General features: G+C 52.1%; 97 protein-coding genes and 1 pseudogene (2 of these 98 cut by a window edge). 42 read left to right on the forward strand and 56 right to left on the reverse strand.

Features of this window, described 5'->3' with window-relative positions; translation table 11 throughout:
- The 15 genes from ABD920_RS01875 to ABD920_RS01945 form a co-directional block, all read right to left on the reverse strand.
- On the reverse strand, window positions 1-347 hold the 5' end (the start) of the coding sequence (locus ABD920_RS01875) for a TolC family protein (RefSeq protein ID WP_345156445.1). It extends 826 nt beyond the left edge of the window; only the first 347 of its 1,173 coding nucleotides appear in the window; it begins with the start codon at window positions 345-347; its stop codon lies beyond the left edge, outside the window.
- Between the two features lie 4 nt (window positions 348-351).
- Window positions 352-3,444: an efflux RND transporter permease subunit gene (locus ABD920_RS01880; RefSeq protein ID WP_345156446.1), complete on the reverse strand. Its 3,093-nt coding sequence runs from the start codon at window positions 3,442-3,444 to the stop codon at window positions 352-354.
- A 56-nt stretch (window positions 3,445-3,500) separates the two neighbouring features.
- The gene (locus tag ABD920_RS01885) at window positions 3,501-5,039 is read right to left on the reverse strand and encodes an efflux RND transporter periplasmic adaptor subunit (RefSeq protein WP_345156447.1); all 1,539 of its coding nucleotides are present in this window, start codon (window positions 5,037-5,039) and stop codon (window positions 3,501-3,503) included.
- Between the two features lie 111 nt (window positions 5,040-5,150).
- The gene (locus ABD920_RS01890; RefSeq protein WP_345156448.1) at window positions 5,151-5,414 is read right to left on the reverse strand and encodes a hypothetical protein; all 264 of its coding nucleotides are present in this window, start codon (window positions 5,412-5,414) and stop codon (window positions 5,151-5,153) included.
- Between the two features lie 154 nt (window positions 5,415-5,568).
- On the reverse strand, window positions 5,569-5,970 hold the full coding sequence (locus ABD920_RS01895; RefSeq protein ID WP_345156449.1) for a hypothetical protein: 402 nt from the start codon (window positions 5,968-5,970) through the stop codon (window positions 5,569-5,571).
- Between the two features lie 309 nt (window positions 5,971-6,279).
- Window positions 6,280-7,263, reverse strand: a complete 984-nt coding sequence (locus tag ABD920_RS01900; protein ID WP_345156450.1) for an aldo/keto reductase — start codon at window positions 7,261-7,263, stop codon at window positions 6,280-6,282.
- A gap of 219 nt (window positions 7,264-7,482) precedes the next feature.
- On the reverse strand, window positions 7,483-8,331 hold the full coding sequence (locus ABD920_RS01905) for a hypothetical protein (protein ID WP_345156451.1): 849 nt from the start codon (window positions 8,329-8,331) through the stop codon (window positions 7,483-7,485).
- A 70-nt stretch (window positions 8,332-8,401) separates the two neighbouring features.
- Window positions 8,402-9,148, reverse strand: coding sequence for an SDR family oxidoreductase (locus ABD920_RS01910; protein WP_345156452.1), 747 nt, complete (start codon window positions 9,146-9,148; stop codon window positions 8,402-8,404).
- A gap of 86 nt (window positions 9,149-9,234) precedes the next feature.
- Window positions 9,235-10,356 carry an alpha/beta hydrolase gene (locus ABD920_RS01915; RefSeq protein WP_345156453.1) on the reverse strand — a complete coding sequence of 374 codons (1,122 nt, stop codon included), beginning with the start codon at window positions 10,354-10,356 and terminating at the stop codon, window positions 9,235-9,237.
- Window positions 10,357-10,501: 145 nt separating this feature from the next.
- On the reverse strand, window positions 10,502-11,686 hold the full coding sequence (locus tag ABD920_RS01920; RefSeq protein ID WP_345156454.1) for an NAD(P)-dependent alcohol dehydrogenase: 1,185 nt from the start codon (window positions 11,684-11,686) through the stop codon (window positions 10,502-10,504).
- Between the two features lie 70 nt (window positions 11,687-11,756).
- The gene (locus ABD920_RS01925; RefSeq protein WP_345156455.1) at window positions 11,757-12,914 is read right to left on the reverse strand and encodes an aldo/keto reductase; all 1,158 of its coding nucleotides are present in this window, start codon (window positions 12,912-12,914) and stop codon (window positions 11,757-11,759) included.
- Window positions 12,915-12,978: 64 nt separating this feature from the next.
- Window positions 12,979-13,488 carry a cupin domain-containing protein gene (locus tag ABD920_RS01930; protein ID WP_345156456.1) on the reverse strand — a complete coding sequence of 170 codons (510 nt, stop codon included), beginning with the start codon at window positions 13,486-13,488 and terminating at the stop codon, window positions 12,979-12,981.
- 3 nt (window positions 13,489-13,491) lie between these two features.
- Window positions 13,492-13,947: a cyclophilin-like fold protein gene (locus ABD920_RS01935; protein ID WP_345156457.1), complete on the reverse strand. Its 456-nt coding sequence runs from the start codon at window positions 13,945-13,947 to the stop codon at window positions 13,492-13,494.
- A gap of 86 nt (window positions 13,948-14,033) precedes the next feature.
- Complete coding sequence (locus tag ABD920_RS01940) at window positions 14,034-15,143, reverse strand: alpha/beta hydrolase (protein ID WP_345156458.1); 1,110 nt, start codon at window positions 15,141-15,143, stop codon at window positions 14,034-14,036.
- 47 nt (window positions 15,144-15,190) lie between these two features.
- A complete protein-coding gene (locus ABD920_RS01945) occupies window positions 15,191-15,760 on the reverse strand; it encodes a DapH/DapD/GlmU-related protein (RefSeq protein WP_345156459.1) in 570 nt (189 codons plus the stop codon).
- A gap of 111 nt (window positions 15,761-15,871) precedes the next feature.
- On the opposite strand from ABD920_RS01945, the gene ABD920_RS01950 reads away from it, so the two are divergent.
- From ABD920_RS01950 to ABD920_RS01960, 3 genes are all read left to right on the forward strand, one after another.
- Window positions 15,872-16,699: a helix-turn-helix domain-containing protein gene (locus ABD920_RS01950; RefSeq protein ID WP_345156460.1), complete on the forward strand. Its 828-nt coding sequence runs from the start codon at window positions 15,872-15,874 to the stop codon at window positions 16,697-16,699.
- Window positions 16,700-17,050: 351 nt separating this feature from the next.
- Window positions 17,051-18,373 (forward strand): polysaccharide deacetylase family protein, encoded by a 1,323-nt coding sequence (locus ABD920_RS01955; protein WP_345156461.1) that lies wholly within the window; start codon window positions 17,051-17,053, stop codon window positions 18,371-18,373.
- Window positions 18,374-19,138: 765 nt separating this feature from the next.
- The gene (locus ABD920_RS01960) at window positions 19,139-19,930 is read left to right on the forward strand and encodes a 3-keto-disaccharide hydrolase (protein WP_345156462.1); all 792 of its coding nucleotides are present in this window, start codon (window positions 19,139-19,141) and stop codon (window positions 19,928-19,930) included.
- A gap of 157 nt (window positions 19,931-20,087) precedes the next feature.
- Here ABD920_RS01960 and ABD920_RS01965 read toward each other — a convergent pair whose 3' ends face one another.
- From ABD920_RS01965 to ABD920_RS02030, 14 genes and pseudogenes are all read right to left on the reverse strand, one after another.
- Entirely contained in the window at window positions 20,088-20,813 is a 726-nt protein-coding gene (locus ABD920_RS01965; protein ID WP_345156463.1) for an IS5 family transposase, read from the reverse strand.
- Between the two features lie 178 nt (window positions 20,814-20,991).
- Complete coding sequence (locus ABD920_RS01970; protein ID WP_345156464.1) at window positions 20,992-22,584, reverse strand: glycoside hydrolase family 43 protein; 1,593 nt, start codon at window positions 22,582-22,584, stop codon at window positions 20,992-20,994.
- Window positions 22,585-22,671: 87 nt separating this feature from the next.
- A complete protein-coding gene (locus ABD920_RS01975; protein ID WP_345156465.1) occupies window positions 22,672-23,193 on the reverse strand; it encodes a VOC family protein in 522 nt (173 codons plus the stop codon).
- Between the two features lie 290 nt (window positions 23,194-23,483).
- Window positions 23,484-24,314: pseudogene (locus tag ABD920_RS01980) on the reverse strand (alpha/beta hydrolase); the annotation flags it as partial.
- Window positions 24,315-24,396: 82 nt separating this feature from the next.
- Window positions 24,397-25,527 carry an alpha/beta hydrolase gene (locus tag ABD920_RS01985; protein ID WP_345156466.1) on the reverse strand — a complete coding sequence of 377 codons (1,131 nt, stop codon included), beginning with the start codon at window positions 25,525-25,527 and terminating at the stop codon, window positions 24,397-24,399.
- 75 nt (window positions 25,528-25,602) lie between these two features.
- A complete protein-coding gene (locus ABD920_RS01990; RefSeq protein WP_345156467.1) occupies window positions 25,603-25,890 on the reverse strand; it encodes a beta-xylosidase family glycoside hydrolase in 288 nt (95 codons plus the stop codon).
- Window positions 25,891-26,389: 499 nt separating this feature from the next.
- Window positions 26,390-26,701 carry an AtuA-related protein gene (locus ABD920_RS01995; RefSeq protein ID WP_345156468.1) on the reverse strand — a complete coding sequence of 104 codons (312 nt, stop codon included), beginning with the start codon at window positions 26,699-26,701 and terminating at the stop codon, window positions 26,390-26,392.
- Window positions 26,698-28,020: an acyclic terpene utilization AtuA family protein gene (locus ABD920_RS02000; protein ID WP_345156469.1), complete on the reverse strand. Its 1,323-nt coding sequence runs from the start codon at window positions 28,018-28,020 to the stop codon at window positions 26,698-26,700. The genes ABD920_RS01995 and ABD920_RS02000 overlap by 4 nt, the downstream gene beginning before the upstream one ends.
- Window positions 28,021-28,023: 3 nt before the next feature.
- A complete protein-coding gene (locus ABD920_RS02005; protein ID WP_345156470.1) occupies window positions 28,024-29,319 on the reverse strand; it encodes a CitMHS family transporter in 1,296 nt (431 codons plus the stop codon).
- 174 nt (window positions 29,320-29,493) lie between these two features.
- A complete protein-coding gene (locus tag ABD920_RS02010) occupies window positions 29,494-31,086 on the reverse strand; it encodes a serine hydrolase domain-containing protein (RefSeq protein ID WP_345156471.1) in 1,593 nt (530 codons plus the stop codon).
- Window positions 31,087-31,191: 105 nt separating this feature from the next.
- On the reverse strand, window positions 31,192-32,742 hold the full coding sequence (locus ABD920_RS02015; protein ID WP_345156472.1) for a carboxylesterase/lipase family protein: 1,551 nt from the start codon (window positions 32,740-32,742) through the stop codon (window positions 31,192-31,194).
- Window positions 32,743-32,747: 5 nt separating this feature from the next.
- A complete protein-coding gene (locus ABD920_RS02020; protein WP_345156473.1) occupies window positions 32,748-34,382 on the reverse strand; it encodes a carboxylesterase/lipase family protein in 1,635 nt (544 codons plus the stop codon).
- A 271-nt stretch (window positions 34,383-34,653) separates the two neighbouring features.
- Window positions 34,654-35,538 carry an alpha/beta hydrolase gene (locus tag ABD920_RS02025; RefSeq protein WP_345156474.1) on the reverse strand — a complete coding sequence of 295 codons (885 nt, stop codon included), beginning with the start codon at window positions 35,536-35,538 and terminating at the stop codon, window positions 34,654-34,656.
- A 73-nt stretch (window positions 35,539-35,611) separates the two neighbouring features.
- A complete protein-coding gene (locus ABD920_RS02030; protein WP_345156475.1) occupies window positions 35,612-36,487 on the reverse strand; it encodes an alpha/beta hydrolase in 876 nt (291 codons plus the stop codon).
- Between the two features lie 215 nt (window positions 36,488-36,702).
- Here ABD920_RS02030 and ABD920_RS02035 point away from each other — a divergent pair, with 215 nt between their 5' ends.
- On the forward strand, window positions 36,703-37,449 hold the full coding sequence (locus ABD920_RS02035) for an NUDIX hydrolase (protein WP_345156476.1): 747 nt from the start codon (window positions 36,703-36,705) through the stop codon (window positions 37,447-37,449).
- Window positions 37,450-38,081: 632 nt separating this feature from the next.
- Here the strand turns inward: ABD920_RS02035 and ABD920_RS02040 are convergent.
- Window positions 38,082-40,508 carry a TonB-dependent receptor gene (locus ABD920_RS02040; protein ID WP_345156477.1) on the reverse strand — a complete coding sequence of 809 codons (2,427 nt, stop codon included), beginning with the start codon at window positions 40,506-40,508 and terminating at the stop codon, window positions 38,082-38,084.
- Window positions 40,509-40,760: 252 nt separating this feature from the next.
- On the opposite strand from ABD920_RS02040, the gene ABD920_RS02045 reads away from it, so the two are divergent.
- Both ABD920_RS02045 and ABD920_RS02050 read left to right on the forward strand, forming a co-directional pair.
- Window positions 40,761-41,909, forward strand: a complete 1,149-nt coding sequence (locus ABD920_RS02045) for a sensor histidine kinase (RefSeq protein ID WP_345156478.1) — start codon at window positions 40,761-40,763, stop codon at window positions 41,907-41,909.
- Complete coding sequence (locus ABD920_RS02050; RefSeq protein WP_345156479.1) at window positions 41,890-42,654, forward strand: LytR/AlgR family response regulator transcription factor; 765 nt, start codon at window positions 41,890-41,892, stop codon at window positions 42,652-42,654. The genes ABD920_RS02045 and ABD920_RS02050 overlap by 20 nt, the downstream gene beginning before the upstream one ends.
- 824 nt (window positions 42,655-43,478) lie before the next feature.
- Here ABD920_RS02050 and ABD920_RS02055 read toward each other — a convergent pair.
- The 3 genes from ABD920_RS02055 to ABD920_RS02065 all read right to left on the reverse strand — a co-directional run bounded on the left by ABD920_RS02055 (window position 43,479) and on the right by ABD920_RS02065 (window position 45,667).
- A complete protein-coding gene (locus ABD920_RS02055; protein ID WP_345156480.1) occupies window positions 43,479-43,904 on the reverse strand; it encodes an ester cyclase in 426 nt (141 codons plus the stop codon).
- Between the two features lie 841 nt (window positions 43,905-44,745).
- Window positions 44,746-45,357 (reverse strand): DUF389 domain-containing protein, encoded by a 612-nt coding sequence (locus ABD920_RS02060; RefSeq protein WP_345156481.1) that lies wholly within the window; start codon window positions 45,355-45,357, stop codon window positions 44,746-44,748.
- A gap of 145 nt (window positions 45,358-45,502) precedes the next feature.
- On the reverse strand, window positions 45,503-45,667 hold the full coding sequence (locus ABD920_RS02065; RefSeq protein WP_345156482.1) for a hypothetical protein: 165 nt from the start codon (window positions 45,665-45,667) through the stop codon (window positions 45,503-45,505).
- Window positions 45,668-46,063: 396 nt separating this feature from the next.
- On the opposite strand from ABD920_RS02065, the gene ABD920_RS02070 reads away from it, so the two are divergent.
- The 5 genes from ABD920_RS02070 (at window position 46,064) to ABD920_RS02085 (ending at window position 51,201) form a co-directional block, all read left to right on the forward strand.
- Window positions 46,064-46,792, forward strand: coding sequence for a class I SAM-dependent methyltransferase (locus tag ABD920_RS02070; RefSeq protein WP_345156483.1), 729 nt, complete (start codon window positions 46,064-46,066; stop codon window positions 46,790-46,792).
- Window positions 46,793-46,931: 139 nt separating this feature from the next.
- Window positions 46,932-47,171, forward strand: a complete 240-nt coding sequence (locus ABD920_RS24915) for an NAD(P)H-binding protein (protein ID WP_425568546.1) — start codon at window positions 46,932-46,934, stop codon at window positions 47,169-47,171.
- Between the two features lie 198 nt (window positions 47,172-47,369).
- A complete protein-coding gene (locus ABD920_RS02075) occupies window positions 47,370-48,794 on the forward strand; it encodes an APC family permease (protein WP_345156484.1) in 1,425 nt (474 codons plus the stop codon).
- A gap of 282 nt (window positions 48,795-49,076) precedes the next feature.
- A complete protein-coding gene (locus tag ABD920_RS02080; protein WP_345156485.1) occupies window positions 49,077-49,622 on the forward strand; it encodes an SAM-dependent methyltransferase in 546 nt (181 codons plus the stop codon).
- 421 nt (window positions 49,623-50,043) lie between these two features.
- Window positions 50,044-51,201, forward strand: coding sequence for a Gfo/Idh/MocA family protein (locus ABD920_RS02085; RefSeq protein WP_345156486.1), 1,158 nt, complete (start codon window positions 50,044-50,046; stop codon window positions 51,199-51,201).
- A 288-nt stretch (window positions 51,202-51,489) separates the two neighbouring features.
- On the opposite strand, the gene ABD920_RS02090 is transcribed toward ABD920_RS02085, so the two are convergent.
- From ABD920_RS02090 to ABD920_RS02120, 7 genes are all read right to left on the reverse strand, one after another.
- Window positions 51,490-52,737 carry a glutamate-5-semialdehyde dehydrogenase gene (locus tag ABD920_RS02090; RefSeq protein WP_345156487.1) on the reverse strand — a complete coding sequence of 416 codons (1,248 nt, stop codon included), beginning with the start codon at window positions 52,735-52,737 and terminating at the stop codon, window positions 51,490-51,492.
- A gap of 4 nt (window positions 52,738-52,741) precedes the next feature.
- Window positions 52,742-53,833 (reverse strand): glutamate 5-kinase, encoded by a 1,092-nt coding sequence (gene proB / locus ABD920_RS02095; protein WP_345156488.1) that lies wholly within the window; start codon window positions 53,831-53,833, stop codon window positions 52,742-52,744.
- Window positions 53,834-54,054: 221 nt separating this feature from the next.
- Complete coding sequence (gene proC / locus ABD920_RS02100) at window positions 54,055-54,915, reverse strand: pyrroline-5-carboxylate reductase (protein WP_345156489.1); 861 nt, start codon at window positions 54,913-54,915, stop codon at window positions 54,055-54,057.
- Between the two features lie 637 nt (window positions 54,916-55,552).
- The gene (locus ABD920_RS02105; protein WP_345156490.1) at window positions 55,553-57,709 is read right to left on the reverse strand and encodes a xanthine dehydrogenase family protein molybdopterin-binding subunit; all 2,157 of its coding nucleotides are present in this window, start codon (window positions 57,707-57,709) and stop codon (window positions 55,553-55,555) included.
- 13 nt (window positions 57,710-57,722) lie between these two features.
- Window positions 57,723-58,172 carry a (2Fe-2S)-binding protein gene (locus ABD920_RS02110; RefSeq protein ID WP_345156491.1) on the reverse strand — a complete coding sequence of 150 codons (450 nt, stop codon included), beginning with the start codon at window positions 58,170-58,172 and terminating at the stop codon, window positions 57,723-57,725.
- A gap of 200 nt (window positions 58,173-58,372) precedes the next feature.
- Window positions 58,373-59,188 (reverse strand): hypothetical protein, encoded by an 816-nt coding sequence (locus ABD920_RS02115; protein WP_345156492.1) that lies wholly within the window; start codon window positions 59,186-59,188, stop codon window positions 58,373-58,375.
- Window positions 59,189-59,227: 39 nt separating this feature from the next.
- Window positions 59,228-61,660, reverse strand: coding sequence for a TonB-dependent receptor (locus ABD920_RS02120; RefSeq protein ID WP_345156493.1), 2,433 nt, complete (start codon window positions 61,658-61,660; stop codon window positions 59,228-59,230).
- A 252-nt stretch (window positions 61,661-61,912) separates the two neighbouring features.
- Here ABD920_RS02120 and ABD920_RS02125 point away from each other — a divergent pair, with 252 nt between their 5' ends.
- Complete coding sequence (locus ABD920_RS02125) at window positions 61,913-62,710, forward strand: membrane or secreted protein (protein ID WP_345156494.1); 798 nt, start codon at window positions 61,913-61,915, stop codon at window positions 62,708-62,710.
- Between the two features lie 406 nt (window positions 62,711-63,116).
- Here the strand turns inward: ABD920_RS02125 and ABD920_RS02130 are convergent, their stop codons facing one another.
- The 10 genes from ABD920_RS02130 to ABD920_RS02175 form a co-directional block, all read right to left on the reverse strand.
- On the reverse strand, window positions 63,117-65,441 hold the full coding sequence (locus tag ABD920_RS02130) for a DUF7133 domain-containing protein (protein ID WP_345156495.1): 2,325 nt from the start codon (window positions 65,439-65,441) through the stop codon (window positions 63,117-63,119).
- Window positions 65,442-65,517: 76 nt separating this feature from the next.
- Window positions 65,518-66,837, reverse strand: coding sequence for an MFS transporter (locus ABD920_RS02135; RefSeq protein ID WP_345156496.1), 1,320 nt, complete (start codon window positions 66,835-66,837; stop codon window positions 65,518-65,520).
- Between the two features lie 266 nt (window positions 66,838-67,103).
- Window positions 67,104-68,285 (reverse strand): Gfo/Idh/MocA family protein, encoded by a 1,182-nt coding sequence (locus ABD920_RS02140; protein ID WP_345156497.1) that lies wholly within the window; start codon window positions 68,283-68,285, stop codon window positions 67,104-67,106.
- Between the two features lie 153 nt (window positions 68,286-68,438).
- On the reverse strand, window positions 68,439-69,899 hold the full coding sequence (gene uxaC, locus ABD920_RS02145; protein WP_345156498.1) for a glucuronate isomerase: 1,461 nt from the start codon (window positions 69,897-69,899) through the stop codon (window positions 68,439-68,441).
- 8 nt (window positions 69,900-69,907) lie between these two features.
- A complete protein-coding gene (uxuA, locus tag ABD920_RS02150) occupies window positions 69,908-71,080 on the reverse strand; it encodes a mannonate dehydratase (RefSeq protein WP_345156499.1) in 1,173 nt (390 codons plus the stop codon).
- A 33-nt stretch (window positions 71,081-71,113) separates the two neighbouring features.
- Window positions 71,114-71,935 carry an SDR family oxidoreductase gene (locus ABD920_RS02155; RefSeq protein WP_345156500.1) on the reverse strand — a complete coding sequence of 274 codons (822 nt, stop codon included), beginning with the start codon at window positions 71,933-71,935 and terminating at the stop codon, window positions 71,114-71,116.
- Window positions 71,936-72,221: 286 nt separating this feature from the next.
- A complete protein-coding gene (locus tag ABD920_RS02160) occupies window positions 72,222-73,244 on the reverse strand; it encodes a LacI family DNA-binding transcriptional regulator (RefSeq protein ID WP_345156501.1) in 1,023 nt (340 codons plus the stop codon).
- A gap of 208 nt (window positions 73,245-73,452) precedes the next feature.
- The gene (locus tag ABD920_RS02165) at window positions 73,453-74,514 is read right to left on the reverse strand and encodes a DUF6807 domain-containing protein (protein ID WP_345156502.1); all 1,062 of its coding nucleotides are present in this window, start codon (window positions 74,512-74,514) and stop codon (window positions 73,453-73,455) included.
- A gap of 148 nt (window positions 74,515-74,662) precedes the next feature.
- Window positions 74,663-76,006 (reverse strand): Gfo/Idh/MocA family protein, encoded by a 1,344-nt coding sequence (locus tag ABD920_RS02170; protein ID WP_345156503.1) that lies wholly within the window; start codon window positions 76,004-76,006, stop codon window positions 74,663-74,665.
- A gap of 137 nt (window positions 76,007-76,143) precedes the next feature.
- Complete coding sequence (locus ABD920_RS02175) at window positions 76,144-77,478, reverse strand: 3-keto-disaccharide hydrolase (protein ID WP_345156504.1); 1,335 nt, start codon at window positions 77,476-77,478, stop codon at window positions 76,144-76,146.
- A gap of 1,087 nt (window positions 77,479-78,565) precedes the next feature.
- Here ABD920_RS02175 and ABD920_RS02180 point away from each other — a divergent pair.
- The 15 genes from ABD920_RS02180 to ABD920_RS02250 all read left to right on the forward strand — a co-directional run bounded on the left by ABD920_RS02180 (window position 78,566) and on the right by ABD920_RS02250 (window position 95,993).
- On the forward strand, window positions 78,566-78,997 hold the full coding sequence (locus ABD920_RS02180) for a CBS domain-containing protein (RefSeq protein ID WP_345156505.1): 432 nt from the start codon (window positions 78,566-78,568) through the stop codon (window positions 78,995-78,997).
- 85 nt (window positions 78,998-79,082) lie between these two features.
- Window positions 79,083-79,514 (forward strand): NADH-quinone oxidoreductase subunit A, encoded by a 432-nt coding sequence (locus tag ABD920_RS02185; protein ID WP_345156506.1) that lies wholly within the window; start codon window positions 79,083-79,085, stop codon window positions 79,512-79,514.
- 114 nt (window positions 79,515-79,628) lie between these two features.
- The gene (locus ABD920_RS02190; protein WP_345156507.1) at window positions 79,629-80,267 is read left to right on the forward strand and encodes an NADH-quinone oxidoreductase subunit B; all 639 of its coding nucleotides are present in this window, start codon (window positions 79,629-79,631) and stop codon (window positions 80,265-80,267) included.
- 257 nt (window positions 80,268-80,524) lie between these two features.
- A complete protein-coding gene (gene nuoC / locus ABD920_RS02195; RefSeq protein ID WP_345156508.1) occupies window positions 80,525-82,273 on the forward strand; it encodes an NADH-quinone oxidoreductase subunit C/D in 1,749 nt (582 codons plus the stop codon).
- A gap of 111 nt (window positions 82,274-82,384) precedes the next feature.
- On the forward strand, window positions 82,385-82,849 hold the full coding sequence (gene nuoE / locus ABD920_RS02200; protein WP_345156509.1) for an NADH-quinone oxidoreductase subunit NuoE: 465 nt from the start codon (window positions 82,385-82,387) through the stop codon (window positions 82,847-82,849).
- A 15-nt stretch (window positions 82,850-82,864) separates the two neighbouring features.
- A complete protein-coding gene (gene nuoF, locus ABD920_RS02205) occupies window positions 82,865-84,163 on the forward strand; it encodes an NADH-quinone oxidoreductase subunit NuoF (protein ID WP_345156510.1) in 1,299 nt (432 codons plus the stop codon).
- Window positions 84,145-86,874 (forward strand): NADH-quinone oxidoreductase subunit NuoG, encoded by a 2,730-nt coding sequence (nuoG, locus tag ABD920_RS02210; protein ID WP_345156511.1) that lies wholly within the window; start codon window positions 84,145-84,147, stop codon window positions 86,872-86,874. The genes nuoF and nuoG overlap by 19 nt, the downstream gene beginning before the upstream one ends.
- Window positions 86,844-87,809: an NADH-quinone oxidoreductase subunit NuoH gene (gene nuoH / locus ABD920_RS02215; protein ID WP_345156512.1), complete on the forward strand. Its 966-nt coding sequence runs from the start codon at window positions 86,844-86,846 to the stop codon at window positions 87,807-87,809. Before nuoG ends, nuoH begins: the two co-directional genes overlap by 31 nt.
- Before the next feature lie 396 nt (window positions 87,810-88,205).
- Window positions 88,206-88,721 (forward strand): NADH-quinone oxidoreductase subunit NuoI, encoded by a 516-nt coding sequence (nuoI, locus tag ABD920_RS02220; protein WP_345156513.1) that lies wholly within the window; start codon window positions 88,206-88,208, stop codon window positions 88,719-88,721.
- A gap of 4 nt (window positions 88,722-88,725) precedes the next feature.
- Window positions 88,726-89,262, forward strand: coding sequence for an NADH-quinone oxidoreductase subunit J (gene nuoJ, locus ABD920_RS02225; RefSeq protein ID WP_345156514.1), 537 nt, complete (start codon window positions 88,726-88,728; stop codon window positions 89,260-89,262).
- The gene (gene nuoK, locus ABD920_RS02230) at window positions 89,259-89,567 is read left to right on the forward strand and encodes an NADH-quinone oxidoreductase subunit NuoK (protein WP_345156515.1); all 309 of its coding nucleotides are present in this window, start codon (window positions 89,259-89,261) and stop codon (window positions 89,565-89,567) included. The genes nuoJ and nuoK overlap by 4 nt, the downstream gene beginning before the upstream one ends.
- A 4-nt stretch (window positions 89,568-89,571) precedes the next feature.
- Window positions 89,572-91,458 (forward strand): NADH-quinone oxidoreductase subunit L, encoded by a 1,887-nt coding sequence (gene nuoL, locus ABD920_RS02235; RefSeq protein WP_345156516.1) that lies wholly within the window; start codon window positions 89,572-89,574, stop codon window positions 91,456-91,458.
- Window positions 91,455-93,029 (forward strand): NADH-quinone oxidoreductase subunit M, encoded by a 1,575-nt coding sequence (gene nuoM / locus ABD920_RS02240; protein WP_345156517.1) that lies wholly within the window; start codon window positions 91,455-91,457, stop codon window positions 93,027-93,029. Before nuoL ends, nuoM begins: the two co-directional genes overlap by 4 nt.
- A gap of 66 nt (window positions 93,030-93,095) precedes the next feature.
- On the forward strand, window positions 93,096-94,556 hold the full coding sequence (locus ABD920_RS02245; protein WP_345156518.1) for an NADH-quinone oxidoreductase subunit N: 1,461 nt from the start codon (window positions 93,096-93,098) through the stop codon (window positions 94,554-94,556).
- Window positions 94,557-95,105: 549 nt separating this feature from the next.
- On the forward strand, window positions 95,106-95,993 hold the full coding sequence (locus tag ABD920_RS02250; protein ID WP_345156519.1) for a dienelactone hydrolase family protein: 888 nt from the start codon (window positions 95,106-95,108) through the stop codon (window positions 95,991-95,993).
- 293 nt (window positions 95,994-96,286) lie between these two features.
- On the opposite strand, the gene ABD920_RS02255 is transcribed toward ABD920_RS02250, so the two are convergent.
- From ABD920_RS02255 to ABD920_RS02265, 3 genes are read right to left on the reverse strand one after another with little or no spacing between them, the layout of a single operon-like run.
- Entirely contained in the window at window positions 96,287-96,433 is a 147-nt protein-coding gene (locus ABD920_RS02255; protein WP_345156520.1) for a hypothetical protein, read from the reverse strand.
- Window positions 96,434-96,447: 14 nt separating this feature from the next.
- Entirely contained in the window at window positions 96,448-98,793 is a 2,346-nt protein-coding gene (locus ABD920_RS02260; protein ID WP_345156521.1) for a M56 family metallopeptidase, read from the reverse strand.
- Window positions 98,794-98,804: 11 nt separating this feature from the next.
- Window positions 98,805-99,170 carry a BlaI/MecI/CopY family transcriptional regulator gene (locus ABD920_RS02265; RefSeq protein ID WP_345156522.1) on the reverse strand — a complete coding sequence of 122 codons (366 nt, stop codon included), beginning with the start codon at window positions 99,168-99,170 and terminating at the stop codon, window positions 98,805-98,807.
- Window positions 99,171-99,599: 429 nt separating this feature from the next.
- Between ABD920_RS02265 and ABD920_RS02270 the strand changes: the two genes are divergently transcribed.
- From ABD920_RS02270 to ABD920_RS02295, 6 genes are all read left to right on the forward strand, one after another.
- On the forward strand, window positions 99,600-100,166 hold the full coding sequence (locus ABD920_RS02270) for an RNA polymerase sigma factor (RefSeq protein WP_345156523.1): 567 nt from the start codon (window positions 99,600-99,602) through the stop codon (window positions 100,164-100,166).
- On the forward strand, window positions 100,144-101,424 hold the full coding sequence (locus tag ABD920_RS02275) for a hypothetical protein (RefSeq protein ID WP_345156524.1): 1,281 nt from the start codon (window positions 100,144-100,146) through the stop codon (window positions 101,422-101,424). Before ABD920_RS02270 ends, ABD920_RS02275 begins: the two co-directional genes overlap by 23 nt.
- 91 nt (window positions 101,425-101,515) lie before the next feature.
- The gene (locus tag ABD920_RS02280; protein WP_345156525.1) at window positions 101,516-101,983 is read left to right on the forward strand and encodes a CHRD domain-containing protein; all 468 of its coding nucleotides are present in this window, start codon (window positions 101,516-101,518) and stop codon (window positions 101,981-101,983) included.
- Between the two features lie 82 nt (window positions 101,984-102,065).
- Window positions 102,066-102,443 carry a hypothetical protein gene (locus ABD920_RS02285; RefSeq protein ID WP_345156526.1) on the forward strand — a complete coding sequence of 126 codons (378 nt, stop codon included), beginning with the start codon at window positions 102,066-102,068 and terminating at the stop codon, window positions 102,441-102,443.
- Window positions 102,444-102,461: 18 nt separating this feature from the next.
- On the forward strand, window positions 102,462-103,028 hold the full coding sequence (locus ABD920_RS02290) for a YceI family protein (RefSeq protein ID WP_345156527.1): 567 nt from the start codon (window positions 102,462-102,464) through the stop codon (window positions 103,026-103,028).
- A complete protein-coding gene (locus tag ABD920_RS02295; protein WP_345156528.1) occupies window positions 103,025-103,924 on the forward strand; it encodes a DUF5777 family beta-barrel protein in 900 nt (299 codons plus the stop codon). Before ABD920_RS02290 ends, ABD920_RS02295 begins: the two co-directional genes overlap by 4 nt.
- A 114-nt stretch (window positions 103,925-104,038) precedes the next feature.
- Here the strand turns inward: ABD920_RS02295 and ABD920_RS02300 are convergent, their stop codons facing one another.
- Window positions 104,039-104,218 (reverse strand): hypothetical protein, encoded by a 180-nt coding sequence (locus ABD920_RS02300; protein ID WP_345156529.1) that lies wholly within the window; start codon window positions 104,216-104,218, stop codon window positions 104,039-104,041.
- A 194-nt stretch (window positions 104,219-104,412) separates the two neighbouring features.
- Here ABD920_RS02300 and ABD920_RS02305 point away from each other — a divergent pair, with 194 nt between their 5' ends.
- The gene (locus ABD920_RS02305; RefSeq protein ID WP_345156530.1) at window positions 104,413-104,871 is read left to right on the forward strand and encodes a hypothetical protein; all 459 of its coding nucleotides are present in this window, start codon (window positions 104,413-104,415) and stop codon (window positions 104,869-104,871) included.
- Between the two features lie 3 nt (window positions 104,872-104,874).
- On the opposite strand, the gene ABD920_RS02310 is transcribed toward ABD920_RS02305, so the two are convergent.
- Window positions 104,875-105,861, reverse strand: coding sequence for a GlxA family transcriptional regulator (locus ABD920_RS02310; protein ID WP_345156531.1), 987 nt, complete (start codon window positions 105,859-105,861; stop codon window positions 104,875-104,877).
- Window positions 105,862-106,388: 527 nt separating this feature from the next.
- Here ABD920_RS02310 and ABD920_RS02315 point away from each other — a divergent pair.
- The 8 genes from ABD920_RS02315 to ABD920_RS02350 all read left to right on the forward strand — a co-directional run bounded on the left by ABD920_RS02315 (window position 106,389) and on the right by ABD920_RS02350 (window position 113,556).
- On the forward strand, window positions 106,389-107,783 hold the full coding sequence (locus tag ABD920_RS02315) for an MATE family efflux transporter (RefSeq protein ID WP_345156532.1): 1,395 nt from the start codon (window positions 106,389-106,391) through the stop codon (window positions 107,781-107,783).
- 189 nt (window positions 107,784-107,972) lie between these two features.
- Entirely contained in the window at window positions 107,973-108,647 is a 675-nt protein-coding gene (locus ABD920_RS02320; RefSeq protein WP_345156533.1) for a response regulator transcription factor, read from the forward strand.
- Window positions 108,647-109,915, forward strand: coding sequence for a sensor histidine kinase (locus ABD920_RS02325; protein WP_345156534.1), 1,269 nt, complete (start codon window positions 108,647-108,649; stop codon window positions 109,913-109,915). Before ABD920_RS02320 ends, ABD920_RS02325 begins: the two co-directional genes overlap by 1 nt.
- Window positions 109,916-109,986: 71 nt before the next feature.
- Window positions 109,987-111,264 (forward strand): SdiA-regulated domain-containing protein, encoded by a 1,278-nt coding sequence (locus ABD920_RS02330; protein WP_345156535.1) that lies wholly within the window; start codon window positions 109,987-109,989, stop codon window positions 111,262-111,264.
- A gap of 507 nt (window positions 111,265-111,771) precedes the next feature.
- Window positions 111,772-111,987, forward strand: a complete 216-nt coding sequence (locus ABD920_RS02335) for a hypothetical protein (RefSeq protein WP_345156536.1) — start codon at window positions 111,772-111,774, stop codon at window positions 111,985-111,987.
- 446 nt (window positions 111,988-112,433) lie between these two features.
- On the forward strand, window positions 112,434-112,625 hold the full coding sequence (locus tag ABD920_RS02340; RefSeq protein ID WP_345156537.1) for a cold-shock protein: 192 nt from the start codon (window positions 112,434-112,436) through the stop codon (window positions 112,623-112,625).
- A gap of 129 nt (window positions 112,626-112,754) precedes the next feature.
- A complete protein-coding gene (locus tag ABD920_RS02345) occupies window positions 112,755-112,982 on the forward strand; it encodes a hypothetical protein (protein ID WP_345156538.1) in 228 nt (75 codons plus the stop codon).
- Between the two features lie 115 nt (window positions 112,983-113,097).
- The gene (locus ABD920_RS02350) at window positions 113,098-113,556 is read left to right on the forward strand and encodes a cold-shock protein (RefSeq protein WP_345156539.1); all 459 of its coding nucleotides are present in this window, start codon (window positions 113,098-113,100) and stop codon (window positions 113,554-113,556) included.
- Window positions 113,557-113,835: 279 nt separating this feature from the next.
- Here ABD920_RS02350 and ABD920_RS02355 read toward each other — a convergent pair whose 3' ends face one another.
- Window positions 113,836-115,343 carry the 3' portion of a beta-L-arabinofuranosidase domain-containing protein gene (locus tag ABD920_RS02355; RefSeq protein WP_345156540.1) on the reverse strand. Its footprint extends 865 nt past the window's final position, so 1,508 of the gene's 2,373 nt are visible here — the last part of the coding sequence; the start codon falls outside the window, past its right edge — the gene reads right to left on this strand; the stop codon is at window positions 113,836-113,838.

Raw genomic sequence — 115,343 nt, forward strand, 5'->3', positions numbered from 1 at the left:
AAAATGCTCTGCCGCTGCTGCGCGTACTGATAATCCGCCTGTGCCTCCTGCAGGTTGGCTACGCGCCTTTTCCTGCCGTAGGCCGTAGGGAAGTCGATACGCTGCGTCACAGCAAACTCCTTCTGGTTTCCGGCCTCAGCGGGCTGACCGTTAAAGTAGACATACTCTACAAAAGGATCTTCCGGGTTCAGCCCCGTCCGGTACTCCAGCTTGCGGGCCTCCCGGTACTGCTGCGCGGCCTGCAGGGTCTTGTTGTTTGCCTCCACCTGCCGCAGCACCCCGGCTACAGTAGACTGCGCCCGCGCCTGCACCGCCAACAGCAGATACAGGCACAGACTTGTTATCATTATCCTATGCATGGTCTCTCTCATTTTGGTTGGCCATCAGGAACACCGCTGGCACGATAAACAAATTAAGCAGTGTCGAGCTCAGCAGACCGCCCAGGATCACCTTCGCCATCGGGCTTTGTATCTCGTTACCGGGCAAATCGCCAGCCAGCGCCAGCGGAATCAAGGCAAGCCCCGCGGTAAGCGCCGTCATCAGGATGGGGCTGAGCCTGTCCCTGGAGCCCAGCATAACGCTCTCGTACAAGCTGTGCCCCTGCTGCAGGAGCAGCTGGTAATGCGACACCAGCAAAATACCGTTACGGGTAGCGATACCGAAGAGCGTGATAAAGCCGATGATGGCCGGGATGCTGATAATGCCCGACGTAAAGTAAATGCTACCCACGCCACCGATCAGCGCCAGCGGCAGGTTCAGCAGGATGATGCTCGACAGTTTAAAGGACTTAAACTCCTGGAACAGGAGCAGGAAGATCGCCAGCAACGAGAGCAGCGAAGCGTACAGCAGCGTGCGCGACGCCTCTTCCTCCGCCTCAAACTGCCCGCCATACTCGATGCGGTAGCCTTCCGGCAGGGCCACATTGGCCTGGACCTTCTCGCGCAACTCCTTCACGGCGCTGCGCTGGTCACGCCCGGCCACGTTGGCCGACACCACCGTCTTGCGCTGCACGTTCTCCCTGTTAATGGTGTTGGGTCCGCTGGTCGACACGACGTCCGCCACGTAGTGCAGCGGTATCTTCTGCCCGTCATGCGTGTCGATCAGGGCGTTCCTCATCTTCTCGAACTCCCCGCGGCTACTCTCGTCGTAGCGCACCACCAGGTCAAAGCTGCGCGCCCCCTCGTATACTTCCGAGACCTTTTCGCCGGCAAAGGCCACGTCCACGTACTCGGCGAACTCGCCGGTGGTGATGCCATACTTGGCCAGCATATCGCGACGTGCCTTTATCTGTATCTGCGGGATCTCGATCTGCTGCTCTACGCTCACGTCCACCAGCCCCTCTACGGTTTTAGCCTGCTGCTCTACCTGCTTGGACATGGAGAACATCTTGGACAGCTCAGGACCAAAGATCTTAATGGCGATGTTGGCCCGGGTGCCCGACAGCATGTGATCGATGCGGTGGCCAATAGGCTGGCCGATGGTAATGTTCGCCCCAGTGATGCCCGCAAGCTTTTCCCGCACCTCGGCCATGAACTCTTCGCGGTCCCGGTCTTCCAGCACAAAGGGCGCGTCTACTTCAGAAGCGTTCACCCCTTGCGCGTGCTCGTCCAGCTCTGCCCTGCCCGTCCTGCGGGTTGTCACCTGAATCTCCGGCACGGTCAGCAGCGCCTTTTCCACCTGCGTACCGATCTTGTTGCTTTCCTCCAGCGAAATGCCGGGCTTGGTCACCACGCTGATCACCAGGGAGCCCTCATTGAACTCAGGGAGAAAACTGCGCCCCAGCGTAGGCAGTAAAAGCAACGCCCCCACCAGCAGCAGCGCAGCCGCTCCCAGAATGGCTTTCTTATGTCGCATGGCGCTGCGCAGAGACCGCTCATACCCGATGTTGAGGCGGCGCACCAGCCAGCTTTCGCGGTGCTGCTTCAACAGCATTTTGTCGCTGGTGAGCATGAAACTGCACAGTACTGGCGTCAGGGTAATGGCCACGATCAGGGAAGCGAACAGCGAAACAATGAAGGCGATACCTAAAGGAGCCAGCAACCTGCCTTCCATACCTGACAGGAAGAAGAGCGGCACAAAGGCGGCAATGATGATAAAGGTGGCATTGATCACAGAGGAGCGTATCTCCACCGATGCCTCGTAAATAACCTTCAGCTTATTCAGCTGCTCCTCCACGGGCTTGCGAGAGTTCTCCTTTAAGCGTTTGTAGACGTTCTCCACGTCGATGATGGCGTCGTCCACCAGGTCACCGATGGCGATGGCCATACCACCCAGGCTCATGGTGTTGATAGAGAAGCCAAACCACTTCAGGGTAAGTATGGCCGCCACCAATGAAATGGGAATAGCGATTAGGGAGATGAAGGTGGCACGGATGTTCATCAGGAACAGCAGCAGGATCACCACCACAAAAACGGCGCCTTCCAGCAGCACCTTCTGAATGTTGTTAATGGAAGCATTGATAAAGTCTGCCTGCCGGAAGATCTCGGTGTTGATCTTCACGTCTGCCGGCAGGTTCTGGCCCAGGTCGGCCATCGCCTCGTCTATTTGCTCTGTCAGCTCCAGGGTGTTGGTGTTGGGCTGCTTCATCACGGTCATGATCACGGCCGGCTCACCGTTCAGGGAGCCGTCGCCGATCTTCACAGCAGCACCCACCTTGATGTCGGCCACGTCACCAATCCGGATTGGTGAATTGCCGTTGACCTTGATCACCGTGTTGGCCAGCTCCCCAAGGTCGCTGGTGCGCCCGATGCCGCGCACGATGTACTCGTTGCCATACTCCTGCATAAAACCACCGGAGGCATTCTGGTTGGCCTCCTCCGCGGCTTGCAGCAGCTCCTGCAAGGACACATTGTAATACTTTAGTTTCTGCGGGGAAGCCAGCACCTGGTACTGCTTGTACTCCCCCCCGATCACCACCACCTGCGACACACCGCCCGTGGCAAGCAGCCGGGGCCGGATGCTCCAGTCGGCAAGGGTACGCAGCTCCATCTGGCTGGTGCTGTCGCCGGTTACGCTGATAAGCATGATCTCACCCATAATGGATGACTGCGGGGCAAGGGTAGGCGTGCCCACGCCCTGCGGCAGTCGCTCAGCCACCGTGGCCACTTTCTCCGTCACGATTTGGCGGGCCTTGTAAATATCAGTGCCCCACTCAAACTCTACCCACACAATGGAGATGCCGGCAGACGAAGAGGAACGCACCCTGCGCACGTCGGTGGCCCCGTTCACGGCTGTCTCTATCGGGAAGGTTACGAGGCGTTCTGCTTCCTCGGGCGCCATGCCGTGCGCCTCCGTCAGCACCACCACCGTCGGGGCTGTCAGGTCGGGGAATACGTCGACCTCCATCCGGAAGGCCGTGATCCCGCCGAAGACCAGCAACAGCGCGGAAGCCAAGATAACCAGGAGCCGGTTATGCAGCGAAAATTTTATGATTTGGTTAAGCATTCTTTCTCTTTTTGATACTGATAGGCGGGGTTCGGCGTAAGCCTTGTCCCGAGCAGTTAATGTTCGTGTCCGTGGGCCGGCACCTCACCCGATGCAGAGGAAAGTTTGATCTGGTAGGCCCCTTTCGTTACCACCCGCTCACCCGGCCTCACACCGGAAAGCAGCTGCACGTGAATGCCATCGGAGGCTCCCAGCTTCACTTCCCGCTTCTCGAAGATCTCCCCCGCCGACTGCACATACACATAGTGCATCCCCTGGTCTTCCATGATCGCGCTGACAGGCACCGTTAAGGCATTGGGTAGCGGCGCGGAACGCAGGTATACTTCCACGAAAGATCCCGGAACCAGCTCGCCCCGGTTGGCAATCTGGAAGGTGATGGGGATAAGATAAGAATCGGCACCGGCGCTTTTGCCGTAGGCCAGCAACTTGCCGTTCAGGTTCTCGGTGTCGTATACTTCCCCGCCCGGCACTTTAAAGCTGGCGGAGCTGACGTTGGATAGTTCATAGGCTTCCGTTTGCGGCACCTCGGCGCGCAGCACCAGGCGCTCGTTCCGGGTAATGCTGGCAAGCGGCTGCCCCGCCTCCACAAACTCCCCGTCAGAAACAAGTACGGACTTTATGAAACCGCTTTGCGGCGCGGACACGCTCAGCCCTTTCGGACCATAGTTGCCGGCGATGGTGCGGTAAGCCGACGCGGCGTTCTCATAGATGGCCTTGCGCCTTTCAAACTCCCGCTGCGAGATGATCTTGTCCTCCACCAGTTCTTTGGCGCGTTCATAATCGGCCTGCGCACGCTGGAAATCGGTGCGTACCTCCCGAAAGCGGGTGTCGATGTTGCCCTCTGCCACGCCCCCGCCAGAGATGGTGAAAAGTCTTTCGCGTGCCTTTACCGGGGATCCGACGACCACATCATTCCCAGCAAGCGACACAACCCCGCTCGCACTGGCCGTGATCGTCTGCTCGTCTCCCGGCGCCGGCATGATCTGCCCCGATGTTCTGATGATGTTGTGGAATGGCTGCGGCGTTACCTGCTGTGTGGCGAAATCCACTTTCCAGGCCTGCTCTTTCAGGAACGGAATCTCTTCGCCTATCGGAGCGTCGACTTCTTTGGTGTCGGCCAGCGCCGCCTCTGCGTTCGGATACACCTGCAGGCTGTCGATCACGATTCTATCGGTCAGGTCACCTGACTTCACGTCGAAGATGAGTTTGTACCCGCTGCCGGCATCCTTTGGTTGGAGCGCAGGACTAAATATTCCCGGTGAGCGTGGTGCTTGCACCGTCTGTCTTATGCCTTTGTCTCCCTTCACCAGGCTCACAGTCATCTGGCCTTCGGTAAGTGGGGTGAAGTTTTCCCCGAGGCGCGTCACGTGTGCCGCAAAAGAGGAGGTCTCGCCCACGACCAGCGGCTTGAACTCCACGAAGAGCTCGGTTTTATCGGTATAGATGGTATAGGATACCTGCTCCAGTTCTTCCCCGTGGGCATGGCCAAGCTCCGCTTTGATTTCGGCCCCCTCGTGGGCATGCTCCTTCTGGCCGCAGCCTGAGGCAATGAGCACCAGGCAAACAGCCAAAAGGCTTATATAAGATTTTAACATGTGCTTCTGGTATAGCTGTAAACAACAGTAAATTAATAGCATAGTGGCTTCTCCGGGAAGCATGCGGCTGTTTGCCGCACTCCCCGGGTAACTAGCTAATGCCTCAGCAGACTAGTGCTGGTGGTCGCCCTGTCCGTCGTGCGAGTGGGTTTCCGTGGTGGTTTCGGTCACGACAGAGTCGCCTGCTACGGTAAACTCCTCCTGCTCATGCGGGTGCCCGCCGTCGCTGTCGTGTGAATGGCCATGCTCCGCTTCAGAAGTAGCCTCATGCTGGTGCGTGTCCGCTCCGTGCTCATGCCCTTCTTCCTGAGAATTTGAAGTACAGCTAACCGTAAACAGCGCCATTGCGGCAATGGAAAAAAGAACCTTTTTCATTTTTACTCAGATGTTAATCGTGTAGAAAAACAGGGATAAATTAAAGTAGACGCTCCGCTTAGAGGTTATGTAGCCCAGAATGCATAGTGGTGCACGCCAGTTTCAAAGCAAGGTATAACCTGGCTATAATTAGCAAGAGCGATAATAAGGTAGGTCAGGCAGACGGTGGCCCGCGCTGCGGGAGGTGGGTTTGGTGTGGTGGAGGCGAAAAGCCTATGATGTACAAAGTAGTGCCGCGCTCCATGGCTGCAACTGGCGTCTCGAGTTCGAAAAGGAAACGCTCACTTCTAGCGGCGGTCAGAGGAGCAGGAAGAAAGCTACTGTGACGGGTGGATACATGCGGCTCACCCTGTACAGCCGAGTGGAAATAGTGGCTGAGCGGACTCTCCTTCTCCTCCGGTGCGTCATGGTCGTGGGAATGCCGGTGGTCCTTGTAAGTGTGGTGCTGCGCCTTGTTATCCGTCTGGTGGAGATGCTGGTGCGGCATGATGCCGTGCACCAATACCAGCGTATAGGCAAAAAGGGTAAGCAGCAGCAGGGCGACCTTCTTTGACATTGTTCAAAGATAGGGATTGTTTTGCTTTTGTCCTATCCGCAAGACTACATGCAGCAACACAGAATCAACTAGGGGTAGCAGCCTTCCTTCGCGTCAGATGATGTAGAGATAATGGCAGAAGGGAAAACCCAAAGCAGGTGCTATGTATATCATCATAGCCAGAGTAGGGTAAATTTTAGCGTATAGCTGCTGCAAGCCTTTACTCAGGCTTGCGCCATTCCAGTGTTTTACATCATCACGTTGTACTCCGGCCGTTTCTGGTCCGATGATGAAGAGCGCATTTAGAGTATTACTGTTTTACTACAATCTCTAAATATGACCCACTATTCTATGGGGCATATAAGGCTCCTCCATGTAAGAAATCTCTTGGTCAGTTAGCTTAATGGATAACGCGGGCACGGCACTTTCCAGATGCGAGATTTTGGTAGCGCCGATAATCGGAATAGTGACCGGTTGTTTCTGCAGCAGCCATGCCAGTGCAATTTCGACACGAGGCACGCCTCTTTTTTTCGCAACTGACGCCAGCCTTTCCACTACCATTTTATCGGCAACTGCCGTAGCATCGTACTTGCTTTTTGCTATCTGATCGGTTTCGGCACGTTGCGTCGTCTCGGACCAATCCCGTGTTAATCTTCCTGAGGCAAGCGGACTGTAGGGAGTAAGGGCAATGTTTTCACTCTTACAGTACGGTATCATTTCTCTTTCTTCTTCTCTGTACAACAAGTTCAAATGGCTTTGCATGGAAACGAACCGTGGCCAGCCGTTTTTTTCCGCCACATATTGTGCCTTTTGGAATTGCCAGGTGTACATGGCAGAGGCGCCGATGTATCTTGCCTTTCCCATTTTCACCACATCGTTCAATGCTTCCATTGTTTCTTCAATAGGCGTGTTGTAATCCCAGCGGTGAATGATGTACAGGTCGATATAGTCTGTTCCGAGGCGTTTCAGGCTGTTGTCTATTTCACTTAAAATCGCTTTACGGGATAGCCCTTTGCCATTGGGCCCTTTGTGCATCTCGCCCCAAACTTTTGTTGCCAGCACAACTTCATCACGGTGGCCGTAGTCCTTCAACGCACGACCCAAAATTTCCTCACTTCTACCGAATGAATAGACATTTGCTGTATCAAAGAAGTTAATGCCAATGTCAAGTGCTTTTTTGATGATTGGGCCGCTCTCATCTTCTTTCAATACCCATTGATGCACCCATGTTTCCGGGTCACCAAAACCCATACATCCAAGGCATAGCCTTGACACATCCAATCCCGTATTTCCAAGTTTTACATACTCCATCATGTTATTGTTTTAGATGATACCATAAACTTGACCGGCTTCACCTCTATAGAAAATTTGACTTCACCCATGCAGTTTCCTATATCACTGTCAGCGTTATAAGCGGTTATCACTTTACGTAGTATTAACGCTGCAAGCACAGTGTATTCTAAAGCTCTTGATTTTTTCGAGGCCTACTTCCTACGGCTGCTTGATTGTGAAGTCAACAGGTGGTCGCTCATTTTATGGAAGCAGCACGGCTGGTTGTTTCCTAACAAAATCCTGGCTGAAATTATAGCTAAGCGTAACATTCCAAAGGAACTCTTTATTTCCGGGAATTGTGGAACTGAACGTTTGATTGATGGTAGATTGAAGCGTAAACGGCACCTTCTTCCGGGATAATATTCCTGTAGTAGTGAAGTAAGTTCCTGCATCTCCATCAAGATTTAAATAATAAACTTCAGGAACAAACTGAAACCGGAAATTGGGGCCTAATTTGATATTTGAAATACTTGTATTTAATGTTACAAAATGGCTGAGGCGTGGCCCGTCTTTCTGCAAACCGTTGCCTTGTAAATAATACATGCCAACGCTCCAGTTAGGTGTAATCTGGTAATTGGGAACCACTTCGCTGGCTATAAAACGCCTCGCCTGTGTAATTTCGGATGTAACGCCGTTTTCTGTAACTTCTCTTAAAGCAAAATTATAGGCCGGGTGGGTGCCCACCCGAAGACTGAATTTTTGTTTATCTATAAGGCGATAACGGAACCAAAAGAGCATATTGCCTTTTTTCCCGTCCAGAGAAAGACGAATATCAGGTTCAATACTAAACCTGTTTTTCCTCCACGAGAGCAAAAAGACTGCGGAAGGACTGTTTAATGAGAAAAGGGGAATAATGGAAAAGGCGTTATTGGTAATGCCAATGGAGCCGGAGAACTTCATCTCCTTTTGTGTACTGTCGGGCAGCTGTGCAAAGGAACTATTACAAGCTATAACCAACATTATTACAATCAAAGCGACTAAGCTCTTCGTGTAACGTTGCCTAAGAAAATATGGAAAGTTGGATTGCCTTTTCCTTGCAAGTGGTAACATAACACGACTTTTAAAGATTGAAAATTTTGTCATTTGAAGAACCTTCCTCATCATTTGCCACGTAATTATTCTACAATTCCTGCGATGTAGGACGGAAGATAACTTCGTTGATGTCTACATCCTCCGGCTGGCTTATGGCAAACGCGACCACACGTGCAAAACTGTCCGGACTGATTCCTACCGCTCCCACATAATCTTTATTAGCCTGCTGGATGTCAGCCTCGGAGATATGTTCCAGCAATTCTGTTTTCACAGCGCCGGGACATACGATTGTGGTACGGATATTATATGGCTTCACCTCCATCCGTAAGCCTTCGGTCAGGGCACGCACGGCAAATTTAGTAGCAGAATAAACCGCCGAGCCGGTAAATATTTTATGACCCGCTACAGAAGAGGTGTTGATAATCTGACCTGACTTCTGTTCTTTCATGTGAGGGAGAACAGCGGCAATACCATTGAGCACGCCTTTGATGTTCACGTCAATCATTTTGTCCCACTCCTCCACATTGAGGCGGTCCATCGGCGATAAAGGCATGATACCTGCGTTATTGAGGATCACGTCTACCCGCCCAAATTGTTGAACCGTCGAATCCACCAGCTTCTTTACCTGCTCCCGCTGCGTTACATCCACAGCAATGGCAAGGGCTTTTCCACTATTCTCCTGTATCTCCTTTGCCAGCTTTTCAATCCTGTCGGCTCTTCTTGCGCCCAGTACAACCGTTGCCCCAAGGGCTGACAAGTGCTTCGCAGCTGCTTGTCCCATACCACTGCTAGCTCCTGTAATGACTACAACTTTACCTTTGATATTACTTTCCATAATTCTGTATGATTTGTTTATTTTCTAATTACCAATAACCTTCAACAATAGGATTTTTGTTACCTCTGTGGGTTGCTTAACCGACACTAATCCAGGTGCTTCTTTTTTAAAAATTCAGATAAGTGATTTGCTATTTCAACATTGTTTAAATCAGACATTGGAAAGTGTGTGTTTCCTTTTATTCCAATTTGCGGTAAGTGTACTAATGTTACATCGCCACCGTGACGGTTTACCACATCCCTGAACTGTTTTGCCATAGCAAAAATTGCTCTCCATTGTTCCTGCCCTGGGTTGGTAGATGGTTGATCCGGAATATTATCACCGTAATAAATAAGAATAGGAACTTTTGTGAGTTTGGTAAACTCTGCTAACGGTACAATAGGAGGTGTATCAAAATCACCTCCAGGCTTTAAACCCTGTATTGTTTCCCCTTCAGGAAAAACAAAATCTCCTCCTGGTTCAAAAGAAACAACAGCCTTTATCTTGTCGTTCTTCATTGCCGTAAGCCAACCTGCACCACCGCTATGTGAGTGGGTTATTAAAATGCCTTGCCCTATTTTATCAAACAATGCAGAAACCGCATTGATGTTCGTTTGTGCATCGTATGGTGCTGTGTTGGGCACTCCCTGCCGGTAGAACTGGTTCAACGCCTCAGGGTCTTTTGAAAATTGTACACCAGGATAAAAGTTTGGATAGACGCCAAGCCGGAAAATACCAAACCACAGCTGATCATCCGGGGAGGCTGTAATAGTAAACGGCTTTGTACCTTTTGCTGCCTTACCACGACCTGGCTGGTCAATGAGGTACACCGGAAAGCGGCGGCGAAGAAAAATGTTCTGAAATCCTTCACGACCATTGGGAGTGGTTTGCCAAGTTTTTGCTGACTGTCCCCAGCCATGCCACATCACCAACGGAAGTTTACGGGGATTGGCAGGTATCTGATAGAAAACATAGGCATGGTCACCATGCAGTGTTTGACCTTCCGAAGATTGAGCCGTCGGGTTAAAAGCACCGTCCTTGATTGGGTCGAAAGTACCGGGGTTTGTAATCACTGTACCACCAACTGCAAAGCTGCCCTGTTCTTTAATCTCCAACAGACCATTGCTTCTGCTTTCCTTTATTGACGCACAGGCAGCAAGAAGAATACTGACAGTGATTGACAAAAGAACTAAGTTTATTCTTTGACTTACTTTTTTCGACTTATACATAAATGGCTTTTATAGTTTAGCTGACGCTGTGTTAGTTGGTTATTAACCGTCAATCGTTTCTTGTGACTGTATTGTAAAACGAACACCCTTCACTTCGATAATTGAGAGCGCTTAACTATTCTGATGAAGTTCAACAGCAGTCTGCTTATGAAAATGTTGCTGCATCAATGACATAGCGGTAACGGGCTTCTTTATTCACCACCTTTTCCCAGGCGTCATTTATCTCTGTTGCTTTGATGACTTGAATTTGCGGATAGATTTTATTCTTAGCACAATAGTCCATCACCACCTGGGTTTCAGGAATACCTCCAATCAATGAACCATTGAAATTTACCCGGTTAAATATCATGTTGAAGTTATTGATGGCGAGTGCTCCATTTACCGGCATTCCAACTTGCGTGTAATAGCCATAAGGCTTTACACAATCGATGTAAGGCGACATTTCATAAGCATAAAGAACGGTCGAAACCATATAGTCTAACTTCCCTTTCCACGGTATCAGCTTATCTGCTGCATCTACCACAATCACTTCCTTTGCGCCAAACCCTTCTATGTCGTTTACCTTTGAAGGAGAAGTGGTAAAAGCATACACTTCTGCGCCTTTTGAAACGGCTATTTTAATAGCCATGTGACCTAATCCGCCAATGCCCACAACACCTACCTTGTCACCCTTTTTCACATCGTACTGCATCATCGGAGAATAAGTAGTGATACCTGCACAAAGCAATGGTGCTGCATATTGCAACTCTATATCCTTGGGGATTTTTATGGCAAAGTGTTCGTTCACTACCATATTGCTGGAATAACCTCCTTGTGTTATTCCGGTAGGCGATGAGGCTTCGGGTGCGCCATACGTACCTACGTTTCCTGTTGTCTCGCAATGGTGTTCCTGACCCTTTTTACAGCTTTCGCATTGCATACAACTGTTGACCATGCAACCCACACCCGCTTTATCACCTACTTTAAATTTCTTTACATTTTTTCCAACAGCTGTAACAATGCCTGCTATTTCATGCCCCGGAACTTGCGGGTATTGTTGCTTTCCCCAATGTCCTTTTATGGTATGTATATCTGAATGGCAAATGCCTGAATACTTTATTTCAATTAGAATATCGTTGTCTCCAACCGGTCTGCGTTCAAAGTTCCAGGCTGTTAGTTTTCCATGCTCATCTTTGCCTGCATACCCTTTTGACTTAATGTTGTTACTCGCTGCAGCGGATTGATTTGTTTGAGAAAAAACCGGTAATGTATTAGCAAGCATCAAACCTGCACCAGCCATTGCCGTCTGCTGAATAAACTTTCTTCTTGATGAATGATTATTGCTTTCCATGATTACCTCTTTTATATTCAAATACTTATTTCTTCTTCAGTCACTTTTTGCAAATAAGCATTATAGGAGATTAATATTCTACTCTCGACTGTTGCAATGCGTCATAGCGATCACCCACAACACCGATCTTTTCTATTTTACTTTCAATCTCGTTGATTTCGGCCTGCGTTAATGTGAAGTCAGCAGCTCGTAAATCTTCCTCTAAATGTGAAAGCTTGGTTGTGCCAGGCAAGGGAACTATAAAAGGGTATTTGGAAAGCATCCAACTTAGGCATATTTGAGATGAGGTCATGCCCCTTGTTTTGCCAAACTCATTCAGCGCTTCAACAATTCGAATATTTGATTTTATTGCTTCCGGTTGAAAGCGCGGCCATGCACCCCGAATGTCATTTGTATTCAAATCAGAGTATTCGGTTAATGTTCCACCCAACAAACCACGGCATAGCGGGCTATATGCTACAAAGCCTATCTCCAATTCCTGCAAAGTGGAAAAGATAAAATCTTCGGGCAGCCTGGTCATAAAGGAATACTCACTTTGCACTGCCGTAACAGAGCAAACAGCGTGTGCCCTTCTGATGGTTTCAGCTTTTGCTTCACTTAGACCAAAGTGCAGCACCTTTCCGGCTTTAATAAGATCTTTTACGGTGCCTGCAACATCTTCAATGGGTACGTTGGGATCAACTCGGTGCTGATAGAAAAGATCAATACGGTCTGTCTTAAGGCGTTTGAGTGATTGGTCCACAACTTTCCGAATGTTTTCCGGGCTGCTATCTAAGCCACCGGTGCCGCCGATTTTAAACCCAAACTTGGTGGAGATGGCAACTTGGTTTCGGATGGGAGCAAGTGCTTCTCCAACCAATTCTTCATTTACATACGGACCATAAACTTCGGCAGAATCGAAAAAGTCACAGCCACGATCAGCAGCATCCCGGATCAGTTTGACCATGCTCTTACGGTCGGGATGGATACCACGACCTGTGTGCATCCCCATGCAGCCCATTTGAATCGCTGACACCACAAGCGGGTTCTTCTTAGAACCCAAAGAGCGCTTTTTAGTCAGTATGGTACCCACACCTTTTTTGCTTTCCGGTGGAGCGGTTGCATAACTGTTAACAGGTCCAGCAGCTATCGCACCTATACCCAGCAAAGTTGCTGCTTTTAGAAAGTCCCTCCGCATTCCAGGGGCTGTGTTTTTATGATCAAACAGATTACCAGTATTCTTTTCCATTGCTGATTACTTTTTTGAGACCTATTCCCCATGTCTTGTTGCTGAGCGACTCTGTCAAAGGGGATTATTTTAAATTGCTATATTCTTCATCCGTTACGGCTTCCTTCCATGCTACAATCCCCTTTTCTGTATTGGGAATAACATAAAGTTGCTGTAGTCCTACATCATGGCTTGCCCCGTGCCAGTGTCTTACATTTGGCGGACATTTTACCACATCTCCTTTTTTGATGATTTCAATGGGTTGCCCTTCAATCTGATGATAGCCAATGCCATCCGTAATGATCAGAATCTGTCCAGATGGGTGCGTATGCCAATTACTCCTGGCTCCGGGTTCAAAGTAAACATTACCGGCAACTGTAGTAAGGATAGAATCTGCTTCCACCAGGCTTGTAGGATAAGCATTCCCGGTAAACCATTCCTCCGAACCTTTTTCACCTTTTGGAAAAATGGCGTTCAATTCGTTTTCATTTGTTTTCATATTTTCCTGTTTTGCTTCTGTCTTTGTGTTGCAGGATTGTCCCATAAATAGTAGGACTGTAACTGTTACTATTGCTAATATTTTCATCTCTAACATTTTTTATTTTAATTCAAAAGTTACGTCAACCTTGCCCGAACCCAATGCTTCTGCCAAACCTTCCGGGTCAGTGATCTTTCCGATTCTGGTGTAGTTATAGGAAGTGGAAAATGTTTTATAGAAAAGCACCAATGTATTTGAGCCATACAGCATTAAATCGCCGCTTTGGATGGTGCCGGGATTGGATGCATTGGTTGGCAGATTGTCCGGTAAATCATAGTACTTTTCGTTTCCGTTCAACTCAACCATGTGAATGGTCATGGGCAACTTAGTTTTGAAAGCAGTTGCGGTGGCATTATCATAGAGCGTGGCCGTAAATTCGCTCTGACCAACTATTATTCTTAAGTTCATACTACCACTATTTGGAATGTCTGGCTCAACAAGCTCTTTGTGATTACCATTACAGGCAAACAAGTTGATGCTGATGAGCATTAGAAGGGAAAGGGCACCTATTTTCATATAAAAGGCAATTCAGATTTTGGGGATTTTGAAGAACTAAAGGGAAGTGTTGTTTTAGCACATCCCCTTGACTTTTCACCTATAATTTATTCAACTGCAGCTGTCTTTGCTTTTGCACTGCTCTTGTCAAATTTCAGATTCTCATTGAAGAACGCCGTTAGTTTTTCAAACGGGATTACATCCAGCCTGTCATACAAATCAACGTGGCTGGCGTTCGGGATGATCACCAGCTCCTTCTGTCCGGCTGCTGCCTTGTAAGCATCCTCGCTGAAATAGCGGGAGTGTGCTTTTTCACCGGCAATAAGTAAAACCGGGCGCGGTGAGATTTCCTCGATGTAAGTCAGCAGCGGCATATTCATGAAGGAAAGGGCAGTGGTAGCCGTCCAGGCACCATTTGAATTAACCGAATTGGGATGAAAGCCACGCGGGGTTTTGTAATAATTGAAATAATCCACCACGAACTGGGGTTCGTTGCCCTGCAGCTTTTCAGGCAGGTTATTGGTGGATGGAGCGGGTGTGCCCTTCTCTGCATCTGCCCAACGTTGCTGGCTCATTTGCTCCAGCGTCTTAGTGCGCTGCTCAAGGGTCATTGCATCATTATAGCCCTTTGCCATCACCCGCGACATATCATACATGCTGGTGGTGGCAACGGCTTTGACGCGTTTGTCCACGGCGGCGGCGTTCAGAGCCATGCCAGCCCAACCACAGATTCCGATGATGCCGATGCGGTTCCGGTCAACCGAAGGCTGCAGACCCAGAAAGTCCACCGCCGAGCTGAAATCCTCCGTGTTGATGTCCGGAGAGGCCACATTGCGGGGTTCCCCCCCGCTCTCGCCGGTGTAAGACGGGTCAAAAGCAAGGGCAGCAAAACCACGTTCGGCCATGGTTTGGGCATACAACCCTGAGGACTGTTCTTTCACCGCTCCAAACGGGCCGCTAATGGCAAGGGCCGCCAAAGGCTCACTGCCCCTACTTTTAGGAAGGTATAAATTAGCCGCAATTGTAATTCCATATCGGTTTTTGAAAGTTACTTCCTGGCGGATAACCTTGTCGCTCAATGGAAATGTATAATGCTCTGTTGTATCTTTTTCTTTTACTGTCTTTGCCTTATCGTTTTTTACTCCTGGCTTTGTTTGCGCATAAGCCTGCCCCAAAACCATGAGGGACGCAACTATTAAAACGGTTATTCTTTTCATGTCTCTTTAAGTTTGTTGGTCCGACTTTAGGGTCGAACGGAATGTAACTACTCGATTGATTTGATAAACTTTGCCGGTATGCCGCCCACAACTGCATTATCGGGTACATCTTTTGACACAACTGCACCGGCTGCGACTACAGCATTTTCTCCAACCGTGACCCCTTGTAGAATTACTGCATTTGCACCAATCCAAGCGTTTCGCTTGATATGAATGGGCTTTGGAACAAGCGATTGCCTGTTTCCGGAGGATAGCGGATGGCTTTCTGAAAGCAATTTTACACCGGGCGCCAGCATCACATTATCCTCGATGGTGAGACCCCCCAAGTCCAAAAAGGTGCAGCCAAAGTTGACGAATACATTTTTCCCGATTTTGGTGTTCTTACCGTAATTGATGTATAAGGGCGGGAACAAGGCCGTTGATGCATCGATTTCACTTTCCGTGATCTGCTTTAGGATGCTCCTGATCTCATCCGGGTTGCTGGAATTGTTCAATCTTTGAACCAATTCTATCGTAGCGTAGGATGCTTCCCGCAATCTGCCAATCTGCGGATCATCCGGGCTGATTGTTTCCCCTTGCCTCAATCGTTCAAAAATATCTTTATCGAATTTTTTCATGTTGTATCGTATTGACTTTTACAAAGTTAAAGCAGAATCACTTCTTAATTGTTACACATTATTCGGCAGTAATGTCAAATATCGCCTATCTTAGCAGAAAGCTCAAGTTCAATGTTAATGGAAGCACAGCCGAAAGTCAGTTTATTGGTAATATCGGGTAAAGAAGACTTTCCAGCTCATTTTGAAAAGCTTTACCATACCCATTTATTCTGTCACCGTGGGAGCATCAGGTTTATGTTCAATGACCAGCAGATGGAATGCGGGAGAGGGGAATTTCTGTTTTGGTTTGCCGAGAGCAGGCTTTCAGGTTTGCTGCTTTCAAAAGATTTTAAAGCGACAGCATTGCTGGTGGAGAAGAATTTTTTGAACAGTAACATTCCCGACCAGGGTTGGAGTATCAACGCCCTGTTGCATTCCAGGGTCTATCCGGTAAAAACGCTGCATGACAAAAAAGACAGGCAGAGAATCCTATCGAATTTTGAGTGGCTGAATGATCGCTTTCTGAAAACGGATCATCGCTTTTACGACGAAGCCCTGAACCTGCAGATGCAACTGTTTATTCTCGACATGTGGCATATCTTCGCCAGTGAGTACGAAAGGCGGAAGCACAGTCTGCAAAGCGGAACCCTGTACGAGCGATTCATGCAGCTGGCGCAGGAGCACTGTATGACGGAGCGTGAAGTGCAGTTTTACAGCGATCAATTGAACATCACCTCCAAGTACCTCAACCAGGTTTGCAAAAAATCATCCGGTGTCACGGCTTCCGAATGGATACAGCGCTTCGCCAGGGAGCGCATCATCCTCCTTTTGCAAAACAGAAATCTCACTATTTCCGAGATTGCCGATGAGATGGAATTTAGCAGCCGTTCGTTTTTTACCCGCTATGTGAAAAAATTATTAGGTGCTACACCAAGTGAATACCGAAGCAGATTGGGCTAGATGAGAAACGTTTGCGATAGGTAGGCTTGAACGCAGTGACAAGGGTATTAACCACAGCTTTAATACCTGGCAACGAAGGTGAGTAACGTCAGAGCAGCTAGTTGTTGAACCTAACTTCCGTTATTGAACAAGGAAGGCTTCCCGTAGTGAGGTGCTTTCCTTTTTTGTAGTAGCATGTAAGCCAGGTTATGGGCTTGATGCTTTGGGCTGCCAAAGCCCTGTGAACTATGACAAGAATCGTTAACTTTATATCCTCCAGGCGAAGCTACTGTCCGTCAGTTCCGACACCCCTTTATCTTTCCTGGGGAGAGTAATGGCAGCGTATTTTTGCCCAACCGATATCTTTGAGCCATGATTAATCGATTAGTCTTAGCATCCGCCCTGCTCCTCTGTATCAGTGGCTGTGACCAACGGGAAGAACTTACGGGTCAAACAGTAATTACGAAGTGGCAGCAAGGAAAAAATGCCGCCGTCTCCCTTACCTATGACGATGGCAACATCAACCAGTTCACGCGGGCCCTGCCTATTATGAACCGGCTGCAATTCCCCGCCACTTTCTTCATCATGACCGGGCAAATACCGGGGTCGCAGTACCAGGGCAAGTTTATAGGGCGTCCGGTAAAGGACATTATCGCAGAAACGGCCAATACGCCGACCAACAAGGACAACTTTTTTGAGCGGGCCTCTGCGGCAGGGTTCTTAGGGTACATCGGAACGATGGAGTATCACACCCGGGCCGGCGCCTTGGTTGATGCGGGCAAAGAAGAAGAAGCCTACGCTTTGATGGATGAGTTGTACCGTAAAGTAAGGGAGGGAGCCTTTGCGCCTGGCCTTGAGAGTAAAAATGAAGTGGCGGAAGCCAAAGGAGTAACCTGGGAAGATTTAAGAGCGTACGCGGCCCAGGGCCATGAATTCGCCAGCCATACCATTACCCACCCCAGGCTGGCAGCGTTGGATGAGGCCAACATGCTGTATGAGTTGGAGAAGAGCAGGGAAGACATCCTAAAGCAGCTGGGCCCGGAGCACACTTTCTCAGCCGAAGGGCCCTACGGCACAGAAAATGAGCGGGTGATGGAGTACGCCCTGAAACTCTTCCCCGCCACCCGAAACAGAATGCCGGCGCCCTACCTGGAGGAAATCAACCGGGGAAGCAAAAGCCAGCCTGGTGCCTCTGACAAAGAATACGTGCAATGGCAAAGAGGCGCGCTCACAAGCACACCGCTGCCGCTCATGAAATCCTGGGTGGACACCGTGGCAGCCCATCAAAACCAATGGTTGGTGTTGGTCTTCCACGGGGTGGATGGCGTTGGGTGGGAAGCCCTCCCGAGCACTCTGCTGGACGAGTATTTCAAGTATATTAAAGCGAAAGAGGACAAGCTTTGGGTGGCCACTTTCGGTGATGTGACCAAGTACATCCGGGAAAGAATGAATGCTAAAGTGGAAGTGAGTGAAAACGCGGATAAAATAACGGTAAATCTCAGCCACTCGCTGGATAAGGAAATGTACGACCTGCCCCTCACGCTTAAAACCTACGTGCCGTCAGAGTGGAGCACAGTGAGCGTGACCCAAGGGACGAAGCAGCAGCTTGCCCGGCCGGAAAATGATGCGAATGGGGCTTTTGTTTTGTACCAGGCATTGCCAAATGCCCAGCCGGTGGAACTATCGGGGTCGTAAAGGATTTCTTAACCTTGTTTAAAACTCTATATACCACTTTATGATATGTCTGATGGGTAGATGGAAGGGGTATAATTTATCGGTTCCGCCCCCGATATAATCTCAAGAATTCTGATAGCTTCTCCAAGGTAAGGGGATTTTGGATATACCCTACGGCCGGGTAGTTCTTTGCCTGAGCCATATTCAGGCAGTGTTTGGAGGAGCTAAGCTAAACCACCCTGATGGCGGCAGTACTTAAGTCAGCAGATTTTTGAAGCTCCTCCAAGAACGCATACACATCCATGACCGGCATACGGATGTCCGGTAGAATTAACACTGGGCATTGCTCTCTCTCATACACTTCCCTAAGTACATCGAGAGCTTCCCGGCCATTCCCCGCTATCAGAACATCTGTTTCTACCGCCGCTTTTTTTAAGTAGTCTCCGCGTTATAAAAGTGGCAGTAGGGTTATCGTCTGCCAATAGCCCCTTTCTTATTTCTGATTCCACCATTCCGATTGTTCATATAGTGTAGGCACCTTGTACGGGGATCTCCAACTAAGCCGTTACTCCCATGAAAGGACCAAAAACAGCAAGTGCAATTCCAGCATGTGAGGGCGGTTTCGCCCATAATAAACACTATATTCAGTAGAAATCTGACATAGTTGCACAGTCGAAGCCAAAATTCAAGACTCTTTACCAAATCAGTTTCAGTGAAGCGTGTAAAGTTTATATATTTAAGTCATTTAACTCAATATTAAATATAAAACCTAATCTAAATCATCCAATGAAAACCTCTCCTCTCACCTATCTCCACAAATTTTTCCTTTACCTCCTCCTGGTAAGCTTTATAGGCGCCATCCAAGCCTGCTCTTCCCAGACCGGTGTAGGAACAAAGGCCCCCAATGAGGCGGAAGTCTTCTTTGACGGCTCCCGCGAAATGCTGGACCAGAAGTGGACTTACTGGCAGGGACCCCGGCTGGCCGCCGAAATGCCCATCAAGTGGCAGATCGTGAAAGACCCGGTAGATGGCGGAATGGCCATGAGCAGCAACGACCCGGCTTCGGCGGGAGGTATATATGGAGCCGCCGACATCGTGACGAAGAAAGAATTTCGGGATTTTAGGGCCCACGTGGAGTTCCTGATCCCCGAGGCGGGCGGCAACAGCGGCGTCTACCTTCAGAACCGCTATGAGATCCAGGTGCTCGATGGCGACACCACCTCGCACGGCATGGCCGCCATCATCAACGAAACTCCCTCCCCCTACCACGCTTACAACGGCCTCGGCAAGTGGAACGCCTATGACATCATTTTCCGGGCGGCTCGTTTCGAGAGCGGAAAGAAGATAGAGCCAGCCATGGCAACAGTGTACTTCAACGGCCAGAAGGTGCACACTAACCAACCCATCAGCCAGGTGTGGGGCGGGCCAAACTCCGGCATCGACGGCGGCAACGACGGCGGCAAAGGAATCACGGACACCCCGGGCGGCCTAAAGCTGCAGGCCGAGGGTCACAATGTCCTGTACCGCAACATCTGGATCCAAGAGCTGGACCTGCAGGAGCCGAACACCGATATTTAGAGGTTGTGGTCTATAATGTATGGTTACGGTAATAGAATACTAATTTCCTAGCGTTATAGTGCTTCTACTCCTTTTATCTTTAAATCTTGTTTAAATTTTAATTAGCTGATAATCAATTTAACCTGTTTAATATAATTTGGCAGTTATGACACAGCACCTAGCTTTCGGCGCTTCGGGGTGTTTTTTCATGGTCCTTATCGAGCCTTCTGAAGAAGTTGAACATGCCGAAAGCCCGCTCGGTGACCCATCTCCACTTGACCGGCACAACGCCCTCTGTGCCTGGTGGCTTGGAGCTTATCTCCAGCTCCACCCCCAGCAGGTTCTCGCTCACCCACTCCATGAACACCTGCTCATAGGCCGCATCGGCCAGGATCTTCTCCATCCGGTGCAGGTAGCCTCTGAGCGGGGCCACCACCCGCTGGGCCAGCACCCCGTCGGCCTTGTTGGTACTGTGCACCACCACGCCCCAGACCAGGCCCAGCGTGTCGGTGACCGCGTGCCGCTTCCTCCCGTTGACCTTCTTGTTGCCGTCCACGCCCGTTTCCTCAGACACAAAAGGAGCCACTTTAACAGACTGTGAGTCAATGCTCAGCAGGCTCGGCGAGGCTTCTTTGCCCTGCCTGTCGCGCTCCCTGATGTTGAGCGTGAGGTTGAGGCTCTCCAGCGTGCCGTCCGCCTGCCACTTGTCGAAGTAGTAATACTCCAGTTGCCATTTAGGGAACAGCCCCTCCGGCAGGTTGCGCCACTGCCCGCCCACCCGGAGCATGTAAAAAATAGCGTCCACGATAACCCGCAGCGAGTGTTTGCGTTTTCTCTCTATAGGCAACGATTGTGAAACCACTTCCCATTGCGAGTCAGTAAGTCTCTTGTACTGAGATTCCATAAGCTTAAATTTTTGGTCACTTTTAACTTACGGGCTCACTCGCTCTTTTTTTACTCCTGATTAAAATTTAAACATGCTCTTATTCATGTTTCAGAGGAGCAGGAAAAGTATAGTCAAACTAATTCATTTCTTTCCTTCCTGGCAAATGCGCTCCGCATCATTATCATCCGCCTTGCTATTACTCTGCTGCCTGTGCTTTACTTTTGTTAGAGATTTGGTCATTGATGTGGAAATAGTCGAAGTCCACATAGCCGCCAGGTGCTTTAGTGGCATAGTTGAACAGCCCGAAACGATACCCCATAAAGTGGGGTATCGTGTAGGCCATCTTCAACTGTGAACCTATCTTCTTCCAGGTTTTGCCATCCAGGCTATAATAGAAAGTGGCCACATCCCTGCAATCATTGAAATCTCCCTCGGCTTTCAGGTATACCTTATTCTGTTTGAGCGGGACGCTTTCTGCTAGCACCGGGCTGCCTGATTCGGCATTGAGCATCACAATGGATTTAGTACCATGCTCATATTTGACTCCAACCAGGCCATACTGTTGCTGCAAAAGGGCAAGACCGGCAAAATCCCCCTCCTTCATATTGGACACGTCGATGGCGGTCGAACCAGCGCTTTCAGGCCCGATGGTTCGTTGGGTCAAGGTATTTCTGGCCTGCAAAAAGTCATTGCCTACCCGCCCGGTTTTCAACCTCAGATAACCTTTCCGCTGGGTAACCGACCAAAGTCCATGAACTGGATTGTGGTTCCACTGCCACACTAAGGGCAGTACAGGCTCTCCTTTCTTGCGCGTAAACTCATCGGATGCCACAATACCAGGTATCAAGCCTCCGCTGGCCGGGAGGTCCAAATGGGCAGGGACCTTGCCATCCACCCCCAGCACAGGCCAGCCATCCTCCCATTTTACCGGAACCAGGTACGGGATGCGTCCGACCGCGCCGTAATCGCGGAACAGGTAAGCGTACCAATCGCCATAGGGGGTATCGATCAGCCCTCCCTGCGCCACGCCTTTATCCTGTAAGGCCACTTTGCCTTCGTAAGGGCCTGTTATCTTCTCGGCCCGGTGCACGATCACGGTGCGCATGCCGCCCTTGGGCCATGCGATGTTGAACAGATGGTACTTCCCGTTCACCTTAAAAAGCTGGGAACCTTCGGCAGGCAGCCCTACATTAGGCCCGGCAGGTGCCGTTGCATTCTCTATGAGCACCCTTTCTGTACCAGGCTTTATTCCTGAAAGATCCTCCTTCAACTCTACCATTTTCAACTGTCCGCCGCCCCAGATCATGTAAGTACGGCCATCATCATCGAAAAATAAGGTATGGTCATGCAGGGACGGCTCGAAAGAGGTAACTTCCCAGGGGCCGTTCTCTATGTCCTTTGTCGAATAAATGTAGGTTTTTCCGGTAGTTTGGGCGAAGGTGGTCACATAGTAGGTGCCGTTATGAAACCGCAGGCTGCTGGCCCAGGAGCCCTTTCCGTAGGCGCTCTCCCCGTTGGCCAGGTTCAACGCGTCCACGTCAGCCAGCGTGTCGTAGGCATAGTTCACGAGCTCCCAGTTCACCAGGTCCTTGGACTTCATGATGGGTAGCCCGGGGCTCATGTGCATGGTGGTGCTGCTCATGTAGTACGTGCCGCCCACACGGATCATGGCCATGTCGGGCACATCGGCAAAAACAATCGGGTTCTCTGCCCCCTGGCCCGGGGAGGGTAAGGACAGGGAGAGACAGACAGCTGTAAGCACAACGTGTCGAATAAGGCTTCTTATCATCAGCATAAATTTTTCCTGTATACAAAGCCACCGGCCCTAAACCCCTTTAGCGGGAGACCAAAGGGGGCCTAGGGCCGGTTTACTTCATTACTCCATTGGCCCGATCAATTCTATGAAGTTCCCGTCAGGGTCCTGCACGAGCAAAAACTGTAGGTCTCCGTTCAAAGGGGTGGGCGTGCTTCCCAGGAAGGCGACATTTCTTTGCCTCAGCCTTTCGATGGCCGGCTTCAGCGCCTTCACATGAAGGGTGATGTACTGCATGCCTACATCATCCTGTATAAAGCGCTGCTTAGGGTGCGTCGCTTTTTTGCCAAAGCTCATGAGCTTCCATTCAGTAGCTGCGGGGCTGTCCTCAAGCTTCAGGACGGTGACCGAAGCGGGCACGCCGCCGGTCAGGCCGGAGCGTTTCGTGAACTCCTCGTTTAAATCGAAGCTGCCGGTTTTCACCATGCCGATTCCGTTTAGGTAGAAGTCTAACGATCGCTCTAAATCCGAAACGACCACGCCCACCCCAATCACCTTGCTGCTGAAGCCGGATTGCGCCTGAGAGACAAAGGCCATCAACAAGGCGACAGCCAGGAAAGAAAACTTGCATAAATGTTTTTTCATGAGAGTTGATATGTAAAAGGTTCAAAAAACGTTATAAATGACGAATTTCATCTTCCCTGCCCCCGCGTTTGCCTAGGGCAGGGACTGAAGCGGCGGGAGCAGCAGCGCCGGCTACACAAGAAGAGAGCCTTCCTCAGGGACAAAAAGAGCGGAGGTGATGGGAGATCGGGTGCCTGCGTTCGGTGACACTTCCCGGCCATTTTCCGTTGATGGCAATCATTCCCTGCACACCCTGCCACCTAGGTGCATCAACCCGAAAAACGGCTCATTCTGAATGTATGTCCCTATCGCCTGAACAGCAACTGGGAAAACAGGTACAAGTCGTTCTTCCACACCTTGAAGTCGTGCCCGCCTGGCTCCACCAAAAAAATATGGTCCACGCCGTTGCTTTCCAGGTAATCGTGCGTGCGTTTACTGAACCCCATCAGGCGATCCTCACTGCCACAGGAAATCCACAGCAACCGTAGTTTCTTTTTTGCTTCTTCCGGGTCGGGGAGCAGTTTCTCCGGCTCCCTGGTATTAGGCGCGGACGAAAAGCCCCCCACCCAGGCGAAGGTGTCCAGGTTGCCCAATCCGAAGTTCAGGGACTGGCCGCCTCCCATGGACAAACCGGCGATAGCGCGGCTTTCCCGGCTTTTGTGGACAGGGTAGCTTTTTTCAATATAGGGGATAAGGTCCCTGAGCAGGTCTTTCTCAAACGTCGCGAACGCCTGCACCTTCACGCTATCAAAGACATTTCCCGTTGCCCGGTCGTCTTTCATGGCCCGGCCATTGGGCAGCACGACAATCATCGGCTCGACCTTGCCTTGCGCATATAAATTATCCAGAATTACCTGAGGCTGCCCGCCTTTCAGCCATTCTTTTTCGTCACCTCCAATACCGTGCAGCAGGTACAGCACCGGGTATTTTTTTCTTTTGGAAAAACCGGGAGGGGTGTAAACTAACGCCCGGCGTTCGGTGCCGACCGTTTTGGAATCATATGTAATGGTATCTATTTTGCCATGGGCTATATGGGGCTGCACCACATCGAAACCTTCGGGGGCCTCTTTTTCAATACCCTGTGCCCTGGTAACCACATTAATCAGCGTAAAAACTGCGAGTAGTATATATAACTGTTTCATATTCTGCTATTTATTAACCTTTATCAGGGGCAATTGGAAAATGAGGGATTGACGCGCTGACCTATTGCTGGCCTGTGTTGCGTTAGTTCCTGAAGAGCAGTGGGGCAAGTTCCCGGAGGCTTCTACGCCAGGTTTGAAACTCGTGTGCGGTACCCTCCGAAACATATGAAACGGCATGGAAGCCGGCTGCCTTGAGGTCCGTGGCGGCTTTTCTGACCCTATCCGGATTTTCCTTGCTGCCGCTGCTCAGGAAAATGAGTTTGACTTTGGACCGATCCTTTATTTCCTCCGGCGTATAGACGCCGCCGCTCATCAGCCCATAGTAACCGAAAACACCGGGCTTGTTAAGTGTGATCGCGTGTGTTTCAAACCCACCCATCGAAAGGCCGGCCATGGCACGGTTAGACGGATTGGCCAGTGTGCGGAAGTTGGCGTCAATATAAGGGATCAGTTCATCTACCAGCACGGTTTGAAAGGGCTCGATTTTGAAACTTCTCAAGCCGCCGGGCGCGCCTGGCTTGATAACGTTGGTCATGCCGTAGTTCATGACAATAATAAAGGGCTTTACCTTGCCTTCGGCAATCATGTTATCCATGATCAGATTGGCGCGGCCCTGGTTACTCCAGGCGGTTTCATCTTCGCCCCAGCCATGCTGCAGGTACAATACAGGGTACTTGGTTTTTGTGTTCTTCTCGTAGCCCGGTGGCGTGTAAACAAAGGCACGGCGTGAGGTATTTGTGCTCCTGGAAGGGAACAGCACTTGCTGCACATGGCCATGCGGCACATCTTTCAGCGCGTAAAAGTCCTGGTCGTGGGCGGGGATCTCGATGCCGCTCTCCCAGCGGGTCGAGCCATAGTAATTCAATGTGCCGGGGTCGTTGAATTTTCCGCCGTCCACGGTAAGGTGGTAATAATGAAAGCCTTCATCCATCGGCCCGGCGGTGGTGCCGGTGAAGAAGCCGTCTGCCGATTTAGTCAGCCGCGTTCCACCTCTTCCACCCAGACCCAGGCTCACCCTGACGCTGTCGGCTTGCGGCGCCTCTATCCGAAACCGCGCATACCCCTGCGAATTGACCTGCGGGTACTCCTGTCCCGGCTGATTCAAAACGGAAGGCTTGAAATCCTCCGCTACGGCAGGCGGGTTCGCTTGCGCTAACGCAACACCGCTGGTTAAGATAGCGGCAAACAGGGTTGCTAAAAACATTGTTTTCATTGACTTCTGCTTTAAGGTGAAAGATTTTAATTTCATCAACCAGGTAAGTATTATCGGAGCGGGATAAGGGTCCTGCTAAGGGTGGAAACCATTGGCGGAGGTGGCATACAAGACGGTCAGGGCTCCCGTGAAGTCGCCCGCCACGTTGGTGGAGAGAATGTCCCCAGAGACAGTCCCGCCGATGTTCTTGAAAGGCTGGTTACTGGTAACATAATTGAACCTGTAGCCGTCTCCCTGCGCCGCCACCTGCAGCTGCACAGGCTTGCGGGCATCTATTTTCTCGCTAGCCACAATGGAGGTCGCGCCTTTCTCGGTTCTGGCCAGCACCAGATAGCTGTCGGGGACTTTTTTTGTTATGCCCAATCCATAATGAATATCCCTTTGAATACGGTCACCGCCCCGGTAACTGAACCGGGTGAAAACCGGGGCATCCCTTTGAAACGGTGGTGCTACCCTGCTTATAACTGTAGAAAGCACACTTTTAAACTTAAGCAAAATCCTGCACATGGCAAGCAACAAACGCTAAAATTTTACCATATGCCTCCTTCAGCTCCCTGGGAGGCCCTGCCCTCGCCAGGTGGCCTGCATTACCGTGGGCAATGGCCTTGCTTTCATATCATGGGTAGTGAGATGTTCTGCCCTGCCCCTTACCCTAGGCGAATAAGGAGCGAAGCAAACAACTCTGCGCAAGTTTCATAACGAAGATTATGTCAATACAGGTCTACACTATGCGCAAAAGGTGGCCCAGCTCGCTTTGTAGGCTTACCTTGGCAAATCAAGGTGAAAGAGAGACAGAACTGTCTGTATCTAGAAGAGCACCTCCCCTTCAAGCTTTTGTGGCAACGTCAGCTTTCCATATCCCTCAAACTTCTATCTCCATCTCCAGCAAAGCGTAGCTCAGGGTTTTGCCGTGCGTGTCCATGGCGAGGGAAGTCGTAACACCCCCTGTTAAGGCCTGCTGGCACACAAAAAGCAGGGCCGGCAGGTTGGGCAACTCGTAGCGGGACACTTTCCCGGCCACTATCTTACATAGGTGCTTTTTTACCGCCTCGGCCGTCACCTGAGACAGCAGTAGCGGGTAGTCTTCTTCCTTGTATGGAATGAGTGACAAGGTCAGGGTATTGCCTTTGTCCCCTGCCCGGCTGTGGGCAATGTCATATAGCTTCTTCTTCATGATCTGAAAAGGGTAACAGCTGGCGTAACTTTCTCCCGGGGCATGAGCACTGAGACAATGCCGACCACCTCGTGCAGGTATTTCCGGGCGCCTCCTCCGCCTGCCGGGCCGTTGGTGTAAAGAGCCTCAACTTCCTCCCCTACCAAGGCTGCCTGAGCGGCCGTGGCGGCCTTCCCTGCTAGCCGTAGCCTGATCTCGTAAGGCTCCGGATAATGACCAAAGACGGTGCGGTGCGCAGAGGTACATCCGATATAGTCCATACGCAAATCCTGGAGCTTTCCCTCCAGTCGCTGCCGTATCGTTTCACCCGCCAGTTGTGCCCTTGCCAGTGCGTTGGTGCCTGCGTAAGAGATCTCTCCCTCCCCGATGTAACCCGCCTGGTAACCCACACTGACCTTCAGCGTGCCGGGCCTGGTACGTCCGCGCCCTCCTGTTGCCAGCACCTGGTCAGTACCTACTTCCTGCAAGCGTACCTGGGTGAAGTCTGCCACCACATCCGGGGTGAAATACTGGCTGGGGTCCATCACCTCATACAGCAGTTGCTCTTTAACAGTAGCCAGATTGAGGATGCCTCCTGTACCGGCAACTTTGCCAAACAGTGCGTTGCCATCCGAAGAAACATCCACAAAGGGGTGTCCCAAATTAGCCATATCGGGCACGTCCTTTCTGCCCGGATCAGCGAAGTATCCCCCGCACAACTGCCCGGCGCATTCCATCAAGTGGCCGATGACGGTCGCCTGTCCCACCTGCTCAAAGTTCTCCAGGGACCAGCCGAACTCATGCACCAAAGGAGACACAACCAGGGAAGGATCGGCCACCCGCCCTGTGATGATCACGTCTGCACCGGTAGCCAAAGCAGGTAAAATGGCATCCGTCCCCATATATGCATTCGCAGAAACCAGCTGACCGGAAGCACGGAGAGGCTGGCCCGTTTCAAGGGCTACTTCCTCCCCGGTCAGCTGCGACAGAACATCGTCTCCTGTCACGGCTGATACCGTAACGTTCAGGTGTAGCTTCTTCGCGATCCGGCATACTGCCTCTGCCGCGGCCACAGGGTTGGCAGCGCCCATGTTTGTGATGAGCCGCACCTTGTTTTTCTTCAGGACCGGCAATAGCGCCTCCATCCTACGCTCCAGCAATGGATCATAGCCTTTGGTTGGATCCTGCCTTTTCCGCTTTTGGGCAAGGGCAATGGTGCGCTCGGCCAGGCACTCCAGCACGAGGTAGTCCAGTTTCCCCTTTTCGGCCAGCACGACGGCCGGTTCGAGGCGGTCGCCGGAAAAGCCGGCCCCGCAGCCAATTCTAATTTTATTTTTCATGCTTCAGAAGGAAATCACGCCTAGCATCAATGAAACGAACAGCATAACCAGCGTGACCAGAAAAGCCAGCGGTATCGTCTTCCGCTGATGGTCCGCCAGGTCTACGCCGGTCAAGCCGACAAGTAAAAAAGTTGCCCCGGTTAAGGGACTCACAGGGAAGCCTGTCGTCATTTGGCCCAGCAGGGCAGCCCGGCCGACCTCAATCGCAGTACCATTGAAATGCGTGGCGGTCGCTCCTAATAGAGGCAACACACCAAAATAGAAAGAGTCCGGATCAAACAGCAGGCTGGCAGGCATTGAAAGCAAACCTGTGATGAAGGCCAGGTGGTTCCCGACGGAAGCGGGAATGACATCCACCGCTGCGGCGGCCATCGCATCGATCATACCAGAACCCTGCAGGATACCTGTGAAGCAGCCTGCGGCAAACAGGATGCTGGCCATCAGCAGGGCAGCTTTGGCATGTGCATCCACCCGCTCCCGCTGTTCAGCCAGCCTCGGGTAATTTACCGAAATGGCAACCGTGAAGGCTACCATGAAAATAATATGCGGCGGAGCCAGCGCAGAAATCAGCATCACGATAGATATGACAATGAGCAGAAGGTTAAACCAAAGCAGCCTCGGCCGTGCCAGTTTGTTAGGCTTTAGCGCTGCCTCCAGTCCTGCTTCTATGCCTGGCCTAACCGGCACGGTCATCCGCTTTGTTTCTTTCATTCCCATCCAGTAGGAAATCCCCAGTACCGTTGCCAGACCGCACAGGACCGGGATGAGCATGGGGTTGAAAAGCTGTGTAACAGGCACCTCTAGCGCAGTGGCGGCCCGAATGGTAGGTCCTCCCCAGGGCACTATATTCATGGTACCAGCCGCCAGGGCCACTATGGTAGCCAGCGTGGTTCTGCGCATGCCCAGGGCATCGTAAAGCGGCAGCATAGCCGGAACGGTGACCAGAAAAGTAACGGCGCCGGAACCATCCAGGTGCACGATCATAGCCAGTATGGCTGTAACAAGCGTAATGCGGGGTGGATGATCTCCGGCCGCTTTCAGCAGGCGGGAGATGACAGGATCAAAAGTGCCGGCATCCATCAGCACCCCAAAGAACAGGATAGCGAAGATAAACATGACGGCGGTAGGCGCAATGGCTTTGATGCCCTCCGTCATAAAGTCCACGACCTCGGTTGTAAAGCCTGCCAGAAGTGCCATCACGATCGGCACTAAAATCAAGGCTACCACCGGCGAGGTGGTTCGGGTCATCACCAACACGAGAAGGAGTAGAATGGTCAAAAGCCCGAGAAGTGCAAGCATAAGGTGACGTGGGTTTTATAGTAGGGATTAAGTTTGAAGTTCCAGACCGTCCTCCTCAGCAGGGGGTGTTTTACGCAGCTGGCTGATATCCCTCAATGGCATCGGCTTTTCAATTCGCCCCATCCTTAACCTTGTCTTGTGCCAATTGCAGGAATACATGATACGTACTGATCTTTACCCAATCATCTGCCCAACCAGTACTGGTCTTTCAGATTTGCGCTCAGGTGCTTTTTGGACGATGCTGTCAGTGAAGACCATTCGTACTGTCTTGTCTTCAAAATGGCAGGTAACAGTATCGGTATGTGGGGTCTGGTTAAAGCTCCAGGTCATGACAAAGGTATCCGGAGATGTCCAGGTACCGAAGGCGGCTACTTTCTCTTTTGGTAGGGGCAGCTTTCGTTGCATCGGCACAAAAGAAGGAGGGCTACCCGGCAGCTGAGTCTCCCCTTTTACCCATTCATTTAGGCCGCAGACAATCTGGTGCACCTCTTCGCCATCCTGAAACTTTACCGTAACTTTATCCTTATTGAAGGTGAAGGACACGGTATCGATGTGAAGCGGATTCTCCTGCACCTTGTATATTTTGCCTGAAACTTTGGACGCAATAGGTGAACTAGTATTGGTCTTGGGCGGCAGCAGAGTCAGCGAAGCCAGCTTCTGTCTCAGTGCCTTTTGAGCCGTAGCATTCTGAGGTAAAGCAGCTGGCTTCAGGCCTGGCAACAGGATCTCCCAAACCTGGTTCAGGATGGCCTGCATGTCGTGTGTTTCGCTAGTGATGGCAATGACGGCATCTTTCTCCGGAAGCACCAGGCAGTACTGCCCCATCGCGCCGTCGCCACGGTAGGAATTGTGGCGGCTTCGCCAGAACTGGTAGCCGTAGCCCTGGTTCCAGTCGTGTGCGGGCGTAGCGCTGGGCGCATTCGGCACCTGGTACGCAGTAGCCTCCTCCACCCACTGTGCCGGCAGTATTTGTTTGCCGTTCCACTTTCCTTTTTGCAGGTAGAGCTGTCCGAACTTGGCTATATCCTCGGTTCTGACCCGCAGCCCATAGCCGCCTGTGTTGATACCGTCCGGGTCGGTTTCCCAGTCAGCGCCCTCTATGCCGAGTGGTTGGAACAAGCGCGGCGTTAAATACTCCAGCACCGTTTGTCCGGCTACCTTCTGAAGAATGGCCGATAGCATATAAGTCGCCCCAGTGTTGTAGACAAAGTGAGTACCGGGCTCCCGCTCCACAGGCAGCGAAAGAAATTTGCGTGCCCAGCCACCGGAGGTTTCCTGTAGCAATGGCCGCAAGGTATCCGTTTCATGCCCCGTGGTCATCGTCAGCAGATCCTTGATGCGCATGGCCGCCAGGTTGGAGCTAACCTCAGCGGGCTTATCCTCCGGAAAGAAAGACATCACCTTATCGGTGACTTTCAGCTTACCTTCGGCTACTGCAAAACCAATTGCCGTAGAAGTGAAGCTCTTGCTCAGCGAAAAGAGCGTGTGTTTTAGCTCAGGCGCATAAGGAGCCCACCACCCTTCCGCTACCACCTGCCCGTTCCGCACCACCATCAGGCTGTGCAAGCCCAAGTTCTGCTTTTCCACGGCTTCCACAAAACGTAAAATCGCCTCGGAGGAAACGCCTTGTAATTCAGGTATACTGCGGGGCAGACTATTTGCTTTTAAAAGAGCAGCCTCAAGCGTGCCGGGCATCAGGGAAAGGAAGCCTATGCCAGCTACTCCGGCCCCCATCTGCTTTAGAAATCTTCTTCTATCTAAGGTCATGCTCATTTATTTTGTTGGTGGAAAAGCTACTGCTGAGACAAGTATTGTGAATTCAGGTTATGTATCCTTCGTCAGCGCGATTTGCTAAATATAATAAATATGGAACTACTTGCTGCTCATCCTGCTATGCAGGAAGTCTAAGGCTGCTCCGTCCGGTAACAGTTTTGCTTCGGCCTTTTTACCGAATGTCATGATTTGCTTTTTGCCTACATTATAAGCAGGCCACTGAGGTAGTTCTTTACCATTCGGGTTGCCGGTGCGGATGAAATTCACCCAGTAAGCAGACATCGTTTTTGCCAGTGCATGATCCACTGGCTCCCATGGGCGGTCCACAAAATCAAGATTATCGTACGCGTACGGAACTTCGCCGGTGTGGAAGGCGCCGTATTTTATATACTCACCTGTTGCCGGTACCTCGCGGGTAAAGCGGTAGACATATACCTTATTCTTCCCCTGCTCACTCTGCACATTAGCCCAGGTGTAGTTTTGCACACCAAAAATCATATCGCGGGACAAGTTCAACTGTGAGGTTGCTGCTTCTGCATCCGTGGAGGCAGGATAGTAGCTCAGGAAGGTTTTGGTATCGGCACCATACTGCTCGGCTGCCTGCTTTCGGAACTCACCAGCACTCTGTATCGGGCCAAATAGCAACCCCTCATCTTCATTCCAACCTGTCAGCAGGTCTATCTTATTTTGCTTTCCGGCCGCGAAGATGGCAGCAATGGTGCTGGGAAGCACATAGCCGTCGATATTAGGACCGCGCATGCCCTGTGCTTTCTGCAGAAGCTCTTTGGCAGGAACCTCTCTCAACTCTTCTAAAGAGGCGGCATCCAATGACTGAGCCAGCTTTACACCCTCCGCCTCGGCCTGCTGCAACGTAGCGCTCCCTCTCGAAAAGTTAGCGCCGCTCTGCGCAATGGCTTTATTAAATAGACCCTTTGCCAATGGCGAGGCCACCAGCGCATTCACGCTCATAGAACCTGCCGATTGCCCGGCGATGGTCACGTTGCCCGAATCACCGCCGAAGGCAGCTATATTCTCTTTTACCCACTGCAAGCCCGCTATCTGGTCCATCAGGCCGTAATTGCCCGAAGCGCCCCTGCCCGATTCTTCCGTCAGTGCAGGATGGGCCAAGAAGCCGAAGGGGCCGACCCTGTAGTTGAGGCTCACGAACACAATGTCTTTTTTGGCCATGGCCTCCCCATCGTATATCGGCACGGCACTTCCGCCGCTGTTAAACCCACCGCCATATATCCACACCAGCACCGGCCGCTTCTCATCAGCAGACAGGGCGCCTGTCCACACATTCAGGTACAGGCAGTCTTCGCTGATGGGCTCCTTCGGTATCAGGAACTCTGCAGACCACATACTGAAGGGAGCCGGCTCAGGCTGCATGGGACTTGGTCCGAAGGCATCGGCTTTGCGCACACCTGCCCAGGGCCTCACCGGCTGTGGCGCTTTCCAGCGATAATTCCCAACGGGCGGTGCCGCGAAGGGAATGCCTTTAAAGCTGATCACGTCTCCAGCATGGTTCCTGACACCCTCTACCTGACCAGCCTTTGTTTTAACCACCTGAAGGCCAGTAAATTTGTGCGTAAGAGCCACCAGCCCCAGTGCGCAGGCGATTAACAAGATAATGCTTCGGGGGCTTCTCATATATATTATTGGTTTGCAGTGGCTACTTGGATCAACTTCCTGTCGTGGTGGTTCTTTACTACGCTTGTGTTATCGAAGAGCATGGTCGCGCCGTTCCCGCCTGTGTACTTGGGCCAGGCTGGCAGGCCTTTGTGATTCGGGTCGCCGGTGCGGGCGAAGCTGATCCAGGCACGGCTCACTTTGTCGGCCAGTGTATGGGCCTCTTTGCCTCCGCCCGTCATCTCCGCACACCGGCTGATGTTGTCGAACACGAAAGGCAGCTCCATGCAGTGCATGGAGCTATAGATGCCATCCATCACCGGCGACTGCCAGGTAAACAAATACATATAAACCGGCGCGGTACCCGTCTTTGCTTTCTGAGTGGCCTGTGCAATAGCCAGCGACCGGAAGTTGAAGTCGAAGAGCACGTAATCAGAAGGCGTAGCAGTTTCCGGATAGGCTTTCTTCACCGCCGTGAAATAAGCGTCTGTTTTATCTCCATACTTTTTCTGCAGATTTTCCTTGGCAGCCTCCATGCTTAAGACACGGTTAGCCGGCATAAAGGGGGCAAACTCTGTTTTGGTGGTACCCACCAGCAGCGGAATGTCTTTTGATAGCGCAATGGCGGCCGGGTCAGTAGGCTGGTATGGCAGGAACTCCCCGTCCAATATGGGGCCCCAGCCTATATTGGCGGGCTGCTTGCCTTCTGCTTTCAGGCGCTCCTGCACTTTGCGGATGGCTACTTTACCGGCCGCATTCAAACGCTCGTAAGGCATTTTCTGCAGCGAGTCTACCTGGTTTGGCTGTAGCTTCAGCTCTTCGAGCAATGCAGCGCTTACCCTCTTTGCCAGCGTAGGGTCTGTAAAGTTGGTGATGTAGCTGCCGCTCTGCACAATGGCCTTATGGAAGAGGCCTTTAGCTGATGGGGCGTTCATCAGGGAGGTTACTTTTCCGCCACCTCCCGACTGGCCGAAGATGGTGACGTTGTTAGGGTCGCCGCCAAACTGGTCGATGTTCTGCCTCACCCACTGCAGGGCCATGGCCAGGTCCGTTAAACCGGCATTGGCGGAGCCTTTGTACTTCTCGCCGTAAGCAGACAGGTCCAGGAAGCCCAGTATGTTGAGGCGGTGATTGACCGTCACCACCACCACATCGCCTTTGCGGCTCAGGTTCTCCCCGTCGTACGAAGGCAGCTCTACCGACGAACCGGCCGTGAAACCTCCCCCGTGCAGCCACACCATCACCGGGCGCTTTTTCCCGTCGTTCAGTTTCGGCGTCCACACGTTCAGGCTCTGGCAGTGCTCGTTGGTATAGCCCCAGTTATGCTGAAAAGGAAATTCAATCTCGTCATATACCGTGGTGGTGGGGTCGGTCGGGCAAACAGGGCCGTAGGTCATGGAACTGCGCACGCCCTCCCATGCCGCTGGCTTTTGCGCTACCTCAAAGCGCTCTGCCTGGGCATACGGGATGCCCTTGTAGGTGAAGATGCCGTTGCTCATATAGCCCCGCACTTTGCCGTTGTCGGTTTGTGCTACGGCCACGTTGGCTCCAGCCTGCACAGGGTCCGCAGACGTGCTTTTCTTCTGGCTCATGCCAGGGTTAGCTGCCAGCAACAGGGCCAGGCCAGCCATTGATATTTTGCTTTTGATCGTTTGGAACATGGGATAAAGTATAATGAGGAATTATTGATACATCTAAAGTTTAATTTAGTGTGAGTCGCTGCTTGCGCTCCACGTCTGGGGTAGGGGCCCTTCTTGAGCGGGGGCGCATTTCCCCGCTCAACGCTGTGCTACTGAAACTCTCCCCGGCAGCCTCGAAGGAAAGATGGGGGGCCTGTGCAATGTGGCTGTGGCTTTTTCAGGATCATCAACTATCACATCTGTCGTCACTCTGGTTTTCTGCTTTTACTGCCGAGCGTCTACTGATTTCAAGCTACTGCACGATGGTGCCATTTTCTTTCAGGATGTTGGTAAGGAAGAGCACCTGGTAGGGCAGGGCTTCTCCCCAGTACTCCCAGGTGTGGGCACCAGGGCGTTCTATATAAGTGTGCGGCGTTCCGTTTTCTAAAAGGCGGCGGTGCAAGTCGCGGTTTGTGTCGATCAGGAAATCGTCGATGCCGACATCGAAGATCAGTTTTAGTCCACTGTTCTTTAGTTCTTCTGTTCTTCCCACTGCCGTATATTCCGGGTAAGGGTTGGAGGCATCCTGCGGTGGCCCCAGTAGTTTCGAGAAGTTCTGCGCCCGTAGTTGGGCAAATTCTGCCGGCACTTTCCAGGTGGCCGTATTGATGTTCATCACCCCGCTCATGCTTCCGGCGGCACTATATAAACCCGGATGTTTGGAGGCAATGTAAAAGGCGCCGTGCCCGCCCATGCTCAAACCGGCAATCACGCGCCCTTTGCCGTCGCGGACGGTGCGGTAAGTATTGTCAATTTTGTCAATCAGTTCTTTGGAGATAAAGGTCTCATACTGGCTTGTCTTGTCGAGGGGGCTGTCGAAATAATAGCTGGTGGGCCCGGCATCAGGTGTCACGATGATGAGGTTGTGCTCATCAGCCAACCGGTGCAGCAGTGCCTTATCTGGTGTTTTGCTGAGCCAGTCGCGGTAGCTGCCTGTGCCGCCATGCAGCAGGTACAGTACCGGGAAAGATGCCTTTTTTTCTTTTTTATAAGAAGCAGGCAACACTACCGCTGCCTTAACATCTTTGCTCATGGCCGCACTGGCTACCACCACGGTATCCACGTTAGCGCCCAGTGTAGTGGAAGTGAAGGCGAGGCAGAAGAGCGCCAGCAGCAGGAATTTTTGTAGGGCTTTCATGTATGGTAAAAGAGAATAAAATTCAGCCTTGGTTTCGGTAGCATGACCTTCATGCATCAGAGGAAAATAATTCTTATTGCACCATCGCACCGTTGCCCTTCAGAACTTTACTGAAGAACAGTACGTGGTACGGCAACGAATTCTCCCAATAATCCCAGGTGTGGCCGCCGGGGCGCTCGGTGTAGTCATGAGGTGTTCCGTTATAAACCAGCCGACGGTGCAGTTCCCTGTTCGGCTCAATCAGGAAATCATCCACCCCACAGTCTATCACCAGCTTCACATCGTTTTCCTTCATCTTATCCGCCATGTGCACCACTGAGTTGGCGGCATAATAATCCGGCTTGACTCCCAGCGGTCCCAGGATACTGGCGAAAGCTGGTTTGATTTGCGCTGCGAATTCCGGCGCTATGTCCCAATGCTTCGGGTCCAGGTCAAGGGCACCACTCATGCTCCCGGCAGCGCTGTACAGGTCCGGGTGGCGCGTAGCCAGGTAAAGGGCACCGTGACCGCCCATGCTCAGGCCAGTGATCACGCGGCCATTACGGTCACGGATGGTGCGGTAGGTGTTATCAATCTTGGAGATGACCTCTTTGGTTATATAGGTCTCGAACTTATTATCTGGCTTCACAGGGCTGTCGAGGTAGCCCCCCAGCCGCTCCCCTTCCGGCGTTACGATTATGAGATTGTATTGGTCGGCTATGTTGTGCAGCAACTGCTTGTCAGGTGTTTGCTTCAGCCAGTCGCTGAACTGCCCGCCCCCGCCGTGCAGCAGGTACAGCACCGGATAAGCAGCCTTGCTTTTGGCGTAAGAGTTGGGCAGCACCACAGCTGCCTTGTAGGTTCTGTTCATGGCAGCGCTGGGAATATCCAGCGAGTCTACCTTGGCAGCGAAAGTAAGGGCACCCTGCAGCAGGAATATTGCCATGAGAAACAGGCGAAAAAGCTTCATAAGGTGAGCGTTTTATAGTTTCAGTTTGAAAAGACAGATTTTGGCACTCTTTATTCTAATGCTCCCTGATCAGCCTCTTCATCTCATCGGGCACACCAGGCCTATTGTCGCAACATGTAACAATTATAAAAGATATACAGGATAAATCCAACAGTTATTGTGTCGAATTGTGACAATAAGATTTATAATGTATTTTGCTACCTGCGCAGAGAAGAATGACCGTTTTATCAGACATAACCAATTCACCAGGCAGTGTGGACCCAAGCGGTGCAGGGTACCTGCCTGGCCTGGCCATTGACCTTGTTATTCTGGGTTTTCATCACAGCCAGTTGAAAGTACTGTTGCTGGAGTACGAAAACACCGGGCTTTTTGCGCTTCCGGCAGGTTTTATACAGAAAAAGGAAGATCTGAATGCGGCTGCACATCGGGCACTTACCGAGCGGACAGGGCTGCAGGGTATCTTCCTGGAGCAGTTTTACGTGTTCGGCGACCGCAGCCGCCATGACCCTTCCCCACTCAAGGCTATCCTGAAAGGGAAAGGCATCTCTCCCTCCAAAAGGCATTGGCTGCTGGGGCGTTTCGTTTCGGTAGGTTTTTACGCCTTGGTTGATTTCACGAAAGCCGTTCCGAATCCTGATGCTCTGTCGGACCGTTGCGAGTGGCACGACCTGGCGAACCTCCCTCCTTTGATGCTGGACCACGAAACCATGGTTCAAAAAGCACTGGACACACTCCGGGCAGCTATGGACCGAAAACCCATAGGATTCAACTTACTACCCGAGACCTTTACCATGGGCGAGCTGCAGACCCTGCATGAAACAATCCTGAACCAGAAGTTGAACCGGTCCAGCTTTCAGCGAAGAATGCTTAGTCTGAACATCCTGGAGCGGGTGGATAAGAAGTGGACCGGCAGGGCTCACAAAGCCCCCTACCTTTACCGGTTTTTACAGGACAAGAAATGAAATAGGGTGGAATGGCGGTGCCACGAAAGCGATGAGCATTTCAATGGCGCCTTGTATGTCGTGCACGAGAGTATCCTATATTTATCAGTTTTAAGCGATTTTTAATAGTTTTATAGCTTACATCTTAAATCTACTCGGTACTTTATAAAGTTTATATTGTATTTTACGGCCAAGTTTGAGTAATGATTTAGAATAGAAAAGAAGTTTTATAAAGAACAGAACTGATGCTATAACAGAGATGAGCTCCCTACTCAACCAATCGTTATGGTTTTTACTAAGAGATGCTCTAAACTATAACTGCAAAAACCTTGGAAACAGCTTCGGTCAATACACTTCATAGATTCTAAAATTTTTTACTGCCATTTTAGAATTCCTCAACAATGCTTTTGGCTGCCTACAACCATTCCCTTAGAGGCAATAGATTTCTGTGGAATTGGTTCGATAATTGACTTGTTTGTTTCTATAAGAAAAGAGCCTCAGCTAACGCTGAAGCTCTTTTCTTATGCACTTCGGACACTGCTACCTTCCATTTCATACAACTCTTGCATCTATCAAGCTGAGGTAGATCTACCGCGTCCTCAACAAGTTATATTTCAGCAGCTTACTAAAAAACTGTCTGGAATAAACTGCCCTTAGTTAGCCCCTGCTCTGTTGACCTCTTCCAGGTTTACGTTGCGCTTTTTCATTTCAACTTTGTCGCCTTTGCTAATGCGATAGCGCAGGTTGATGCGGAAGCTCTGCGTGCCCTGGTACTGCTCCGCGCTGATGGCGTAACCCTCTACCTGTGTATCTCCCTCAATCTTTTTGCTACGGAAAATGTCGGTCACGTTGAGGCTCAGGTCCAGTTTATCGTTTAGAAACGAGCGCTTCAGGCTAGCATCCACCCAGCAGTTACCGTACAGTTTAAACAGGCCATAGGCTATAGGCCCACGATAGCCGGCGTTAAACTCCATGCGCACACCAGCCGGCAACTGCACGTTGTGGTTCGACTGTGCCATAAACGTTACCTGCTCGTTCTCCAGCACCTGGTCATCTCTTTTCTGTGAGAAGCTCTGGTACAACACTGTAGCACTGTTGTTCATTTCCCACTTGGCTGATACCCTTACCGGGGCAACCAAAGTGGCACTCGCGCTCTGCATGTCATCCACGTTCTGCTGCTGAAACAAGGTAACCTCGTCTGAGGAAGTCTTTGCGGGAACCTCTATGATAAAATCTTTTGTGACTGAATAATCAAGCACCAGGTTGAAGCGCTGCTGTAGTGTTTGGGTAACAGAGAAGGAGTGGGTATACTGTGGCTTCAGATTCGGGTTTCCCAATACGAGCGAGTAGGGGTCCAGGTACATCACGAAAGGGTTCAGGGCACTGTAGCGTGGCCTGCTGATGCGGCGGCTGTAGCTGTAGCTGATCTGGTAGCTGTCATTAACGGTCTGCTGCAGGAACAGACTTGGGAACAGGTCCAGGTAAGAGTTTTTATTGCGCTCGTTCAGGGTTAGGGATTTTCCGTTCGTGAAAGTCTGCTCAGCCCGAAGGCCTCCCTGTAGTCTCCACCTATCTCCTAAGCCTGTAGAAAAATTGGCGTAAGCTGCGTAAATGTTCTCTTTGTAGATGAAGTGGTTGCTTCTGCTGTTATCCAGTACTTTTTTACCGTCAGCTGTCTGGTAAAATCTAAGTTCATTGTCAGATAACACATGACTTGCCTTGGCGCCTAACTCCAATTTACGGCCTTCTCCAAGCGGCTTGGCAAAGTCTGCCCTGGCAGCGTAAATGTCGTAGTTGCTGGGGTTCTCAGAAGTCAGCAGGTCCGTCACACTTGGTGAATCATTGCTCAGGCTGTCATATACGTTCAGGAAGCGAGAAGCATCATCGCTCGTAAGCCTTACATAGTCCATATCTGCCGACAAAGTGGTGCCGAGGGAATCCAGCTTGCCCAGGTAGTGCAGGTTAAAAGTAGTGTTGCCGTACTGTGTCTCAGAGCTGTTGGCAGCTTTGATGTGCAGGTCGTTCGCCGGCTGGTTGTCGCGCAGGTACGCGTTTGTGTTGATCCTGTTTTCGTTGGTGTAGAAAGAGCCATTTGCCAGAAAACCAATGCTGTGCTTGCTGTTTAGGGTATAATCAGCGCCTATCCGCAGAGCGGGTATGAAGCGGGTACCTTCCTCCTGTACATACTGCTTTAGTTTCAATCCCGGCTTTTCCAGGTAAATGCGCTGCATATCGTTGGTGCGATAATTGGTGCGCTCTGCCACATCCAGGTTCACAAACGAGCTCCACTTACCCTGCTTGTAATTCAGGTCTGTACCGGCTGTGTAACCGTGTAGGTCGCTGTACTGGTAGCCGGCATATACACTGCCGTTCATACCGCCCAGGGTGTTCTTTTTCAGGTTGATGTTGATGACACCGGAAGCGCCCTCTGCATCATACTTGGCTGACGGGTTGGTGACAATCTCCAGGTCTTTGATGTTATCCGCAGACATGCTCTGGAGCAGGTTTTGCAACTCCTTACCGGAAAGGTAAGCTTGTCTGCCATCGATCATGATCTGTAGGCCCGCTTTGCCATTCAGCTTGATATTCCCGTCCTGGTCCACCCAAACGCCCGGAGACTTGGTGAGCACCTCAAAGGCAGTAGCACCCGCAGCCATTGCCGTTCCGGCTACGTTCACCACCATTTTTTCGGAATGCGCTACTACTGTCGGGCGCATGGCTTGCACGGTCACTTCGCGCAGCACCTGTGCGTCTTCTATCAAGCGCAGGCTGCCAAAGTCTTTGCTGAAGCTACTGCCGTTCACCTCGAACGGAGCAGTCTCCATGGGCGTATAGCCAAGCATACTTAGCTTCAGCTTAAAGGTGCCGCCGGCAGGCGTCACAATCTGGAAACCGCCTTCCATGTCGGCAATAGTACCGGTCACGACGGCTTCGTCTGAGACCTTCAACACTGCCACGTTCACGAAACTCAATGGCAGGCCCTGCGCATCTTTTACAGCGCCTGATAGCATCCCTTGTGCCAGTGCCTCGTGACCCAGTGCGGAAACTGTCAGGAAAATCAGAAGTAAATAACGTTTCATAGTTTTATTTTTTGTGGTTTTAAATCTTTTTCGCTCATCTCTTTCGCTGAGGTATGACAAAGATGTAAAGCCCTAAATGCCTATGAAATCTGATTCTGATGAACCGGGACCTGAGTGGGATGAACCAGGATATGGGCTGAATGGAATGGAACCTCTTCCGGGAGAATTTTCCGTTTAAGGGAATGAAATGGGTGTTACAGAGCAGCCAGACCATTCGCACCGTCAAGTCAACTGTTTGTTTCTTATGTATAAATGACTTTTATTTCGAGTAATTGCATTGCCGTGACACCCGCCAACACAGTAGCAGGGTTCGGCAATTACCCGATAAAACAGATGCGCTACCAGTACAAATCCTACCTAAGGAAGACCACGATCGCAGCACTAACAACCGTGCTGTTATACTATGCCGTGGTGTTTATACATACAGGTACTATCTGGAACTTTAACAAGGGTATACTGGTAGAACTCATTTTTGCTTTTTTCTTTCTGCTGGCCTTGCTCTGGTCGCACAGCTTTATTTCTAAAGTCTTCACCTCGGAGCCAATCAACAGCCTTCCGGGCAGTTGGAAGGCTCCTTTGGAAGGAATGACGGTGGTAATAAGCAGCATAGCCACATGCTATCTGCTATACTTTATACCGTACACCTTCTTCTTCTCCCTTTCCAGTCACAAGTTGATCTTGTTGCCGGAGCGGATAAGGTTGGCTTATGTGATCAGCAGTGTGGCTTCGCTTTTCTTCTACTATTTTGTAGAGCGCCAACGCAATTTTAAGCAGCTTCAGGCAGAGCATCTGCGGGCCGAGCAGCTACAGAAGGAGAACTTCAGGGCGCAGTTGGAGTCGCTGAAGAACCAGGTAAAGCCACACTTCCTTTTTAATAGCCTGAACGTGCTCAACTACCTTATCTATGTAGACCAGGACAAAGCCGCCACCTTCCTGAGTCAACTGGCTGAGGTATACCGCGCCCTGCTCGACAGTGGCGATAAACAGCTGGTGCCGCTTGAGCAGGAGCTAAATCTGGCTAACTCCTACATTTACCTCATGAAAACCCGTTTCGGCGATAATGTGCAGTTCAGAGTAGATGTGCCCTCTGAGTACCTGCACTTGCAGTTGCCGCCTACATCCCTGCAGATGCTGCTAGAAAATGCCATTAAACACAATGGCTCTACCTCCAAAAAGCCACTGCACATCCGTATATATGCTGCTGGTGAGAAACTGGTGGTACAGAACAATCTACAGCCCCGACTCGATGAGGTAGCATCGACCAAAGTCGGGCTACAGAATATCAGCAGCAGGTACAAGTACCTTAGCGATAAGCCTGTAGAGGTTAATCAAAGCGAAGATTCTTTTACCGTGGCACTACCCTTACTTGATGTAGCACAATATGAAAGTAGTTATAGTTGAGGATGAACAGTTGGCTGCCGATGCCCTGGCCTATATCGTAAAAAGGCTGCGGCCGCTGTCAGAAATTTTGGCCAAGCCAGGCTCCGTGGAAGAGGCTGTGCAGTGGCTTAGCCTGCACCAGGCACCAGACCTAATCTTCTGCGATATCCACCTCTCCGACGGAAACAGCTTTGAGATTTTCAGGCAGGTGGAGGTAAACTGCCCCGTCATTTTCACAACAGCTTATAATCAGTATGCCATTGAGGCCTTTAAGGTGAATAGTGTCGACTACCTTTTGAAGCCAATTAAAGCAGAGGATGTGGCCCAGGCGCTGAAAAAGTTTGAAAGCCTCCAGCAGCAGCACCTGACACAGGGTATGGTCAATCTGCAACAGCTTTTACAGGCACAGCAAACACAGCAGCAGCACTCCAAAACCAGGTTCCTCGTAAAGCACGGCCAGGCCATCAAAGCTGTACCCGTGGAGCAAGTAGCTTACTTTTGGGCGGAAGAGGGCGTTGTATTCCTGGTGACACAGCAAGGAAAACGCTTCATCATCAACTATACACTGGACCAGCTGGAGGAACAACTGGATGGGGCTGCTTTTTTTCGGGCAAACAGACAGCTTATTGTACACATCGGTGCGGTACAGGAAGTACGTCCTTACTTCAAAGGAAGACTCTCACTTCTGATGCACCCTGCTTCAGAGAAAGAAGTTATTATTAGTAGCAGCAAAGCATCTGAATTCAAGGAATGGCTGGATTTATAGTGGGCTTTTAATTCCGCAAAGTTTCAGAGATCTGAGATGCATACGTAGTTGAGATGCTTCATTAAGTAAGAACAATCGATGTGCTCAACTTAGCAAATGAAGATGCAAGAAAAACAAGTTGCTGTTAATCGTCGCAAGTATGACGCGGTCTTGAAAGAGGAGGTGCTGCAGATGGTGTTTAACGGCCCAGCGAGGAGGCCTGCTCCCTGGATACCAGGGGGATGCTGATCTACAAGTGGAAAAGCCGCAGCGAGTCCGCAGGCAAATCGGCTGCCGGAGGCGCAGGAGCAGACGTTCCACAGGTTGATGCGTCCTCAGACGAATGAGGTTGTGGACAAAAGGGCGGAGGAGGCAGAGATCAAGGCGCACCCTATACGCCCCGCACCATCAACAGCCCCACCCTTACCTGATCAGCCCCACCTCCTTTTCTACTAGCGTCATCCATGTTTAAGGGGAGATGGGACATCATCTATATACCGCTGGCCAGCGGCGGTTTCCTCTCATGGCTGTGTGAATGGGCCTCTACTCCAGAAGAATAGTGGGCTGTGGGCTGGATGTGCGTAAGCAGCAGTATCTGGCGACCAGATATGTAAGCAAAGGATGATCGTGCACTTGGACCGGGGCTGGCAGTAAGCCGGAAGGGTGTTCAGCAGGCAGCTGGACCAGCATCGGCTACGCCAGAGCATGAGCCAGACCGACAACGCCTCCGACAGTGCCTCCATGGGGTCCTGATCGCAGCCGCTTTTTCACGGTATCACGACCTGGAAGAGATTCTGAAGCCCCTTTCTGTTAACGCAGGTAGGCAAAGTAAGTATAGCTATTCTTTATTGCTTCTGCCCGGGAACAATTCCTAATTGCTGAAATATCCCCAGCGCATCATAATTATTCCAAGTTTCGGCAATCTTTCCGCTGGCGATGCGATGGATACTTATTCCCGTAGATGAAATACTCTTCCCAGTGGGGGCCATACCCATGAAGGCTCCCTTATGGGTACCATGCCCTGTCCATCGGTCCACCACCTTGTCCCCGGAGACTATTTGATCCTCCAGTACAATCTGCAGATCAAAGGCCTGGCGGTAGAGACTCACCATTTGCTTAAAGCCTTCAATGCCTGAGCCAAATTCGCTGGTTGTCGGATCGTGGTGTACGTAATCACGGGCAAGTATTTCTTCTGCTACCTCTAACTTACCTTGGTTGAATATTTCATCGATAAAGCGACGCACGAGAGTGCCATTTTCTTCTGCTGACATAGCCTTTCATGTTATTTTGAATAAATACAAGTAATAGTTTAATTATTTACGTTCTTATTATTGTTGAGGTAGTGTTTTTATGTGTTTGCAGATCAAAATTTTCACTCATTATAGTTTGCCTCTTTTATAAGGCTCCCTATGAAGTCTCGCATAGAGAGGTCTATTTGATCCCTGCTGATGTAAAACAATTGGAGAATAAACCTTAAAACCATAATAGTCTGACACTAAAGGTTTGTTGTGACGTATTGAACCCAGCGGATGATAAGTCACACCTAAATGTCATCTTATTTCGTTCTTTGGGCTGGTGCGCAGTACATGTGCTCTTGATCATTACCTCTAACTGCTCCGGGTATATAGCTGTGGCTCAATCAAAAAAATGCTTTTTGGTTATCAAAAAAACAGCGATGTATTCCCGAATATTTTGACAGCTCTGAAAGCTGAATGGGACAATGAGAAAGAAGCTACCTTACTAAGCTTAGGGATTAGGACGCATGTAGACGATGTGAGGCATTAGGTTTATTCCTGATGAATTGCTTCAAAAATCGCCTACGTGTCCATTTTTCGCTAACTTATGATTAAGACTGTTCGTTGTTACTGAAAAGTAAGAAGCTACTGCTGCACTCTTACATCCAGAATATAAGCTGTCTAATCCATTAGCATCAAGATCGAGAGTATATTTCCTCCGACCGTTTTAGCACAGAATTACTTTTAAAATAGCTTAAGCGCAGTTACTGCCCCTGCCAATATATAGATTGATAATCAGGGACACTATTATATTTACCAACCTCCTGCTCTACCTCAACATTATTTGATGCAAGTATTTAGAATAAACTTGCATCTGCTATTCCACACCCGTTCTCCTCTTGACGAAGCGGCGGATACCGTCTCCTTTCATACCTAACATAACAAAGGTGATGCACGCAGCCAATGTTAAAGAGGCGAAATTAATCCCAAAGGTTAGTAAATGCTCAGTCCACTTATCTCCTTCACCGAACCCAAAGACAAGTTTGAGCCCGAACCAGGCGGGATAGACTGAGATATGAGCAGTGGCCGCCAAACCGATCAGTTCCCTTCGCCCTGCGTCGTCCATAGCGCCTAAGGCTGCAGCAATACCAATGACAGAGGCGAGCACAAAACCTGTTAATGGTGTGCCAAACTCTTGAAAGCCGATGGGGGGCTTTTCGAAGAGCGCCACGCAGGCACCTGCAGCCACAATCAGGACTGTTGTAACCAACAGCGCAAGAAGCCCCTGCCAGAGAAAGCGCCACTCACGAAGCATTGCCCCCAAACCTACTGTGAGCATGTGGTGATGGTAAGGCAGGAACAGGAGTCCAGCGATGATGAGCGGAAGCATATCCTCCACCATTCCATAAGCCAGTAACACAGCCGAGAGGAAAACTCTGCCAACAAGGCTTTTTGTAACCTGGGTAAACTGCCAAAGCTCTTCGTACACGTCAGGAGTAGGCCTCACTATCGGAAATGTTTCACCCTCCGGCGGTTCATCTCCGAACAAGGACTCCGGATGCCGTACTGTGAAAGTAAAAGTATCGGGATCGTATAATGGCGCAACCATGAGGCTCTCTATGAGCCGCTTGGCTTTAGGTGTTGAAGTCTATCTCCACCACATCCAGATCCGTTTCAGTGTGGTCTGAGGTATACTGTCGTGCCTGCCGTATGGACACACGCGAAGCTCCGGCCGCAAACGCTATGTCAGCTACGCTCTTGCCTTGTCCGGAAGGAGCCTTAATTGTAACTAATCGCATCTATCGATATTTTTTTATATATAAAGCCTATGCATTCATAAGCCTATTTATAAGGAACATATACTATGCAGCTCAAACAGGGTTTTCAGCCTACCTTTCATGATATCCCGCTGTTACGATTAGTGCATCAGGTTCGGTACAACAAGGAGCCAATCAACTATATTATATAAAACATACCTAATAGGAGATATAAATGAAATTGCTAAATCTGTTCGCCTTTGATACTTGTTAAAGTGTTTAGAAATTGTACCGCGGAGGGAAGTCATTATTATATGGTTGCACTAAATAAAATGGTTGCACCAAAAATGAGCCAAAGGACAGAATTATGACGTAACAAAACGGAATACGGATTTATGCAAATTTCCTGTTTATATGAAAACATTCTCCTTTCAAAGTATGAAACGACTTTTTTGGCTACTACTGGTTTTATTCCTGATTGCCGGAAATTCCTGTAAGGCGCAGGTAGATCAGAAAGCAGCAGCTGTCTATACTACTAAAACACCGGGTTCGGGTGGTACTGGCAAAGTATATATGGGCCGCGAAATAGCCCGGGTAATCGGAACGGGCGGGGGTAGCTGGCTTGACAGGAGCACGAGGCTGGAAGAAGAAAACTCGCTACGCGCCATTGATAACATGCTGCTAAACCCCCAAAGCGTAGTCGCAGATATTGGCGCAGGTACCGGCTTTTATACTTTTAAGATAGCAGAGAAAGTCCCCAAAGGTAAAATATACGCTGTAGAGTTGCAGGATGCATTTGTATCTGAACTGAAAAAGCGCAGACAGGAACTTGGACTGCGTAATGTGGAAGTAGTAAAAGGCGGTGAAAAAAATATAAATGTGCCTGATGCCTCACTTGACCTCGCTTTTATGGTTGATGTATATCATGAACTGGAATATCCCCAGGAAATGCTGCAGGCAATATACAGGGCCTTAAAGCCGGACGGTAAACTGCTGCTACTGGAGTACCGGGCCGAGGACCCAAACTTATCGATCCGGGAGTTGCATAAAATGACTGTGGAGCAGGTGACGAAGGAACTGGAGGCGAATGGGTTCAAGCTGTTCAGGCGAGAGGATTTTCTGCCAATACAGCATTTCCTGATGTTCGAAAAGACGGAAGAAAAGTGATGATGCTGATGATAGGTTTCATGGAATTACATACATGTAGGATTTACATGGTTTACACTCGTTGCTCATTAATACCCTCTTAAGCAGTGACAGTATAGCAGTGACAGTATATAGGTGAAAGGCTTGCAGGCATTATGTTATTTCTCTAAAACGCGTTTTAAAGCCTTTTCGGAAAGCGGCAGATGTGATAGAAGCCTCGGCCCTTGACTACACTATCCTTAGACCGACCTGGTTTACACATGCAGATGAAGCCGATTGTGATATAACCAGGAAAGGAGAATTGGAGAAGGGCACGGTGAAATCCCAGAAAAGCCTGGCAGCATTCATTGCCAGCCTCATGGAAGCCCCTAAAAACATACCCGTGAAAACCTTGGCTTGAACAAACCCGATTCCTAATAAATCTCCTTATGCTATTTAGTCTTTAGGAAGTTCCGCATTTACCTTCCTTCATGAGCAAACCTCAGCCATATAGCTATGGGCTACGGTGCTACCTATATATAAGTAAACAGTACACACCTTGGCATTCAACTAATAGATTATCTCCGTCGTATGTAAAGTTCAACTTCGAGTCATTCCGATGTATGATAAACCCACGTTGACAGGCACTGGAGATCAGGAAGATACATTCGAAAAAAAAGCTGAAGCCGGCAAAAGCGATAACCCGAAACCCTCTCTCAATATAACGGATGCGATAGCAGTAATTGTCGGCATTGTGGTAGGGGCGGGCATCTTCCGCACGCCATCGCTGGTAGCTGCCAACACCGGAAGCAGTACATCCTTTATGCTCACATGGATCTTGGGCGGAGCCGTTTCCCTGATAGGCGCGCTTTGCTATGCCGAACTCACCACCACCTACCCACACACCGGCGGCGACTACTATTTCCTGCGTCGTGCTTTTGGCAGGCGCCTTTCTTTTTTGTTTGCCTGGGCACGGATGAGCGTCATCCAGACAGGATCCATTGCCCTGCTCTCTTTCATCATAGGGGATTACCTGGCACAAATATTCAGCATTGGCGAATTCACTTCGGCCATATATGCAGCCTTGGTGGTCGTGGCCTTGACAGGCGTCAATATACTTGGGGTGAGCGTGGGTACAGCCACACAGAAATTACTGGTGGCGCTGGAAGTGCTGGGTATCCTGATCATTCTGGTCGCGGGCATTTTCTTCGCCCCGGCAGAGCCAGCAGTTCCTGCTACAGCCCCCGCATCCGGGGAAGGGCATTCTTTGGGTTTGGCCATGGTGTTTGTGCTGCTGACGTTCGGGGGCTGGAATGAAGCCGCCTATATCTCCGCTGAGCTGAAGTCCGGGCGCCGGGGCATGGCAAAGGTGCTCCTCTTAAGCATCCTGATTATCACGGTCACCTATGCGCTCATCAATGTGGCCTATCTGAATGTACTCGGATTAAAAGGCATGGCTGGGTCCGATGCCGTGGCTGGTGACCTGATGCGGCAAGTATTTGGGGAGGGAGGCGTTGTGCTGATAGGACTGATCGTTTCGGTTGCGGCACTTACCTCTGCCAATGCCACTATTTTCACTGGCGCCCGCACCAACTACGCCCTCGGGCGGGATTTTATGATTTTCAGGCCCCTTGGCAAGTGGAACTTCAGGACGTCCTCCCCAGTCAACGCCTTCCTGCTGCAGGGCGCCATCTCCCTGGCCCTTATTAGCTTCGGCCTGTTTACCCGGAATGGTTTTGAGACGATTGTAGAGTATACCGCCCCGGTATTCTGGTTTTTTCTGTTTTTAGTGGGCCTTGCTCTTTTTGTATTACGCAGGAAAAACCCGCTGCTGGAACGCCCTTTCCCCGTGCCGTTTTACCCGGTTACCCCCCTCCTGTTCTGCCTTACGAGCGGCTACCTCTTTTATTCCAGTTTAGTATATACCGGCTTAGGGGCCCTGGTGGGAGTAGCCGTACTTCTGATTGGCGTGCTCCTTCTCCTGGTCCTGCCAAGCGTAGATAAAATGCTGCTTCGAAAATCTGCCCCCTATAACAGTGGTTGATACCCTTTTAGTATATAGATGGATTCCTGATCATTTCCTCCAATACCACTTGCTATATGAGTATGGGATATGGTTGATGCGTCACAGGATCTTATCTGAAGCGTAATCAGACAACTGAAGATCAGGCTTGTCCGTAACTAAGAAAGTTTATAAACAAGTGAAGAAGAAGCATGCGGCAAAGAAGCCGCATTATATATACCCTGCTCAGAAAAAGTTTTGATTTAAAGAAATTCGATTACTTATACGTCTGTGAATTAGTGTTTTAATTTTAACTCCAAAAGCATGAAAGCATTCAAAAATTCACTATACGCGCTGATCATGGCTATCTGCGCAATCGCGTTTTTGCAGTATCAGGATGCCTTGGCCCAGAACCTGGATGTGCCCTATGTGCCCACCAACCAGGAGGTGGTGGATGCCATGCTCGAACTAGGTAATGTCACTGAAGACGATGTCTTATATGACCTGGGGTGCGGTGATGGACGCATCGTGGTTACTGCTGCCAAAAAGTACGGCACAAAGGGCACTGGCGTGGATATAGACCCGGAGCGTATTGCGGAAGCAAATGCGAATGCGAGAAAATTCAATGTGACCGATAAGGTAAGGTTCGTGGAAGGCAATTTGTTTGATGTGGATCTGAGTGAGGCTACGGTCGTCACGCTTTATTTATTACCGAGCGTTAATCTAAAACTCCGCCCGAAACTGCTGCAGCTAAAGCCCGGAACGCGTATTGTTTCGCATGCTTTCGATATGGACGACTGGAAGCCGGAACAGACCGTGCAGGTAGGTGGCTCCACCATATACCTCTGGACGGTGCCGCAGCGTAAATAAACCTTTATCCCGCGCTGGCTTCTCAGTCTTTCCTATATGAATTTGTATTAACGCCTCTCCTACCGGACATCGCGCTCTTCAATTTGATAAATGATTATAACTAACAGATACCTGCTGTACCATCAGTTGCTCAGGTGCACTTGCCTGCCTTTGCCTTAAGCTGTTTTCCCGGTCCTCCTCTAATGAACTCTTTATCTGATTCGGAACCCCATGCCTGCCCTCCGTATATAACAAGTATTTTCAGCATTGCGCTGCATGAAAAGCGTACGGTCGCCTAAATGCGGAGCAGCACGATTGTTAGGCTAATTTGAGTTGATTTTAATGCCTTTTCGAATGGTTTATGTATATTGAAATCGAATTAGCAACGCATGCTGATTACATTTTTCACAAAATTCTTTAACATATCTTAATAACAACGACTATGAATCGAAAATTACGGATGGGCATGATAGGTGGGGGAAAAGATGCCTTTATCGGAGCTATTCACCGTATTGCCGCCAACATGGATGGGATGGTAGAGCTTGTTTGCGGCGCCCTGAGCATCAACAAAGACATCGCAGTGGACAGTGGGCGCTCTTTGTTTCTGCCTGAAGACAGGATCTACACCACCTATGAGGAAATGCTGGAGAAGGAAAGCCAACTGCCGGAAGACAAGCGCATGGATTTCGTCACCATCGTTACGCCCAACTTCGCTCACTTTGCTCCGGCGATGATGGCGCTGGACAAAGGATTTCATGTAGTCATAGAGAAGCCTATCACCTTAACCCTTGACGAGGCGAAACAGCTGAAGGAGAAACTAAGCGAGGAAGGGTTGGTGCTGTGCCTTACCCACACCTACACCGGTTACCCCATGGTGAAGCAGGCAAAGGAAATGATCCAGAACGGCGTTATCGGAAAAGTCAGGAAGGTATCAGTGGAGTACCGGCAGGGCTGGCTGAGCAAGCAGTCGGAAAGAGAAGGAAACCCGGGTGCTGCCTGGAGAACCGACCCGAAAAAGGGTGGCAAGAGCGGCGTGATGGGCGATATAGGCACGCATGCCTTTAACCTGGCTGAATATGCCACGGGCCTGCAGGTGACGCAACTTTGTGCTGACCTGGATATCATTGTGGAAGGAAGGCAGTCACACGATGACGGTGCGGTGCTGCTAAAGTTCGACAATGGCGCTAGGGGCGTGCTGATGGCCTCGCAAGTGGCAGCCGGAGAGGAAAACAACCTCATTCTGAAAATAGACGGTGAAAATGGTGGCCTGGAGTGGCATCAGCAGGAGCCGAACACCCTGCTGCTGAAGTGGCTCGACAAGCCGACGGAGATGCTCCGTGCAGGTTCGCCTTATCTGAGCCCGATCGCGAGGCACAACTCCCGTACCCCAGGTGGGCACCCGGAAGGATACCTGGAGGCGTTCGGGAACATCTACAGAAATTTTGCCTTGACGCTTGCTGCCAGAATAAACGGCGACAGCCAGGAGAATACGGCAATCGAGTTTCCCTCTGTGGAGGAAGGCATACGTGGCATGGCCTTTGTCGACAGCGCCGTTGCCTCCAGTGAGTCAGATAAAAAATGGATTGACTTCACGATATAAGAGAGCCGGGCGAACCGCCAGCAGCGGTTATATAGACCAGCCTCTGATACAATAATAAGAAAGGGACACTTCCGGTGTCCCTTTCTTATTTCTGCGCCTGCTTTAAGCCCTTTCAGAGTTTAACTGAACCTTTAGGCTTGCCAGCTAAATATAGCCATGTCTTTTTAGGAACAATGGCAATAGGCCAAGGTGAATTTCATCCACTTACTTTATATATGCCTTTACAAAGCGGCTGAACCATATAGTAAAACAAGTGCTCTTCCCCGGCTTACGCACTGTCTAAAACTGTCAGGCCCTCACAAGCCCGTTGCTTTTAACCAGCCATTTATAACTGGTAATCTCGTTAAGTGCCATGGGGCCCCGCGCATGAAGCTTCTGCGTGCTGATGCCGATCTCGGCGCCTAACCCGAATTGGGCGCCATCCGTGAAGGCGGTAGACGTGTTGGCATAAACGGCCGCTGCATCCACCGCGCGCATAAACTGTTCTACATGCTGCTCACTCTCCGATATGATCGCCTCGCTGTGCTGAGACGAGTGCGTATTGATATGATCTATCGCTTCCTCCAGGCCTGTCACTGTTTTCACCGACATTTTCAGAGAAAGGAACTCAGTCCCGAAGTGTGCTGCCGTCGCCATATAGAGTAAATCCGGCGGGTAATGGCCTTTGAGTACCTGGTAAGCAGCAGCATCTGCATAGAGCGCTACCTCTTTTGCTGCAAGCCCTTCCGCAATAATGATCAGATCAGAGAGGCGATTCTGGTGGATCAACAGGCAATCCAGCGCATTGCAGACGCTTACGCGGCGTGTCTTGGCGTTCACTACAATCTCCTTCCCCTTCTCCAGGTCTGCGAACTCGTCGAAGTAGGTATGCACGATACCCGCCCCTGTCTCGATCACGGGCACTTTCGAATGCTCGCGCACATAGTTGATCAAGCCCTGGCTGCCCCGCGGTATGATGATATCGACATATTTCACGGCCTGCAGCAGTTGGCTGGTAGCCTCCCGGTCCGGCGGGAGCAACTGCACCACATTTTTGTCAACGCCATTCCGCTCCAGCACCTCATGGATCAGGCGCACAATCGCGGTATTGGATTCCTGGGCGTCGCTGCCTCCCTTCAGGAGCAGGGCGTTGCCGGAACGCAGGCACAGGCTGAATACATCGAAGGTTACATTCGGGCGCGCCTCATATATGATTCCGATTACCCCCAGCGGCACCGTGACTTTCTTCAACTCCAGCCCATTTTCCAGCGTACGCTCCGACAGCACGTTGCCAAGCGGGGACGGCAGACTGGCCACATTGCGCAGATCACCGGCGATAGCGGCGATCCGTTCCTCCGTCAGCTTCAGCCTGTCGAACTTCGGGTCATCGGCTGGCATCCGGGCAAGGTCCTTTTCGTTGGCCGCCAGAATGGTGCCAGTCGCTTGCAGGGCACTTGCAGCCAGTTCTTCGAGTACGGTCACTACCTTCTCCTCCGGCAACAAGCTCAGTTTCCTGCTCGCCTGCTTTACCTTTATAAAAATGTTCTCTAAATCCATATGCTTAGATGCTGTGATATTCAAACAGATATAAATAATTGTAGTGCACCATGGGCTTCTGCTTGCTCATGCCGACTTTGCCGACTGCTTTTTTTGACCCGTACTCCGCCTTGCCCAAGCCAATCTCTTCCCCTTTCTCATCTATGATCCGGATGATGTCCCCTTTCGAGAAATCACCGGACACGGAAACCATGCCAATGGGTAGCAGGCTGTTTGCCTCACCTGCGTGCAGGGCTTCTCTGGCCCCCTCGTTCACCACCACTTCGCCTTTTGCAAAGTTGTCGCTGTGCGCCACCCATTTCTTAGGATTGGGTTTCGACGACTCGGGCTCAAAATAGGTGGCTGACAGGGTCTTGTTATAAAAATCATGCAGCACATTGTCGCGGTTGCCGTTGGCGATGAACACATGGATGCCGAGGTAGGCGGCCTTCTTGGCCATTTTCAACTTGCTTTGCATCCCTCCACGCCCCAACGAGGATTTGGAGGAAGTGATATAGCGGCCCATGCCGGTGCTTTTTCGCCTTACCCGCTCAATCACCTTTGCCGCCGGGTCATCAGGGTGGCCGTTATAGATGCCATCCACGTTGGTGAGCAGAAGCAGGGTGTCGGCGTCTATCATGGCCGCCGTCATGCTGGCAAGCTCGTCGTTGTCGGTGAACATCAGCTCTGTCACTGCCACCGCGTCGTTCTCATTTATGATCGGGATGATGCCGTGGTTGAGCAACCCCGACAGGCAGCCTTTGATGTTCAGGAAGTGCCTGCGCGAAAGAAAATCCTGTGGCGTGACCACAATCTGGGCCACCCGGTGCCCTTCCGCATGAAAAAGGTCCTTGTATGCGTAGATAATATCGATCTGCCCCACGGAGGCCAGGATCTGTTTCCGGACAACGGACTCAGTTTTGTCATCGAAGTTGATGGTATTCCGGGCGAAGGCTACTGCCCCGGAGGAGACAAGCACCACCTGCAGGCCCTGCTCTTTCAAAAAGACAAGTTGTTTTACGAGTTTCGCCATACGCTCCCTGTCCGGAGAACCGTCGTCTTTGGTTAAGACGTTGGAGCCTACTTTCACGACAACTCGCTGTGGCTGGTAATTCATGTTATAAATGTTGTATCGATATAAAAAGATAGCGGGCAGCGAACAAACTGTTACTGCCAAAATATGGGGAGGCGCATGATGCAGTTTTGAAGACGCCCATGCGCTTCATGGCATAGCAGTTGCCGGCAAAATTATGCCGGCAACTGCTATGCTTATATATGAAATAGTAAAAGGAAGGAACGGTGGATATAGGGCTTTAGGTAAACCCCTCCGAAGCTATATTACTGCAGAAGCTCCTGCAAAGCGCTGATCGAGATTTTGCTGTTGTCCCTGTCACGCTGCTCTTTCAGGGCAAGAATCCGCTGATGGGAACCAACCAGGCCTTTAATCACGGCAGAGCTTAGGCCCTGGTGCTCCATCTCGTTCAGCCCCGTGATGGTGCATCCCTCGGGTGTGGTTACTTTGTCAATTTCCTGTTCGGGATGCGACCTGTTGATAGTCAGGAGGGTAGAGGCCCCTTTGCTAACCTGCACGGCAATCTTCTGGGCATCCTCCGCGTCCAGGCCAAGTTGGATACCTCCCTGGGTCACGGCCCTGATAAAGCGCATATTGAACGCTATTCCGCTGGAGCACAGCACCGTAGCGCCTGCCATCAATTCCTCCTCTATCACCAGGGTTTCGCCGAGGCAGTTAAAGATCTCCTTGACTTCCTCTTCCACTCCTGCCGCTCTGGTGTTAAAGGCAAGGCTCGTCATGGATTCCTGCACGGCAATGGCAGTGTTCGGCATGCAACGCACGATCGGGAAATCCCCGGTTATTTGGCTGATATCGTCGATGGTCACGCCGGCTATCACACTCAGCAAAACATGCTGCTCAGGGTCGAGGATGGGTGTAATCTCCTTGAGGACATGCTCCAGGTGGGCGGGCTGCACACAGAGCAGAATAAAACGGCAGTTTTTTAAGGCAAAGCTGTTATCGTTGGTAACATGCAGGCCTTTGTCTTTCAAGCGCTGCAATGATTTCGTGTTCCTCCTGGTTACGTAAATGTTTTCCGGCTCATACTTACCATTGCTTAAAAGTCCTTCTGCAATGGCGTTTCCCAGATTACCTGCGCCCAGGATTGCTACGTTATCAATATGCATTTTTACTGTTATTTATAATTAGTTTGAATGTTAAAAAAAGATGTTCTGAAATCTTTGAGACTGTAAAAGTACAAAATTTTAGACGGACATGAAAGGACAAACACCAATCAGGCTTCTTCCGATAGCACTCTTCAGGTTGATTTTAACTGATCAGGCCGACGATTTAGCTTTACATATGGCGCCAGAAATGTGCGAGGAAAAAGGTGTGAGAAGCATTCTGAAAAGGATATATCTTTCCTTCATAACCAATTGAACACAAACGGTATATATAAACTTATAAGAACTTACACATCGTGTAAAAGATGAGGCATGCTGTGCTCTGTGACCAGCTAGCTGCAGAAGTTGAACCTGTTGGTATTGATTCCCGAGAAAGAAAAACTCATCTTTTTGATAAAAATCGAAACGATTTGGTGTCAGAATGGGAAAGCAACCTCATATAGGCATGTTACTATGTAGAAAAAGGCGATACCGGTAAGTTGCAATTTTCTACTATCCACCCCTTCCTGTTGCAGCGCCTGAAAAAAGGATGCAGCCCCCCTGAAGCCGACAGAAGCGCAGCACGTTTACAAACAGGTACATTGAGGTCAATCTATATACGAGCAAAGGAGAAGTTTTAGAAAAAACGCTTCGCTTCCTGTTAACGGCTGCCGAGCATCCCCTTCATTCCATTGGGCGCAAGGGGAAGCGATTTGAGCCTAACGCCGGTGGCCTGTGCAATGGCATTCCGGATGGCAGGCGCAATGCCTACGATAGGCGCCTCGCCGGCCCCGGCTGAAGGCAGGTCTTTTCTGTTGAGCTGGATGATCTCCATCGCAGGCATGTCTTTGAACCGGGGCACCCGGTACTGCGCAAAATGCGGGTTGAGGATTTTGCCGTTCTCAAACTCCACTGCCTCGAACAAGGCCCCGCCTATCCCCTGCACTACTGCCCCGAGTATCTGGTGCTCGAGGTGTTTGGGGTTGATGACCGCGCCGCATTCAAAGGCTGTGGTCGCACGGATTACCTTCACCTCCCCGGTGCGCGGGTCTACCGCCACCTCGGCGCAAGTGGCCGTGAAGCCTCCCTTCTCGGTGCCACCGCCTATCCCATAACCGTGGTTTTGCGCGGGGGTTGATTTTCCCCAGCCGAATCCTTTGGCAGCCGCCTCGAACACGGCGCGCAGCCGGGGCTCCTGCAGGTTCTTCAACCGGAACGCCAGCGGGTCCATGTTCACCAGGTTTGCCAGGTCATCCATTTGCGACTCAATCACAAAAATATTCGCTGTGGAAGCAAGCCCCCTGTAGGAGCCCTGTCTCAGAGGGGAGTCTACGGGGTGGTACTGAATCTGCTGGTTGGCCACCACATAGGGCGTCTGTATGCCGGAGGTGCCGGAGTTATAGTTATGAAATTCCCAAGAACTAAGCGTACCATCGGCCGTTACACCGCTGCTCACTTCTATCAGGCCCGCCGGCCTGAAATAGGCCCAGGTAAACTCCTCCTCCCTCGTCCAGGTTAGTTTCACGGGCTTTTGCGCGACTCTTGCCATTCGGGCGGCCTCTAACGCAGCCTCCCCCGAATGCTTCCCACCATAGGCCGAGCCGGTATCGGGCATGATCACCCGCACCTTCTCTTTCGGTAACCCGAACTCCCGGCTAAGTTCTTCCTGTACCCCAAACGGCCGCTGCGTACCGGTCCAGACCGTGAGCAGGCCGTCTTCCCATCGCGCCAGGGCAGCACGCGGTTCCATGGGGGCGTGGGCTATATAATCAACAGTATATTTTTCGCTGAGCGTTTTAGTGGCGGAAGCCATGCCTTCTTCTATGTTTCCTTTTGTTGTGCTTCCCCTGCCGCCTCCCCCACCCGAAGCGTTCGCTTTCAGGTAATCGAATAGGTCTGATCGGGACGGTTGGTTCGTCGTGTTCCATATCACCTTCACGGCCGCCAGTGCTTTTTCTGCAGTTGCCCTGTCAGGCGCAGCCACCCCGATAAAATTACCTTCCTGCACCACCACCACGCCCGGCAACGCTTTGGCGGCTGCCAGGTCAGCGCGCTGCACTGTGGCATTGAAGGAAGGGGCACGCAATACTTTCCCATATAGCATACCGGGGAGCTTCATATCGGAGACAAACTTGTGCTTGCCCGTCAGGATTTCTTCTCCGTTTACTTTCGGAACAGAAGTGCCCGCCACCCGCCACGCGTCTACGGGTATCAGCGGGACCTCACCCGGTATATTCTTCAGGATTTCTTTTCCCTTTGTGAGCTCGCCGAAGCTTATGGACGCATTTGTTTTAGGATGCAGCACCTTTCCCCCGGCTACTTTCAGATCGGATTTCAAGACGCCCCACTTTTTAGCTGCCAGTTCTAACAAAGTTTCACGGGCTGTCGCGGCTGCCCTGCGTAACTGTGGGCCCATGCTTGGCGTGCTGCGGCTGCCAAAAGTGCCGGCATCGTAAGGCGTGCGGGCTGTGTCGCCCATCACCATGCTGATAGAAGCCACCGGTAGATAGAGTTCATCTGCCACCGCCTGCGCAAGCGAGGTGCGGATGTTCTGCCCCACCTCTACCTTACCCGTGTACACGGTCACAGCATTGTCAGCGCCTATATGGAGCCAGGCCCCTACCTCATCGGCAGCGGCTTTCCCGATAGCAGTCGCCTTGTCTGTGTCTGAGAAAAGAGCGAAGGCGTCCTGCAGCACGAATGTTACCGCCAAGCCGCCACCCAAAAGCTTGAAGAAGTTACGCCTGCTTTCACTGAACCGGCCTCTTTCCTTCCCTTCCGGAAGCTGTTGCCCGTCGGCATCTTTTGCTCGCTCCATAGTCTTTGCTCTGTTATGCTTTTGCGGCCTCTTTTATAGCTGTTAGGATGCGGGGGTAGGTACCGCAGCGGCAAACATTCCCGTTCATAAACCGGATGATCTCCGCTTCCGACGGGTTTGGATTGGCCCGCAGCAATGCCACCGTAGACATCAGCATTCCCGGGGCGCAGTACCCGCACTGGAAAACGTCCGCCTCCAGGTACGCCTGCTGCACCGGGTGCAACTTTCCGTCCTTTGCCAGTCCCTCTATGGTCGTTATCGCTTTGCCCTGGACCGCACCTAAGGGTGTTTGGCAGGCGCGAACGGCGGTGTTACCTGACAACACGGTGCAGGCGCCGCACTGCCCTTCTCCGCAGCCATATTTGGTGCCGGTCAGGTCGAGCTCATCGCGCAGCACCTGTAGCAGCGTTGCGTCCGCATCGGCCTTTACCGTATGCCTCTCCCCGTTTATCAGTAGCTCCATAGTCGTACCCTCACTCAAAGCGAATAACCTCAACTTAAATAATTTAAGGCATAAACACAAGATTATCCGCTAGTTAATCAAAGCGAATGATACCCTGTGTAGCTGATCCGGCAACAGGATTTATATATGCCTGTACTGGTTTTCCCTGCTAACCTGTCGGTATGCCAGACGGGCGGCAAGGAGATACTGCGTCTATATACCTAAGCCCGGGTTTGCGTTCGAATAGTTTTGGTCTGCGCGTTCCGGTACAGCTGCAACAGCACGACCAACGCCACGAGCAACAGCCCGATCCATGCGGAGGTACGGATGGCGGGGCTACCGGTAAAATCGGTCTGCTGATGCTTCAGTACGATGCCATAAAACGCCCAAACAGTTACCAGCCCGACAAAAGGGTTGCGCCTGTTCAGCACCACAAACAAGGTGATCAGCGTCGCCACCGCCACCATGCCGATCGCCCAGAGCTCCGGTTTCAACCCAAAGCCGTTCCATCCCAGCCCAACGAGCGTGGCGCTGACATTGGCAACCGTGGCAATGATAATCCAGCCGAAATAGATACTCAGCGGAAACTGTGTAAACCACCGGGATGCGAGCGAACGGGATGGATCATATATGCCCAGCCTGAGCTGGATCAGGAGCAAGGTAAGCAGTTGCACCAGCATCAGCATAACGGAAAGCATTAGCCACTCATATACCCAAGCAATTGTCCAGGCGCCGGTAGCCAGGTTGTTGAGGACAAACAGAAAGTCTATCCGGAGTAAGTCTTTGTTGGCTTCATGGCCCCTGTCAGCCCGGAAAGCCTTTACCAAGTGATAGATGCAAAAAATAATCAGAGCCAGGTAGATCAGGCCCCATATCGCAAACGTGATTCCTGCCGGTGTAAAGAGCGTGGGGTATTTGTCCGAGACCTCGCCGATCGTCTGCGAGTTCAGCAGTTCGAGTTGTATTAGCTGGGACGGCACCAAATGCACCAGGAAGAAAAGCGCATTCAGCACAGCTAACATTCTGATTTTGTTCATGGGCATTTGGAGTTATATATAAATTGGGGCAGGCAAATGTCAGAACTCTACGATAAAGCCGAGCGTGGGTACCAGATTGCCGTCGTCGTTGCTCAGGATCAGTGGAATCGCGTTGCTGCCGTCATCGCGTAAGGCTGCATCGTCTGTGGTGGCAAAGCCGGTGTTATCGGCGTTGCGCTGGAAGGTGTAACGGTCGTATCCCGGCGTTTTGCTGGCCAGCACATTCGCGATATCCAGGAACAGGTCAAGGGTGATGCGGTTGAAGTTCCATTTTTTGTCTACCCGCACATCCAGTTGGCTGAAAGGCCGCAGCCGCTCTGAATTAAGCCGGGCATAGTCCAGGATGCCCACACCCAACGCCCCGTAATTTCGCTGCGAGGCGACTAAGTCGAATGGCGTGGAGGGCGCTCCGCCGGCAAAGCGGTATTTGGCTCCTAGTTCCCAGTTCCGGGGTAACTTCTTTCCGAGCAACCCGGATACCAGGTGCCGGTAATCCCAGGCGCTGGCTATATAACGGCCGTCGGTGCCGGCAAACTCACTTACCACATAGGTGTAGGAAAGCACGGAAAACACAGAGCCTGTCAGCTTCTTCTGCAGGTAAAACTCCATCCCGTAAGCCCTCCCCTTTCCGGAAGTACGCACGGCCTCGTTGCCGATTGAGCCGAAATCCCCACCCTGGTTTGCCAGCGAAATACCGTCGCGCAGGGAAACAGGGTAGTTGCTGTAGTCCTTGTAAAACCCTTCCAGCGTGAACCGCAGGTCCAGGCGCGGCAAAAACTCAGTGCCCAGCACATAATGGATCGACTGCGTGTAAGCAGCGTCCTTGTTCAGATACTGCCCGTTTTCCTGGTACCCCAGCACGGTATATATGGGTAATTTGTAGTATATGCCCGACGAGGCGTTCAGTGTCCATTTATCTGAAAGCAGGTAAGAAAGGGCTACGCGCGGGGAAAGGGCCCTCAACGGGTTCCTCCCTGTCTCGGTGAACGTGTTCATATCGGTGCGGAGCCCCAAAGAAAGGCCCAGCCGGTTATCAAAAACAGATTTAGATACCTGCCCGAATGCCCCGTAGCGGAAAAATCCCAGGTCTGTGTCGTAGTTGATCGTCTGGCCGGGCTCCACCACGTTATTGTCCCCGTCGCGTATTTCCTGCCTAATGACGCTGAAGATGTTGTTGGCGAACTGCACGTACTGTCCCGAAACGCCATAGGCATATTTAAAGCCGTTGCGGTATTTGTTCACGTCCAAGCGCAGTTTGTTTTCCGTCTCGCGCGAGGTAGACTTCAGGGTTAGCTGCTTCGCCTCCCCGTTTTGGTTTGCTTCTGATTTTTCGAGGTCGATGTTAAAGGCATTGCGGCTCACGGCCAGGTTTATATAGCCGTCGGTTACCAGCCTTTTCAGGGCTACGCCGGTAGTATAATTCCACTGGTTGTTCAGCGGGATAGAACGTAGGATGTACTCATTCTCCGGCGTGCTGTTGCGCGGCACGCCAAACGAGAACTCATCGATGGCACCTACCCCGAGGAAGGAAAGCGAGGTTCTTCTGTCGATTTTGTGGTCGACCTTGTACTGGAAATCCCAGTAATTGGGGCGGATCGGCAAATCCAGCAACTTGAACAAGAACTGCAGGTACGACCGCCGTGCCGAAACCAGGTAGGTGGTTCTGGAGGAGATTGGACCCTCGAGGGTGGTGGCAAACTCAGAGCCGCTCAGGCGCACGTTTCCGGAGAAGCGCTCGGGATTGCCGTATCGCTGCCTGAACTCGAACACCGAGGAGAGCGCGTTGTTATACCGGGCATCGAAGGCCGAGGAGCTTACTTTGAGGTCCTCTATGAAAGAGACATTCAGGATACCCGTGGCCCCACCCGCGCTCCCCTGGGTGGTGAAGTGGTTGATCAGGGGAATCTCAATGCCATCAAGATAATACACATTTTCGTTGGGTGCCCCGCCCCGGATGATCAGGTCGTTCCGGCTGCCGCCGCCGGTGCCGCTGGTGGCCACGCCAGGCAACACCTGCACCACCTTCGAAATGTCAAAATTGCCGCCCGGGTTGCTTCGTATCTCCTCCGTGCTCAGGCTTTGCACCGAGAGGGGCGTTACCAGGTCGGCTACAGCGGCGCTCTGCCGGCGGTTGGCCACCACCTCCACCTGCTGCAGCTCGCTTGCTGACGGAGCCAGCTCAAAGTTGAGGATCTGCACGTTTCCGGATGTGACGTTGATGTTGAACTTTCGCACCGGCTGGTAACCTACGTAGGAACTTTGCACGGTATAGCTGCCCAGCGGAACATCCTCCAGCCGGAAAGAGCCGGCCTCGTTGCTCACCGTTCCCAATTGCGCTTCCACCAACTGCACGGAGACACCAATTAGCGGCTCCTGCGTATTCACATCCCGGACAGTGCCGGTTATAACCCCTGTCTGCGCTAAGGCCAACGCTGCCGGGAAAAAGAAAAAGATTAAAAGTAGAAGTCTCATGTAACAAGCATCATTTCAGAATGCTAATATGACACGTTCCCGCTGATATTGTTTTCAATCTGTGTAATATTTACAGTACGAAATCGCAACTGAAAACCGGAAACCCATAGAGTATCGTTTTAAAAAATGAAAGCTGAGGCTTCTATAGGAAGCCATATATAAACCATTGCATTCCCAATGATCATATATAGCGCTCTGAGCCAACAAGTAAGCCCGAAGATCGTTAAACAGCATGAACCAAAATCTATGACTATGAGCGTTGTACTTTCGAACACATTGGGAGCATTTCTTTTGATGCTGTGTGCCTTGTTCCCGCAGTTCAGTTTTAACAAGGCTGACCGGAAATCAGCTATCGAGCACGTGCAGCAGGCAGAGCTGGCGGGTGCCTGGAGGTTAGCTTCCGGCACAGCAGAGTTCGCAAGTCTGCCTGAAGGTGCCACGGCGGTCGCTATGCTTGAGGATGGCTATTTTACCGTTGCCTATTTTAGCCCCACTGCCAAGAAGTTTATCGGTACCTATGGCGGCACCTACACGGCCTCGAACGGAAACATGACCCTGAACTTTGAGTACAACACCCTGGATAACGCAACAGTCGGCACCACTACCTCCCTGACTTATACACTGAAAAATGGGCAGTTACAGATAAACAGCGACAGACAGCAAAGTTGGGAAAAGCTCTCCCCGGAGAATACCACCACCCCTTTAGAAGGGACCTGGCGCATCACAGGCCGCGCCGGTGAGGATGGCAAAATAAACCCAATGCAGCGCGGCCCGCGCAAAACACTTAAAGTACTGTCTGATGGTCGGTTCCAATGGATAGCTTTTAACACAGAGACGAAGGAGTTCTCCGGCACCGGGGGCGGCACCTATACCGCGAAAAACGGGAAATATACCGAGCACATCGACTTCTTTTCACGGGATTCCAGCCGTGTTGGGGCAAGCCTGGGCTTCAACTATGAAGTAAAGGACGGCAAGTGGCTGCATACTGGTAAAAGCAGCGCCGGAAAGGATATAAGTGAAGTGTGGGAACGTGCGCAACAGGGGATATAAAACTAATACCATTATCGAATGATTCGTGTGCATTCAATTTTATACACCTACTGTAAATTCCCCTCCTCGGAGGGGTTAGGGGTGGGTTCAAGTTGCGCACAGAATTATTGAACAGCTTCATTGCGCATTTTTCAATTGATAATGGTATAATATCAATTGAAAAATGCCTATTCTATCTAACCTGATTGCAGATTTCTCCCTGGAGGGGCAGGGGTGGGTTCTATAGAACAGCTCCGTGCCCAGTATTCGGTTGATAATGATATAAACCTGCAGAGGGATAAAAAGGCAAAAGTCACAAAAAAGCAGGTGGGCGATCAGCAAGACAACAATCTATTCCTTGTCTTGCTGATCGCCCACCTGCTTGTGTTACGTTACTATCGCCTCGAAGGCCTTACAGGCATGTTTTTTATGGGAATTGATTCAGTTCCTCCACGGTAAACGCCTTCTGCCGGTCCTTCAGGTAATCGCGCACTCTTTTCACCTCTTCCGCGGTTACAGTCTCCGCGTTGTTTCGCCACGACTTCCGGATATAGCTGAGCAGCTGCGCCACGTTTTCATTTGACAAGTCCTTGTCGTAGCCAATGCCCGGCATGTCGCCGTTGATCTCAGGGGCTTTATATAGGTGGCCATTCACCGACACGGGGCCTGTCAGTCCGAAGAGCACGATGGAGATCAGCTTGTTTTTATCCCCGGTTACCCATTCCGACTGATTCAGCGGAGGCGCGAGCGATTTTACGCCATTGCCATCCGCGCCGTGGCACGTCTGGCAGGCGGAGGCAAACATGGCCGCCCCTTTCGGAAACGCCTTCAGCAAGGCCTCCGGGCTGCGGTTTGCCTTGGCACTGCTGGTCTGGGTGATCACCCGCTGCAGCCTTTTGTTGAAGGTCAGCGACGTATCAGGCGCAATGGCCGTCATCGCCTTCTGGAAAGCTTCTTCCCGGTCGTACAGGTTGCTGATCACGGCGTCTGCCACATACTTGTTGGCGGGATACTGCTTCACAACTTTCTGGAGCAGGCTGCTGGATGCTGCCTTATCATAAGGATGGATATAGTTTGCCATGAACGCAACGTAGGGCGCTGCCAGCGTGTCGTTACTGGCCACCAGTTGCTCCAGCACCGGCACGTACTGCCTGTAATTCGACTGATTCAGGACAGATGGCAGCGCGGTCAGCGCCTGCATCCGGACTGGCCAAACGGGCTGCTGGAGCAATGCCAGTACCTCCTCTGTTTGCAGGGCGCCCAATCCCTCCAGAGTCCAGAGGGCGTGCATCGCAAGCAAAGGTTTGTCGGTGGCTTTTGCCGCCTGTCGCAAAGCTGGGATGGCCTGGGTAAAGTTGCGGTCAATCAGCATCTGCTGCGCATTGTCGCGCACCCATCCGTTCTCATGCCCCAACAGCTTCACCAGTTGCCCTGGATCTTCGGGCAGAATCACCATTTCAGGTTTCTTGTTTTCAGGCACGATTTTGTAGATACGCCCATACCCCAAGGGCTGTGTCAGTTTCCGGCTGCCGATCTGCTTCTTCAGGTAGGGGGTCAGGTAGGTTTTATGCTGTATGATGCCGCGGTACATGTCTACCACATACAAGGCGCCATCCGGGGCATTGTAAAGGCTCACCGGGCGGAAGCGCTCATCCACGCTGGCTACAAACTCTTTCTCTGTGTAGGCTTGTTCCCCGCCGGTTATATATCCTTTCTCGTCCAGAATATTGCGCTTGATCAGGTTGGCGGAAGGCTCGGCCACAAAGACATTGGAGGCATACTCCTCCCCAAACAAACCACCCCGGTACACGACAGGCCCGCTGGCCGCCGTAAAATTAACAAGCCGCAGGCTGTCATCCAGGATGCCTTCCATATACCCCCTGTTCACGCCGGGTGTCGGCCTGATCGGGTAAACCCTGTTGTTGGCCACGATTTTCTCATTGAAGCCAGCCACCCCGCGCTGATGTTTATTGGTAGCCCCGAATCCCGGTGAGAAATAATCGCCTAGCAGGTTTTCGGAATTTGTGTTGTAATAAAGCCGCCCGTAATTGTCCTGCGCGATACCCCACTGCCCCCGGAAATGCGTCGGCTCAATCACCCACTCCTCTCCTACCTTTCGGTAGCGCTTAGAGGACTTGGCGTTATATATCCAGTTATCCAATGCCCGCACCAGGCCGTTTGGCTGATGCTCTACATTGCCTCCGACGGCATATTCAGCGTCAACCAGCGTTTTTTTGCCCGGCTTGTCGTTGCTGATCTCGTAGTACCACAGGCTCGGCGGCTCGGCCACCAGGATGCCCCCATCTATCAGGCAGATGGCCCTTGGCAGCACCAGCGAATCCAGGAAAACCTTCCGGTCATCAGCCACCCCGTCTTTGTCCGTATCTTCCAGAATAACGACTTTTCCCGTTGGGATATCCTCCCCGGTCCCTACCGTGTCCGGCATATAGCCTTCCATCTCCACAACCCACATGCGCCCCTTGTAATCAAACGTCATGGCAACGGGTGTGCTGACCAGTGGCTCCGCGGCAACTAATTTAACTTCAAAGCCGTCTGCCACCTGCATCAGGCCAAGGGACGCTTCCGGGGAAACGACAGGCGCGGACGCCAGATCATAGGTCACCGGCTCCTGCTTCACGGCACTTTCCTGCGAGGCAGCGTCGTTCTGTGCCGTCGTGGTTTTGTTGGTCTGGCAGTAGAACAACATACACGCAGCTGTTGGGGCCAGAATCAGGTACTGTAACTTTTTCATTGAGTACTTCTGCATATAAAATCAGTATAATGCATAGGAGCGAATAACAACCCAGAAACGAACCTATAATGTTCGGCTATAATTCTACAGGCTTCATGCTTTTAGTCAGCAGGTGTATGATTCCCCATGCCAGTAAGTAGGCGAAGCCACAAATGATGAACAGGATGTTGTACCCCGAACCGATATTGCCCAGCTTCTCATAATAGTTCAGCAGCCACCCCACAAACAGCGGGAAAAATGTAGAGGCGATTGAACCAGACATCCCTCCGATCCCCACAACAGAGCTCACCGCTCTTTTAGGTACGATATCAGACACAATCGTGAAGATGTTGGTGCTCCAGGCCTGGTGCGCCGCTGCCGCCAAGCTGATGATCCCGACGGCCACCCAGATGTCGGTGGCGTACCGTGCCAGCACAATCGGCAAAACCACAAAAGCCACAATCAGCAAAGTTGTTTTTCTGGCTTTAAGCACGGGCCATCCCCGCTTTATCAGGTAAGAGGATAAATAACCGCCGCCAATGCTGCCAAACGTAGTCGCCGTGTACACAACAGCCAAAGGCAGACTTGGTTTGGTGAGGTCGAGGTTAAATGTGGTGGCGAAGTACGACGGCAACCAGAACAGGAAAAACCACCAGATGGGATCCGTTAATACCTTGCCGATAATAAAAACCCAGGTCTGCCGGATACGGAGCAGGCGGCTCCATTTCAGGGAACCGGCAGTTTCCACCACGGCGGGCTCATTATCGATATGGATGAACGCGTACTCTTCGGGTGATAGTTTCTTGTGGCGCGAAGGCACCTCGTAGAGAAACCACCAGAAGATAAGCCATATAAAACCCAGCGCTCCTGTGATCAGGAAGGCTTCCTGCCAGCCGTAGGCGCCCAGAATCCAGGGCACCAAAAGCGGGGCGGCCACGGCTCCAATACTGGTGCCGGAGTTAAATATACCAGTTGCCAGGGCCCGCTCTCTTTTCGGGAACCATTCAGCCACGGCCTTCACGGCGGCCGGGAAGTTGCCGGCTTCCGCCAATCCCAAAAGCCCCCTTACCAAGCCAAAGCCCAGCGTGCTTCGTGCAGCGGCATGCAGCATGGCTGCTATACTCCATACCACCACCGAAATGGAATACCCCAGTTTGGAGCCGATCCTGTCAATGATACTCCCGAAAATAACATACCCCAAGGCATAGGATGCCGAGAAAAACATGATGATGTAGCCATAGTCCAGCTCTGACCAATTGAATTCAGCCTCGAGGGTAGGTTTCAGTAAGCCGATTACCTGCCTGTCGATGTAATTGATGGTGGTGGCAAAGAAAAGTAAGGCACAGACAACCCAACGGTAATTCCCAGTTCCGGGCTTTTTTAGCGTGCCGTCCTCGCTTAATTTGATTTTTCCCATGGTATGCTATTACTGGTTCTAATGGTAAGACATGTTTGGCAATGTTGTTTTCAAGAAGATCAGGACAAGAAACGTATTCATTTGCCTGATTGATTACCCAATCATCAGGCAAGTGACATCAAACCTTATCCTGTGGGCTCCCTTGAAATGTTTTCGAGCCGTGGTACCCTATATATATGCCTGCTTCTTCTGTACAGGCTATATGGCAAGGCTGCTGGCAGGGCGTAACGCTACAGTTTCCCTGGCTCTAAAGTAAGGGGTTCTTCTTACAAAATCGTGATACCCACTTCGGTTCCCTTTCTTTCCGCGGAAACATACCCGGCATAGATGGTGGCGATGACGTCTGCGGCAAGGCTGCTGTTGCTTTCTACCGGCTCGCCATAGGCGGCAGACCTGTAAAAGGCATCCATCTCATGCTGATAGCCCGAGAACCACCCTTCGTCCGGGGAGATGGACGACCACCCCTGTTTAGTCTCGGTTTTCTCCACCACATACACGTCCCTGAAATATTCCTCGGAGGGAGTATAGGATTGCATGGCGTTGTTCGGGCTGATGTTGCAGATCGTCCGGTGATTGCTCGTGTTCACCTCAATCCAGTTGTGCACGCCGCCAAGCACGAGTTCGCTGGCAAACACATCGGCGATGGTGCCGTCCTCGAAAACGACATGCAGCATGGCGAAGTCTTCGATGTCCTTATAAGTAGTTTTGAGATGGCCTTCGTCTTTGAAACCCGGCATGCGGGTGATGGCGTGCGTCCGTGCGGAGATGGACTTTGGCCGGATCGCCTTGCCGTTGCGCGCCCGGCCCTCCACATGCTTCAGGTAGATGGCAGCCGACAAGGGATGGCAGCCCTTCCCGATCATTGAGCCACCACCGGAGAACTTCCACTGCCCGTAGGCCAGCGAATGTGACCCGGAATGCGACTCCTCCCCGTGCATCCAGATGATCTGGGCACCGGTTTTCTCCAGGACTTCCCGCTCTTTCTGGATCGAAGGGGCATATACCCAGTTCTCAGCATACATGATGATGCCGTCGCTTTCCTTCTCGGCCTCCAGCATCCTGCCGATGCTTTTCAGGGTTTCCTCCAGTCCTTTTTCCCGGGAGAAGGTATCGCCGTTAAAGTCCTCGCTCCCATCGCCGAAGTACCCGGTGAACGGCTTCTCCACAATCACGTGCTTGTGCTGCCGCAAAGCCTCGATTACGATCGGCTCATGGGTGACGGGCGGCGTGCACACGTGCAGGACATCGCTTTGTTCGATCAGCTCCTGGAGATTCGAAAAGGCTTTTAAGCCCCTGGCCTCCGTGAACTCCTGTAAGTTGGCCGTTGTAACAGAGTATACCCCTACTAGCTCTACCTTGGCGCTGAAAACCCGTTGCAGGGCCTCATAATGAAACCTGGCAGCAAAGCCGGAGCCTACAATACCGGCCCGTATAACTTTTTTATCCATCGTTTATGCTGAATTATATTTTAAAGCTTCTTATACCTCCTGCCATTCCTTGTGCCAATCTCGCTCCTTCAAAGTGCTATATATAGTCGCAGCAACAGCGCTGGAAGAGCATCCTAACTTTAACCTTTTAGTTTTCAGGAGGGGCGAAGGGTGCTAAAAAGTAAAATAGTTCTTCGCGTTGTAGTAACAGATGTCCTGCACCATCTTTCCGATCCAAGGGATATCAGCCGGCAACAGTCCTTGCTCTACGTCGTCGCCGAACATATTGCAGAGCAGCCTCCTGAAATACTCGTGCCGGGAATATGAAAGGAAAGAGCGTGAATCGGTGAGCATGCCCACAAAGCAGCTGATGAGGCCGATGTTGGAGAGCGCATTCATCTGGTCTTTCATGCCATCCAACTGATCGAGGAACCACCAGGCCGAGCCGAACTGTATCTTGCCTTTCATGCCGCCGCCCTGGAAGTTGCCCGTCATAGCGGCGAAGGCAGCATTGTCGGCAGGGTTTAGGTTATAGAGGATGGTCTTGGTGAGCTGCCCTTCCGCCTCCAACGCATTGAAAAAAGCAGACATGCTGGCCGTTTGCGGAAAATCACCTATGGAGTCATATCCCGTGTCGGGGCCGTTGGTCTGCAGCATGCGGGTATTGTTGTTCCGGAGCGCACCCAAGTGAAACTGCTGCACCCAGCCATGCTGGTGGTACATGCTGCAAAGCTCGCGCAAGACCATGGTGGCAAACTCCTGCTCATATATGCCGGCCTCTTCATCGTTTCCGGCTAATACCGAAGCGAACACCTCTTCGAGCCTTCCGCTCTGCTTGTCCGAATAAGGCATAAAGGACAGGCCGTGGTCGGAGACGCGGCAGCCGTTGGCATGGAAAAAGTCCACGCGCTGCCGCAGTGCCTCCAGCAGCGTTTCAATGCTGTTTATTGCTACACCGCTGGCATCCGACAGTTGTTGGACATAGCCTCTGAAGGCCTCCCCTCCTGCCAGGTTCAGCACCTTGTCGGGCCGGAAAGACGGCAGCACTTTCACCTTGAAATCAGAAGCGGCGATCTGCTGGTGATAGGCAAGGTTATCGACCGGATCGTCCGTGGTGCCCACCATCTCCACCTTAAAGTGCTCCAGTAATCCTTGTGGGGTAAAGGCAGGGTTATGAAGCAGTTGGTTGCACTGGTCATATATGGCCTTGCCATTTGCCTCTGTCAACAGCTCCGTTACGCCAAAAGGATCTTTCAGCTCCATTTGCGCCCAGTGGTACAGCGGGTTACGCATGGTATAGGGCAGGGCCGTTGCCCAGGTCATGAACTTCTCCTCGTCCGTGGCATCGCCGGTTATATACTTTTCATCGATACCCAGGGTGCGCAGGGCCCGCCATTTGTAATGATCCCCTGCCAGCCATATAGCCGTCATGTTGGCAAAGGGTTTGTTCTCCGCAATCGCCTGCGGCGACAGGTGGCAATGGTAATCGACAATGGGCAGGTCCTTGGCGTAGGAATGGTACAGCTGCTTTGCCGTCTCTGTCTGCAGCAGGAAATCATCGCCTAGGAAATTATTCAAAGGCTTTTTTTGCGTGTGTACTGCGGCAGCGGGCGCCGCTATGGTTTCTTCGTTCATAGGAGTACTCATATGGTGTTCATTGATTTTTGTATCCCCATCTCCAATCCCCGTAGCTCTGCCAGCCCCCGGAGTCTGCCGATGGCGGAATAACCCGGGTTAGTGACTTTGTGCAGGTCGTCGAGCATCTGGTGTCCGTGGTCGGGACGAAACGGAATAGGCTGCTCCCGCCCTTGGTTGATGGCAATAAGTTCCTTCATCACAGCGTACATGTCCACATCACCCTCCAGGTGGTTGGCCTCATAGAAGTTTCCCTCTGCGTCACGCTGTGTGCTCCGCAAATGGACAAAGTTGATACGGTCGCCAAACTGCCGCACGATCGCCGGCAGGTCGTTGTCGGCCCGCACCCCGAACGATCCTGTGCAGAAGCAAAGCCCGTTGCTCAGCGACGGCACGGCCTGCACCAGGGCCTCTATATCGGCGGCGGTACTCACCACCCGTGGCAACCCCAGAATGCTGTAAGGCGGGTCATCCGGATGAATCACAAGCTTCACCCCTGCCTCCTCTGCCACCGGCACCACCTCCTGAAGGAAGTAGATGAGGTGCCGCCGCAGCTTTTCCGCGTCAATGCCCGCGTAAGCGTCCAGCGCCTGCTGAAACTGCCCCAGCGTGAAGCTCTCCTCGCTACCGGGCAGGCCCGCGATGATGTTCCGCTGCAACAGCTGCTTCTCCTCCCCGCTCATGCCTTCAAATCGTCGTCTTGCCCGCGCTAACTCCTCTTCGGAGTAGTCTTGCTCAGCATTTTTCCGTTGGAGGATGTGCACATCAAACGCAACAAAAGCGGCTTTCTCGAAGCGGAGGGCTTTTGAGCCATCGGCCAACGTGTAGCTCAGGTCTGTCCGTGTCCAGTCCAGCACCGGCATAAAGTTATAGGTGACGATGTAGATGCCGCATGCGGCCAGGTTCCGGACCGATTGCTTATAGTTCTCTATATATAGCTTGAACCCTTGGGTCTGTGTTTTGATGGCTTCGTGCACCGGCACGCTCTCCACCACGCTCCACACCAACCCGGCCCGCTCTACTTCCGCTTTGCGCTTGAGGATCTCTTCTACTGGCCACACCTCCCCGTTGGGTATATGGTGCAGTGCCGTCACAATATCGGAAGCCCCGGCTTGCCTGATGTCCGCCAAGGAAACAGGGTCTTTGGGTCCGTACCATCTCCAGCTTTGTAACAGTGGCATATGTCTTTTCGATTAGGTTAAACTTGATCCCGTTTAAACTCCGCTGAAGGCATTGAATCCGCCATCCACCAGAATCGTTTCCCCGCTCACAAACCGGGAAGCGTCACTTAGCAGGTATATAAGCGTGCCTGTCAGTTCCTCCGGGTTTCCCAGTCGCCGGAAAGGAGTATTGTTTATAAACTTCTGTGCCCGGTCGGTAAAGCTCCCATCCTGGTTCAGCAGGAGGCTCCGGTTCTGCTCCGTCAGGAACACGCCGGGCGCGATGGCGTTCACGCGCACGCCGTTGCCGTAGCGCAGCGCCAGTTCCACGGCCATCCATTGGGTATATGCCTCCACCGCCTTCTTGGCCAGGGTATAGCCTAGCACCCGGGTGAGCGGCCTTTGCGCCGTGAGAGACGAGATATTGACAATGGCCCCCTTTCCTTTCTCGGCAATCACCCTCCCGAAAACATGCGTCGGGATGATGGTGCCAAACAAGTTCAGGTCCACTGCCTTCTTGGTGTCTTCGATCCTGGCCTCAAAAAGATCCTGGTCGGGCATGATGGTGGCTCCGGGGATGTTTCCCCCGGCGGCATTCACCAAACCGTCGATGGTTCCCCATTCCGCCAGCACCTGCTCTTTTGCCGCATTCATCTGCGCTTCATCCAACACATCGCCCAGTATCGCGATGGCCTCTCCGCCAGCGTTCCTGATGGCAGCCACCCGCTCGTCGGCACGCGCCTTGTTGCGCCCCAGAATAGCCACTCTGGCCCCTGCCTGGCCAATAGCCAGTGACATGGCCTCGCCCAGAATGCCGGTGGCCCCGGTCATCACGATTACTTTTCCTGCTAATGAAAACTGTTCTGTTCCGCTCATGTGTTGTTCTTCAGGTGATGATGATATAAGGTTAAAGCATAATCTATAGAGGCCGCGCCAACAAAATATAATCGATACGTATGTCGTGCCTCCTTTCTCCCCTTAGCTCCTGCACGCCTCTCTTCTGCTTAGTTTTAACCGATGTCTATATACTAAATCAATAGTAATGGCTATAGGCAAAATCGCAATCGATTGCAGATTAAATCATAAAAAGCAGTGCCTCTTCTATTTTCCGCGCTTTTTAATTTGAATTAAGTTAGGATAAATAATCCAGAGCGCAAACTTATTAGCTGCTTGATTCGCGCTTGATAACTTCTATCGGCGTCGTCAGGGAGATCATGCTCCTGCCGGGATTCACCCTCTGCCGTACCAAATCCATAATCATCCTTGCGGCCTGTTGCCCCATCTCGTGCGGGAACTGCTCAACCGATGTGATGGCAGGATGCATGATCTGAGCCCTGGGGTCATTGGAGTAACCCGCAAGTTTCAATTCACGCGGTATATCCAGGTTTATTTTCTTCGCATATTCCATCACGGCGATAGCAGTGGTGTCGTTGCTGCTGAACACCGCGTCCGGGTATGGCTTTTCCCCAAAAAGCTTCTCACAGGTTTTCACCGCGTTCTCCTTGGTCAGCTCATGGAAGAAAACCAGGCTTTCATCCAAAGGGATGCTGTATTTCTTGAGGGCTTCTTTGTATCCGGCATAACGGTCGCGGTAAAGGCTGCAGCTCAGGGGGCCGCTGATGTGCGCAATGCGGCGGCAGCCCTTCTCCAGCAGGTGCAACGTCGACTTATACCCTCCCTGGAAATCATCCCCCTGAATTTTATGCGCCGGGTACCCGTTGGGCACCCTGTCGTAGAATATCAGGGGCACATTGGCTTTCAGGAAAACGTCGAAGGCCGAGAAGTCCTCGGTATAAAGCGTGGACGACACTATCAGCCCCTCCACCCGCAGCGCATGCAGCACATTTACCAACTGTCTCTCCAGCGCCGGCGATTCATTCGACTGGAAGATCATCAGGTTATAGTCACACTTCTGCAATTCATTCTGGATGGCCGTGATAACCGCCGACTGAAAGTACATGGAGATTCTGGGCACAATCAGGCCAATGATGTTTGACTTGCTCTTCCGAAGGCTGGAAGCCATCGCGTTGAGCTGGTACCCGGCTTTGTCCACCGCCTGCTTCACACGCTCCTTCGTGTCCTGGCTGACGTGCGGGTGATTGCTTAAGGCCCTTGAAACGGTGGAGGTGGACACGCCTAGTTCTTTAGCGATATCCTTTAATCTGTGTTGAGGCTGTTTGCTCATTTTCGTAACCCGCTGTCCTCCGGACCCATATTTGCGTTCAAATATATTATTTTTAATCCTAACCCCAGGCATATAAAGCGCTGCAAGAGGAGGCACACACCACATGGCTATATAACATAGTTCCGTATGCGATTTGCGCGAAGGAAACCTTATACAGGAAATAGATATATGCGCTTCCTTCCCCTGCAATTTTTGAAGGCAACCGCCGCTATTTGTTCAGAGCGAACTTCCGGTAGGCGGCATTTACCTCCTCGGAAGCGAGGTTCTCTCCGGAATGTACCAGTACCCGGTGCCTGAAAGTAACCGATTCGCCGGCACGAAGTTTAAAATTAAGCTCCTGCGCCCCATTGCTCATCGCTTTCTGACCGAGTGGGTTTGCCGCAAACAAGCCATATCCGCGGGCGTGCCAGTAGGTGGGATAGCCTATGTTCTGGGGATGGTCCATGATGGCTACTGTTACCGGCTCCTGCCCGATCCTGCCGTTCAGGCTTACCCAGCTGGCACGCGTGCCCCAGACGCTATCCCCTTTAACCCCTTCACTGCTTTCGTACATGCCCGTGATGCCTTCGTTTTCCATACGGGGCACAGAGGTGGCCTTTCCGCTGGCGTCTGTGAATATCTCGGGTTGCGTGGAGGGGTGCTCCAGCTCCCTGGCGAGCCGCAAGGCAATGAGGCCCTCTTTGTTATCCCTGAACAGGACGTCTTCCTGCAGGGCTTTCAGCGTGGTGACCCGCTCTATTATCCGGGTGTCCCCTTCGCCGCTGAACACATACCTGGTGGTCTCAAGCAAAAGGGGGGTGCCGTCGGGTTTTTGCCATTTAGAGCTGACCACCAGCTCCGCTTTGTCATCACCGCCCGACATCTGGTCCACGCTGCGGTGGCGGATGGTCCCGAATGGCCCTTTGTGGCTGCCGGTGTCATTGGAGTTGTTCCAGAAGTCATAGCCGTTGACATCGCCGTAGTTAAACCACAAGCCGACGTGGTGCGGATGATCCACCCGCTCGCCCGGCCTCGGATCCAAAGGCCAGCCCCTGGTGATAAGGGTGCCTTTGGCTGTCCGGATGGGATATAAGACCGGCTTCTTTACCTCATCGGGGTATATATAAGACGTAAAGGGCTTACCATCCACTGTTACATCAACCCGTTTGCCCTGCTTACGCTCGGTTAGCTGGAAACGGTTCTTTTTTGACTGGCCCGATGCATCTACCGGAACGCTCCATGCACAAGCGACAACCAGAAACAACGATGCCAGGTTCATTATCCTTTTCATTTCCATATCAGCTACGAGCATTAACAGCAGCCTTATATATAGCTTAGATATAAGGCATACATAAGCTATATATAAACCGTATTAAAACAGCGACGTTCAGCCTTCAAGCTGTACAGGAAGTACTGTAAAGCATAGTAGCCCCAGGTTCTTAACTCGCCACCACGTCCTGCTTCGCATCATCGAAAGTAACACGCTTGCCTGTTTCCATGGCTACCCGTGTCATGATGTTGGCAATGGAGTGGTTGTAGCCGGCCCTGACAGAAGCGTTGGGTGTTTTGCGGCTCCGCACGCACTCCATCCAGTTCCGCATATGCAGCGAGGTCATCGGGTCTCCGCCCGTGTTGGCGTCCGTGGACACCGTGGCCTGGTTAGGCAGGGTATAGTCCGGCAGCAGGTTCGGCTTCATTCCCATGTCGTCGGCCATGTTCTGGGTCAGTCCCCCCTCCGAGGTGATCTTGTTGGTATCAAGGTTCAGCATACCGCCGTTGGAGTAATACAGCTCCTTCACGCCGCCGGCTGAGTTGCTGAAGCGGGAAGAGTACACAACCTGAAAGCCCTTTGACTTGTCATTCTCCGGGCCATAGTCAAACACCGCTGTTAGGGTATCCGGGTTTTCCCGGCCATCGTTCCACATATAAATGCCACCGTTGGCCGCCACGCTGCGCGGGTGCTCCAGGTCGGTAAACCAATGCACGGTGTCAATCTGGTGCGACATCCACTGCCCTGGTATCCCGGAAGAATAGGGCCAGAACAGGCGGTATTCCAGGTACTTGCGCGGGTCCCAGGCTACCTTCGGGCGGTTCATCAGGAAGCGGTCCCAGTCGGTGTCTTCTTTCCGGATCTGGCTCACCAGTTCAGGCCTTCTCCAGCGGCCCGGCTGGTTCACGTTCCAGGTCATCTCCACCATTTTAATGTCCCCGAATTTACCTGACTTGATGTACTCGTTGGCGGCGATGTAGTTGGGCGCGCTCCGGCGCTGGGAGCCTATCTGCACGATCTTGCCTGTTTCCTCCACTGCCTTCAGGATGGCGCGGGCATCTTCCATCGTCTCCGCCATCGGCTTCTCCAGGTATACATCCTTGCCGTTGCGCACAGCCTCTACGCCCATCAGGGCGTGCTGGAAATCCGCGGTGCTGATGATAACCGCGTCAATGTCCTTTTTCGAGTATAACTCATCGTTGTTGCGGTACTTCTTGAGCTTGATGCCGTGCTTCTCCTTCATATAGGCTTCCGCCTCGTCGCGGCGGCGGTTCCAGATATCAGACACCCCCACAAACTCGAAATTCATCCCCTTCGCATGCTCCATGAACGACGGGTACAGGGAGTGCTTGAAACGATCGGAAAATCCAATGACCCCGACTCTTACCCTGTCGTTGGCGCCCATTATGTTGCCGTAGCTCCTGGCGCTAAAGCCCATCATAGACAAACCAACTGTTCCCATAACAGCTTTCTTCAAAAAGTCTCTGCGGGCATTGTTATCCTTGTGCTCCATTCCTTTGTTCGTTTTAGTGTATGATCTTACCGAAACCCAATCTAATAGAATTCTTGTTTCTTGATGATTACCTATGCTTCTCTTTCTTCGGTAACTGTCTGATAGAAAAGCCCTGGAAACCTGCTGCCGTTCACGGCCTATAGCTCCTTTATTTTAATGCTTCTGAAGGCGACCTCGTTGCCGTGGTCCTGCAGGAGTATGTGTCCTTTTTCTGCCTCCCCAAAGTTTGGCCATACCTTGTACTTGCTTTTCGCCACCAGGTCGCGGAATTCTTCAGAGCCGCGCTTGTACTCCAGCACTTTAATGCCATTCAGCCAATGTTCTACCGTATTATCCGGCTTCACGATCAGGCGTGCCTGGTTCCACTCGCCGATGGGCTTCAGGAAGCGTGGATTCTTCTCAGAGGTCTTGAGGTCATACAACGAGCCGAGTGTGCGGTTTCCGTCACGCCCCATTTTCGCATCCGGGTGTTTCTCGTCGTCCAGCAGCTGGTACTCCAGGCCGATGGCAGATGCGTTGTTTACCTTCTCTTTCTCTGTCACAAAGTACTTGATGCCGCTGTTGGCGCCTTCCGTCAGCTTGAACTGGAGTTGCAGGTCGAAGGCATCGTACTCCTTCTCCGTCACGATATCGCCGCCGTTCACCGATTCGCCGCCGCCGGACTCCAGCACCTGCAGCTCTCCGTCCTGAATTCTCCAGCCGCCTTCCGGGAACTTGTCTTTGTAGGCGCCTCTCCAGCCTTCGGTGGTCTTGCCATCCCATAGCATGCTCCAGCCCTGCGCTTTCTCCTGCTCGGTCAGGGTGTTCGGCACCAGGTTCACCACAAAGGCATCATGCCCTTCGCGATGGCTCAGGTTATCTGTTTTGATGCGGATGTTGCGCCACCTGATTTCCTTGCCCGCGTCTTCTGCCTCGCCGATAGAATGCACCTGCAGGGCAATGAGTCCCTTCGGCGTCAGGTTATCCACGACCGATGCCACAGGCACATCGTTGATCCAGGTTTTGATTTTGTCGCCGATGGCTTCGATTCTGGCCTTGTTCCACTCTCCTTTTTTGAAGGCCGACTGGGCAGCAGGGTTCAACGAAAGTGGGTAAAGCCAGCCGCGTCGCGCCTCATCATATATACCACCGGTCCATTTCCTGTCGGAGGGGTCCAATTCGAACTGGTAACCATGCACCCGGCCATCCATCACGGCCGGGTCGGAAATGCTCCGAAACTGCACCCCGCTGTTGATGTCGTTGTCCAGCATCACCTCGAACTCCAGGATATAATCCCCATACTCCTTATCGGTAGCCAGGAAGCTGTTGGGTGAGTCCATGATGGTTGTGCCCACCACGGCCCCATCCTCTACCCTGTAGTTTGCCTTCCCGTTTACCTGGTTCCAGCCCGTCAGGTCCTTGCCATTAAACAAGTCTGTCCAACCACTCTCCGCTGTCGCGTCGGCACTCTCAACGGTTTGTGTATTAAGCACAGTATCGCTACTCTTTTGGGTGCATCCGTACTGTAGGCCGGAGAGAAGGAACGGCATCAGCAAAAGAGAAAGATGGCTTCTTTTCATTTTATATATCGGTTAGTTGGTATTTGAACTTTTAGTTATGATTTATTGCACGCGTTATTGCACGCGTGGTATTTTGAAACTGTAGTATGAATCATTAGCAAACTGCAGGCGCTGTGCTTCTTATATGACATGATCCTGCTGAAGTCCTACAATACGAACAACACTGGAATCGATTGCATGTAAGGATAAAAAAAATCTTTCTATTTCAGGCAGCGACTGTCTCTATAACACGATAGTGAGTAGTCAATCATAATCACTGCGATTGAAAGGTAATTATTTATTTCATGAAACCAAACTTTTTTGTGTTTCGCATTAAAGTTTCACCTACCATTCTGTTCCTGTTTCTATAACTCATCAAATTACGCAGTGCTGCCTTCCATGCTCTGGTATCTGGCAGAGGACAGTATCAATAGACCCAGTCCTATATCCTGAAACTCTTGTACGGTAACTAACTTTCACTTTTTAAATGCACCCCATTTTATGTAGGAATACTATGTAACTCTCCTATCACTTGCATTATCTTCAGGAAGGCTGACTTTAACTACATTCCCTGTTTTCCATATGTTGGGCATCGCTTTGCTGGCAAGCCTATGGGAAACCGTTCATGTTTGTGCCAGGACTGATATCAATGGTGGGTAGCAGGCACTGCGCAAATTCCTGAAAACGTCTCCTGCCGCAGACTGATGATTTGGACTAAACCTTTTTCTAAATCATGACAGGCGCAATTATATATGGATATAGTAAAAAACATACTGTGCAGGTGGGCATATTATCAATTATTCCCGTCTCTCTGCAGCGAATGCGTGTTGCTTCAGAACCAGTGCGTTACCGTAAAACCCCCTCCTGAAGTCCGGAAAACAAGATTTTCTTGGCTACATCGAATAATTATAATAATAAATATTTATTTTATTAATAATTAGTATACTTATTTCAATTCAGTACCGTATAAGAAACATTATCAGGAAAATTCAGGAAACTCATCTTAGAAAAGGGAGGCCGTATGGGTACAGTCAGGCACATTCTACAGAAAAAAGGCAACAGCGTATTTTCTATAGATCCTAACTCCACCGTCTATAGCGCACTCGAACTAATGGTAGAAAGGGACGTTGGCTCCCTTTTGGTGATGGAAAACGGGAAGTTCGCAGGCATATTCACGGAAAGGGATTACGCCCGGAAAGTAATGCTGAAAGGGAAGTCGTCGAAAGAGGCGATTATCCGCGACATTATGAGCGAACACCCAGCCACCGTAACACCAGATGCAACGGTGGAAGAATGCATGTCGCTGATGACCAAAGGCTACATCCGCCACTTACCAGTAATCGAAGAAAACAAACTTGTTGGGTTAATCTCTATCGGGGACATCGTGAAGTATATAATCGAGGAGCAGAAGTTTATCATCGAGAACCTCGAGCACTACATCACAGGTCACTGACAGAACGCACGCAGATATACAGGGACAGCTATGTGTGGGCTTTTCCTTTTGTAAACCAGCTATTCGCGGGGAGGCGAAACGGGATATGTATGCTTCAGAAGAAAATACGACCCTTTTATGGCCCATGGTGGTATATGGCGCTATTGTGCTGAGCCTAGTGGGCCTTATACTGGGTCTCTCATTTGTGCTTGGCCAGCGCCACCACGACCGTGCCAGAGGCGAGCCATACGAAGGCGGAATCCTCAGCACAGGTTCAGCCCGGATGCGGTTCTCTTCCCAGTTTTACCTGGTCGCCATGCTCTTCGTGATCTTTGATGTGGAGACCGTCTTTATACTATCCTGGGCCATCGCCTTTCGAGAACTGGGCTGGTACGGCTATGCCGGTGTTGCGGTATTTATGCTGATGCTGGTGGTGGTGCTGGTATATGAGTGGCGGAACGGCGCTCTGGACTTTGGCCCCGACGGCAACAAGATTCTGGCGGCATACAAACGCCTGACGCAGAAGCCGGCCGCTTAGAAAAGAATTCAAGATGTTGGCAACGGCTATATACCAGAACACACTTATATGGAACGATCATACCCGAACCAAGAATAATGCGATGCGAAATTTGACAAGCCAAACCTGGAAGATATGAAGTGGTGGCTAAGTAAACCCGATGATCCTGCACGCGCGACAAGTGGCACCAGTTCCTACGAGGAGACGGTGCAGCAGAGCATTGTTCTGAGCACCATGCAGGATTTACTGGCCTGGGGGCGTAAGAACTCCATGTGGCCTTTCCACTTCGGCCTCTCCTGCTGCTTTGTGGAGATGGCCACCAGCATGACGCCCAAGTACGACCTGGCCCGTTTCGGGGCGGAAGTGATACGGGGCACCCCGCGCGAGGCCGACGTGATGATCATCGCCGGCACCGTTTTCATCAAAATGGCCCCGATCATCAAGCGACTGCACGAGCAGATGATGGAGCCCCGTTGGGTCATCTCAATGGGATCCTGCGCAAACTCGGGCGGCATGTTCGATATTTACAGTGTGGTGCAGGGTGTGGACAAATTCCTTCCGGTGGATGTGTATGTGCCCGGATGCCCGCCCCGCCCCGATGCCTTCATGGAAGGGCTGCTGCTGCTTTCTGAATCCGTGGGCAAAGAAAAGAGGCCGTTAAGCTGGACCATAGGGGAGCAGGGTGTTATCCGGCCGGATAAAATCGATGTGAGGGAAAGAAGGCAGGAAGCCCGCGCGAACATGACCGTTTTCCGATCCCCTGATGAAATATAGCACTTTACTGAAATTGACTGAACTCATTATATAGCAGCTTATATAAGCCAAACAGCATCGATCCGGATACAGCAGCATAAGCCCGCTTTTCTGATTCAGAAGGCAGGAGCAGTTGTATCTTCCAGGCCATATATAAACTTAAAGGGTGCAGGGCTGATATAATAAGTCAAAGTAATATAAGCTTTCTTATCATATATAATCAAATTGAGCATAGCATAGCATGAGGTAGCATTTTTCGGGCATTACTAATTCCGATCATGGAAAACGGAAGTGACATTTTAGAGCAACTGCAGTCACGTTTTGGGGCAGACACCTTTACCCCCCAAATGACAAAGGATGAGATTCTCACCCTCTGGATGCCCCATGACAAGATCAAGGAGGTGCTGACCTACCTGAAAAAAGAGGTCTCCCGGCCTTTCCCCCTGCTCTACGACCTTACGGCCGTGGATGAGCGGACCCGCAAAAGGGACAACGGCCATATCCCCTACGCGTTCACCATCATATACCACCTTTTCTCTTTTGAGCGCAACAGCTTTATCCGCTTTAAAATCGGTTACCGCGACGAGTTCCCGACAGTGCCGAGCATCAGCAGCCTTTGGGCGAACGCCAACTGGTATGAGCGCGAGGTATATGACATGTTCGGCATCCGCTTCGAAGGGCACCCGCACCTGTACCGCATCCTGATGCCGCGCACGTGGGTGGGGCACCCGCTGCGCAAGGAACACCCTGCACGTGCCACCGAAATGGGTCCTTTTGCGCTATATGATGATAAGATCGATTTGGAGCAGGCGGCCTTGCAGTTCAAGCCGGAAGAGTGGGGCCTGCAGCGCCAGAGCGAAGACAGCGACTTTATGTTTCTGAACATCGGCCCGCAGCACCCGGGCACGCACGGGGTGTTGCGCATTGTGCTGCAACTGGATGGCGAGGACATTGTGGACGCCATACCGGATATCGGTTTCCACCACCGCGGGCAGGAGAAAATGGCCGAGCGCCAGTCGTGGCACACCTACCTCCCCTACACCGACCGTGTGGACTACCTCGGCGGCGTAATGAACAACCTGGCATACCTGCTCGCCGTCGAGAAGTTGGCCGGGATCCAGGTGCCGGACCGGGTAAAAGTAATCCGGGTGATGCTCTGCGAGCTTTTCCGCATCGCCAGCCACCTGGTGTGGTACGGCACTTTTGCGCAGGACGTCGGGCAGCTTTCCCCGGTCTTTTATATGTTCTCAGACCGCGAAAAGATATTTGACATTATCGAGGCCATAACCGGTGGGCGCATGCACCCTAACTGGTTCCGCATCGGCGGGGTGGCGCAGGACCTCCCAAAAGGCTGGGAAACCCTGGTGCAGCGCTTCATCGACTACTTCCCGAAACGCCTGAAGGAGTACGACAACATGGTGCTGCGAAACAGCCTGTTCAAAGCGCGCACCAAAGGCATCGGGATTTTCACCACCGAAGAAGCCATGGAATGGGGCGTAACCGGGCCAAACCTCCGCGCCTGCGGCTATGCATGGGACTTCCGGAAAAAGCAGCCCTACTCCGGTTATGAAATGTTCGATTTTGAGGTGCCCACCGCCGCCAACGGGGATTGCTACGACCGCGCCCTGGTCCGCGTGGCGGAGATGCGGCAGAGCTTGCGCATTATCGAGCAGTGCATGAAGAACATGCCCGAGGGACCCTACAAAGCAGATCACCCGCTCACTACGCCTCCCATCAAGAAGCAAACCATGCACGACATAGAAACGCTGATCACGCACTTTTTAGGTGTGAGCTGGGGTCCGGTAATGCCGGCAGGCGAGGCCATGAGTTGCATTGAGGCAACCAAGGGTGCCAACAGCTACTACCTGACGAGCGACGGGAACACATCACCCTACCGGCTGCGCATCCGCACGCCCTCCTTCCCGCACATGCAGATGCTCCCCTACATCAGCAAAGGCTATACGGTGGCAGATTTACTCTCCATCCTGGGGGCCATGGATTATGTACTGGCGGATGTAGACAGGTGAATTTGATAAGGAATGCTAAAAATAAAAGTCTCCGCTGGTTCGGGATAGTAGCCTGGGCCAGCAGGAGCACAAAATGAACACCAAATTTCTTATTACTTGGCTTATATAGATATGCTGACTGCAGAGGAAAAACACCGGATAGACCATGAAATAAGCTTGGTGCCGTCACCCAAAAATGCCTGCATTGAGGCCCTGAAGGTCGTGCAGCAAAGCCATGGCTGGGTGTCGGATGAGCGCCTGCGGGATGTGGCGGAGTATGTGGGCATGTCAACGGCAGAGTTGGATAGCGTGGCGACGTTCTACAACCTGATCTTCCGGAGACCGGTGGGCAGGCATGTGATTCTGCTCTGTGATAGCATCAGCTGCTATGTGATGGGCTATGAAAATATTCGCGACCAGCTATATCATAAGCTTGGCATAAAATACGGCCAGACCACAGCAGATGGCCGTTTCACCCTGCTCCCCAACTGCTGCCTCGGCACCTGCGACTGTGCCCCCGCCCTGATGATTGACAACGACCTGTACCGTAACCTGACGGTGGAACAACTGGATGAGATACTGAACAAGTATACCTAAAACCAAAGCGGGCCTATGGAGAAGCCGCTTACCCAACACATTGTACCGGGCCGCAAGCCGCTCAACCTGAAAGAATACGAGAAAGTGGGCGGCTACCAGTCTGTGCGCAAAGCACTGAAGATGACACCAACAGAGGTGCAGGCGCTGGTGAAAGACTCAAACCTAAAAGGCCGCGGCGGGGCTGGTTTCAACACCGGCCTGAAGTGGAGCTTCGTACCCATGGGCCCGGATGCGGCATTGCCCAAGTATCTCGTGGCCAACGCCGACGAGATGGAACCCGGCACTTTCAAGGACCGCGTGCTGCTGGAGGGGAACCCGCACCAGCTCATCGAAGGTATGATTGTGGCATCCTATGCTATACAGGCCAGCATCTCCTACGTTTTTCTGAGATGGGCATATAAGCTGGCCGCGAAAGAGATCTCCCAGGCCATCTACGAGGCACATGAAGCTGGGTATTTAGGCAAGGATATTCTGGGCTCCGGCTTTAACCTGGAGATGCACCTGCACACGGGTGTGGGTCGCTACATGTGCGGAGAGGAAACAGCCTTACTGAACGCCCTTGAAGGCAAGCGCGCCAACCCAAGAGCCAAGCCCCCTTTTCCGCAGGTAAGCGGTTTGTTCGGCAAGCCCACCATTGTCAACAACGTGGAGACGCTTTGCAACCTGCCCCACATCGTGAACAACGGCGTGGAATGGTACAAAGGCCTGAGCAAAAGCCCTGATGCAGGCACCAAGCTATATGGCGTGAGCGGCCGCGTGAAAACGCCCGGGTGCTGGGAACTTCCGATGGGCGTCACCATTCGTGAACTACTGGAAGACTATGCAGGCGGTATGCAGGACGGCTACCTTTTCAAAGGCCTCCTTCCCGGCGGGGCCTCCACCGATTTCCTGGTGGAGGAGCACCTCGACGTACCCATGGACTTCGGCTCCATACAGGCGGCGGGCAGCCGGATGGGCACAGGCACCATGATCATCCTCGATGACCAGACCTGTCCGGTTGGCTTCGTGCACAACCTGCAGCACTTCTTCGCGCAGGAATCGTGCGGTTTTTGCACGCCATGCCGCGAGGGCCTTCCCTGGGTGGAGAAAATACTGCTTGCCCTGGACAGCGGCGAAGGCAAGCCTGAACACCTCCTCACACTCGATTTTCATACCAAATACCTGGGCCCCGGCAACACCTTTTGCGCGTTGGCACCCGGCGCCATGGAACCTCTGCAGAGCGCTCTGAAATACTTCAGAGAGGATTTTGAACGGCACATTCACGAACACCACTGTCCCTGGAGCAAGAGCAAAGCATGGCAACCATCTATATAGATAACACACCCTACGAAGTGAAAGCAGGCAAGAACCTGCTCGAAGCCTGCCTCACCCTCGGCAAGGATCTGCCCTACTTCTGCTGGCACCCTGCCATGGGCTCCATCGGCGCCTGCCGCCAGTGCGCCGTGAAAGTATATAGAGACGAAAACGACACCAAAGGCAAGCTCTTCATGTCGTGCATGGAGCAGGTGCGCGAGGGGATGCGCATCTCCATTGCTGACCTGGAGGCGAAGGAATTCCGTGCCCACGTCATCGGCTGGCTCATGACAAACCACCCCCACGACTGCGCCGTCTGCGATGAGGGTGGCGCGTGCCATCTGCAGGACATGACCGTGATGACGGGTCACAACTACCGGGAATACCGCTTCGACAAACGCACCTATATAAACCAGTACCTCGGCCCGTTCCTCAACCACGAGATGAACCGCTGCATCCAGTGCTACCGCTGTGTGCGCTACTATAAGGATTATGCCGGGGGAAAGGACCTTGACGTTTTCGCCGCCCACAATCATTTATACTTTGGCCGGGCCGAGGATGGCGTGCTGGAGAGTGAGTTCAGCGGCAATCTGGCGGAGGTCTGCCCCACCGGTGTTTTTACGGATAAAACCCTGAAGCAGCATTATACCCGTAAATGGGACCTGACCATGGCCCCCTCCGTGTGCCACCACTGCAGCCTCGGCTGCAACACCACCGCAGGCGAACGCTACGGCACCATCCGGAGCATCACCAACCGCTACAACGGCGAGGTGAACGGCTACTTCCTGTGCGACCGCGGCCGCTTTGGGTATGAATTTTTGAACAGCGCCGGCCGGGTGCGCAAGCCGCTTGTGCGCAGCCAACTGCCTGAAGCCACCGATAAATATACTGCCCTTAAAACTGCGGCATCTGTCATAAAGGTCGGCCGGGCCATCGGGATCGGTTCACCACGCGCTTCCCTGGAGTCGAACTACGTACTCAAGAAGCTGGTGGGCGAAGATAATTTCCATCACGGCGTATCGGACACAGACCATATCATGGTGGATATGGCCCTGAGTATCCTGCGCCACGGGTCCGCACGAACGCCCTCCCTGCGGGAAGTGGAGAAAGCGGATGCCGTGTTTATACTGGGGGAGGACCTGACTAACACCGCGCCGATGCTGGCGCTCGCCGTGCGGCAGTCGGTAAGGCAGCAGCCCCTGCTGGAGCAGGTCTCCACGGCTAATATCCCGGTGTGGCAGGATGCAGCCGTGCGCGAACTCGTGCAAACGGAAAAGGGGCCGCTATATATCGCCCACTACACCCCCACCAAACTCGATGAACTAGCCACGCAGACCTTCTTAGACACACCTGAGGCCATCAGCCGCTTAGGTTTCGCGGTCGCCAATCTGATCCATCCGGAGTCTCCGGAGGTGAGGGGGATGACGGCGGAGGACCTGGCGCTCGCACAGCAGATAGCTGACAGCCTGATGGCCGCCAACAACCCTTTGATCATCTCCGGGGCATCCTCCGGCAGCGACCGTGTGTTGAAGGCCGCCGCCAACATCGCCAATGCCTTATGCGCACGGGAAAAGGCCGCCGGGATAAGCCTGGTGGTACCGGAGTGCAACAGCATGGGCCTGGCCCTGCTCGGGGGGCACAAACTGGAATCAGCTTTTGAGGCGGTACTCAACGGTTATGCCGACACTGTCATTATCCTGGAGAACGACCTCTACCGCCTGGCAGGCGCCGGAGCGGTTAACCAGTTCCTGGACAGCTGCAAGCAGGTCATCGTACTGGACCACCTGCACAACGCCACCACCGAAAAAGCGGATATACTTTTCCCGGCCGCCCCCTTTTCCGAAGCCGATGGCACGCTCGTCAACAACGAGGGGCGGGCACAGCGCTTTTTCCAGGTGCACCCCACACAAGAGGAGATACAGGAGAGCTGGCATTGGCTGGCCGAGCTGGGTACCATTATGGCAGAGGAGCAAATCAGCAACTGGCATGGCTACGACGATATCGTAAAGGCCATAGCAAAAGAAACCCCGGAGCTGAAGGGCATTGGGAAAGTCGCGCCGTCCTCAGAGTTCCGTATTACCGGGCAAAAAATCCCGCGGGCACCGCACCGCTTCAGCGGCCGCACCGCAATAGTCGCTAATGTTCATGTGAGCGAGCCAAAGCCTTCCGAAGACCCTGATTCCCCCCTCTCCTACACTATGGAAGGCTACCGCGGACAGCCCCCATCAGCCGCGATCCCATTTTTCTGGGCCCCGGGCTGGAACTCCGTGCAGGCAACGAACAAGTACCAGCAGGAAGTGGGTGGCCACCTGAAGGGCGGCGACCCCGGGGTACGCCTGATCGCACCCGACAGCACAACGCATTTCTCGACGGCCGTGCCGCCGAAGTTTGTCCCGCTGGAAGGGCACCTGTTCATGCTGCCGTTGCATCACACTTTTGGGTCCGAAGAGCTCAGCAGTCACTCGCCCTCAGTGAGGGAGCGTATTCCGGGCCCTTATGTCGCTGTTAATGCGGGCGATGCACTGCGGATGAAGCTGGAAGAGGGGCAGCTGCTGAGCTTTTCCATAGAAGGGCATGTTTACCAGCTGCCCCTGACCACGAGCCGCAGCGTACCCAGCGGCACAGCCGGTTTGCCGCTCGGCTTACCCGGCGTTCAATTTGCCGATTTGCCTGCCTGGGCCAACCTAAACAGAGATATAACATGGAAGAAGCAGCCCCAAACTACTTTCTGATCATCGGCGGCGTGTTGTTCGTCATGCTCAACGTGGCGGCTTTGCTCATATGGGTGGAGCGGCGCTTGCTGGCCCTTTTTCAGGACCGGTACGGACCAAACCGGGCGGGGCCATTTGGCTTGTTCATTGTAGCAGCCGATTCGCTCAAGCTTTTTTTCAAGGAGGATTGGATACCGCCGTTTGCGGATAAGCCCGTGTTTGTGCTGGCTCCTGCCATTGTGGTGGTCACCGTGTTGATGAGCTTTGTTGTGATCCCTTTCGCCCCGGGCATTATCGTGGCGGACCTGAACATTGGCTTGCTGTTCTTCCTGGCGATGTCTTCGATGGGTGCTTACAGCGTGATCCTGGGCGGGTGGGCATCCAACAACAAGTACAGCCTGCTGGGGGCCATGCGCGGCGCGGCGCAGATGATATCCTACGAGGTGTTTATGGGACTGGCGTTGATGGGCGTGGTGCTCCTGAGCGGCTCCTTTAACCTGCGGGAGATCGTGGAAGCGCAGCGGGGGCTGTGGTTCATCATCCCGCAGTTCATCGGGTTTATGATCTTTTTTATCGCCGGCATCGCCGAAACACACCGCCTGCCATTTGACATACCGGAGGCCGAGAGTGAGCTTGTCGCGGGTTTCCACTCAGAGTACTCGGGCATGAAGTTCGGGATGTTCTTCATAGGCGAGTATATGGGCATCACGCTCATCTCCTGTATGCTGGTCACGCTGTACTTTGGCGGCTGGCTCGGCCCGGAATTCCTGCCGCCTGTGGTTTGGTTCATCCTGAAAACGCTTTTCTTCCTCTGTGTCTTTATCCTGCTGCGCGCCTCCATGCCGCGCCCGCGGTATGATCAGTTGATGGAGTACGGCTGGAAAGTCCTGCTGCCCCTCACGCTGGTGAACCTGATGGTGACGGCTGCGGTGGTGCTGTGGCTGAATGAAGGATGATGGTTGAATTTGGATATGAGAAGATTTGGAAATGAAGACTATGATTTAAAGCGAGAGCTATGACTGATGAGTAAGAATTCCAACCACCCCTGCCCCTCCTTGTCCAAGGAGGTGAGTCGGAATTACTGCTATATAAGTCAATCATTATAGTGAGCGACATTATAGTTACGAAATCATATATAAATCATATATAAAATTTTAAAGGCTCGTGCTACAAAACTGTTCAGGAGAAGGAGTAATAAAAAATCCCCTCCTGGAGGTAGAGGCCCTCGAAAAGGACAAGGAGGGGTTAGGGGTGGTTTGACCCAGCACAGCCAAAAGCAAAAGCATTACCCGACCTCACAGCATCTTCAAGAACTGTGAGCGTCTTCAAACTCTAAAACGAAAGGAGCAGCTATGTTTAGTTTGTTGCGCAGTATGTGGCTCACGTTTCTGCATGCGTTCCATAAGCGCGAAACGATCCAGTACCCCGAGGAGAAGGTAAGACTCGCACCGCGGTGGCGGGGCCGCATTGTGCTGACGCGTGACCCGGACGGTGGCGAGCGCTGCGTGGCCTGTAACCTCTGCGCCGCCGCCTGCCCCGTGGACTGCATCTCTTTGCAGGCCACCGAAGACGAGACCGGCCGCCGGTACCCTGACTTTTTCCGCATCAATTTCTCGCGCTGCATCTTCTGCGGCTACTGCGAAGAGGCCTGCCCCACCTACGCCATCCAGCTCACCCCTGACTTCGAGATGGGCGAGTACAACCGGCAGAACCTGGTATATGAGAAAAAGGACCTGCTCATCAACAGCGAAGGCAAGTACCCGGGCTATAACTACTACAAAGTAGCCGGGATGGCCATCGGCGGAAAAGGAAAAGGCGAGGCCGAAAACGAAGCCCCTCCGGTAGACATCAAAAGTTTAATCCCCTAAAACCATGGAACTGACTTTCTATATAGCCGCAGCGGTCGCCATTCTTTCCACCATCATGGTGATCACGCGCTACAACATGATTCACGCCCTGCTCTACCTTGTCGTGTCTTTTCTGGCCGTGGCTGTCGTTTTCTTCACGCTGGGGGCTCCCTTTATGGCGGCGCTCGAGGTGATCATATATGCCGGGGCGATTGTGGTGCTCATCATCTTTGTGATCATGATGCTGAACCTGACCCGAGAGGATGTGCAGCGGGAGAAGGAATGGCTGCAGCCCTCAGTATGGGTGGGTCCTGCCATCCTATCGGCGGTGCTGCTGGCCGAGCTGGTCTATATCATAACCGCTGCTGACCCTGTTCAGACCGAGGCGCTGGTGGCCGTGGATGCGAAGGTGGTGGGGCTGGCCTTGTTCGGCCCATATGTGCTGGGGGTGCAGCTAAGCGGCATCCTGCTGATGGCGGGCATCGTGGGAGCGTATCACCTGGGCAGGCAGAAGAAAAAGGTTATTCACCGGTTTTTACAGGAAAGGAGCTCCGCCGCATGAGTACCGCCTATATGGAAGCCGCCCTCCTGCTGGCAGGCATACTTTTTATGCTCGGGTTGATCAGCGTGCTGATCCGGCGCAATATCATCTTCATGCTCATATCGGTGGAGATCATGCTGAACGCGGCGGGGCTGGCTTTTATCGTGGCGGGCACGCGCTGGGTGCAGCCCGACGGGCAGATCATGTTCATTTTCATCCTCACCATGGCCGCCGCCGAAGTGTCCGTTGGCCTGGCGCTCATTCTCCAGATATACCACCAACTCAAAACGCTCAACAGCGACGCAGCCAATGTTATGAAAGGATAGGATTATGGAAAACTTACTCTGGTTAATTCCCGCATTGCCTTTTTTAGGGGCGCTGCTGCTGATACTTTTCGGCAACAGGCTGTCGCGCACGCTGGTGGGGGTGCTTGGGGTGGGGAGCGTCGGCATTGCTGCGCTCATCACCATTCTTTTAGGGATCGAGTTTCTCTCTGAGAGGCCGGCTTTTTACCACCAGGAAGTGTGGCAGTGGTTTCTTGTGGCAGGATTCAACCCTTCCATCGCGTTTCACCTGGACGCGCTTTCGATGGTGTTCGTTTTCGTCATCACCTTCGTCGGCTTTCTCATCCATATCTACTCCACCGCCTATATGGCCGAGGATGCGGATTTCTCCCGTTTCTTTGCCTGCATGAATCTTTTCGTGGGTTCGATGCTGATGCTGGTGATGGCTGATAATCTGCTGCTCTTATACCTGGGATGGGAAGGCGTGGGTTTGTGCAGTTACCTGCTCATCGGCTTCTGGTACAAGGAGCCGGCCAACGGCTACGCCGCCCGCAAAGCATTCATTATCACGCGTGTCGGGGACACGGCCATGGCGATCGGGCTTTTCATGCTGTTCCAGGCTTTCGGCACGCTCCACATTCAAACCATCCTCACTGAGGCGCCTGATACCTGGGCGGTGGGCTCGCAGATGGCGGTGATCGTGGCCCTGCTGCTGCTGGGCGGCGCCGTTGGAAAATCAGGCCAGTTGCCGCTGCAGACCTGGCTACCCGATGCCATGGCGGGCCCCACGCCCGTATCAGCGCTCATACACGCGGCCACGATGGTAACCGCCGGGGTATACCTGATCGCACGGATGTACGTCATCTTCGACCTGGCCCCAGTGGCGCAATTGGCGGTGGCAGTGATCGGGGCAGTCACCTTGCTGATTGCCGGTTTCTCCGCCCTCACGCAATACGACCTGAAACGGGTGCTCGCCTATTCTACTATCAGTCAGATCGGCTATATGTTTCTGGCTTTAGGCGTGGGCGCCTGGTCGGCGGGTATTTTCCACTTCATGATTCATGCCTTTTTCAAGGCGCTGCTGTTCCTGTGTGCCGGGGCTATCATCCTGGCGCTGCACCACGAGCAGGACATGCGAAAGATGGGCGGCCTGCGCCACAGCATGCCGGTGGTGTACTGGACTTTCCTGATCGGGGCGGCCTCGCTGGCGGCGCTGCCCATCATCACCGCCGGTTTCTACAGCAAAGACCAAATATTGTGGTATACCCTGGCTGGGCCTGTTGGCAGCATCTGGTTATATATGGCCGGGCTTATCGGGGCTTTCATCACTTCCATCTATACCTTCCGGATGGTGTTCATGACGTTCTACGGCGAGAGCAAGACGCATGTCGCGCATCCACCGGGTAAAGTCATCACCATTCCTTTGATCATACTCGCCGTGCTCTCTTTGGTGGGCGGGTTTATTGAGCTGCCGCACAACTTCGCGCATGTGGTGCTGTTCTCGGATCTGATGGCGCCGGTGCTGCCCGGCATTATGGCAAACGAGCTGATGGCGGCAAACGAGTGGGTGTTTCAGGTGCTGGCCGCCGTGGTGTCGCTTGCCGGGGTTTATGTCGCTTATCTCTTCTACCTGAAACGCCCCTCGCTGCTGCAAAGCCTGGACCGCTCTGACACTGCCATGGCCCTGCACCGGTTCTGGCACTCGGGCTGGGGCTTCGATGCGCTGTATGATGCGCTGCTGGTGCGGCCCTATGTGTTCCTCTCCAACCTCAACAAGCGCGACATTATCGACAGTTTCTACACGGGCCTTGCCCGCATGGCAGAAGGTTTCCATGAGATGTTTTCGGCCACGCAAAACGGTGTGCTGCGCCACTACGTGCTGGGCGTTGTGGTCGGTGCCATTATGATTCTCACCATAAGTCTACTCCTATGATACTTGTCTGGCTGATCGTGATCCTGATGGCTGGCGGACTGCTGGCCTGGCTGTCCAAAAAGTGGCACCCGGTGCTGCCCCGCTGGATTTCCCTTGCAGCCGTCCTCCTCGACCTAGTGTTGGTCGTTTATATATGGCTGCGTACGCCAGCCGCCACTTTGGGTGCCTCTCCCTGGCTCATCCAGCTCAACCTGCCCTGGATTCCGCAGTGGGGTGTAAACTTTATCCTGGCCCTGGATGGGATGAGCCTGCTTATGCTGCTCCTCACATTCTTCCTGGGCCTGCTGGCGGTGCTTGTTTCGTGGCGGGAGATCCAAACCAAATCCGGCTTCTTCCACTTCAACCTGCTGTGGGTGCTGGCGGGCATCACCGGGGTTTTCCTCACCCTCGACCTGTTCCTGTTCTACTTTTTCTGGGAGGTGATGCTCATCCCGATGTACTTCCTGATCGGCATCTGGGGCCACGAGAACCGCAACTACGCCGCTTATAAGTTCTTCATCTTCACGCAGGCCAGCGGCTTGCTCATGCTGCTGTCCATACTCGCTCTCTTCTTTATCCACGGCAGCCAGACAGGCACCTATACGTTCAATTACTTCGAACTGCTCGACACCCCCCTGGCGTTGGGCACAGGCCGGCTGCTGATGTTCGGTTTCCTGGCGGCTTTCCTGGTGAAACTGCCTGTGGTGCCGTTCCACTCCTGGCTACCCGATGCCCACTCCCAGGCCCCCACAGCGGGGAGTATCATCCTGGCCGGCCTGCTCCTCAAAACAGGGGCTTATGGGTTGCTGCGCTTCGTGCTGCCGCTGTTTCCGGCTGCGGCCGTGGAGTTTGCGCCCTGGGCCATGCTGCTGGGGGTGATCGGGATTATCTATGGCGCCATCCTCGCCTACTCCCAAACGGATCTGAAACGGCTGGTGGCCTACACCAGCGTAAGCCATATGGGCTTTGTGATCCTCGGCGTGTTTGCCTTCAACGAACTGGCGCTGCAGGGCGTGGTGATGCAGATGATTGCGCACGGCCTCAGCACCGGAGCCCTCTTCATCATTGCCGGCCTGCTGTACGAGCGCCTGCACACCCGCGACATTCAGCTGATGGGCGGCTTCTGGTCGAAGGCGCCGAAGCTGGGCGTGTTCGCCATGATTTTCGTGATGGCTTCGCTGGGCCTGCCGGGCCTGGGAAATTTTATAGCGGAGTTCCTGACGCTGGTGGGCGCCTGGCAGGCGAACAACTGGCTCACGGTTTTCGCCACCATCGGGCTGGTCATGGCCACGGCGTACTCGCTGCGCATCATGCAGAAAGTGTTTTTCGAGCCAGCCCCGGCAGAGCACCCGCTGCCTGACCTGAGCCCGCGGGAGATGCTCATAGCCCTTCCGATGGTGGTGATGATTCTCTGGCTCGGCCTCTACCCGCAGCCTGTGCTGGATATGGCCCGCCCCGCTATTAACCAGCAGCTGCAGGCCTATATCACTTTACCGGCAGAAGAAGCGGCTGCGGTTCCGGTAGCCGCCTTGCAGGCAGAGAAAACAGACACCGTTTATTATGAGATTTTATTGCGAACCGATAAAAGGTAGTGACTGCGATGAGTTAAAAGAGTGAATAAAGCTTCTAATCGAGAATAAAAAATAAAGCCCCCAAACATGAGCCAGAACGATTTCCTCCACCTGCTGCCGCTGCTCATCCTGACTTTTGCCGTGCTCATCATCATGCTGGTCATCGCGGCGTGGCGCAACCACAAGATCATCTACGTCATCACGGCTATATCCTTTGTGGCTGCGTTTCTGTCGCTCTTCGAGCTTCGGGATATAGCGCCCTACACCATCGAGCCGCTGCTGGTGATCGACGGGTTTGCCGTATTTTATATCGGGATGATGCTGGCAACGGCGCTGCTCATCAGCATGCTTTCTTACGCCTATTTTGAGCAACAGAAAGAGCAGAAGGAAGAGTATTACATTCTCCTGATCCTGGCGACGCTGGGTGCCTGCGTACTCGTTATCAGCAAGCATTTTGCGTCGCTTTTCCTGGGCCTGGAAGTGCTGAGCGTGTCGCTTTACGCATTGGTATCATACCTCCGCGTGCGGGAGCGCTCCGACGAGGCCGGGATCAAATACCTGATCCTGGCTGCTTTCTCTTCGGCTTTCCTGCTGTTCGGGATGGCCCTCGTCTACTTCAGCACCGGCACCATGACCTTTGAAGGCATAGCCGCCGCCATGGCAACATTTCAGGAGCTTCCGCTACTGCTGCTCACCGGCTTCGGGCTGATGATCATCGGCATCGGGTTTAAGCTGAGCCTTGTGCCTTTCCATATGTGGACGCCCGACGTGTACGAGGGCGCCCCCGTTCCGGTCTCAGCCTTTGTGGCCACCGTGTCCAAAGGCGGGGTGCTGGGCCTGCTGATCCGGTTTTTTATGGAGGTAGACGGTTTCCGGTACCCGACGCTCATGCTCATATTCACTATTGTCGCCATCGCCTCTATGTTTGCCGGCAACCTGCTGGCGCTGATGCAGAAAAACGTGAAGCGCATCCTCGCCTATTCCTCCATTTCGCACCTGGGCTATCTGCTGGTGGCATTCCTGGCCGGCAACCAGATGGGCGTAGAGGCCGTTACGTTTTACCTCGTGGCTTATTTCATCACGACGGTTGGTGCTTTCGGCACAGTGGCCATGCTGTCCGGGGAGTTGCGCGACGCTGAGTTCATAGATGATTTCCGCGGCCTGCTCTGGCGCCGCCCCTGGTCCGCACTCGTTTTCACGGCGATGCTGCTTTCACTGGCGGGTATTCCGCTCACGGCGGGGTTTGTCGGGAAATTCTATATACTGGCGGCGGGGGTGAATACGCAGCTGTGGCTGCTCGTGGTGATGCTGGTGCTCAACAGCGTGATCGGTTTATATTATTACATCAAGATCATCGCGGTGATGTTCCAGCAAACGGATGCAGGGATGGAGCCACGGCAACGGTTACGCCCGTCAATCTACCTGGCCAGTGTGGGCACGCTTGCCGTGTTGCTTTTCCTGCTGTTCGGTATCGGCATTTACCCCACCTACCTTCTCAACATCATCACTGCCATGCTTGACAATTTCAACACGCTAAGCCTGCGCTAAAGTTGTGTTGAGTTGACGATAAGCTATATATAGGTTGTCATTAAACCTTCAGCCTCGGAACAAGGATTGATCCGCCGTCTATTTAGCAAAGTCAGCCCTTGTGGATGCCTTGATCCTATTCATATCCGAAATTTAATTCTTTTCCGCTTTAACGACGACAGGAGAATCAAACAGCCAAACCGTGATGAAATGGTCTATACCCAAATCAACTGAATGCTGCGCATGAAGCTGTTCTGAAAAACCCATCCCTGCCTCTCAGGGAAGAATCTGCAGATAGGTGAAATGGAATGCTCATGAACCAATCTTTAGGGTATAGCTGCTGGAAACTTATCTGCTTTAGGAAATGCCGAAAGCAAGGCATGAGCAGATACTGTTGATTAAGCGAAAAAGCAGAACCGGCGGCAGCACTACAGGCCTTTTCCGCCTCATATTTATCTTCATAAAAGCCGGGAGGAAAGTTTTACCAGGCACGCTTAATAAAAGTGGGATTCGATGGCTTCGGTAAGGTGGAATTCCTTAAATTTAAGGTAAACACGAACACAGACTATCATGGACGAAATCAAAAAAGAAGATATCAAACAGGAAGTGTTTGACTTATATGATGACTATGCGCACAACCGGGTCAACAGGCGCGACTTCATGCAAAAGCTTTCCACCTATGCCGTGGGAGGCCTTACCATTGCGTCCCTTATGAGTTTTCTGATGCCCGATTACAAGGGTGCCATCCAGGTTAAACCAGATGATCCCCGCTTAAAATCGGAGTACATCCATTACCAGTCTGAGAAAGGCGGCGGCACAATCAAAGCATTGCTTTCAAAGCCTGCCGATGCGGACAAGAAACTCGGCGGCATTGTGGTGGTGCATGAAAACCGGGGGTTGAACCCACACATTGAGGATGTGGCAAGAAGGGCCGCCCTGGCAGGCTTTGTCTCCATTGCCCCCGATGCTTTGACGCCGTTAGGCGGTTATCCGGGGACGGACGACGAAGGCCGCGCGCTGCAAAGCAAGCGCGACAGAGACGAAATGCTGGAGGATTTTATTGCTGCCTATGATTACCTGAAAAACCACAAGGACTGTAATGGCAAAGTCGGCGTAGTTGGTTTTTGCTTTGGCGGGTGGATATCGAACATGATGGCGGTGCGCATCCCGGATTTGGCGGCTGCCGTTCCGTTTTATGGTGGCCAGCCTGCGGTCGAGGACGTTCCCAAGATTAAGGCTCCCCTCCTCCTGCACTATGCTGAACTGGATACCCGCGTGAATGAGGGCTGGCCAGCCTACGAAGCTGCGCTGAAAGAGCACAACAAAGAATATACGGCTTATATGTACGCCAATGCCAACCATGGCTTTCACAACGACACCACGCCGCGTTACGACAAAGCGGCGGCGGAGCTTGCCTGGAAGCGCACTATTGATTTTTTCAAGGAGAAACTGACGTAACGAACTCCGGCTTTTGGTGATTGCTTAAACGGCCTTTCATTTAATATAAGCTACCATTTTAAAAATGGTTCAGACTCTTCAGGCAGTGTAAAGAAGCACTGCGGGACCAGAAGCAAGAGAAGTCCAGTCTGGCAGTTTAAACTCTATCCTGCCAGGCTGCTGCTTTTATCACGGCAACTGTTTTTGAAAACCGCAATAGGACGGAGAGATATAACAACACTGCGCTCACCTGGCATACTTATCAAACTTTGAGTTTGACAGGCAAATAACAGCGGCCTTTCTGACAACCAGCTTTAATTACCGGTGCGGTTCAGTTCGTCCAGGCTGTTGCGGCGGCGCTCGTCAATTTCGGCGCCCTTGCTAAAGTTGTAGCGCAAGGTCAGCCCCACGTTGCGGTTGCAGAAATACTGGTCAAAATCGTTGACGTTCCCCTCCCTCACGCTGGCGGCGCTGCTTATTTCTTCTTTTTCAGCGATTCCAGGGCCATGCCGTGTATCTTCAACGTGACGTACTCATCCACCGTCTCCAGTTTATATCCCTCCTTTTTGGCTTTCTGGATGAATTCGCTGTCGATGCCATGGATTTTTGCTGCCACCGCATCGTCCATGCTGAGGTTCTGGAGGCCCGCCTTTTTCAGTTCCGCCACGTAGGAGGCATCCACATCGTGTATCTGCGCCGTCAGGATGTCCCTGTACGAAAGGTCTTTGAAGCCCATGTTACGGATCTCATTGGCAGAGGCGGCAGTAAGTCCGTGGATTCTGGCCTCAATGACCTCATCCAGGGTTAGCTTGCCGAAGCCTGCGGATTTCAAGTCTGTTATATAGGAGGCATCCACGCCATGGATTTTAACTTGCATCATTTTGTCGAGGGGCAGTTCTCCAAATCCAAGTGCCTGTATCTCTTTGATCCGGATTGGATTCAGGCCATGTATTTTGGCCTCTATCATTTTATCCATGGTCATATCAGCGAAACCTGCTTTGCGCATACTCTGGATATAGGCACCGTTCACGCCGTGTATCTTTGCCTCCATCATCTTCTTGAGGGGTAGGTTTTTGAAGCCCTGCGCTTGCAGTTCCTGCACATAGGCCTGATCAATCCCGTGAATCTTGGCTTCCACCACTTCCCTGACAGATGGTTTTTTGTCGCCGTACTCCTCGAACAAAGCCATATACCCCTGGTAATCCTTCATCGGGATGCCATGAATGGCGAGTTCCAGCAGCCGCTCTCCCTCCAGTGTATTGTTATTCTTCCAGAGGAACTCGACATAGCGCTTGTCTATATCACCCAGGAACAGATGGAACATAAAATTCTTTTCATCGCCTAGCAGCTTGTTATCGGCGAGGTATTTTTTAAAGGAAGCGTCTGGTGTGAAAGTGTACTTTCCCTGGCTCACTTCAGCCTCCAGGTTACCCGTAAACTGAAGCGTTCCTGTTTCTTTCGTCAGCATATAGAGTTTATTCCCCTTCTTCCGGAAAAGTCCTTTATCGAAGCACCTGGATATATTCCAGCTCGAAGTGTTCCTGCTTCCCTTCAGGTCGAGGCAATACTGGTTATTCTCCTGGTGACTGTACCAGTAACCAGCATTCATATCGGTATCTGATCCCTGTATGCTCATGGAGTTTTTGCGTTTTTCGGCTGTTTTCACCCGTTCCTTTTCTGCATTAGCCTGCTCTTTCCCCGCCTTTTCAGGATTAACCTGCTGCTCATCCGCATTTGCGTTTACTGGTTCCGGCTCATCATTCACTTGAGAGGGTGCAGAAAAATCCCATACGGTGAAGTCATGCAGCGTTGCGTTGGCAGGGAGCGTTGTGCTGCTGGCAGGCTCGTTCAGAAATAGGATAGTTACGAAGAACAGCGGGGCCAGGAAAGAGTATTTCCAGTAGCTGTGCGGTGTTGATTTCTGTGCGTTCATTCTCATGATTCTTTGTTTTAACAGCGACTGATTATAGTTAGTGGTGATGCTGAGCGGTTTATTCGGGCAGGCAATGCGCAGGAGGCTCAGTTGGTACTGGTGCTTATTCACCGGCACTTCCTGCAGCAGCAGCGCGTCGGTCTGGTACTCCACGTTCTTTTCTATTTCCCTTTTGTACAACCACATGAGCGGGTTAAACCACAGCACGATCACAGCGATCTCCGCCAGCAGCATGTCGAGCGTGTGTCCCTTGCGTGCATGTATTTTCTCATGCGCGATGATCTGTTCGTAGGTCGCGAAATCGTATCCTTCAGGGTATATAAAGAGGTAGTGGAAGAAAGAACAGGGAGCCTGCTCCTTTTCCATATTGACGATTACAAAATCCCCGTCCCTTATCTTGTCGGCGCTTGCGAAAACACGGATGAGAAGACTGCCAGCCTGCAGGAGGAGATTCAGCGTGAATACCGCCACCCCAAAAAGGTACAGCAGCCCCAGCCAGTACAACCAGTCTGCCTGCAAGGTAAATGAGACATTATCCATGCCTTCGCCCCTCTCTTCGATGCGATAGGAAGGTCGGCCTGGAGCCGCAGAAATCTCAACCTGCTCCCCTGCCGCCGCTTCCGGTGGAAACACGATCTGAGGAGAAGTTGCTGCAGGTGGCGGCGTTTGTGCTTCAGGCGGTGTGGCTGGCTGAAAAACGGTTTCCATATATCCCTGGTGGCTCACGAGCTGCGGCAACTCCACAAAAGGCAAGGCAAATGCAAGCACGATGCTCAGCAGAAGATAAAACCGGTTTGCCGTAAAAAAGCTTTCCTGCTGCAGCACGCTTTTGTAAAATAGCAGGGCCACCCCAAGCACGACAGAAACTTTCAGAAGATAAATGAACATGGCTCAGCTTTTTAAGATGACTTTTGTGACTGGATGATGCTGATGATCTCATCGAGCTCAGCATCGGAGAGCTTCTCCTCCTTTGCAAAATGGGTGATCATCCTGGAAAATGAATTGCCAAAATACTTGCGCTTGATGTTTGCCACATCCTGTTTCCTGTAGTCGGCCAGCTGGACCAGCGGCGTGTAGCGGAAAGAATTCCCCAGTTTCTCCGCGCTCAGGAAACCCTTCTCCGTCAGAATCTTCACCATGGTAGCCACCGTGTTGTAGTGCGGCTTTGGCTCGGGCAGTTCGTCGATCACCTCCTTTATAAAAGCCTTCCCGAGCCGCCAGATAATCTGCATGATCTGCTCTTCTCTTTTACCTAACTTTTGCATGATGCTCTTTCGTTTATACAATACTACTAATACGTTAGGAGTAATCCTAATGTTATAGTATTAAAACTATTGCAGTAGGAATTATATCTTGAAGTCATTTAAGTTTTCTGAAAACAAGCGTGAGATGCTATTATAATTTCAAATTGCTAATCATATACAACTCAACTGAATAGCCTTCCAATACGCCTGTGATCAGCCGCGCTCGAACCAGGTTCAGCTTCCCTTTAAGAACCTGTTTGTTTCAGGTTGTCTACCTGTTTTTCAATTCCTGATGCCTCTAAACAAACCGTATAAACTTCTCTCCTGCACTCTTCTCGTTTAGCGACATACGTATAAATTATAGTGCTTTAAAAAGAATTTTATTTATTTTAAAGCAATGGCAACCATCCTGAATTTTCTTCCGTGATGGGAGCGCAAAACCTGGAAAGAGTGAGCGAATCGGAGACCAAAGCAGAGAAGGCCCTGCTTCACGGATGCCTGAAGCAAGACCGCGAAGCCCAAAGAAAGCTTTACCAGCTTTATTATGGCTATGCTATGAGTATCTGCGTTCGCTACTCCAGGGATGCCGAAGAGGCGCGGGAGGTGCTGAACGACGGTTTTCTGAAAGTGTTCACGCGGCTAAGCCAGTACGATCCAGACAAGCCTTTCAAAGGCTGGGTGCGCCGGATCATGATCAACACAGCCCTGGACAATTACCGGCACAACCTCAAGCACTACCACCTTTACGACATTGAGACGGCTCACCCAGCCGCAGATACTTTTAATATAGAGCAGCAACTGAGCTATCAGGACCTGATCGGGCTGGTGCAGGGGCTGTCTCCGGCTTACAGGGCGGTCTTCAACCTGTTTGTGCTGGATGGTTACACACACGAGGAGATTTCGGAAGCCCTCGGCATAGCGGTGGGTACTTCGAAATCAAACCTGGCGAAGGCCAGGGCAAACTTACGGGAGGCTTTAAAAAAAGCAGATATAAATGAGTGCAAACAAAATGTCTGACGAGGAGCTCGACGACCTGTTCAAAAAGTCTGTCGACAGCTTTGAACCGCCTTTTGACCCGGAAGCCTGGATGGCCATGGAACAGAAGCTGGATCAGGCACAGGTACATGCGCCCTGGTATAAACGGCTGCTGCCGTTCCTGCTGCTGATGCTCCTGTCGACTTTGCTGTTAGTTACCCAATGGAAGGATGAAAATAGAATGCCTGCCGATGATACCGCTGCACGGGGAATGGAAGTTCCTCCGCTTGCCGCCAGCACTCCGCTGGTTCAGCCGGCGCAGAAAGCCGGTGCCGCGGATATGGCAGCCTCTCGGGAAATCCAGCCTGCTACCCCGCCCGAAGAACCAGAGCCTGTCGCCCCCCGTCGTCCGGGAATAGCGAGGGCAGCTGCAAAGCAGCGAATCACTCAGGCTGCGGGAACTGTGCCACCTGGCAGCGAAACGTTGCTACCAGTACCGGCCACGTCGGCGGAGGAAGCACTTGACACAGCCCGCCAGGAATCCCCAAACGTGTATGCGGCTGATGCGAGGCAGGCGGAAGGATTCGAAGCAGCGCAACCACTTACGGCGGCGGCAGACAGCACGGCGGAAGAAAACATTTTAGCAGCCGCAGACAGCAGCACGGAAAAAAGCAGCTCAGTGAAAAAATCATCACCCTTTGGTACAAGCATACGGGTGGCCATCATTGCCGCCCCCGACTTTACCACCGTGAAGTTCAAAAACCCAGAGGCAGTCAGCGCCAACGTTGGGATGGTGGTGGGCGTGCCGCTTACCGACAGGCTCAGCCTCTTAACTGGGATGGTATGGGCAAACAAAATATATGGCGCCGCCCCCGAAGACTACAACCCGGGTGCCTATTATTGGCAGGGGAAAAAGATTCCGGATGCCATAGACGCCACCTGCCGGGTGCTGGACATCCCTCTGAACCTGGAATACCGGCTGCTCCAGCGCAACAAAAGTGCCCTTGCCATACAGGCCGGCCTTTCCAGTTACATCATGCTGGACGAAAAGTACACCTATATATACGGCACAGGTTACAGCACCTATGAAAAGATATGGGAGGTAAAGAATGAGAACAGGCACTGGTTTAAAGTACAGAACATCAGCATCAGCTACACACACCACCTGTCGCCGTCCTTTTTTGTCGGGGCGGAGCCCTATGTAAAAATACCCCGTTCCGGAATCGGGGCCGGCAACGTGAAACTGACGAGCGCCGGAATTTTTATCTCAGCTGGCTATAACCTGTCACTGAAGAAGTAACACCATCCTTGCAACGACACTTGGATAACACAGCCTAAACTGTGTTGAGAGACTGCTATTGCCTTTTTTTAAATCTTAATCCTACACAACCATGAAAAATCTATTGAGACACCACAACCTGTGGGTAGCCCTGCTGTTCGGGCTGCTCCTCCCGCTTGGCAGCTGCGACGACGATGACGACGATGACATGGACCCGGTGCTGAACATAGTCCAGTTTGAGGAAATCACCATCACCGGCGACCAGGAAGTGCCGGCAAACGAGTCGGAGGCGACAGGCACTTTCGACGGCAGCTATAACAAGGACACCAATGTTCTCACCTATACCATCACCTACCAGGGCATCACCCCCACGGCCATGCACTTTCACAAAGGCGCGGCAGGTGTTAGCGGCGGTGTGGAAGTACCCATCGGATCGGCTCCCTACACAAGCCCCATTGTGGGCCAGACACCAGCTATAACCGAGGCGCAGGAAGCCGACCTGCTGGCGGGATTGTGGTACGTGAACATACACAGCGCGGCCTTACCGGCTGGCGAGATCAGGGGGCAGGTGGTGCAGTAGGCTGTATGCCCTAACACCAAACCCTGCAACACTATCGTCCCGGGCAGGTCAGCTTCATTGTGCTTACTTAAATTCGAAAACCATGACACGTTATTCTGTCTCATCTCTTTCCATTTTTGTTTTCCTGCTTTCGCTGGCTGCCGCCTGCACCAGCGACAACGAGGAAGACGATACCCCACAGCCGCAGCAATGCAACACGGAGAACGTAACTTTCGCGAGCACTGTCGCCCCCATCCTTTCGGCAAACTGCTACAGCTGCCACAGCACCTCGGTCGCGACGGCAGGCATTGTGCTGGACACGCACGCCGGGGTGAAAAAGCAAGCTGACAACGGCACCCTTGTCGGGGCAATAACCCATGCGGCGGGCTATACGCCTATGCCGCAGGGTGCGGCCAAGCTGTCGGATTGCAACATCTCGAAAATAAAGAAATGGGTGGAGGATGGTGCAAAAAACAACTAACCTTTATATGGCACACACATGAAAACTATAGCGCTCCTGCTGCTGTCGCTTCTGATGCTCACCGGTGAAGTGGCGGCGCAAAACCGCTACTTCACTAAAACCGGTTATATATGGTTTTTCTCGAAAGCCCCGCTGGAAGACATTGAGGCCCACAACAGGAAAGTGGTTTCCTTCATTGATCTCGCCACCGGCGAGATGGCCTTTTCGGTTCCTATGAAGGAGTTCGGGTTCAGGAAATCGCTGATGCAGCAGCACTTCAACGAAAATTTCGTGGAATCAGAGAAGTACCCAAAAGCCACTTTCGCAGGCAGATACACAAATCCAACCCAAGTTGACCTGACTAAGAACGCCGCCTATAACGTGCTGGTGGAAGGCGTGCTGACCATACACGGAGTTGACAAGAAGATCAGTGCGCCCGGCACACTAGTGGTAAAAAACGGGAGCGTGCAGGGCAAATCTGAGTTCGTAGTCGCGCCGAAGGACTTCGACATCAGGATACCCCTGCTGGTACGCGAGCACATCGCCAAGGAGATCACCATTTACGTGGACATGCTGTATCAACCTTACACCCGGGACAACCCATGAGAACGTTTTTTTCAACCCTCCTGCTCAGTGTGGGTATGTTGCTGTGGAGCCATATAACTCAGGCCCAGGACGACCTGCTCTCCCTAGCCGAAGCAACTGACAGTGCCGATTCTGGCAACATCACGGGAGCCTTTAAAGCCACCCGCCTCGTGAACGGCCACACAGTGGAAACAAACGGGCAACAGGAGCTGCTGTTCCTGATCTCACACCGCTTTGGCACGCTCAACAGCGGGGCCTACAACCTCTTCGGCCTCGACCAGGCCACCATCCGACTGGCCCTGGAGTACGGTATCACGAACAGACTGACGGCGGGAATCGGGCGCAGCTCGCTCGAAAAGACCTATGACGGGTTTCTGAAGTACAAGCTGCTGCAGCAGAGCCGGGGGGAGAAGCCGATCCCGGTCACCTTGACGCTGTTCTCCAGCCTTGCGGTGAACACCCTCCGGAACGGGAACACGGAACGGGAGGTAACGTTCAAGTCCAGGCTGGCGTACACACACCAGCTGCTGGTGGCCCGGAAATTCAGCGAGCGGCTGTCCGTGCAACTGGCCCCATCGCTGGTGCACCGGAACATGGTGGCGACCCGGCAGGACGAGAACAATGTATATGCCCTCGGAACGGGAGGACGGTTCAAACTCACCAAGCGCACCTCCTTCAACGCCGAATATTACTATGTGCTGCCCGGCGAGACAGCCGACGACTATATAAATGCACTGTCGCTTGGCTTCGACATCGAAACTGGCGGGCACGTGTTTCAGCTCATCTTCACAAACGCACAGGGCATGGTCGAGAAGTTCTTCATCCCGCAGAATACGGGCGTCTGGTCGGATGGGGATATCTACTTTGGCTTTAACATTTCCCGGGTCTTCAGCCTGAAAAAGGAAAAGGACTGGTGATTTTTGCTGCCTATATATAAAAAGCCACTCCATATATAGAGTGGCTTTCTTATGATTATTTGGAGCGCTATACCGCGGGCATGCAGTGTAAGCGGTGCAAAAGCGATGCGCGCGTTAAGACTCCTTTTTTACGCGGATCGCGCCGTAGAGCACCGGGCTGAAGAACCGCAGGTTTTCCAGGACACAGGCCATGCTGTAAAATTTTGCAGGGTCTATTTCAGGGTTCTCCGCCATGGCTTCCAATACGGCGTCAAGCGTGCCCGTAAACTTCTCATCAAACTCTTCTTTCGTCATGGGTATCTTCAAATAACATGTAGCAGCAACTAATCAACCAGATTCACAAAGATATAATTTCATATAGGGCGGACGCTAAATGAATAGCATCCGAACTGTGGAAGTTACAGATGATTTTGATCTGAACAGAGGAGGCGTGGTTTCCATACCAACACAGGAATAGCTAAATTGCAGGCAGAGACACTTGAGTAACCATGGAAGAAGCGCAGCACTCGCGGGACAAAGCCGCCATCCAACACCTGTATAACAACATCCTGCCAAGCCTGGCGAACCGTATGCACGGCAACCTGACGGAGATCACGCCCCTCTTCCATGACTTTCTGCTGGAGCGCGTGGTGGATGTCTGGACAAAGTCCGCTGATGCGGGCGATGACACCCCCATCAGCATTGAGAACGGGAATGTGCAGCAGATGGGCTTAAAATTGCGACTGGAGGGATTTCAGGGCGCGGGCGCACCGCCCTTCGATGTGACCAAAGACCTGGTTTTCCTTTTAGGGCACAGCACGTACGAGGTCGGCCCCGACAAGAACAGTGTTTGGGTAGAAAAGCTGTATTATGAGAAATGGGCAGAAACCGAAACGGCCGAAATCGCGCAAAGGTGGTGCGATGACCTGATCGAAGATATCACGCAGCGCCTGGAAAGCCTTACCTGAGGGTTAAGAAGCGACCGCTTGCACGGTCCTGTTATACTTGTTGCGGTACTGCACCGGCGACAGACCCGTGATGCGCTTAAAGGTTGTCCGGAAGGCCTTGGTATCGGTATAGCCCACATTGTACATCACCTCGTTCACATTCTCCAGAGACGATTCCAGGCGCTGCTTTGCCGCCTCAACCTTGACCCGCTGTATATACTCCACCACCGTATTGGAGGTCGCTTTCTTAAAGCGCCGCTCCAGGTTTCTTCTGCCGAGGGCCAGCATGGAGGCTAACTGATCCACGGCTATCTTCTCCTGGAAATTATCCTCGATAAACTCCTGGGCTTTCCGGATCACCTCGTCCTCATGCGCCTTCTGCCCTTTGAAAATTATGAACGGCGACTGGCTCCTGCGCTCTATCTCTATCTGAAACGCCTTCGACATGAAAACGGCGACATCCCTGCCGGCGTATTTCTCGATGAGGTATAAAATCAGGTTGAGGTACGAGAAGGCGCCGCCGCTGGAGTAGATGCCCTGCTCGTCGGTGATGATCTTGTCCTCGATCAGGTTCACCTCCGGGAACATCCTCCTGAAGTCGTTAGCTGCCATCCAGTGCGTGGCACATTGCCGCCCGTTTACAAGTCCCGTTGAGGCCAGCAGAAAAGCGCCCACGCACAGGCTGGCTACCTCCGCCCCTGCTTCATGTTGCGCTTTTATCCAGGGAACAAGCGGCTGGTTTTCGGCCAGAATCTGCCCCATATCCCCATCCAGGGCGGGGATGACGACAAGGTCTGTTTTAGCAATGCCTGCTGGCTGTGCATCGGTGTAGACCGTATATCTTCCGCCGCACACCGGCACCTCTTCCGTAAGCCCTACCAGCTGCACGCTGAACAAAGCGGGCTTGCCCAAACTCATCAGGAATTTGTTTACCTCCGTAAGCACCTGGCGCGGACCTTCCACGCTTCCCAGAATAGCTCCTTTGGGGACCAGAATAGATACATGCTTCATGCGGAAAAAGCTTTGTTTTTAACTTGTAGCAAATGTTAAACAAGATGCATTTTCGAAAACCTCTATATACATACTCACAGCTTCGCCCTCTACCATCCCTGCCTGTGCACACGTTTGTGTTTGAATATACAAGATACGTTTTTGTCGCTTTCAACCCCATATATTGCCGGATTAATCCCCCATTTCTTCTGCTGAAAAATCATATGTTTGTGATGTCGGCTGCCCGGGGCGCCAACTTCGGCATCCGGTGCATGGTGAGCTATGAGGAACGAGCAATCGTGAGACAGCAAGACAACCTATATATAAATTGGGATATCAGGCCAGCGCAGCTTCTGCACACACGGATACTGCGCTTGCTTTGATGCTGATCTATATATGGCTCTGCAGCATGCGTTTGAGGCAGCGTGTATATAAACTGGTACGTTGGCTTCGGGGTGAGGCGATCCTATATAGCTGTAGCATACGTTTACTTCATACCACAATAAATCACCCCCCAGAACACTACTACAGCAACCGTTTAGACCTATATGAATAGCTTCAGAGGATTTATCCAACTTATATGGCTTGCTGTAAAAGGCAAGGAACAGGATTATACCACCCTGGGCATCCGGAAGAGCATTGTGTTGCTGGCCATCCCGATGATACTGGAGATGGTGATGGAGTCGCTGTTTGCCGTGGTCGATATCTTCTTTGTCGGGCGGCTGGGCCCCAGCGCGCTCGCTACCGTTGGCCTTACGGAGTCGGTGCTGATGATCATATATGCTGTGGGGATGGGAATCAGCATTGCGGCCACGGCGATGGTGTCTCGGAGGTTCGGGGAGAAAAATTACCGGGAGGCGGGCAGCGTCACCTACCAGCTGATGTTGACCGGCTGCGTGCTGGCGCTGCTGATGGGCGGCCTGGCCACGTATTTTGCAGGGGATATACTGGCCCTGATGGGGGCTCAACCTGACGTGATCGCCACCGGCATAGGCTATGCCCGGATCATTTTTGCCGGTAACCTTGCCATTCTCATGCTGTTCCTCATCAACGGGGCCTTTCGCGGGGCCGGGCAGCCGCACCTCGCCATGCGCGCGCTCTGGGTGGCCAACGGGGCAAACATCATCCTGGACCCTGTGCTGATATTTGGAATCGGTTCCATCGAAGGCTTAGGGCTGGAAGGGGCCGCCTGGGCCACCACAGCGGGAAGAAGCCTGGGTGTGGTCTACCAATTCTACCACCTGTTCAATGGCAGGCATCTGCTCAGGATCACGCGACACAACATGGTCATCAGCCTGGCGGTGATTAGGCGGATCCTGAAAGTGTCCTCCGGCGGGATGGGGCAGTACCTGATCGACTCCGCCAGCTGGATCTTCCTGACCCGCATCATCGCCGAGTTCGGTAGCAACGCCTTGGCTGGCTATACCATTGCCTTCCGCATCATCGTGTTCACGCTGCTGCCCGCCTGGGGCTTGTCTTCGGCGGCGGCCACGCTGGTGGGGCAAAACCTGGGCGCGCAGAAAGGCAAGCGGGCAGAGCTGGCCGTGTGGCTCACAGCGCGGTACAATGTCATCTTCATGGCGGCCATTACGCTCATCTTTCTTTTGTTCGGCGAGTACCTCTCTGCGATTTTCACTTCCGTGCCGGAGGTGATCAGTGTCTCCTCCGAGGCCTTGCGCATCATCACGCTGGGGTATGTGTTCTTCGGGCTGGGCATGGTGATGGTGCAGGCCTTTAACGGGGCCGGGGATACCAGGACGCCCGCCTTGATCAACGTGGTGGTACTCTGGCTGATCGAGATTCCGCTAGCCTATATGCTGGCCATCCAGTTCGGCTTTGCCGCGACTGGCATCTTCATCGCCATCGCCATCTGCCACTCTTTGCATGCGCTCGTAAGCTGGTGGTTCTTTCGGCAGGGCAAGTGGAAGCGGGTCACAGTTTGAATTTTGTTCGGCCCCTCCTTTCGGGCAACGCGTAAGACCACTGTTGAACGGGGCGCACAAGAGATACCGTACCGGCCAGTATTGAATTGAATTGTCCGTTTAATTTAGCTTCCGGCAGACGTATGCTGCTCCCCTACACCAGAATTGCTTCAGATTTGATCTTTATCTTTGGCCCCCTAAAGCGCACCCATGAAAGTATTAGTTATAGAAGACGAGCAAGCCCTTAAGGAGTCCATTGTCACGTACCTGCGGCAGGAAGGCTATATATGCGAGTCAGCGGAAAACTACCGGGAGGCAAACCTGAAAGCCGCTGACCACAGTTATGTCTGTGTCGTGGTGGACCTCACCCTGCCCGGCGGCAGCGGGCTCGACATTGTGCGGCAGCTGAAGGAAAACAGCCCGGACACGGGTATCATCATCATCTCCGCAAAAAACGCGCTCGACGATAAGATCACCGGCCTGGAAGTGGGCGCAGACGATTACCTGACCAAACCCTTCCACCTGTCGGAGCTGAATGCGCGCCTGAAATCCGTGATCCGCCGCCGGAGCTTTAACGGCCAGAAAATCGTGCAGGCGGGCGCCATCACCATTTTCCCGGAGGCGGCAGAGGCCTCTGTGGACGGCCGGAAGCTGAACCTCACCAAAAAGGAATTCGACCTGCTGCTGTATTTCATATCGAACAAAAGACGCGTGGTGACCAAGGATTCCATTGCGGAGCACCTCTGGGGAGACCATGTCGAAGCGCTGGACTCGCTGGACTTTGTGTACACCCATATCAAGAACCTGCGCCGGAAAATACTGGATGCGGGCGGCGAGGACTATATCCAGACGGTATATGGGCTGGGCTATAAGTTTAGCTACTGATGCGCCTACTCACCAAAACAAGCCTCTATTACCTGCTGGTGTCGCTGATCGTCTTCCTTGTGGGCGGCATCAGCTTTTACAAGATCATGCAGACCGAGGTATACGACGAGGTAGACGACCAGCTGTTCACCGACAAGGAGAACATCTTCGAGTATATCCGCGAACACAACCGGCTACCCAACGTCACGTCCGGTATATCGGAGGCGATTATTGTGCGGGAGGCCGAGGCCGTGACGCCCACCATCGAGGAACTGGCCGACACCCTCATCTTCAGCACCTACGACCAGGAGTACATCCCCTTCCGTCGCCTCACCTTTACCGCCTACCAGAACGGCAAGCCTTATGAATACACCATCCTGAAGTCGCTGATCGATTTCCAGGACCTGTTCGAGAGCACGATGCTGGCCATGGGCTGGATTCTGCTGTTGCTGCTGGTGGGCCTGGGGCTGGTAAACTTTTTTGTGAACCAGTATATATGGCGCCATTTTTACGAGACCCTCAACGCCGTGAAGCGCTACAATCTGTCGCAGTACAGCCCGCTTAAGCTGATGCGCAGCAACACGACCGAGTTCCAGGAGCTGAACGAGGTGCTGCAGGCCATGACAGACAAAATTCACAGCGATTATTTCAACCTCAAGGAGTTCACCGAGAACGCCTCCCACGAGATACAGACGCCGCTCGCCATCGTGAACAGCAAACTGGAGCTCTTCATGCAGTCCGAGGACCTGACGCAGCAGCAGGCCAAGATGCTCGAGGACATGTACGCCTCCACCAGCCGGCTGTCGCGCCTCAACAAGTCCCTGATCCTGCTGACGCGCATCGAGAACCGGGAGTTTAAGGAACAGGAGCAGGTGCCGCTGCATGAACTAGTGGGGGAACAACTGGAGCAGTTGCAGGAGATGGCCGATATGCGCGGGCTTTCGCTGCTGCCACCCCAGCTGGCGCCGGTATATATAAACATAAACCGGGGCCTGGCCGAAGTGCTGGTCTCTAACCTGCTGATCAACGCCATCCGCCACAACCAGGACGGGGGCCATATACAGGTGACGCTTGAAAAAGAGAAGCTTTGCGTCAGCAATACGGGCGAGGCGCTGCAGGGGCCGCCTGATCAGCTTTTCGGGCGCTTCATGAGCGGCGACAACGCATCGGGCTCGCTGGGCATCGGGCTGGCGCTGGTGAAAAAAATCTGCGAACTCTACGGCATGGTTCCCTCCTACCGCTATGCCGACGGCACGCACAGCCTTTGCATTTCGCTGTACCATAAGTAAGCCACGGCTTCTGGCTTCAGATTCTCTCCAGATTGGCGCAGTATACTTGTATTGAAATCAAGAAACGAAAAATGAAAAAGCTGATAATCTATCATGTAATCATAGCCGCCGCTGCAGGAATGAGCGGCTGCGACAGTATCTGGACCAATACCGACCTGCCGGAGGCCGTAAAGGTGCGCTTTACCGAGATGTACCCCACCGCGGAAAATGTGGAGTGGGACAAGGAGTTGGAGAACTTCGAAGCCGAGTTTGTGCAAAGCGAACGCGAGCGCACCGCCCTTTTCAGCGCCACAGGCAAACTGATCCGGCACACGGAGGAAATTGAGCAACAGTACCTGCCGGCACCGGCACTGAAAGCCCTGCAACAGCAGTACGCCGGTTTTAAGCTGGATGAGGCGCACCGCGTACAGCAAAACCAAAACACCTATTACGAGGTGGAGCTGGAGCGAAAAGAGGAAGAAGCCCTGCTCCTGTTCGATAAAGAAGGACAGTTGCTAAAGCAGCAGAATGATCCGGCACCACCAACCCCTGTGCAGGAACAGGCTTCCCTACTGGACCTTGCTGCCGGTGAGGCGGCCCGTGCTGCCGTGCTGCCGGTGCCGGAAGCAAGTTGGGAATTGCCATCTGAGCTGCGGGAGGTATCCGGAATCGCCTGGCTGCAGAACAACCTGATTGCCTGTGTGCAGGACGAGGAAGGCACCATCTACCTATATGACCTGGGGCAGAAAGCTGTGACAGAGAAAATAAAATTCGCCGGTCCGGGTGATTATGAAGGCATCGCGGTGGTTGGCACAACGGCCTATATACTGCGCAGCGACGGGGCGCTGTATGAGGTGGCAGATTTTCTGGGGGGAAAGCCCCTCGTGACCCTGCACAAGTCGGTGCTTGCCGCTTCCCAGAACACCGAAGGCCTGGCCTACGACAAGGCGAACGACCGCCTGCTGCTGGCCGGCAAAGGCTATGACAAAAGCCTGGGGAACAGCAAAGGCATCTACGCCTTTACCTTAGCCGACAAAAAAATGCACGCTGCACCGGTAGTCACCATTCCGTTGGCGCAGGAGAAGATCAGGAAAGCGGGCAAAAAGCAAAAGACAGATTATGATGTGCTGCAGCCCTCCTCGCTGGAGTTCAACCCCCTCACCGGCGAAATGTATATGCTGGACGCAGAGAACCTCCGCCTGCTGACCCTAAACCAGCAGGGCCAGGTGCAGAAAGCCGTTGACTTCGACAAGAAGCTGCTCCGCCAGCCAGAAGGCCTCACCTTCGGCGAACAGGGCGAACTTTACATCGCCAGCGAAGGAAGCAAAGGCAGTGCAGGTGTGATCGTAAAATATCCGAAGGGGTTTTGAGAAGTTCAGGCCTGCTAGAAAGGCGCTGGTTAAATTAATTCCTCTACTGCATGAAGCGTGAAACTCCTCGCGGTGCCAGGCGCATAGCTGTTCTGCCTGTCACCGTGAGGGCTTACGCGATATGGACCTCTCAGGCGTCAACTTTTGGATAAGGCCGATTTACTGTTCTTAAGAGTTGCCAGAATACAATTTTAAGCCTCCTATTCAGCAAAGTTTAAGATTGTAAATTTCCGAAAACGGCTCATAATGTCTGCACCTTTAGGCGGTAAAGCAATTTAATTGTTCCCTTCAGCACAACTATATAAGATGAAAGCGGATATTTTTTCGGAGGGCAAAAGCAGTTGTGCTGATGCTGTTAACCCGGGAAAGCCTTTTTGGCAAAGGCATCGAATAATCACCATATAAACCTTTTATGCGCAGTAACTCGTAGAGCATATATATTAGAAAATTAAACGCCTTGCGTTAACTGACGGGCGTTAACAATTGTAAGACTTAAAGACTTAAAACATGAAAAAGCTATTTTTTGCAAGTGCCGTTGTTCTTAGTTCGCTTACCCTTTATTCATGCGGTGGCAACGAAGGTGCCACTTCTGAGGAAGTGGACGGTACTGTAATAGACAGTGACACGACTGTATCAGAACTGGAAGTAGAAAGAACAGTACAGGACATTGATACAACCATCGAAACAGAAACTGAAACGATCGAACCTGGTGAGAACGAATAGGTAGCACACTTGATCAGCTAACAGGTACATCACCTGTTACAAGGTGGCAGGGCAAACAAAGCATATAAAGCTTCGTTTGCCCTGCTTCTTTTTCCCCCGGCGTTCGCATCGGGTTGAATCCCGATAGCACCTAAACAAAATGAGACAGAACTGATTAGCTAACCTCCTGAATTAGCGCAAACTTCGATTACAGAACAGCGGCAGACAGGGCACCCCTTTGCTGCTCTATGTCGGAAAATCCCGTGTTAGGGTGATGCGGCTTTTGAAGAGCAGAAATGTCTTGGAGGCTTTCCGTCAGGCGTACAGCCTGTTTGCCTTTACAGCCGGACTTGCTTCCGCCTAAATAGTCATTATATGTGGGATTCTAAACTTTAATTCGTATATTGTAAAAAATAATGAACGTATACCTCTCTTTATATGTAGTAGGTATATAATAAAAATACAATATGAATAACGGAACAGTAAAATTCTTCAATGACCTGAAAGGGTTCGGATTTATCAAAGAAAATGATTCAGATCAGGAGTACTTTGTACACGTGTCAGGCTTAGTGCATGAGATCCAGGAAAACGACAAGGTAACTTTTGACCTCCAGGAAGGCAAAAAAGGACTAAACGCGGTGAACGTAAAGCGCGCTTAGTTTCAGCATACCGCTTAATCAAAGAGCCTTACGTTCAGTAAGGCTTTTTTATTTAATTCTGTAAGGCGTCCATTCCTCAACCTGGCACGTCCCTACAGGGTTTATGTTTAACTATTAACCCATCAAAAAATGAACAGAAAATATCTAGTTGACACGACAACACGGGAGTACATCTGTGTAGCGCTCCAAAAAGGACAAGAGTGGATGCCTAATAACCAGGATTCGTTACCGGGGTTTATGGGCTCACGTGCTAACAAAAATAACGCTGACTTTGAACTGCTTTCGGGGGAGTATAACGACAATTCCTTCTTTGAGAAGTGGATACGCAACGGCACCAATTTCCTGTTCCGCTATTAACCGGTAAAATAATCTTTAAAAAGTACCTGAGCCAGGCCTTTTCACTGTCACAGGCGGGCTAAAAGTACGTATACATTAATACTTTAAAATATAATAAACAGAGCTAAAGCAATATATGGGTAGATCACAGGCAACTTTTGGTAAAAAAGAAAACGAAAAGAAAAGGCTTCAAAAGAGAAAGGACAAAGAACAGAAGAAGGAAGAGCGCAAAGCCAATTCTGACAAAGGGAAAACCGTAGACGAAATGCTCGCCTATGTTGATGACAACGGCAATATCACGTCTACTCCTCCGGACCCAACGAAGAAGAAGCGCGTGATCAACCAGGAAGACATCCAGATCGGTGTTCCGAAGCAGGAAGCGATGGAGCCTACAGATCCTACCAGGAATGGCACTGTGGCTTTCTTTAACGAGTCGAAAGGCTATGGTTTTATCAAAGACCATGAAACGCAGGAAAGCGTTTTTGTTCATCTCAACGGATTGGTTGACAAAATCAAGGAGAGCGACAAAGTGACGTTTGAGGTAGAGGCCGGCCAAAAAGGGCCCAATGCCGTAAACGTGAGACTCGCTAAGTAGGCGCAACCTTGTTCCGGGTTATCCTTTAGGGAGCAAAAACCATTGGCGCTAAGCCATCGGACACTATGCCCTTATCATGTTATATAGGGTATATAATCCACCATCTTAACTTTATCCTTTGTGTTAAAGTCCAGTACAGTCATTTTCTTTTATTACCAACCAAAAGAGCCGCTTCTATTCCCATAGAGCGGCTCTTTTGGTTGGTTCTCATTTTTTGCAGATGATATATAACTGAGCTCTTCCCTGAGGCTGCCGTAAGTCGTTGCTGTGGCTCCTTCCCTACTTCAACAGCCGGACGCTGTAAACACCCCCCGCTACAGAGCCCTTATGCGCCACAAACTTCACCTCTATCGTTTTAGCTGCAGCCTTTTTCTGCAACGCTTCCGTAAGATCATAGTCCACGTCAAAGAAAGCATCCCCCTGCGAGCCATCCAACGTCACGGATTTCAGGAGCGCGCCATTAACGAGAATATCAAAGCTGCGGTCTTTGTCAAGGCCATAGTAGGTGATGCGGAGCTTTCGAGCTTCCTGGTTGGCGTCTCTCAGATCGTAGCTGAACCAGCCGCTCGCGTGGCGCCAGTGGCGGTCGCGGTGCACGCCGGACTCCGTTTTATCGCCTTTGTAATTATGATCAGATTCCGGCTGCTGCTCCCCGGGCGCCACCTGGTCTAGCGTGATCGCTTCAAGCGCCATGCGGATTTGCTCCTCTTCCCGCAGCGCCGCCTTCCGGGCCGCCAGTTCCCCCGGGCTTGCCACCGGCCAGTACAGCATATACCGGGCATCATGCACCTGGAAAAAGGGCACCAGCTCTACGTTTTTGTAAACGTCTGACGAGATCAGGCTGGAGACGGTAAATGTCAGGGCCTTGCCCGCCACCGGTCGCACACCCGCCACCAGGTTGCGGTCAGCGGACACCAGCACCGGCGCTTCCTCTATGGGGTATAGCGGGCCATTGGCGATATGGCCCATGCGGCTGTCATCTGCCTGCAGCCCCTGCAGGTCCGTGGTGTCAGTGTCAGTGGCAGCGGCCAGCACAACGGGGCCATGCACAAATGACACCCAGGGTGAACCGTCCGGCAGGTATTCCGCTTTTGTCTCCATGGGCAGCGAAATAGCCACCACGTCACCTGATCTCCACTTCCGGTCCAGCGTTAGATAGGAGCCAGAGACAGAGGTGATCTTCACTTCTTTGTTATTCACGCGCACCTTCATGTCGCCGTTTTTCACCCAGTTCGGCCGACGGATATGCAGGGCAAACTTCTGAGGCTTCTTCAGGCTTAGTTCCAGCTCTGAAGCTTCTTTAAAAGGGAACTTCGTGTTTTGCGTCACCTGCACGCCACGCGCCTCCCAGTTGAGGGAAGAAGGGATAAACAGGTTTACGATCAGGTCTTTCCCGGTGTGGGCATAGATGAGCTCGCCGTATTTGCCGTGGTTCTCCAGCCCTGACCCGACGCAGCACCAGAAGCCTTCCTTCGGCTGGGAATAGACCCGGTAGTGCCGGGGCCGCATGGGCGTGAAATAGACAAAGCCTCCCCGCTCAGGGTGCTGCGAGGAGAGGATATGATTATAGAGTCCCCGTTCATAGTAATCGATATAATCGGCGGTACCGCTGGTGAGGTACAACTGCTTCGAGAGCTTCAGCATGTTATAGGTGTTGCACGTCTCCGGCCCTTCCTTCGACTCCACCATCGAGGAAAAATCGTTGGAGGGATGGAAATGCTCCCGAACGCTGTTGCCGCCTATCGACACTGTTCTGTCGCTTACCACATTGTCCCAGAAGAAGGCCG

The organism is Pontibacter saemangeumensis, from assembly GCF_039541895.1.
GTDB classification, from domain to species: Bacteria; Bacteroidota; Bacteroidia; order Cytophagales; family Hymenobacteraceae; genus Pontibacter; species Pontibacter saemangeumensis.

Excerpts from the sequence above, each read along its gene's own strand:
- ABD920_RS02295 (WP_345156528.1), top strand. The coding sequence starts at position 103,025 with ATGAGAACGTTTTTTTCAACCCTCCTGCTCAGTGTGGGTATGTTGCTG.
- ABD920_RS02105 (WP_345156490.1), bottom strand. The coding sequence starts at position 57,709 with ATGGAGCGAGCAAAAGATGCCGACGGGCAACAGCTTCCGGAAGGGAAG.
- ABD920_RS01995 (WP_345156468.1), bottom strand. The coding sequence starts at position 26,701 with ATGAAGAAGAAGCTATATGACATTGCCCACAGCCGGGCAGGGGACAAA.
- ABD920_RS02165 (WP_345156502.1), bottom strand. The coding sequence starts at position 74,514 with ATGAAAAGGATAATGAACCTGGCATCGTTGTTTCTGGTTGTCGCTTGT.
- ABD920_RS02055 (WP_345156480.1), bottom strand. The coding sequence starts at position 43,904 with ATGTCAGCAGAAGAAAATGGCACTCTCGTGCGTCGCTTTATCGATGAA.
- ABD920_RS01955 (WP_345156461.1), top strand. The coding sequence starts at position 17,051 with ATGATTAATCGATTAGTCTTAGCATCCGCCCTGCTCCTCTGTATCAGT.
- ABD920_RS01975 (WP_345156465.1), bottom strand. The coding sequence starts at position 23,193 with ATGAAAAAACATTTATGCAAGTTTTCTTTCCTGGCTGTCGCCTTGTTG.
- ABD920_RS01960 (WP_345156462.1), top strand. The coding sequence starts at position 19,139 with ATGAAAACCTCTCCTCTCACCTATCTCCACAAATTTTTCCTTTACCTC.
- nuoM (WP_345156517.1), top strand. The coding sequence starts at position 91,455 with ATGATACTTGTCTGGCTGATCGTGATCCTGATGGCTGGCGGACTGCTG.
- nuoH (WP_345156512.1), top strand. The coding sequence starts at position 86,844 with ATGGAAGAAGCAGCCCCAAACTACTTTCTGATCATCGGCGGCGTGTTG.
- nuoG (WP_345156511.1), top strand. The coding sequence starts at position 84,145 with ATGGCAACCATCTATATAGATAACACACCCTACGAAGTGAAAGCAGGC.
- ABD920_RS01915 (WP_345156453.1), bottom strand. The coding sequence starts at position 10,356 with ATGTATAAGTCGAAAAAAGTAAGTCAAAGAATAAACTTAGTTCTTTTG.
- ABD920_RS01910 (WP_345156452.1), bottom strand. The coding sequence starts at position 9,148 with ATGGAAAGTAATATCAAAGGTAAAGTTGTAGTCATTACAGGAGCTAGC.
- proB (WP_345156488.1), bottom strand. The coding sequence starts at position 53,833 with ATGAATTACCAGCCACAGCGAGTTGTCGTGAAAGTAGGCTCCAACGTC.
- ABD920_RS01935 (WP_345156457.1), bottom strand. The coding sequence starts at position 13,947 with ATGAAAATAGGTGCCCTTTCCCTTCTAATGCTCATCAGCATCAACTTG.
- ABD920_RS02110 (WP_345156491.1), bottom strand. The coding sequence starts at position 58,172 with ATGGAGCTACTGATAAACGGGGAGAGGCATACGGTAAAGGCCGATGCG.
- ABD920_RS02040 (WP_345156477.1), bottom strand. The coding sequence starts at position 40,508 with ATGAAACGTTATTTACTTCTGATTTTCCTGACAGTTTCCGCACTGGGT.
- ABD920_RS01940 (WP_345156458.1), bottom strand. The coding sequence starts at position 15,143 with ATGAAAAGAATAACCGTTTTAATAGTTGCGTCCCTCATGGTTTTGGGG.
- ABD920_RS02315 (WP_345156532.1), top strand. The coding sequence starts at position 106,389 with ATGAATAGCTTCAGAGGATTTATCCAACTTATATGGCTTGCTGTAAAA.
- ABD920_RS02085 (WP_345156486.1), top strand. The coding sequence starts at position 50,044 with ATGAATCGAAAATTACGGATGGGCATGATAGGTGGGGGAAAAGATGCC.
- ABD920_RS02180 (WP_345156505.1), top strand. The coding sequence starts at position 78,566 with ATGGGTACAGTCAGGCACATTCTACAGAAAAAAGGCAACAGCGTATTT.
- ABD920_RS01970 (WP_345156464.1), bottom strand. The coding sequence starts at position 22,584 with ATGATAAGAAGCCTTATTCGACACGTTGTGCTTACAGCTGTCTGTCTC.
- uxuA (WP_345156499.1), bottom strand. The coding sequence starts at position 71,080 with ATGCCACTGTTACAAAGCTGGAGATGGTACGGACCCAAAGACCCTGTT.
- ABD920_RS02050 (WP_345156479.1), top strand. The coding sequence starts at position 41,890 with ATGAAAGTAGTTATAGTTGAGGATGAACAGTTGGCTGCCGATGCCCTG.
- ABD920_RS02330 (WP_345156535.1), top strand. The coding sequence starts at position 109,987 with ATGAAAAAGCTGATAATCTATCATGTAATCATAGCCGCCGCTGCAGGA.
- ABD920_RS01925 (WP_345156455.1), bottom strand. The coding sequence starts at position 12,914 with ATGGAAAAGAATACTGGTAATCTGTTTGATCATAAAAACACAGCCCCT.
- ABD920_RS02020 (WP_345156473.1), bottom strand. The coding sequence starts at position 34,382 with ATGTTCCAAACGATCAAAAGCAAAATATCAATGGCTGGCCTGGCCCTG.
- ABD920_RS01880 (WP_345156446.1), bottom strand. The coding sequence starts at position 3,444 with ATGCTTAACCAAATCATAAAATTTTCGCTGCATAACCGGCTCCTGGTT.
- ABD920_RS02350 (WP_345156539.1), top strand. The coding sequence starts at position 113,098 with ATGGGTAGATCACAGGCAACTTTTGGTAAAAAAGAAAACGAAAAGAAA.
- ABD920_RS02250 (WP_345156519.1), top strand. The coding sequence starts at position 95,106 with ATGGACGAAATCAAAAAAGAAGATATCAAACAGGAAGTGTTTGACTTA.
- ABD920_RS01900 (WP_345156450.1), bottom strand. The coding sequence starts at position 7,263 with ATGATGGAGTATGTAAAACTTGGAAATACGGGATTGGATGTGTCAAGG.
- ABD920_RS02190 (WP_345156507.1), top strand. The coding sequence starts at position 79,629 with ATGAAGTGGTGGCTAAGTAAACCCGATGATCCTGCACGCGCGACAAGT.
- ABD920_RS02280 (WP_345156525.1), top strand. The coding sequence starts at position 101,516 with ATGAAAAATCTATTGAGACACCACAACCTGTGGGTAGCCCTGCTGTTC.
- nuoK (WP_345156515.1), top strand. The coding sequence starts at position 89,259 with ATGAGTACCGCCTATATGGAAGCCGCCCTCCTGCTGGCAGGCATACTT.
- ABD920_RS02075 (WP_345156484.1), top strand. The coding sequence starts at position 47,370 with ATGTATGATAAACCCACGTTGACAGGCACTGGAGATCAGGAAGATACA.
- nuoJ (WP_345156514.1), top strand. The coding sequence starts at position 88,726 with ATGGAACTGACTTTCTATATAGCCGCAGCGGTCGCCATTCTTTCCACC.
- ABD920_RS02130 (WP_345156495.1), bottom strand. The coding sequence starts at position 65,441 with ATGAAAAAGTTACAGTACCTGATTCTGGCCCCAACAGCTGCGTGTATG.
- ABD920_RS01920 (WP_345156454.1), bottom strand. The coding sequence starts at position 11,686 with ATGGAAAGCAATAATCATTCATCAAGAAGAAAGTTTATTCAGCAGACG.
- ABD920_RS01950 (WP_345156460.1), top strand. The coding sequence starts at position 15,872 with ATGTTAATGGAAGCACAGCCGAAAGTCAGTTTATTGGTAATATCGGGT.
- ABD920_RS02115 (WP_345156492.1), bottom strand. The coding sequence starts at position 59,188 with ATGAACAAAATCAGAATGTTAGCTGTGCTGAATGCGCTTTTCTTCCTG.
- ABD920_RS01945 (WP_345156459.1), bottom strand. The coding sequence starts at position 15,760 with ATGAAAAAATTCGATAAAGATATTTTTGAACGATTGAGGCAAGGGGAA.
- ABD920_RS02135 (WP_345156496.1), bottom strand. The coding sequence starts at position 66,837 with ATGGGAAAAATCAAATTAAGCGAGGACGGCACGCTAAAAAAGCCCGGA.
- ABD920_RS02340 (WP_345156537.1), top strand. The coding sequence starts at position 112,434 with ATGAATAACGGAACAGTAAAATTCTTCAATGACCTGAAAGGGTTCGGA.
- ABD920_RS02245 (WP_345156518.1), top strand. The coding sequence starts at position 93,096 with ATGAGCCAGAACGATTTCCTCCACCTGCTGCCGCTGCTCATCCTGACT.
- ABD920_RS02320 (WP_345156533.1), top strand. The coding sequence starts at position 107,973 with ATGAAAGTATTAGTTATAGAAGACGAGCAAGCCCTTAAGGAGTCCATT.
- ABD920_RS02035 (WP_345156476.1), top strand. The coding sequence starts at position 36,703 with ATGACCGTTTTATCAGACATAACCAATTCACCAGGCAGTGTGGACCCA.
- ABD920_RS01930 (WP_345156456.1), bottom strand. The coding sequence starts at position 13,488 with ATGTTAGAGATGAAAATATTAGCAATAGTAACAGTTACAGTCCTACTA.
- ABD920_RS02300 (WP_345156529.1), bottom strand. The coding sequence starts at position 104,218 with ATGACGAAAGAAGAGTTTGATGAGAAGTTTACGGGCACGCTTGACGCC.
- ABD920_RS02345 (WP_345156538.1), top strand. The coding sequence starts at position 112,755 with ATGAACAGAAAATATCTAGTTGACACGACAACACGGGAGTACATCTGT.
- ABD920_RS02015 (WP_345156472.1), bottom strand. The coding sequence starts at position 32,742 with ATGAGAAGCCCCCGAAGCATTATCTTGTTAATCGCCTGCGCACTGGGG.
- ABD920_RS01985 (WP_345156466.1), bottom strand. The coding sequence starts at position 25,527 with ATGAAAACAATGTTTTTAGCAACCCTGTTTGCCGCTATCTTAACCAGC.
- ABD920_RS02275 (WP_345156524.1), top strand. The coding sequence starts at position 100,144 with ATGAGTGCAAACAAAATGTCTGACGAGGAGCTCGACGACCTGTTCAAA.
- ABD920_RS02090 (WP_345156487.1), bottom strand. The coding sequence starts at position 52,737 with ATGGATTTAGAGAACATTTTTATAAAGGTAAAGCAGGCGAGCAGGAAA.
- nuoF (WP_345156510.1), top strand. The coding sequence starts at position 82,865 with ATGGAGAAGCCGCTTACCCAACACATTGTACCGGGCCGCAAGCCGCTC.
- ABD920_RS02265 (WP_345156522.1), bottom strand. The coding sequence starts at position 99,170 with ATGCAAAAGTTAGGTAAAAGAGAAGAGCAGATCATGCAGATTATCTGG.
- ABD920_RS02155 (WP_345156500.1), bottom strand. The coding sequence starts at position 71,935 with ATGAGCGGAACAGAACAGTTTTCATTAGCAGGAAAAGTAATCGTGATG.
- ABD920_RS02025 (WP_345156474.1), bottom strand. The coding sequence starts at position 35,538 with ATGAAAGCCCTACAAAAATTCCTGCTGCTGGCGCTCTTCTGCCTCGCC.
- nuoI (WP_345156513.1), top strand. The coding sequence starts at position 88,206 with ATGTTTAGTTTGTTGCGCAGTATGTGGCTCACGTTTCTGCATGCGTTC.
- ABD920_RS02030 (WP_345156475.1), bottom strand. The coding sequence starts at position 36,487 with ATGAAGCTTTTTCGCCTGTTTCTCATGGCAATATTCCTGCTGCAGGGT.
- ABD920_RS02160 (WP_345156501.1), bottom strand. The coding sequence starts at position 73,244 with ATGAGCAAACAGCCTCAACACAGATTAAAGGATATCGCTAAAGAACTA.
- ABD920_RS02305 (WP_345156530.1), top strand. The coding sequence starts at position 104,413 with ATGGAAGAAGCGCAGCACTCGCGGGACAAAGCCGCCATCCAACACCTG.
- ABD920_RS02005 (WP_345156470.1), bottom strand. The coding sequence starts at position 29,319 with ATGCTTGCACTTCTCGGGCTTTTGACCATTCTACTCCTTCTCGTGTTG.
- ABD920_RS01895 (WP_345156449.1), bottom strand. The coding sequence starts at position 5,970 with ATGTCAAAGAAGGTCGCCCTGCTGCTGCTTACCCTTTTTGCCTATACG.
- ABD920_RS02045 (WP_345156478.1), top strand. The coding sequence starts at position 40,761 with ATGACTTTTATTTCGAGTAATTGCATTGCCGTGACACCCGCCAACACA.
- ABD920_RS02260 (WP_345156521.1), bottom strand. The coding sequence starts at position 98,793 with ATGTTCATTTATCTTCTGAAAGTTTCTGTCGTGCTTGGGGTGGCCCTG.
- ABD920_RS02000 (WP_345156469.1), bottom strand. The coding sequence starts at position 28,020 with ATGAAAAATAAAATTAGAATTGGCTGCGGGGCCGGCTTTTCCGGCGAC.
- ABD920_RS02070 (WP_345156483.1), top strand. The coding sequence starts at position 46,064 with ATGAAACGACTTTTTTGGCTACTACTGGTTTTATTCCTGATTGCCGGA.
- ABD920_RS02125 (WP_345156494.1), top strand. The coding sequence starts at position 61,913 with ATGAGCGTTGTACTTTCGAACACATTGGGAGCATTTCTTTTGATGCTG.
- nuoL (WP_345156516.1), top strand. The coding sequence starts at position 89,572 with ATGGAAAACTTACTCTGGTTAATTCCCGCATTGCCTTTTTTAGGGGCG.
- ABD920_RS02285 (WP_345156526.1), top strand. The coding sequence starts at position 102,066 with ATGACACGTTATTCTGTCTCATCTCTTTCCATTTTTGTTTTCCTGCTT.
- ABD920_RS01965 (WP_345156463.1), bottom strand. The coding sequence starts at position 20,813 with ATGGAATCTCAGTACAAGAGACTTACTGACTCGCAATGGGAAGTGGTT.
- ABD920_RS01885 (WP_345156447.1), bottom strand. The coding sequence starts at position 5,039 with ATGTTAAAATCTTATATAAGCCTTTTGGCTGTTTGCCTGGTGCTCATT.
- ABD920_RS02170 (WP_345156503.1), bottom strand. The coding sequence starts at position 76,006 with ATGGAGCACAAGGATAACAATGCCCGCAGAGACTTTTTGAAGAAAGCT.
- ABD920_RS02185 (WP_345156506.1), top strand. The coding sequence starts at position 79,083 with ATGTATGCTTCAGAAGAAAATACGACCCTTTTATGGCCCATGGTGGTA.
- ABD920_RS02065 (WP_345156482.1), bottom strand. The coding sequence starts at position 45,667 with ATGCGATTAGTTACAATTAAGGCTCCTTCCGGACAAGGCAAGAGCGTA.
- ABD920_RS02290 (WP_345156527.1), top strand. The coding sequence starts at position 102,462 with ATGAAAACTATAGCGCTCCTGCTGCTGTCGCTTCTGATGCTCACCGGT.
- ABD920_RS02140 (WP_345156497.1), bottom strand. The coding sequence starts at position 68,285 with ATGGATAAAAAAGTTATACGGGCCGGTATTGTAGGCTCCGGCTTTGCT.
- ABD920_RS02310 (WP_345156531.1), bottom strand. The coding sequence starts at position 105,861 with ATGAAGCATGTATCTATTCTGGTCCCCAAAGGAGCTATTCTGGGAAGC.
- ABD920_RS01890 (WP_345156448.1), bottom strand. The coding sequence starts at position 5,414 with ATGAAAAAGGTTCTTTTTTCCATTGCCGCAATGGCGCTGTTTACGGTT.
- ABD920_RS01905 (WP_345156451.1), bottom strand. The coding sequence starts at position 8,331 with ATGTTACCACTTGCAAGGAAAAGGCAATCCAACTTTCCATATTTTCTT.
- ABD920_RS02335 (WP_345156536.1), top strand. The coding sequence starts at position 111,772 with ATGAAAAAGCTATTTTTTGCAAGTGCCGTTGTTCTTAGTTCGCTTACC.
- nuoC (WP_345156508.1), top strand. The coding sequence starts at position 80,525 with ATGGAAAACGGAAGTGACATTTTAGAGCAACTGCAGTCACGTTTTGGG.
- ABD920_RS02010 (WP_345156471.1), bottom strand. The coding sequence starts at position 31,086 with ATGACCTTAGATAGAAGAAGATTTCTAAAGCAGATGGGGGCCGGAGTA.
- uxaC (WP_345156498.1), bottom strand. The coding sequence starts at position 69,899 with ATGAACGAAGAAACCATAGCGGCGCCCGCTGCCGCAGTACACACGCAA.
- ABD920_RS02325 (WP_345156534.1), top strand. The coding sequence starts at position 108,647 with ATGCGCCTACTCACCAAAACAAGCCTCTATTACCTGCTGGTGTCGCTG.
- nuoE (WP_345156509.1), top strand. The coding sequence starts at position 82,385 with ATGCTGACTGCAGAGGAAAAACACCGGATAGACCATGAAATAAGCTTG.
- proC (WP_345156489.1), bottom strand. The coding sequence starts at position 54,915 with ATGCATATTGATAACGTAGCAATCCTGGGCGCAGGTAATCTGGGAAAC.
- ABD920_RS02080 (WP_345156485.1), top strand. The coding sequence starts at position 49,077 with ATGAAAGCATTCAAAAATTCACTATACGCGCTGATCATGGCTATCTGC.
- ABD920_RS02120 (WP_345156493.1), bottom strand. The coding sequence starts at position 61,660 with ATGAGACTTCTACTTTTAATCTTTTTCTTTTTCCCGGCAGCGTTGGCC.